Source organism: Alexandriicola marinus (assembly GCF_004000435.1).
Classification (GTDB): domain Bacteria; phylum Pseudomonadota; class Alphaproteobacteria; order Rhodobacterales; family Rhodobacteraceae; genus Alexandriicola; species Alexandriicola marinus.
The window spans coordinates 612,501-725,018 of sequence record NZ_RBVZ01000002.1; the positions used below are offsets into that span (position 1 = coordinate 612,501).

At 61.4% G+C, this 112,518-nt stretch carries 116 protein-coding genes and 1 tRNA gene (2 of these 117 running past the window's edge); 49 read left to right on the forward strand and 68 right to left on the reverse strand.

Annotated elements, in window-relative coordinates; translation table 11 throughout:
• The 4 genes from EP376_RS09375 to msrP form a co-directional block, all read right to left on the reverse strand.
• On the reverse strand, positions 1–436 hold the 5' end (the start) of the coding sequence (locus EP376_RS09375; RefSeq protein ID WP_127655282.1) for an MFS transporter. The gene continues 734 nt to the left of window position 1, outside the view; only the first 436 of its 1,170 coding nucleotides appear in the window; the start codon lies at positions 434–436; its stop codon lies beyond the left edge, outside the window.
• A 109-nt stretch (positions 437–545) separates the two neighbouring features.
• Positions 546–1,079 (reverse strand): VPLPA-CTERM sorting domain-containing protein, encoded by a 534-nt coding sequence (locus tag EP376_RS09380; protein ID WP_240652447.1) that lies wholly within the window; start codon positions 1,077–1,079, stop codon positions 546–548.
• Between the two features lie 288 nt (positions 1,080–1,367).
• Positions 1,368–1,967: a protein-methionine-sulfoxide reductase heme-binding subunit MsrQ gene (gene msrQ / locus EP376_RS09385; protein WP_127655283.1), complete on the reverse strand. Its 600-nt coding sequence runs from the start codon at positions 1,965–1,967 to the stop codon at positions 1,368–1,370.
• A gap of 251 nt (positions 1,968–2,218) precedes the next feature.
• Positions 2,219–3,127 (reverse strand): protein-methionine-sulfoxide reductase catalytic subunit MsrP, encoded by a 909-nt coding sequence (msrP, locus tag EP376_RS09390; RefSeq protein WP_127655284.1) that lies wholly within the window; start codon positions 3,125–3,127, stop codon positions 2,219–2,221.
• A gap of 295 nt (positions 3,128–3,422) precedes the next feature.
• Here msrP and EP376_RS09395 point away from each other — a divergent pair, with 295 nt between their 5' ends.
• Positions 3,423–3,899, forward strand: a complete 477-nt coding sequence (locus EP376_RS09395) for a fasciclin domain-containing protein (RefSeq protein WP_127655285.1) — start codon at positions 3,423–3,425, stop codon at positions 3,897–3,899.
• Positions 3,900–3,991: 92 nt separating this feature from the next.
• Positions 3,992–5,497: a fasciclin domain-containing protein gene (locus EP376_RS09400; protein WP_127655286.1), complete on the forward strand. Its 1,506-nt coding sequence runs from the start codon at positions 3,992–3,994 to the stop codon at positions 5,495–5,497.
• A 194-nt stretch (positions 5,498–5,691) separates the two neighbouring features.
• Here the strand turns inward: EP376_RS09400 and clpB are convergent, their stop codons facing one another.
• Together clpB and EP376_RS09410 are read right to left on the reverse strand one after the other, a co-directional pair.
• On the reverse strand, positions 5,692–8,310 hold the full coding sequence (clpB, locus tag EP376_RS09405) for an ATP-dependent chaperone ClpB (protein ID WP_127655287.1): 2,619 nt from the start codon (positions 8,308–8,310) through the stop codon (positions 5,692–5,694).
• 110 nt (positions 8,311–8,420) lie between these two features.
• Entirely contained in the window at positions 8,421–9,098 is a 678-nt protein-coding gene (locus EP376_RS09410) for a hypothetical protein (RefSeq protein WP_127655288.1), read from the reverse strand.
• A gap of 278 nt (positions 9,099–9,376) precedes the next feature.
• Between EP376_RS09410 and pyrF the strand changes: the two genes are divergently transcribed.
• On the forward strand, positions 9,377–10,093 hold the full coding sequence (gene pyrF / locus EP376_RS09415) for an orotidine-5'-phosphate decarboxylase (protein ID WP_127655289.1): 717 nt from the start codon (positions 9,377–9,379) through the stop codon (positions 10,091–10,093).
• On the opposite strand, the gene EP376_RS09420 is transcribed toward pyrF, so the two are convergent.
• Positions 10,094–10,522, reverse strand: a complete 429-nt coding sequence (locus tag EP376_RS09420; RefSeq protein ID WP_240652448.1) for an NUDIX domain-containing protein — start codon at positions 10,520–10,522, stop codon at positions 10,094–10,096. It lies immediately after the preceding gene.
• Positions 10,523–10,642: 120 nt separating this feature from the next.
• Here EP376_RS09420 and EP376_RS09425 point away from each other — a divergent pair, with 120 nt between their 5' ends.
• Complete coding sequence (locus EP376_RS09425; protein ID WP_127655290.1) at positions 10,643–11,896, forward strand: DNA polymerase IV; 1,254 nt, start codon at positions 10,643–10,645, stop codon at positions 11,894–11,896.
• Between the two features lie 2 nt (positions 11,897–11,898).
• Here the strand turns inward: EP376_RS09425 and EP376_RS09430 are convergent, their stop codons facing one another.
• Positions 11,899–12,762, reverse strand: coding sequence for an N-formylglutamate amidohydrolase (locus EP376_RS09430; protein ID WP_127655291.1), 864 nt, complete (start codon positions 12,760–12,762; stop codon positions 11,899–11,901).
• A 144-nt stretch (positions 12,763–12,906) separates the two neighbouring features.
• Between EP376_RS09430 and EP376_RS09435 the strand changes: the two genes are divergently transcribed.
• The 3 genes from EP376_RS09435 to EP376_RS09445 all read left to right on the forward strand — a co-directional run bounded on the left by EP376_RS09435 (position 12,907) and on the right by EP376_RS09445 (position 14,634).
• Positions 12,907–12,981, forward strand: a tRNA-Val gene (locus EP376_RS09435).
• Between the two features lie 76 nt (positions 12,982–13,057).
• The gene (gene ykgO, locus EP376_RS09440; protein WP_008884645.1) at positions 13,058–13,183 is read left to right on the forward strand and encodes a type B 50S ribosomal protein L36; all 126 of its coding nucleotides are present in this window, start codon (positions 13,058–13,060) and stop codon (positions 13,181–13,183) included.
• Positions 13,184–13,350: 167 nt separating this feature from the next.
• Positions 13,351–14,634 carry a PPC domain-containing protein gene (locus EP376_RS09445; protein ID WP_127655292.1) on the forward strand — a complete coding sequence of 428 codons (1,284 nt, stop codon included), beginning with the start codon at positions 13,351–13,353 and terminating at the stop codon, positions 14,632–14,634.
• 64 nt (positions 14,635–14,698) lie between these two features.
• Here EP376_RS09445 and EP376_RS09450 read toward each other — a convergent pair whose 3' ends face one another.
• Positions 14,699–16,354 (reverse strand): peptidoglycan-binding domain-containing protein, encoded by a 1,656-nt coding sequence (locus EP376_RS09450; protein WP_127655293.1) that lies wholly within the window; start codon positions 16,352–16,354, stop codon positions 14,699–14,701.
• Positions 16,355–16,549: 195 nt separating this feature from the next.
• Here EP376_RS09450 and EP376_RS09455 point away from each other — a divergent pair, with 195 nt between their 5' ends.
• Both EP376_RS09455 and EP376_RS22965 read left to right on the forward strand, forming a co-directional pair.
• Entirely contained in the window at positions 16,550–17,194 is a 645-nt protein-coding gene (locus EP376_RS09455) for a histidine phosphatase family protein (RefSeq protein ID WP_127655294.1), read from the forward strand.
• Positions 17,195–17,231: 37 nt separating this feature from the next.
• The gene (locus tag EP376_RS22965; RefSeq protein ID WP_164744898.1) at positions 17,232–17,396 is read left to right on the forward strand and encodes a hypothetical protein; all 165 of its coding nucleotides are present in this window, start codon (positions 17,232–17,234) and stop codon (positions 17,394–17,396) included.
• Between the two features lie 3 nt (positions 17,397–17,399).
• On the opposite strand, the gene EP376_RS09460 is transcribed toward EP376_RS22965, so the two are convergent.
• The 6 genes from EP376_RS09460 to EP376_RS09485 form a co-directional block, all read right to left on the reverse strand.
• Complete coding sequence (locus tag EP376_RS09460; RefSeq protein ID WP_127655295.1) at positions 17,400–17,717, reverse strand: DUF3775 domain-containing protein; 318 nt, start codon at positions 17,715–17,717, stop codon at positions 17,400–17,402.
• Positions 17,718–17,826: 109 nt separating this feature from the next.
• Positions 17,827–18,564 carry an SDR family NAD(P)-dependent oxidoreductase gene (locus tag EP376_RS09465; RefSeq protein WP_127655296.1) on the reverse strand — a complete coding sequence of 246 codons (738 nt, stop codon included), beginning with the start codon at positions 18,562–18,564 and terminating at the stop codon, positions 17,827–17,829.
• Positions 18,565–18,590: 26 nt separating this feature from the next.
• Positions 18,591–19,166 (reverse strand): DUF3833 family protein, encoded by a 576-nt coding sequence (locus tag EP376_RS09470; RefSeq protein ID WP_127655297.1) that lies wholly within the window; start codon positions 19,164–19,166, stop codon positions 18,591–18,593.
• A 4-nt stretch (positions 19,167–19,170) separates the two neighbouring features.
• Positions 19,171–20,412 carry an MFS transporter gene (locus EP376_RS09475; RefSeq protein WP_127655298.1) on the reverse strand — a complete coding sequence of 414 codons (1,242 nt, stop codon included), beginning with the start codon at positions 20,410–20,412 and terminating at the stop codon, positions 19,171–19,173.
• Entirely contained in the window at positions 20,409–21,164 is a 756-nt protein-coding gene (locus tag EP376_RS09480) for a DUF1365 domain-containing protein (RefSeq protein WP_127655299.1), read from the reverse strand. The genes EP376_RS09475 and EP376_RS09480 overlap by 4 nt, the downstream gene beginning before the upstream one ends.
• Positions 21,161–22,459: an NAD(P)/FAD-dependent oxidoreductase gene (locus tag EP376_RS09485; RefSeq protein WP_127655300.1), complete on the reverse strand. Its 1,299-nt coding sequence runs from the start codon at positions 22,457–22,459 to the stop codon at positions 21,161–21,163. Before EP376_RS09485 ends, EP376_RS09480 begins: the two co-directional genes overlap by 4 nt.
• A gap of 124 nt (positions 22,460–22,583) precedes the next feature.
• Here EP376_RS09485 and EP376_RS09490 point away from each other — a divergent pair, with 124 nt between their 5' ends.
• The gene (locus tag EP376_RS09490; protein WP_127655301.1) at positions 22,584–23,240 is read left to right on the forward strand and encodes a sigma-70 family RNA polymerase sigma factor; all 657 of its coding nucleotides are present in this window, start codon (positions 22,584–22,586) and stop codon (positions 23,238–23,240) included.
• A 10-nt stretch (positions 23,241–23,250) separates the two neighbouring features.
• Positions 23,251–23,901: a ChrR family anti-sigma-E factor gene (locus tag EP376_RS09495; RefSeq protein ID WP_127655302.1), complete on the forward strand. Its 651-nt coding sequence runs from the start codon at positions 23,251–23,253 to the stop codon at positions 23,899–23,901.
• Between the two features lie 69 nt (positions 23,902–23,970).
• Here EP376_RS09495 and EP376_RS09500 read toward each other — a convergent pair whose 3' ends face one another.
• The 10 genes from EP376_RS09500 to EP376_RS09545 form a co-directional block, all read right to left on the reverse strand.
• Positions 23,971–24,408 (reverse strand): hypothetical protein, encoded by a 438-nt coding sequence (locus tag EP376_RS09500; RefSeq protein WP_127655303.1) that lies wholly within the window; start codon positions 24,406–24,408, stop codon positions 23,971–23,973.
• Between the two features lie 66 nt (positions 24,409–24,474).
• Positions 24,475–25,656, reverse strand: a complete 1,182-nt coding sequence (locus tag EP376_RS09505) for a DNA recombination protein RmuC (RefSeq protein WP_127655304.1) — start codon at positions 25,654–25,656, stop codon at positions 24,475–24,477.
• A complete protein-coding gene (gene mutL / locus EP376_RS09510; protein WP_203330984.1) occupies positions 25,653–27,470 on the reverse strand; it encodes a DNA mismatch repair endonuclease MutL in 1,818 nt (605 codons plus the stop codon). The genes EP376_RS09505 and mutL overlap by 4 nt, the downstream gene beginning before the upstream one ends.
• 65 nt (positions 27,471–27,535) lie before the next feature.
• Positions 27,536–28,843 (reverse strand): M16 family metallopeptidase, encoded by a 1,308-nt coding sequence (locus tag EP376_RS09515; protein WP_127655306.1) that lies wholly within the window; start codon positions 28,841–28,843, stop codon positions 27,536–27,538.
• Positions 28,843–30,192, reverse strand: a complete 1,350-nt coding sequence (locus EP376_RS09520) for a M16 family metallopeptidase (protein ID WP_127655307.1) — start codon at positions 30,190–30,192, stop codon at positions 28,843–28,845. Before EP376_RS09520 ends, EP376_RS09515 begins: the two co-directional genes overlap by 1 nt.
• Positions 30,193–30,303: 111 nt before the next feature.
• Complete coding sequence (locus tag EP376_RS09525) at positions 30,304–30,735, reverse strand: DUF3035 domain-containing protein (RefSeq protein ID WP_338068391.1); 432 nt, start codon at positions 30,733–30,735, stop codon at positions 30,304–30,306.
• 120 nt (positions 30,736–30,855) lie between these two features.
• A complete protein-coding gene (gene lspA, locus EP376_RS09530; protein WP_127655309.1) occupies positions 30,856–31,350 on the reverse strand; it encodes a signal peptidase II in 495 nt (164 codons plus the stop codon).
• Between the two features lie 16 nt (positions 31,351–31,366).
• A complete protein-coding gene (gene purH, locus EP376_RS09535) occupies positions 31,367–32,956 on the reverse strand; it encodes a bifunctional phosphoribosylaminoimidazolecarboxamide formyltransferase/IMP cyclohydrolase (RefSeq protein ID WP_127655310.1) in 1,590 nt (529 codons plus the stop codon).
• A gap of 11 nt (positions 32,957–32,967) precedes the next feature.
• Positions 32,968–34,692, reverse strand: a complete 1,725-nt coding sequence (locus EP376_RS09540; RefSeq protein ID WP_127655919.1) for a heparinase II/III family protein — start codon at positions 34,690–34,692, stop codon at positions 32,968–32,970.
• Positions 34,693–34,828: 136 nt separating this feature from the next.
• Positions 34,829–36,115 (reverse strand): RsmB/NOP family class I SAM-dependent RNA methyltransferase, encoded by a 1,287-nt coding sequence (locus EP376_RS09545; RefSeq protein ID WP_127655311.1) that lies wholly within the window; start codon positions 36,113–36,115, stop codon positions 34,829–34,831.
• Between the two features lie 75 nt (positions 36,116–36,190).
• Between EP376_RS09545 and EP376_RS09550 the strand changes: the two genes are divergently transcribed.
• Positions 36,191–36,382: a DUF1674 domain-containing protein gene (locus EP376_RS09550; RefSeq protein WP_127655312.1), complete on the forward strand. Its 192-nt coding sequence runs from the start codon at positions 36,191–36,193 to the stop codon at positions 36,380–36,382.
• 6 nt (positions 36,383–36,388) lie between these two features.
• Here the strand turns inward: EP376_RS09550 and EP376_RS09555 are convergent, their stop codons facing one another.
• Positions 36,389–36,754 (reverse strand): dihydrodipicolinate reductase, encoded by a 366-nt coding sequence (locus EP376_RS09555; protein ID WP_127655313.1) that lies wholly within the window; start codon positions 36,752–36,754, stop codon positions 36,389–36,391.
• 63 nt (positions 36,755–36,817) lie between these two features.
• Positions 36,818–37,639, reverse strand: coding sequence for a 4-hydroxy-tetrahydrodipicolinate reductase (gene dapB, locus EP376_RS09560; RefSeq protein WP_127655314.1), 822 nt, complete (start codon positions 37,637–37,639; stop codon positions 36,818–36,820).
• A 101-nt stretch (positions 37,640–37,740) separates the two neighbouring features.
• On the opposite strand from dapB, the gene rbfA reads away from it, so the two are divergent.
• Both rbfA and EP376_RS09570 read left to right on the forward strand, forming a co-directional pair.
• The gene (gene rbfA / locus EP376_RS09565) at positions 37,741–38,145 is read left to right on the forward strand and encodes a 30S ribosome-binding factor RbfA (RefSeq protein ID WP_127655315.1); all 405 of its coding nucleotides are present in this window, start codon (positions 37,741–37,743) and stop codon (positions 38,143–38,145) included.
• The gene (locus tag EP376_RS09570) at positions 38,142–38,873 is read left to right on the forward strand and encodes a phosphodiester glycosidase family protein (RefSeq protein WP_127655316.1); all 732 of its coding nucleotides are present in this window, start codon (positions 38,142–38,144) and stop codon (positions 38,871–38,873) included. Before rbfA ends, EP376_RS09570 begins: the two co-directional genes overlap by 4 nt.
• Positions 38,874–38,882: 9 nt before the next feature.
• Here EP376_RS09570 and gyrB read toward each other — a convergent pair whose 3' ends face one another.
• From gyrB to mutM, 8 genes are all read right to left on the reverse strand, one after another.
• On the reverse strand, positions 38,883–41,300 hold the full coding sequence (gene gyrB, locus EP376_RS09575) for a DNA topoisomerase (ATP-hydrolyzing) subunit B (protein WP_127655317.1): 2,418 nt from the start codon (positions 41,298–41,300) through the stop codon (positions 38,883–38,885).
• A 92-nt stretch (positions 41,301–41,392) separates the two neighbouring features.
• Positions 41,393–41,920, reverse strand: a complete 528-nt coding sequence (locus tag EP376_RS09580) for a GNAT family N-acetyltransferase (protein WP_164744899.1) — start codon at positions 41,918–41,920, stop codon at positions 41,393–41,395.
• Positions 41,910–43,001, reverse strand: a complete 1,092-nt coding sequence (recF, locus tag EP376_RS09585; protein WP_127655319.1) for a DNA replication/repair protein RecF — start codon at positions 42,999–43,001, stop codon at positions 41,910–41,912. The genes EP376_RS09580 and recF overlap by 11 nt, the downstream gene beginning before the upstream one ends.
• A 65-nt stretch (positions 43,002–43,066) precedes the next feature.
• Complete coding sequence (dnaN, locus tag EP376_RS09590; RefSeq protein WP_127655320.1) at positions 43,067–44,185, reverse strand: DNA polymerase III subunit beta; 1,119 nt, start codon at positions 44,183–44,185, stop codon at positions 43,067–43,069.
• A gap of 109 nt (positions 44,186–44,294) precedes the next feature.
• Positions 44,295–45,641 (reverse strand): chromosomal replication initiator protein DnaA, encoded by a 1,347-nt coding sequence (gene dnaA, locus EP376_RS09595; protein WP_127655321.1) that lies wholly within the window; start codon positions 45,639–45,641, stop codon positions 44,295–44,297.
• Positions 45,642–46,303: 662 nt separating this feature from the next.
• Entirely contained in the window at positions 46,304–46,567 is a 264-nt protein-coding gene (gene rpsT, locus EP376_RS09600; RefSeq protein WP_127655322.1) for a 30S ribosomal protein S20, read from the reverse strand.
• A 160-nt stretch (positions 46,568–46,727) separates the two neighbouring features.
• Positions 46,728–47,504 carry an enoyl-CoA hydratase gene (locus tag EP376_RS09605; RefSeq protein ID WP_127655323.1) on the reverse strand — a complete coding sequence of 259 codons (777 nt, stop codon included), beginning with the start codon at positions 47,502–47,504 and terminating at the stop codon, positions 46,728–46,730.
• A 63-nt stretch (positions 47,505–47,567) separates the two neighbouring features.
• Positions 47,568–48,419 (reverse strand): bifunctional DNA-formamidopyrimidine glycosylase/DNA-(apurinic or apyrimidinic site) lyase, encoded by an 852-nt coding sequence (mutM, locus tag EP376_RS09610; RefSeq protein ID WP_127655324.1) that lies wholly within the window; start codon positions 48,417–48,419, stop codon positions 47,568–47,570.
• Between the two features lie 105 nt (positions 48,420–48,524).
• On the opposite strand from mutM, the gene ubiE reads away from it, so the two are divergent.
• Positions 48,525–49,271 (forward strand): bifunctional demethylmenaquinone methyltransferase/2-methoxy-6-polyprenyl-1,4-benzoquinol methylase UbiE, encoded by a 747-nt coding sequence (gene ubiE / locus EP376_RS09615; protein WP_420837124.1) that lies wholly within the window; start codon positions 48,525–48,527, stop codon positions 49,269–49,271.
• A gap of 1 nt (position 49,272) precedes the next feature.
• Positions 49,273–50,805 carry a 2-polyprenylphenol 6-hydroxylase gene (ubiB, locus tag EP376_RS09620; RefSeq protein WP_127655326.1) on the forward strand — a complete coding sequence of 511 codons (1,533 nt, stop codon included), beginning with the start codon at positions 49,273–49,275 and terminating at the stop codon, positions 50,803–50,805.
• 6 nt (positions 50,806–50,811) lie between these two features.
• Here the strand turns inward: ubiB and EP376_RS09625 are convergent, their stop codons facing one another.
• Together EP376_RS09625 and EP376_RS09630 are read right to left on the reverse strand one after the other, a co-directional pair.
• Positions 50,812–51,477 carry a flagellar hook capping FlgD N-terminal domain-containing protein gene (locus EP376_RS09625; RefSeq protein WP_127655327.1) on the reverse strand — a complete coding sequence of 222 codons (666 nt, stop codon included), beginning with the start codon at positions 51,475–51,477 and terminating at the stop codon, positions 50,812–50,814.
• Between the two features lie 8 nt (positions 51,478–51,485).
• On the reverse strand, positions 51,486–53,543 hold the full coding sequence (locus tag EP376_RS09630) for a flagellar hook-length control protein FliK (RefSeq protein WP_240652457.1): 2,058 nt from the start codon (positions 53,541–53,543) through the stop codon (positions 51,486–51,488).
• 69 nt (positions 53,544–53,612) lie between these two features.
• Here EP376_RS09630 and EP376_RS09635 point away from each other — a divergent pair, with 69 nt between their 5' ends.
• From EP376_RS09635 to EP376_RS09660, 6 genes are all read left to right on the forward strand, one after another.
• The gene (locus EP376_RS09635) at positions 53,613–53,906 is read left to right on the forward strand and encodes a rod-binding protein (RefSeq protein WP_127655329.1); all 294 of its coding nucleotides are present in this window, start codon (positions 53,613–53,615) and stop codon (positions 53,904–53,906) included.
• The gene (locus tag EP376_RS09640) at positions 53,899–54,234 is read left to right on the forward strand and encodes a flagellar protein FlgN (protein WP_127655330.1); all 336 of its coding nucleotides are present in this window, start codon (positions 53,899–53,901) and stop codon (positions 54,232–54,234) included. The genes EP376_RS09635 and EP376_RS09640 overlap by 8 nt, the downstream gene beginning before the upstream one ends.
• A 208-nt stretch (positions 54,235–54,442) precedes the next feature.
• Complete coding sequence (locus EP376_RS09645) at positions 54,443–55,288, forward strand: flagellin N-terminal helical domain-containing protein (RefSeq protein WP_127655331.1); 846 nt, start codon at positions 54,443–54,445, stop codon at positions 55,286–55,288.
• Between the two features lie 114 nt (positions 55,289–55,402).
• Positions 55,403–55,807, forward strand: a complete 405-nt coding sequence (gene flaF / locus EP376_RS09650; protein WP_127655332.1) for a flagellar biosynthesis regulator FlaF — start codon at positions 55,403–55,405, stop codon at positions 55,805–55,807.
• On the forward strand, positions 55,807–56,217 hold the full coding sequence (flbT, locus tag EP376_RS09655) for a flagellar biosynthesis repressor FlbT (RefSeq protein WP_127655333.1): 411 nt from the start codon (positions 55,807–55,809) through the stop codon (positions 56,215–56,217). Before flaF ends, flbT begins: the two co-directional genes overlap by 1 nt.
• The gene (locus EP376_RS09660) at positions 56,214–57,017 is read left to right on the forward strand and encodes a DUF1217 domain-containing protein (protein ID WP_127655334.1); all 804 of its coding nucleotides are present in this window, start codon (positions 56,214–56,216) and stop codon (positions 57,015–57,017) included. The genes flbT and EP376_RS09660 overlap by 4 nt, the downstream gene beginning before the upstream one ends.
• On the opposite strand, the gene EP376_RS09665 is transcribed toward EP376_RS09660, so the two are convergent.
• Positions 57,004–58,350 carry a FliI/YscN family ATPase gene (locus tag EP376_RS09665; RefSeq protein WP_127655335.1) on the reverse strand — a complete coding sequence of 449 codons (1,347 nt, stop codon included), beginning with the start codon at positions 58,348–58,350 and terminating at the stop codon, positions 57,004–57,006. The genes EP376_RS09660 and EP376_RS09665 overlap by 14 nt on opposite strands.
• A gap of 151 nt (positions 58,351–58,501) precedes the next feature.
• Here EP376_RS09665 and EP376_RS09670 point away from each other — a divergent pair, with 151 nt between their 5' ends.
• From EP376_RS09670 to EP376_RS09710, 9 genes are read left to right on the forward strand one after another with little or no spacing between them, the layout of a single operon-like run.
• Positions 58,502–58,849, forward strand: coding sequence for a FlgB family protein (locus EP376_RS09670; protein ID WP_238928708.1), 348 nt, complete (start codon positions 58,502–58,504; stop codon positions 58,847–58,849).
• On the forward strand, positions 58,846–59,238 hold the full coding sequence (gene flgC, locus EP376_RS09675) for a flagellar basal body rod protein FlgC (protein ID WP_127655337.1): 393 nt from the start codon (positions 58,846–58,848) through the stop codon (positions 59,236–59,238). The genes EP376_RS09670 and flgC overlap by 4 nt, the downstream gene beginning before the upstream one ends.
• Before the next feature lie 11 nt (positions 59,239–59,249).
• Complete coding sequence (gene fliE, locus EP376_RS09680; RefSeq protein WP_127655338.1) at positions 59,250–59,543, forward strand: flagellar hook-basal body complex protein FliE; 294 nt, start codon at positions 59,250–59,252, stop codon at positions 59,541–59,543.
• 3 nt (positions 59,544–59,546) lie between these two features.
• Positions 59,547–59,813 carry a flagellar biosynthetic protein FliQ gene (locus EP376_RS09685; protein WP_127655339.1) on the forward strand — a complete coding sequence of 89 codons (267 nt, stop codon included), beginning with the start codon at positions 59,547–59,549 and terminating at the stop codon, positions 59,811–59,813.
• 3 nt (positions 59,814–59,816) lie between these two features.
• Complete coding sequence (locus tag EP376_RS09690) at positions 59,817–60,533, forward strand: flagellar hook-basal body complex protein (RefSeq protein WP_127655340.1); 717 nt, start codon at positions 59,817–59,819, stop codon at positions 60,531–60,533.
• Positions 60,534–60,563: 30 nt separating this feature from the next.
• The gene (gene flgG / locus EP376_RS09695) at positions 60,564–61,349 is read left to right on the forward strand and encodes a flagellar basal-body rod protein FlgG (protein WP_127655341.1); all 786 of its coding nucleotides are present in this window, start codon (positions 60,564–60,566) and stop codon (positions 61,347–61,349) included.
• Positions 61,346–61,765 carry a flagellar basal body P-ring formation chaperone FlgA gene (gene flgA / locus EP376_RS09700; protein ID WP_127655342.1) on the forward strand — a complete coding sequence of 140 codons (420 nt, stop codon included), beginning with the start codon at positions 61,346–61,348 and terminating at the stop codon, positions 61,763–61,765. The genes flgG and flgA overlap by 4 nt, the downstream gene beginning before the upstream one ends.
• 11 nt (positions 61,766–61,776) lie before the next feature.
• Positions 61,777–62,511, forward strand: a complete 735-nt coding sequence (gene flgH / locus EP376_RS09705; RefSeq protein WP_127655343.1) for a flagellar basal body L-ring protein FlgH — start codon at positions 61,777–61,779, stop codon at positions 62,509–62,511.
• Positions 62,512–62,520: 9 nt separating this feature from the next.
• Positions 62,521–63,039: a flagellar basal body-associated protein FliL gene (locus EP376_RS09710; RefSeq protein WP_127655344.1), complete on the forward strand. Its 519-nt coding sequence runs from the start codon at positions 62,521–62,523 to the stop codon at positions 63,037–63,039.
• Between the two features lie 30 nt (positions 63,040–63,069).
• On the opposite strand, the gene EP376_RS09715 is transcribed toward EP376_RS09710, so the two are convergent.
• From EP376_RS09715 to EP376_RS09755, 9 genes are all read right to left on the reverse strand, one after another.
• The gene (locus tag EP376_RS09715) at positions 63,070–63,429 is read right to left on the reverse strand and encodes a hypothetical protein (RefSeq protein WP_127655345.1); all 360 of its coding nucleotides are present in this window, start codon (positions 63,427–63,429) and stop codon (positions 63,070–63,072) included.
• Positions 63,426–64,505 (reverse strand): EscU/YscU/HrcU family type III secretion system export apparatus switch protein, encoded by a 1,080-nt coding sequence (locus tag EP376_RS09720; protein WP_127655346.1) that lies wholly within the window; start codon positions 64,503–64,505, stop codon positions 63,426–63,428. Before EP376_RS09720 ends, EP376_RS09715 begins: the two co-directional genes overlap by 4 nt.
• Positions 64,505–65,284 carry a flagellar biosynthetic protein FliR gene (locus EP376_RS09725; protein ID WP_127655347.1) on the reverse strand — a complete coding sequence of 260 codons (780 nt, stop codon included), beginning with the start codon at positions 65,282–65,284 and terminating at the stop codon, positions 64,505–64,507. Before EP376_RS09725 ends, EP376_RS09720 begins: the two co-directional genes overlap by 1 nt.
• On the reverse strand, positions 65,281–67,371 hold the full coding sequence (gene flhA / locus EP376_RS09730) for a flagellar biosynthesis protein FlhA (protein WP_127655348.1): 2,091 nt from the start codon (positions 67,369–67,371) through the stop codon (positions 65,281–65,283). Before flhA ends, EP376_RS09725 begins: the two co-directional genes overlap by 4 nt.
• A gap of 297 nt (positions 67,372–67,668) precedes the next feature.
• Entirely contained in the window at positions 67,669–69,651 is a 1,983-nt protein-coding gene (locus tag EP376_RS09735) for a hypothetical protein (RefSeq protein ID WP_127655349.1), read from the reverse strand.
• A 254-nt stretch (positions 69,652–69,905) separates the two neighbouring features.
• Positions 69,906–70,772: a flagellar motor stator protein MotA gene (gene motA / locus EP376_RS09740; RefSeq protein ID WP_127655350.1), complete on the reverse strand. Its 867-nt coding sequence runs from the start codon at positions 70,770–70,772 to the stop codon at positions 69,906–69,908.
• 97 nt (positions 70,773–70,869) lie between these two features.
• Entirely contained in the window at positions 70,870–71,445 is a 576-nt protein-coding gene (locus EP376_RS09745) for a MotE family protein (RefSeq protein WP_127655351.1), read from the reverse strand.
• Positions 71,445–71,798 (reverse strand): hypothetical protein, encoded by a 354-nt coding sequence (locus EP376_RS09750; RefSeq protein ID WP_127655352.1) that lies wholly within the window; start codon positions 71,796–71,798, stop codon positions 71,445–71,447. Before EP376_RS09750 ends, EP376_RS09745 begins: the two co-directional genes overlap by 1 nt.
• 11 nt (positions 71,799–71,809) lie before the next feature.
• A complete protein-coding gene (locus tag EP376_RS09755; RefSeq protein ID WP_127655353.1) occupies positions 71,810–72,304 on the reverse strand; it encodes a flagellar basal body-associated FliL family protein in 495 nt (164 codons plus the stop codon).
• Between the two features lie 123 nt (positions 72,305–72,427).
• Between EP376_RS09755 and fliF the strand changes: the two genes are divergently transcribed.
• The 4 genes from fliF to fliP are packed head-to-tail and all read left to right on the forward strand — an operon-like array spanning position 72,428 to position 75,593.
• Positions 72,428–74,002, forward strand: a complete 1,575-nt coding sequence (gene fliF / locus EP376_RS09760) for a flagellar basal-body MS-ring/collar protein FliF (protein WP_127655354.1) — start codon at positions 72,428–72,430, stop codon at positions 74,000–74,002.
• A complete protein-coding gene (locus tag EP376_RS09765) occupies positions 74,002–74,577 on the forward strand; it encodes a FliH/SctL family protein (protein ID WP_127655355.1) in 576 nt (191 codons plus the stop codon). The genes fliF and EP376_RS09765 overlap by 1 nt, the downstream gene beginning before the upstream one ends.
• Positions 74,570–74,860: a FliM/FliN family flagellar motor switch protein gene (locus EP376_RS09770; protein ID WP_127655356.1), complete on the forward strand. Its 291-nt coding sequence runs from the start codon at positions 74,570–74,572 to the stop codon at positions 74,858–74,860. Before EP376_RS09765 ends, EP376_RS09770 begins: the two co-directional genes overlap by 8 nt.
• Before the next feature lie 10 nt (positions 74,861–74,870).
• Entirely contained in the window at positions 74,871–75,593 is a 723-nt protein-coding gene (gene fliP / locus EP376_RS09775; RefSeq protein WP_127655357.1) for a flagellar type III secretion system pore protein FliP, read from the forward strand.
• 79 nt (positions 75,594–75,672) lie between these two features.
• On the opposite strand, the gene EP376_RS09780 is transcribed toward fliP, so the two are convergent.
• From EP376_RS09780 to EP376_RS09840, 13 genes are all read right to left on the reverse strand, one after another.
• Positions 75,673–76,782 (reverse strand): flagellar basal body P-ring protein FlgI, encoded by a 1,110-nt coding sequence (locus EP376_RS09780; protein WP_127655358.1) that lies wholly within the window; start codon positions 76,780–76,782, stop codon positions 75,673–75,675.
• A complete protein-coding gene (locus EP376_RS09785) occupies positions 76,782–77,789 on the reverse strand; it encodes a flagellin (RefSeq protein WP_127655359.1) in 1,008 nt (335 codons plus the stop codon). Before EP376_RS09785 ends, EP376_RS09780 begins: the two co-directional genes overlap by 1 nt.
• A gap of 7 nt (positions 77,790–77,796) precedes the next feature.
• The gene (gene flgK / locus EP376_RS09790) at positions 77,797–79,236 is read right to left on the reverse strand and encodes a flagellar hook-associated protein FlgK (RefSeq protein ID WP_127655360.1); all 1,440 of its coding nucleotides are present in this window, start codon (positions 79,234–79,236) and stop codon (positions 77,797–77,799) included.
• Positions 79,237–79,261: 25 nt separating this feature from the next.
• Positions 79,262–80,557 carry a flagellar hook protein FlgE gene (locus EP376_RS09795; protein WP_127655361.1) on the reverse strand — a complete coding sequence of 432 codons (1,296 nt, stop codon included), beginning with the start codon at positions 80,555–80,557 and terminating at the stop codon, positions 79,262–79,264.
• Between the two features lie 101 nt (positions 80,558–80,658).
• Positions 80,659–81,495, reverse strand: coding sequence for a flagellar motor protein MotB (locus EP376_RS09800; protein ID WP_127655362.1), 837 nt, complete (start codon positions 81,493–81,495; stop codon positions 80,659–80,661).
• 81 nt (positions 81,496–81,576) lie between these two features.
• Entirely contained in the window at positions 81,577–82,344 is a 768-nt protein-coding gene (locus EP376_RS09805) for an FkbM family methyltransferase (protein WP_238928709.1), read from the reverse strand.
• A complete protein-coding gene (locus EP376_RS09810) occupies positions 82,341–82,748 on the reverse strand; it encodes a DUF6165 family protein (RefSeq protein ID WP_127655363.1) in 408 nt (135 codons plus the stop codon). Before EP376_RS09810 ends, EP376_RS09805 begins: the two co-directional genes overlap by 4 nt.
• A complete protein-coding gene (locus EP376_RS09815) occupies positions 82,745–84,133 on the reverse strand; it encodes a tetratricopeptide repeat protein (RefSeq protein ID WP_127655364.1) in 1,389 nt (462 codons plus the stop codon). Before EP376_RS09815 ends, EP376_RS09810 begins: the two co-directional genes overlap by 4 nt.
• Positions 84,134–84,136: 3 nt before the next feature.
• On the reverse strand, positions 84,137–84,910 hold the full coding sequence (locus EP376_RS09820) for a hypothetical protein (protein ID WP_127655365.1): 774 nt from the start codon (positions 84,908–84,910) through the stop codon (positions 84,137–84,139).
• Positions 84,911–84,929: 19 nt separating this feature from the next.
• Positions 84,930–86,591, reverse strand: coding sequence for a glycosyltransferase family 4 protein (locus EP376_RS09825; protein WP_164744900.1), 1,662 nt, complete (start codon positions 86,589–86,591; stop codon positions 84,930–84,932).
• Between the two features lie 74 nt (positions 86,592–86,665).
• Positions 86,666–87,721 carry a Gfo/Idh/MocA family protein gene (locus EP376_RS09830; protein ID WP_203330985.1) on the reverse strand — a complete coding sequence of 352 codons (1,056 nt, stop codon included), beginning with the start codon at positions 87,719–87,721 and terminating at the stop codon, positions 86,666–86,668.
• Complete coding sequence (locus tag EP376_RS09835) at positions 87,718–88,503, reverse strand: ThuA domain-containing protein (RefSeq protein WP_127655367.1); 786 nt, start codon at positions 88,501–88,503, stop codon at positions 87,718–87,720. The genes EP376_RS09830 and EP376_RS09835 overlap by 4 nt, the downstream gene beginning before the upstream one ends.
• 89 nt (positions 88,504–88,592) lie before the next feature.
• Positions 88,593–89,327 (reverse strand): sulfite exporter TauE/SafE family protein, encoded by a 735-nt coding sequence (locus tag EP376_RS09840; RefSeq protein WP_127655922.1) that lies wholly within the window; start codon positions 89,325–89,327, stop codon positions 88,593–88,595.
• Between the two features lie 160 nt (positions 89,328–89,487).
• Here EP376_RS09840 and truB point away from each other — a divergent pair, with 160 nt between their 5' ends.
• The 10 genes from truB to EP376_RS09890 all read left to right on the forward strand — a co-directional run bounded on the left by truB (position 89,488) and on the right by EP376_RS09890 (position 99,086).
• A complete protein-coding gene (truB, locus tag EP376_RS09845; RefSeq protein ID WP_127655368.1) occupies positions 89,488–90,393 on the forward strand; it encodes a tRNA pseudouridine(55) synthase TruB in 906 nt (301 codons plus the stop codon).
• Positions 90,394–90,508: 115 nt separating this feature from the next.
• Positions 90,509–91,369 carry a glutathione-dependent disulfide-bond oxidoreductase gene (yghU, locus tag EP376_RS09850; protein ID WP_127655369.1) on the forward strand — a complete coding sequence of 287 codons (861 nt, stop codon included), beginning with the start codon at positions 90,509–90,511 and terminating at the stop codon, positions 91,367–91,369.
• Between the two features lie 14 nt (positions 91,370–91,383).
• Complete coding sequence (locus EP376_RS09855) at positions 91,384–91,923, forward strand: DUF1643 domain-containing protein (RefSeq protein WP_420837125.1); 540 nt, start codon at positions 91,384–91,386, stop codon at positions 91,921–91,923.
• Between the two features lie 98 nt (positions 91,924–92,021).
• Positions 92,022–92,825: a calcium-binding protein gene (locus EP376_RS09860; protein WP_127655371.1), complete on the forward strand. Its 804-nt coding sequence runs from the start codon at positions 92,022–92,024 to the stop codon at positions 92,823–92,825.
• A 123-nt stretch (positions 92,826–92,948) separates the two neighbouring features.
• Entirely contained in the window at positions 92,949–93,218 is a 270-nt protein-coding gene (rpsO, locus tag EP376_RS09865) for a 30S ribosomal protein S15 (protein WP_127655372.1), read from the forward strand.
• A 168-nt stretch (positions 93,219–93,386) separates the two neighbouring features.
• The gene (locus EP376_RS09870; protein ID WP_127655373.1) at positions 93,387–94,421 is read left to right on the forward strand and encodes a sensor histidine kinase; all 1,035 of its coding nucleotides are present in this window, start codon (positions 93,387–93,389) and stop codon (positions 94,419–94,421) included.
• 3 nt (positions 94,422–94,424) lie between these two features.
• On the forward strand, positions 94,425–94,916 hold the full coding sequence (locus EP376_RS09875; RefSeq protein WP_127655374.1) for a response regulator: 492 nt from the start codon (positions 94,425–94,427) through the stop codon (positions 94,914–94,916).
• 188 nt (positions 94,917–95,104) lie between these two features.
• Positions 95,105–97,237, forward strand: a complete 2,133-nt coding sequence (gene pnp, locus EP376_RS09880; protein ID WP_127655375.1) for a polyribonucleotide nucleotidyltransferase — start codon at positions 95,105–95,107, stop codon at positions 97,235–97,237.
• Between the two features lie 98 nt (positions 97,238–97,335).
• Complete coding sequence (locus EP376_RS09885) at positions 97,336–98,280, forward strand: NAD-dependent epimerase/dehydratase family protein (protein WP_127655376.1); 945 nt, start codon at positions 97,336–97,338, stop codon at positions 98,278–98,280.
• A 179-nt stretch (positions 98,281–98,459) separates the two neighbouring features.
• The gene (locus EP376_RS09890) at positions 98,460–99,086 is read left to right on the forward strand and encodes a L,D-transpeptidase (protein ID WP_127655377.1); all 627 of its coding nucleotides are present in this window, start codon (positions 98,460–98,462) and stop codon (positions 99,084–99,086) included.
• 82 nt (positions 99,087–99,168) lie between these two features.
• Here the strand turns inward: EP376_RS09890 and EP376_RS09895 are convergent, their stop codons facing one another.
• Positions 99,169–99,822 carry a peroxiredoxin gene (locus tag EP376_RS09895; protein WP_127655378.1) on the reverse strand — a complete coding sequence of 218 codons (654 nt, stop codon included), beginning with the start codon at positions 99,820–99,822 and terminating at the stop codon, positions 99,169–99,171.
• Between the two features lie 350 nt (positions 99,823–100,172).
• Here EP376_RS09895 and EP376_RS09900 point away from each other — a divergent pair, with 350 nt between their 5' ends.
• A complete protein-coding gene (locus EP376_RS09900; RefSeq protein WP_127655379.1) occupies positions 100,173–101,105 on the forward strand; it encodes a VOC family protein in 933 nt (310 codons plus the stop codon).
• Between the two features lie 4 nt (positions 101,106–101,109).
• Positions 101,110–101,703 carry an alpha/beta hydrolase gene (locus tag EP376_RS09905; protein WP_127655380.1) on the forward strand — a complete coding sequence of 198 codons (594 nt, stop codon included), beginning with the start codon at positions 101,110–101,112 and terminating at the stop codon, positions 101,701–101,703.
• 8 nt (positions 101,704–101,711) lie between these two features.
• Here EP376_RS09905 and EP376_RS09910 read toward each other — a convergent pair whose 3' ends face one another.
• Together EP376_RS09910 and EP376_RS09915 are read right to left on the reverse strand one after the other, a co-directional pair.
• Positions 101,712–102,359 (reverse strand): pseudouridine synthase, encoded by a 648-nt coding sequence (locus EP376_RS09910; protein WP_127655381.1) that lies wholly within the window; start codon positions 102,357–102,359, stop codon positions 101,712–101,714.
• Positions 102,360–102,469: 110 nt separating this feature from the next.
• The gene (locus tag EP376_RS09915) at positions 102,470–104,908 is read right to left on the reverse strand and encodes a GcvT family protein (protein ID WP_127655382.1); all 2,439 of its coding nucleotides are present in this window, start codon (positions 104,906–104,908) and stop codon (positions 102,470–102,472) included.
• Between the two features lie 401 nt (positions 104,909–105,309).
• Here EP376_RS09915 and EP376_RS09920 point away from each other — a divergent pair, with 401 nt between their 5' ends.
• The gene (locus EP376_RS09920; protein ID WP_127655383.1) at positions 105,310–106,887 is read left to right on the forward strand and encodes a gamma-glutamyltransferase family protein; all 1,578 of its coding nucleotides are present in this window, start codon (positions 105,310–105,312) and stop codon (positions 106,885–106,887) included.
• Between the two features lie 22 nt (positions 106,888–106,909).
• On the opposite strand, the gene hspQ is transcribed toward EP376_RS09920, so the two are convergent.
• Positions 106,910–107,236 carry a heat shock protein HspQ gene (gene hspQ, locus EP376_RS09925; protein WP_127655384.1) on the reverse strand — a complete coding sequence of 109 codons (327 nt, stop codon included), beginning with the start codon at positions 107,234–107,236 and terminating at the stop codon, positions 106,910–106,912.
• 208 nt (positions 107,237–107,444) lie between these two features.
• Here hspQ and EP376_RS09930 point away from each other — a divergent pair, with 208 nt between their 5' ends.
• Positions 107,445–108,029, forward strand: a complete 585-nt coding sequence (locus tag EP376_RS09930) for a transglycosylase SLT domain-containing protein (RefSeq protein ID WP_127655385.1) — start codon at positions 107,445–107,447, stop codon at positions 108,027–108,029.
• A 15-nt stretch (positions 108,030–108,044) separates the two neighbouring features.
• Here the strand turns inward: EP376_RS09930 and EP376_RS09935 are convergent, their stop codons facing one another.
• The 4 genes from EP376_RS09935 to EP376_RS09950 all read right to left on the reverse strand — a co-directional run.
• A complete protein-coding gene (locus EP376_RS09935; protein ID WP_238928711.1) occupies positions 108,045–108,659 on the reverse strand; it encodes a LolA family protein in 615 nt (204 codons plus the stop codon).
• Between the two features lie 125 nt (positions 108,660–108,784).
• Positions 108,785–109,189 carry a hypothetical protein gene (locus EP376_RS09940; RefSeq protein WP_127655386.1) on the reverse strand — a complete coding sequence of 135 codons (405 nt, stop codon included), beginning with the start codon at positions 109,187–109,189 and terminating at the stop codon, positions 108,785–108,787.
• A gap of 100 nt (positions 109,190–109,289) precedes the next feature.
• Complete coding sequence (locus tag EP376_RS09945) at positions 109,290–112,328, reverse strand: DNA translocase FtsK (RefSeq protein ID WP_127655387.1); 3,039 nt, start codon at positions 112,326–112,328, stop codon at positions 109,290–109,292.
• 15 nt (positions 112,329–112,343) lie between these two features.
• Positions 112,344–112,518 carry the final stretch of an aminotransferase class I/II-fold pyridoxal phosphate-dependent enzyme gene (locus EP376_RS09950; protein WP_127655388.1) on the reverse strand. Its footprint extends 1,004 nt past the window's final position, so the window shows 175 of its 1,179 coding nt (coding positions 1,005–1,179); its start codon lies beyond the right edge, outside the window; the stop codon is at positions 112,344–112,346.

Consider the following 112,518-nt stretch of genomic DNA (forward strand, 5'->3'; position numbering starts at 1 on the left):
ACCCCACCATGACACCAAGCGCCCAGAACCCATGTGCGCGGTTCATGATCACGACGTCCCGCTGTTTCTCGAGCCGCCCCGCATAGACATTCAGCGCTGTGAGAAAGACCGCAATCAGCGCGCCATAGGCGATCAAGGCGAAGAACAGGGAAATCTGACTGAAGGCGAGAAGGGGCAGGCAGACCACCAAGGCATGTGCCGGGAACGCCACCGCCAAAAGTCGCCGCGGCCCGAACCGCGACAGGATCGCCCCTGCGAACTGCAATGCGGGCAAGACACCGATGGGCAGCCCGATCAGGGCAATGGCCAACTCGGCCTTTGACAGACCGATCGCATCCTTCACATCCGGTATCTGTGCGAGCCATGCCCCGAAGGGCAGCGGCTCCAGCGCAAATACAAGGAACGTCAGGAGTATGGTGCGACGGGTCTGGTCCATGCGCGCGACGCTAGCGAGCGGCGGGACAACGGGAAACAAAAATCATCACGACCCGGGAATCGAAAAGGGCGCCCCAGACGGCGCCCTTGTCTATAGATGTAACCGAAGGTCAGGACGCCCGTCGTCTGACAAGCGCCAGTCCGCCCAGCGCCAGCAACATAAGCGGAAGTCCGGCCGGCAGCGGGATGGGCGCGATCTTGCTGAACTCAAGGCCGGTCAGATGGCTGAGCGTGGCGAAGCCGCTGTTCGTCGTGGTGAAGGTATAGAGCTGCCCCGACAAGAGTTGCAGCGGCCCCCCGATGAAGCTGTTCACACCGGGCGTTCCCGACAAAAGAAAGCCCTCGGTCGCGAAGCTGTTCCCCAGTGACGCGACACCAAGGCCCGTAACATCAAAGATCGCGCCCGTATTGAACTGCTGTGCGAACCCCAGAAACGAAGTCAGCATAATATCGGCCGAGACCATCAGTGTGAAACTGGAGGCGTTCCCCCCTCCCCCACCGAACGAAAGTGCGGCATCCGCGGGATCGATGACCGACGTCCAGGCGCCGATATTCCTGAACTGACCGCCAGTCGCAAAGGTAAAGGTCACACCATCTACGGCTTCCTGAAACCCGTTGATCGGGCCAGCGGAATCATATGTCACGGAGCCGGGAACGAATATTTCGTCAGTAAGATCGACGGTGGCAGCAGATGCAGCCGAAACAAGAAACAAAGAAACGATTGAACCAAGAACTGTTCTTAACATTACGCTAATCCACCCAAACACAATTAAAAATACTGACAAACGATAGCGTATGGACCGGTAGCTGAGTCAAGCCTCTACGAGAAGCAAGGCCGGCTCAGCCGGTCGAGATATCGGAGCAGCAGGCTCAGGTGATGGGTGGCCCCTCAGTCGGCTCAAGGACATGGCCAGCCGCGGCCCCGCGATGACCTAGGCCGCAACCTGTCGTCGTGGCAGTCGAACCCTCAGGGCCAGCAGTGCAAAGATGACGACCGCGTGGGCAATCGGCTCGATCTCGAACCCCTTCGCGATCCAGAGGTAGTGCAATGCGGCGAGAAAGGCGGCAGGATAGGTCAACTTGTGAAGTCGCCGCCACGCGACCCCCCCCATCCGGCGAACGGAAAGATTGTTCGACGTGATCGCCAGAGGGATCAGCGCAAGGAACGATGCCATGCCGACCGTGACGTACGGTCGCTTGACGATCTCCTGCCAGACCCGGTCGATGCTTTGTACATCCAGGACGGCAAAGACGAGGAAATGCGCCACAACGAAGAAGAAGGCCGAGAGGCCGATCGCACGGCGAAACTTCATCAGGTTCAACCCGGCGAAGCGGCGCAGCGGCGTTACAGCAAGCCCAAGGATCAGAAGCTTGATCGCAACCTCGCCGTATTCACGCTCGAGCGCGTTGATCGGCTCAACGCCCAGACCGCCAGTGATCGCCAGATAGAACAACCACGCAGCCCAGCCGGCGCTGGCCAGATACAGGCTCCATGCCGGAACTTTTCGAATGAGGCTGTTTACACTGTCCATCTTCGGACTCCGGGCGCTGATGCTGCGTTCGTTACCACTTGAGATGGTCGGCTGACTTTGTGAACCGCTGTGACAGTATCCTCACCGTCAATTCAGAATTGTTACGGTCTCCCACGGGCCATGCGCAGTATGGGCAGCGCGAACTTCACATATCCGGAAGAACTGGCCGGCCCTCGGGCGAATTGCCCCCGGCCACTGCCCTGCCTTGGGGGCAGGTCACGGCCGAGAAGCCAATAGCCGGATCTCATGGCTCAGAAATATTCGGACAGGTCCATATCTTCATAAAGCGATGCGACCTCGGATTCGTAGCCGTTGAACATCAGCGTCTCTTGCCGCGAGGCGAACAGACCGCCGCCGATCCGGCGTTCGGTCGCCTGGCTCCAGCGCGGATGATCGACGGTCGGGTTCACGTTCGAGTAGAAACCGTATTCCCGCGGATTGATCACGTTCCAGCTAGCCGGTGGCTCATCTTCGACAAGGCTGATGCGCACGATCGACTTGATCGACTTGAAACCGTATTTCCAAGGCACCACCAAACGGATCGGCGCACCGTTCTGTTTCGGCATCGGTTCGTCATAGATGCCCGTCGCCATCAATGTCAGCGGATGCATCGCCTCGTCGATCCGCAGTCCCTCGACATAGGGAAACGGGATAACGCGGCGACGCACGCCGGGCATGTTCTCTTCCTGCACGACCGTTTCGAAGGCGACATAACGGGCCTCAGGCTTCACGCCGACGCGGGTCAGGATATCCGCCAGCTCGTAGCCACGCCACGGGATCACCATCGACCAGGCCTCGACACAGCGGAACCGGTAGATGCGCTCTTCTTCGGTCAGACCATCGAGCAACTCTGCGAGGGAATACTCGCCCGGACTGTCGACCAGACCGTCGACCTTGATCGACCACGGTTCGATCTCGAGGGCGCCAGCGTTGCGGGCGGGATCTTCCTTACCGGTGCCGAACTCGTAGAAATTGTTGTAGGTCGTAATCTCTTCGAAGGTGTTGGGTTCCAACGCACCGGCCTGCGCAGCAACCGGGCCGCCAAATGCCGAGGCGAGACCAAGGCCCGCCGCGCCGCGCATGATCTGCCGGCGATTGAGATAAAGAGGCTTGGGCGTCACATTCGCCCGGGTCAGGTCATTCGTCCAGCGATGCGCCATATGGGAAATCTCCGTTTCTGGTCCTTCGGTAGATATGGGCTGTATAGCGGTAATTTCGATTTCAGTGGCGTCACGATGGCGTGGACTCCCTGAAATGAAGCCGCGATTTGATCACGCCCCGTCACACACCTCTGACATATTCGTGACTTGATCGCGGAAAGGCGCTTGGCTTAGCGAACAAAGCCTTTCGGTCAAGCACGTTCGGCAGTTTTTCTTGGTGATCTGGTCCGTGTTCCGGGACGTTTCCCTACCCGATGCCAATGACGGCATTGCGAACCAAAAAGGGAGATTTCTCATGCTTCGCAGAACGTTTCTTGCTCTGACCGCCAGCACCGCCATGGCCACTTCGGCCTTTGCTGCGGGCCACTCCAAAGACATCGTGGACACGGCCGTCGAGGCCGGGAACTTCACCACGCTGATCGCCGCCGTCGAGGCCGCCGGCCTTGTCGAGACGCTGAAGGGCGAAGGTCCGTTCACCGTATTCGCACCGACGGACGAAGCGTTCGCCGCGCTGCCCGAGGGCACCGTCGAAGGTCTTCTTGAAGATCCCGAGGCTCTGGCCGCCGTGCTGACCTACCACGTGGTAGCCGGCAAGGTGATGTCGGGCGACCTGTCCAACAACATGATGGCCACCACCGTGAACGGTGCAGACGTGACCATCATGACCGAGGGTGGCGTCATGGTTAACGACGCCAATGTTGTTGCCGCGGACATCGAAGCCTCGAATGGCGTGATCCATGTCATCGACGCCGTGATCCTTCCGCCGATGTAAGACGCTTGAATCGGCCCGGAGCACACGCTCCGGGCCATTTTTTTTAGAGGCCGCATACGGTCCGTTCCACAGCCAACGGATAGGTAAGACCGATGTCCACTGTCACCGAAATCGCCCTGGGCGATGAAAACTTCAGTATTCTAGTCGACGTCCTGACCCTGCTTGATGCGACCATCCCGGGGTCCGATCTCGTCAACACGCTGAATGATCCGTCTCAGGATCTGACCGTGTTCGCACCCACGAATGACGCATTTGCCGCCCTGGCCACCGATCTCGGCTATACAGGCGATCCGTCGGACACCGCAGCCGTGACCACGTTTCTTGTTGAGAATGTCCCGGTCGAGACCCTGAACGACGTCGTCCTTTATCACGTCTCCGCTGGCGAACAGTTTGCAAGCGATATCGCGGCCGCCGGCCAGGTAACAACGCTTCAGGGCGGAACGATTTCCGCCGATGAACTCCCCACCCTCGGCGACGCCGAGCCGGACCTTCTGGATCCGTCGCTGATCGCAACCGATGTGGACGCGACCAACGGTGTCGTGCATGTGATCGACCGCGTTCTGCTCCCCGGCGATCTGCCCGGTAACGATGCACCGACGTTCGCGGATGTGATTGCGGGTGACGGCTTTGACGATAATTCCGGCGACTTCGATATCCTGCGAACAGCGGCCGAAGTGGCCGGTCTTGACGCTGTTCTGGCCGATCCCTCGGTGGACCTGACGGTGTTCGCACCGACCGACGCGGCTTTCATCGCGCTTGCCGAGACGCTCGGTTTTGCAGGCGGCACGGAAGAAGAAGCGTTCGGTTTCATCGTCGACGCCCTGACGCTGCTGGGCGGCGGCGATCCGATCCCTCTGCTGACCGAGGTGCTGACCTATCATGTTGCGGGCCAATCGCTGCAATCGAGCCAAGTCCTTGCGGCGGGTGAGGTCGAGACGCTGCAAGGCGGCACATTGACGGTCGACGGCGTCAGCCTCGTGGACGCAGACCCCGATATTCCGGATCCGAACCTCATCGCACTCGACATTCAGGCGGCCAACGGGATTGCCCATGTGATCGACGGGGTATTGATCCCGGCAGACCTTCTGGCCTCTGACGGGTCGGGCGTTGTCGACTTCATCATTGCCGGTGATGATGACGATCGCATCTTTACCGCCAAGGATGCCGATTTCGTCAGCGGCCTTGGCGGCGACGACCTGATCGTTCTTGGAAAGGGTGATGACACTGGCCTGGGCGGCGACGGCGACGACATCATGGTCGGCGGCGCAGGTGCCGATCTGATGGACGGCGGCAACGACGATGACGTTCTCATCGGCGGTGACGGAAATGACATCCTTGTCGGTGGTGCCGGAGACGATGTGATGATCGGCGGCGACGGTACCGACACATTCGTTCTGACCGCAGGTGGGGGTCACGACAAGATCCTCGACTTTGACAAGGCCGACACGCTGGACCTGACCGACCTTGGTCTTTCGGAACTGAAAGATGTTCAGATTTCCCGCGATGGTGGTGACACCATTGTCACTGCGGGCGATGTGTCCGTCGAGCTAGAAGACATCCGGCCTTTCCAGTTGGATGACGACAACTTCCTCTTCTGATCAGGATCGAGACCCAACTGCGCGTCCCTGCCCCTGCCAAATGGGTGGGGACGTTTATCGTTTTGGGACATGCAATCGGGACTCACCCAACGAAGTCCGGTTCGGGCCGACGAACACCGGTTTGTCGCACTGCGATCCGGAAACAAAAAAGGCCCCCGTCGGAACGGGGGCCTTCTCATTGAGCGCAGGGTGCGTCAGTGGACGACGCGATCCTCCGGCCGGGGTCGGTCCGAGGTTCCGACGCGATCCCCGATGATAAGCCCATCAGTCCCAGCGGTAACCGTCAGGCTTTCACCGTCCTTGATGTCTCCGGAGAGCAGCATCTCGGCGAGCGGGTCTTGCAACGCGCGCTGGATCACACGCTTGAGGGGACGGGCACCGAAGACCGGATCATAGCCTTCCTCGGCCAGCCATTTCTTTGCACCATCATCCAGTTCCAGATCAATCTGGCGACGCGCCAGGCGCTTCTCCAGAAGCCCAAGCTGGATCTCGACGATGCCGCCCATATCCTCGCGGCCAAGCCGGTCGAAGATGATGGTCTCGTCCAGACGGTTGAGGAATTCAGGCCGGAAATGCGCCCGGACCGCATCCATCACGTCACGCCGCGCCTGGCTCGGATCGGCGCCGTCCGGCAGCTGGCTCAGGCTTTGCGCGCCAAGGTTGGAGGTCAGCACGATCAGCGTCTGCTTGAAATCGACGGTGCGGCCCTGACCATCGGTCAGCACACCATCATCCAGCACCTGCAACAGAACGTTGAACACGTCAGGATGGGCCTTTTCGACCTCGTCGAACAACACGACCTGATAGGGCCTGCGCCGCACGGCCTCGGTCAGGACACCACCCTCGTCATAACCGACGTAGCCCGGAGGCGCGCCGATCAGGCGCGAGACGGCGTGCTTTTCCATGAACTCCGACATGTCGATGCGGACCATCGCGCTGTCGTCGTCAAAGAGGAACTCGGCCACCGCTTTGGTCAGCTCTGTCTTGCCGACGCCGGTCGGCCCGAGGAACAGGAACGATCCCAGCGGACGGTTCTCGTCGTTCAGACCTGCACGGGCCCGACGCACTGCGTTGGATACGGCACGAACGGCCGCATTCTGCCCGATGACGCGCGAATGCAGCTGATCCTCCATCCGCAACAGCTTGTCCCGCTCACCTTCGAGCATCTTGGACGTGGGAATCCCAGTCCAGCGCTCGACAACCTCGGCGATCTGCTCGGGACGGACGGCCTCCTCGACCATCATGCCTTCGTCTTCCGCCTGTTCGGCCTCGTTCACCTTGCGCTCCAGCTCGGGGATGATGCCGTAAGACAGCTCCCCCGCACGGGCGAGGTTGCCCTCGCGCTTGGCGATATCGAGTTCGGCGCGCGCCTTGTCGAGTTGCTCCTTCACCTCGCGCGCACCTTCCAGGCGATCACGCTCGGCCTGCCATTTGGCCGTCATCTCGGAGGACTTGTCCTGCAGATCGGACAATTCCTTTTCCAGCCGGTCGAGCCGGTCACGCGAGGCATCGTCATCCTCGGCACGCAGCGCCTCGGCCTCGATCTGCATCTGAAGGATTTGCCGGTCAAGCGCGTCGAGTTCCTCGGGCTTGCTGTCGACCTCCATCCGCAAACGCGATGCGGCCTCATCGACAAGGTCGATCGCCTTGTCCGGCAGGAAGCGGTCGGTGATGTAGCGGTGCGACAGCGTCGCCGCGGCGACAAGCGCACTGTCCGAAATCCGCACACCGTGGTGCAGTTCGTACTTTTCCTTGATGCCGCGCAGGATGGAAACGGTATCCTCGACCGTCGGCTCCTCGACCATCAGGGGCTGGAACCGGCGTGCAAGGGCCGCGTCCTTTTCGACGTATTTGCGGTATTCGTCGAGCGTGGTCGCGCCGATGCAGTGCAACTCGCCCCGTGCAAGCGCAGGTTTGATCAGGTTGGCCGCATCCATGGCGCCATCGGTCTTGCCCGCACCAACAAGCACATGCATTTCGTCGATGAAGAGAATGATCTCACCCGCCGCGGCCGTGATCTCGTTCAGGACGCCCTTCAGACGTTCTTCGAATTCACCGCGATATTTCGCGCCGGCGATGAGCGCCCCCATGTCGAGCGCCATCAGCTTCTTGTTGCGCAGGGATTCCGGCACGTCGCCATCGACGATCCGCAGGGCAAGGCCCTCGGCGATCGCGGTCTTGCCGACGCCCGGCTCACCGATGAGAACCGGGTTGTTCTTTGTCCGACGGCTCAGGACCTGCATCGCGCGGCGGATTTCCTCGTCGCGGCCGATGATCGGGTCGATCTTGCCCTCGCTCGCCGCCTCGGTCAGATCGCGCGCGTATTTCTTGAGCGCCTCATAGCTGTCCTCGGCTGACGCACTATCGGCCGTGCGGCCCTTGCGCACGTCATTGATGGCAGTGTTGATCTTTTGCGCATTGACGGCTCCGGCCTCCAGCGCCTCCTTGGCGCGGGTCTTGACCAGCGCAAGCGCGGTCAACAGCCGTTCAACGGGAACAAAGCTGTCACCCGCCTTCTTGGCGACTTTTTCAGCCTCGTCCAGAACACGCACCAGCGACGGGTCGACATAGACCTGCCCGGCATCGCCGGTCACCTTCGGCTGCTTGGCCACGAGCGCATCGACGGCCTGCGTCACCTGTTCCGGGCTTCCGCCCGCACTGCGAATGAGATTGGCTGCCAACCCCTGGTCATCGTCCATAAGGGCCTTGAGCAGATGTTCGGGAAGAACGCGTTGATGGCTTTCCCGCATGGCGATCGTCTGGGCGGACTGAATGAAACCGCGCGACCGCTCCGTGAACTTTTCGAAGTCCATGGTTTTCTCCTTTTCCAAGCGCCCGTCTTTTCGGATGCCTGCTTCGCAGCGCATCACCCCTCGGGCCTCGACACATCAGATGGGGATTGGAAATCGCCTGCGCAAGATCATCAACTGCGATATCGAGCAAGGATTTCTATCTCGTCTTCCGATAGCGTCTTGTCCAGATATGCCCAGACCTCGGCCTTTTCCGCCGCTGTCAGATTCTTCTGGTGGAACTGGAAATCCAGCGGGTTCTTGCGGGTCTTGGCGCCACCACCCCAGAATTGCTTGCGCTGGTAGGATCGACGACTGGCTTCGCCCACCTGATCCCATTGGGCCACGACCTGTTCCCGAGCCAACGGCTGTGCGCCATGCCCGGGCGCGAGGTCGAAGAATGTCATCACGTCGAACATGGCATCGGGATCGGCCACCAGATCCTCATAGTGGACGACTTTCTTTTCAGGCGCGTTCGCTGCGACCAGAAACCGGATATTGCCGGCAAAGCAGGCGAAATGGTCAAAGGACTTGCGCGAAGAGCGGACGAACGTCTCCAGCGGGTCCCGAACGATCAGAAGGACGCGATTGCCCGACATCGCATCCGGATCAAGCTTGCGATAAGCCCGGCCCTCTTCGATATCGGGCCGCATGAACAGCGCGTCATGCGTGCGGACAAAGGCATGGGCCGACGCGTCATCATTCGGCAGGATCAGTTTCTTGCCAGGCGTCGGATGGCCCACAAAATGCTCGACGCAATATCGCGTCCAGTTCAGGCCACTTCTTGGGGCAGAAACCACGTAGTTCGTCATATTTTCGAGCCTCCTGCAGAGATTGCGACCTGTGAAGTCGAAGCGGGGTTTTTCCCCTTAAATCGCCCAATCGTCCAGCTATTATAACGTCGCGGTCCCCGGATCGCAGGGGGATCGGAAAGAGACTACTTTGTTGTCTCTGGTGATTTGTGAATGGTGCCAGCGTCACGATCCTTCGTGGCCTTTTGCCGATCCCCCGATTTTCCCCATTCCTTGACACTGCGCAGATCACGCGCCAAAGCCGGCGCAGGATACGCATTGCAACAAAGGGGGTCGACATGGCGGATGACAGGCTGATCGTCGCGCTTGATGTGCCAAACGCCCTTCAAGGCCTCGAACTGGCCGAAAAACTCGGCGATGCAGTCAGTTTCTACAAGATCGGTCTGGGGATGCTCACCGGAGGCGGGCTTGCTTTGGCCAACGAGCTGAAGTCCGAACATGGCAAGCGCATTTTTCTGGACATGAAGCTGTTCGACATTGGCGCGACGGTCGAGGCCGCTGTGCGGGGCCTGTCGCAATTCGATCTCGACCTGCTTACCGTGCATGGCGACCCCCATGTCGTGCGCGCGGCAAAAGAGGGTGCGGCCGACAAGGATCTCTCGATTCTGGCGGTCACGATCCTGACCTCGCTCGACAGGCAGGACCTTGACGATTGCATGATCCGCGATGGCGATATCGTTGATATCGTCACCGAACGCGCGGCCCGCGCTCTCGAGGCAGGGGCCGACGGGATCGTCTGTTCACCCCACGAAGCAGCGATCGTGCGGGCCCTGCCACAGGCAGAGGGTCGGTTGATCGTGACGCCCGGCGTCCGCCCCGCCGGTTCGGACGCGGGCGATCAGAAGCGGATCATGACCCCTGCCCAGGCGATCGCGGCGGGGGCCGATCACGTCGTCGTCGGGCGCCCGGTCTGGACCGCGGCCAATCCCGCCGTGGCCGCTCAAGCCATTCTGGCCGAGTTGAACTCGCCTCAGGCCGCGCGGCCCAACATCTGATCAATTCCCACCGGCACGAAAGTCGAGCCACAGACGGAGCCGAAGCGCGAGCGACGGCACGATCTGAGGAAGCGCCAGAACCTCTTCCACGGGCATGAGCCGCCAGAACTGGCCCTCGTCGCCAAACCGGATGTCGTCGACTGCCCCGGCGGGAAACTGAGCGACAAAGAACCAGCTGTCGCGGCCGGGCGCCGTGTCGGACGGAAGGCGTCTGCGCCACAGGATTTCTGCCCGATCAAGGTCGAGACCCACCTCTTCACGCATCTCGCGCGCCGCGGTCTGGTACCCCGTCTCCCCCTCATCGCGGCCGCCGCCCGGAAAATCCCAATGGGCCGGAAAATCGATCCCCGGCTTGTCGTCGCGCATGATCATCAGAAGGTCATCGCCGATGAAGGTTGCGGTCTTCGCCCCGTGGAATGGTTCAGTCACCTCGGCACCCGTCCTTTTGATCACACTGATCGCGCGAAAAGGTTCCCTTCCGACCGGATCAGGAATAAAATAGGAACATTCCTGCCGGACGCAAATCGCCTCCCCGATCGGGCAAAAGCCATGCCATCCCTCTGCCGAGATTGCCTGACGATGTTCGAAGGGCCGGGCCGCTGCCCGGCATGCCGCCGGCCGCGTGTCGTCACTCATCCCGAACTGTTCGACCTCACGATCGCGCATATGGATTGCGACGCGTTCTTTGCCAGCGTCGAAAAGCGCGACAATCCCGAACTGGCTGACAAGCCGGTCATCGTGGGCGGGGGCAAGCGCGGGGTGGTCTCGACCGCGTGCTACCTTGCCCGGATCAAGGGCGTCAGATCAGCCATGCCGATGTTCAAGGCGTTGCAGTTGTGTCCCGATGCCGTCGTGGTCCGGCCGCGCGGTGATGCCTATGCCGCCGCCTCCCGCGCGATCCGGGCGATGATGGATGAACTGACCCCGGTCGTCGAACCCCTCAGCCTCGATGAGGCATTCATGGACCTCTCGGGCACCCAGCGCCTTCACGGAGCGCCGCCCGCGGTGATGCTTGCGAAGCTGGTGAAGCGGATGAAGGACGAACTTGGCCTGACGGGCTCGATCGGTCTGTCGCACAACAAGTTCCTGGCCAAGGTCGCCTCGGATCTGGAAAAGCCGCGCGGATTTTCAGTGATCGGGCGCGCCGAGACGGTCGATTTCCTGCGTCCGCGCCCTGTCGGGCTGATCTGGGGTATTGGCCCGGCCGCGCAGGAAAGCCTCGACAAGGCCGGTATCCGCACCTTCGAAGACCTGCACCGCTGGGAAAAACAAGACCTTGAAGACAGGTTCGGCGGGATGGGAACCCGGCTCTGGCACCTTGCCCGCGGCGAAGATGCCCGGCGTGTCTCGGCCAATGCACCCATCAAGGGCATCTCGAACGAAACGACCTTCCACGAAGATACCTCTGACCCCGACATCCTCGACGGTCACATCTGGCGGATGGCCGAAAAGGTATCGGGCCGGGCTAAGGCAAAAGATACAGCAGGGCGAATCGTGACCCTGAAACTGAAACGCGCCAACCACAAACAGATCACCCGGCGCCACAGCCTGCATCATCCGACGCAGGTCGCCGACACGATCTACCGCACCGCACGCGCCCTGTTCGACCAGGTCGAACAAGGTCAGGCCTACAGGCTTCTTGGTGTCGGGCTGAGCGAGCTGAGCCCGGCAAGCGAGGCCGACCGCGAAGGCGACCTTCTCGATCCGGACGCCGCAAAGCGGGCAGAGGCCGAACGCGCGACAGACAGGATACGCGCCCGGTTCGGCAGCGATGCGATCATGAAGGGCCGCGCCCTGAGATAACGCTATTCCGCGGCGATCTTGGCGATTGCCGGACGCCCGATCTCAGCGATTTCTTCGATCACCTCGACCAGCAACGCCTTGAACGCGTCGAAATCCGGCGATTTCCGGATCGTCTTCTCGTTCATGTAAAGGCTTCGGTCGATCTCGACCTGAACGGCATGCTGCTTGCGGGACGGTCGGCCATAATGCTGCGCGATATAGGCACCGGCAAAGGGCGTGTTGCGCACGACCCGCAACCCGCGCGAGGTAAAGGCAGCCTCGATCTGTCCGATCACCGAACCGGCCGCCGCAGCGCCGAACCGGTCGCCCAGCACGACATCGGGCCGACGCCCGCCGATCGGGCTTACGGAATCAAGGGCCTCGTGCGGCATGGAATGGCAATCGACAAGGATCGCCTCGCCGAATTCGGCATGACTTTCGTCGATCAGGCTTTGCAACGCGTCATGATAGGGTCGCCAGAACCCGTTGATCCGACGATGCACCTCGGGCAGCCCGAGTTTGCCGCGATAGATCGCACGTCCGTTCGACACGACCCGCGGAATCACTCCAAGCCCAGAGGCGATCCTCGGATTATGAGCGGCACGGCGAACGCCCTCGATCAGGGCGGGATCAAGCTCTTCGGGCGACCGGTTGAGGTCGACATAGGCGCGCGGCGCATGGGCGGCGATCAGAGGCGCCCCGTATCCCGGGGCGTCTGCAAACAGCTCATCGACAAAAGCATCTTCCGAACTGCGGATCTCGTTTTCATCCAGCAAGGCGGCCCTGAGAAAGTCATCCGGATAGATGCGCCCGCTATGCGGAGAGGCGAAAACGACGCTTGTCGTTCGCCGTTCCGGCCGGATCAGATCAAACGCCGCATTGTTCATGACCGCTCCCTCGTGTTGATATGAACATAGCGCAAAGAAACGCGTTGCCAAAAGCCCTTGATCCCCTCTTCGACTCCTTTTATAGACCGCTCACCGACGCGGAGGGCTCCCGCGTCATCTTTGTTTGGGGGCCTTTCATCGTCCGGGCGGTTAGCTCAGTGGTAGAGCACTTCGTTGACATCGAAGGGGTCACAAGTTCGAACCTTGTACCGCCCACCATCGAATTCATCGCTCCTTACCGGGGGCACGACCGTAACAAGGCGCAATCGCCGCGCCGCGACATGAGGAGAAGGCCATGAAAGTCGCCAACTCGCTTCGTTCGCTCAAGCAGCGCCACCGCGATTGCCGCGTCGTGCGCCGCAAGGGCCGGGTCTATGTGATCAACAAGACCCAGCGTCGGTTCAAGGCCCGCCAGGGCTGAACCGGACACCAGACAGACAGATTTGGCCTCGCCTTCGGCGGGGCCTTTTCTTTTTGGCGGACACTGGCCCAGGCTGGTTTTCCAGACCTTTCAAGGTTTCGCGCTGGCCTTGGACACCTCGCTCCGATTAGCATCCAGACAAATGCCATATCGGAGGAGTGATTTTAATGTCGAAATCGAGCATTGGGCTTTGGCTGGCCGCAACGGCCCTCGCCGGCGTCGCGGCGCCCGCGGCGGCGCAATCGGGTTTGTGCGGTGGGGTCGGGGATAACGGTCAGTGGATCGGCGGCTCAGAGCAGTCATCCGACATCTCGACCGCCGGCTCCTACATGGAGCAAATGGCGCTCGTCCTTCTGGGCAACGAATATGTCGCACTCTTCACCGTATCGTCCCCCACGGAAGTGCGGGTCGAGGCCGCGGGCCGCGGCGGCGGCGATCCGGTGATCGATCTGCGCGACGCGGGCGGAACGATCGTCCTGTCGGATGACGATTCGGGTGGTGAAGGCAATTCACGGGGCGAGATGATGCTGTCCCCGGGAACATATTGCCTTTCGATGACAAGCTATGACGGCTCCCCCATGACGGGTTTTGTCCGCGTGAGCCGGACTGAACAGGACGCGCTCACCATCGGGACCGGACAACCGACGCCCCCGCCGCCGCCGCCCGGCCCCGACAACGACGACACCGACCCCATGCCCACGCCCGTTGGCGGCGGCATCTGCGGTCCGGGATCGCGCGACCTTGCCGGCGGTCCGATCGACGGGATGCTGGTCGGCAACGGCACCTCCGGCACCGCATCTGTCGATGAGGTGACGTCGTGGGGCTTCACGCTGGCCGCGCCGGCCGCGGTCTCGATCACGGCCGAGAACCCGAATGCCGACCCGCTGATCACGCTTTACGATGTGAACGGGAATTATCTGGCCGAAAACGACGATTTCGACGGTCTGAACAGCCGCATCGATATGACCTCCCCCCTGTCGGCCGGCACCTATTGCATCGACATGGAGGCGCTGAGCGACAGCAGCCTTCCAATCACTGTAAGCGTCGCGGGCTATGATCCGAACGCGGCCCTGTTCGGCCAGTACGAGCGGGGCGAGGCAAGCCCGCCTCTCGATGGGTCCTATCCCATCACGACCCTCGGACCGCTTGGCAACCGCGTCCGTCAGGACATCAACATCACCGATGTGATGACGTGGATTTCCTTCGACATCGATCAATCCGGTCTTGTCGTCGTCGAGGCTGTCTCGAACGGGATCGGGGATCCGATCATGGTTCTCTATGACGATTTCGGCAGACTCGTCGCCGAGAACGATGATTACGGTGGGGATCTCGATCCGCTGGTCGCCGCCCGCGTGACCACCGGCACCTACCTCGTGGGCGTCCGGCAATTCAACGACGGTGAAACGGGGCCGGTGCGCATCCTGTTCGAACGCTACGTTCCCGCCCAGTAATGACTGACTGAACGAGAGATGGCCCCGGAGTATTCTCCGGGGTCATCTTCCTTTCGGACAGGTCTCAGTTTCTCCGCTGACCGATCGTATCGGCCAACAGCCTCACCAGCGTCTGTTCGTTCAGGTATCCCGTCACCGGAAGGCCGCGATCACGCTGATAATTCCGCAACGCCGACCGCGTATGATCGGTAAACCGTCCGTCGACCGGTCCGGGGTTTAGGCCCAGCTGATCGAGCTTGGCCTCGACAAGGGTGCGCGTGATCGGGTTGAGGTTCAGGGCGGCTTCGGCGGCCCGGGCCTCGGATTCGGCCTGCGAGTTCTCGTCTTCGGCAACCAGCTCGGCGATGCGTGCCTCTGCCTCGGACTTGAAAACCCCGTCAGGAAACACCGCGAGGTAGGACCGATATGCCTGAAGGCTGTCGTCGTCGCGGGCCGCATCCCACGCCGCACGATCCTCGGCCTCGGCAGCCCGGCGTTTCTCTTCTTCGATGATCGCCAGCTGCGCCTTTGCGGCATCCGAGAACGCGCCATCAGGATATCGTTCAAGATAGGCCCGCAAACCGGGTTCATCCCCTTGGGCCCCGGTTTCATCCCAGAACGCCCGATCGCGGGCCAGTTCTGCCTGCCGCTGCCGTTCTGCCTCGGCCTCCAGCTCTGCTGCACGCCGTGCGGCCTGCGCATCGAGGCGCGCGATCTGTTCGCCGGTCAGGTAAGACGTCTGCGCAAAACCGTTCTGCTGCTGCCAGTTCAGGATGGCACCGCGCGTGCCCGGCCCGAAGATTCCGTCGATGCCGCGCGTGTTGTAATCGAGGATCGTCAGATCGCGCTGGATCTCGCGCCGCTGATCCCGGTCGAGGCCCAGGGCCTCTTCGGCAAGCCGGGCATCGCGATTCGGCTCTGCCAGGATCTCTTCGATCCGGGCGCGCGCCTCGGATGCGAACTCGCCATCGGGATAGCGTGTGAGGTAGTTCTGATAGGCCTCGACGGTATCAAGCGCGACCGCGCCTTCCCAGAGTGCCGCCTGTGCCGCCGGATCATTGCTGCCGGCTGCCCCATCCGGATCAGGACGCTCACCCATGAAGATGAATTCGCGCGGAACAAACCCCTCGGCCGAGATCGCGCGATCAGACGCAATGGCCGCAGTCAGATCACCCATCGGCTCGGCCAGATCGTCTTCGATGAATGCGGCCACATCCCTCGGCTCACCCCGCAAGACGGTCACACCCTGTGGAACGGCCAGCGACCCGATTCCCTCGCGCAGCCATGGATCGAACGCACCGTCTGCGTCGGGATCGGCTCCGAGGATCAGGAGGGCTCCTCCGGGATTCGATGCAAGGACCTGCAGGATGCCGTCCACCTCGATCGCCGCGGCCCCCAGCCTCAGATAGGCAGGCTCCCGGGCGTTCGTGGCAAGGAACCATGTGGTGTCGCCATCGGTCGCAAACCGACCCGACAGCACGACAACCAGCCGGTCCGCGCCGTCGACCAGAGGCAGGAACTCGGCAATGGCGCCCGACGCCTGAGCCGATCTGGCATTGGGCACGGAAAACACCTCGAACCCCATGCCGCGCAACGCCTCCCCCGCCGCCACGGGGGCCGACCCACGGCTGAGCCGACCAAGCTGATCGTAGCTTTCATTGCCCAAGATCAGGGCCGCATCCTGCGCCAGCGCGGATTGCGCAATAAGGGCAAGTGCCGGGGCAAGCATCAATTTGTACATTGTCTATCCTTCGGGTTCGAATGCGCTGTTCTGCATTCTCCCACTAGGCGGCGGCATGGATTGCTAGTCAATAACGCCCACCTTGCCATCGCCTTTCACGAGACTTTCCGCCGATCCGTCAAAGCCTTGCCCATACCTTGCCAAGTGATGCGCCAAACACTAGGCCAAGGGGATCATTCGGGAGGTTCGGACGGAATGGGCGTCATCACTCTGGTCAGGCACGGGCAGGCAAATTCGGCAGCAACCGACGAGGCAGGCTATGATCGCCTGTCGGATCTGGGCCATCAGCAGGCCCGCTGGTTGGGAGAGTGGATGCGCGACCAGTCAGAGGAATTCGACCTTGTCCTTTCGGGAAGTCTTCGGCGGCACAAGGAAACCGCCGCCGGCATGGGATGGTCCGAGCCCGAGATCGATCCCCGGCTGAACGAACTGGATTACTTCAACCTCGGTCAAGCGCTTCAGGACGCGCATGGCATCCCCCCGGCATCCCCGGAGAATTTCGTCGATCATTTCATCGAGGTTCTTCATGCTTGGCAACGGGCTGAAATCTGCGGCAACGAAACATTCGAGAGCTTTGAATCCCGGGTCAGTGGCATTCTTCAGGAGGCCGCCCAACCCGGGCGACAGGTCTTGTGCATCACCTCGGGCGGCGTGATTGCCATGATCCTGCGGCATCTTCTGGAACTCGACCTGACCCGGATGGCCCATGTCTCCCTGCCGATCCTGAACACCTCGATCCACCGAATCCATGTCCGGCCGGTCGGGACGATTCTGGCTGGGTATAATGCCGTGCCCCACCTCGACCGCGCAGACCGGGCCCATGCCCACACGCATTATTAGGCTGTCTGCCCACCGCGTGCGCAGCTAGGCTTGGTAGATGGATGTTGTGACCCTGGTATATTACGCGGCAATTTGCGGCGCGCTGAGCGTGGCCGCCCCCTATATGGGTAATAGGCTCGTGAGACTTGCACTCGGTGTCTTGGTGGGCCTGATCGCGGCGGCTGTGCTGCCGATGGCGCGCGCCGCGATGGCCGGCTACTGACGGCTAGTAAAGCTCGTCTTCTTCGTTGCGTGCCGCGATTCCCAAGGCATCGAGACCATTTTCCAGGTGATCGGCCAGGTGCGGCGATCCCATGAGATAAGTCGCCGTGGGGGACGTGGCCTCTGCCGCGGCTGTTTCGACCGCCTCGTCCCAATCCTCGGCATCATATGTGCCCCGCCCGATCCACATCAGCGCGACCAGTTCGGCCTGCTGATCTGACGGAAGCCCTCCGACGAAGGCCTTGAATTCGGGCGTTGCCCGTTCAAGTTCACGGGCAAGAATGATGATTTCGGCAACGGTGTCTTTCGCGAGATTGAGCATGGCGCAATCCTCCTTCTGTCGGAGTCATGCGCCACACCGCGCGCAGTCGCATTGATCTGGCGCAAACGCGGATCAAGCAACGCGAAAGGAGCCACGTCGCGACCGACGATCAGCGGCGGAAGAAGATCGCCTCGTAGACCGGTGTCGGCAGGAACCGCGAAAGCCGGAAAAGAAGGGAAAACGCGAACGGAAACGCCTTGTGGAAATGATCTGTGCACATGTGGTCGAACACTTCTTGTGCAGCCTTGTCAGGCGTCATCATGAAGGGTTTCGGATAGGGGTTGTCGTCCTGCATCCGGGTCTCGATATAGCCGGGATTGACCAACTGCACCCGGACATTCGTTCCCCTGAGATCCCCGTGCATCGATTCGGCAAGCGCCATGAGCCCCGCCTTCGACGCCGAATAGCCGATCGAACCCGGCAAACCACGAAAGCCAGACAGTGATCCCGTCAGGATGATATGCCCGTCATTGCGTTCGACCATCGGCCTGATCACCTGCCCGATCACCCGGGCCGCACCGGTCAGGTTCACGTCCAGCATCTGTTCGGTCTTGTCGGCATCCCAGTCCTGCGTCTTGAACAAGGTCGCGAGGCCAGCAAGAAAGACCACTCCGTCGATTTCACCGATTTCCGCCGCAGCCGCCTCGACGGACGCGCGATCCGCCACGTCGACGGGAACGATTCTCGACGGGCCCGGCAGGTCGGCGGCAAGATCGGTCAGCCGGTCGGCAGTCCTTGCCGAAAGGATCACCTCGGCCCCTGCCCGGCTCATGATCTGGGCGAGGCTACGCCCCAGACCCTCACTTGCACCGACGAGCCAATACCGCTTTCCAAGCCAATCCGTCACACTCTTTCCTTTCGTCAATTCTGTCTTCAGGCCGCTTCGCGCGGCCGCATCGTCGCGACCAGTTCCGCAACCTTGATTCCGTATTTGCGGAACTGGCTCCGGTTCATGATCGACCCATTGGGCGTCAGATACATCCAGTCGGTCGTATCGAGAACATGGCCACCGGCCTCGTCCGACAGCTTGATGCGGTAGTTCAACTGCACCACCGATCCGTGCTGTTTGCCCGAACCGGTTCCGATCACATCGGGAGCCTCGGCCTTTATCGTGCCGTCATTGCCAAGCGTCAGTCGCCACTCGCGGCGCTGTTCATTCCCGCTGTCATAGCGAAAGTGTTCCTTCATGACGCCGACATTGCCCTGCCAGCTTGCCTCGAAATCGGCAACGAAACGGGATGAGACCCGCCCCAGCGGGCCAAAGATCACACCTTCGCAGACGATCGGCCCATTCAGCTTTTGCCGAATGTCGAATTGTGGCCCATCGGCCGGGTAATCCTCGGGTTTCTGCGCCCAGAACGAAACATAGCGGGATTTCACGACTGCGGTTGCAACGGCAAAGACAATCGCCAGGCACAGTGCGAGCAGGATCGAGAACGTAATCGACATGGTGTCAGTCCTCCAGTTTTATGGCGAGGAGCATAGCGATCGCCGCCAGTTTCAGGGCCGACGGAACAAGTGCGTAGAGAACCGTCAACATCGTGAGGGCCGAAGCGGGAAGGTCTGTCTGCCCCGCCTCGAACCCGGACCAATCGAGAAGCGGCAAAAGGATAACCGCCGCAAAGGCCAATGAGAATTTCGTAACCAGCGACCAAAGGCCAAAGCCCTGACCGCCATTCGGCGAAACCACCGCCATCCGCCGCGCAAACAGCGCCGGCAGAAGGGTCAGATCGGCACCGATCGTGGCACCCGATGCCACACAGATTACCGCGAAGGGCACCCAGTCGCCCGCACCCAGCGTGTAAGTGAAGCCGAAGGACACGATCGCAAGGACCATGGCGGACAGCAGAACGGGTTTGCTCCCGAACCGGCTGGCAAGCCAGCTCCACCCCGGGGCGGAGAGCGCCGCCGACAGGAAGAACAGCACCAGAAGCGGCCCTTCCAGACCGGGTGCCGCAAGCCGACTTTCAACGAAGAACAGGAACAGGCTCGACGACACCGCAAGCGGGGTCGCGTTGATCAGCGCAAGGATCAAGAGACGCCGCGCCGGCCCATCGCCAAAGATCGTGCGGATCGGCACGGGATCGGAGATCGCGCGGCTTGCCTGCCATTCCGGAGCCATCGCCAGCGCCGCGACAACCGCGACAACCGCAAAGCCGATGGCAAAGGTCGCAAAGGGGGCGACGACCGCGCCGATCAGCAGCGTGGGCGCCACGGCTGCGATGCACACGCCCAGCAAGGCCCCGCTTTCGCGCCAGGCGGCAAGCCGGACATGACCGCCGCGGATATGCTCGGCCTTGCCGATCCCGGCGGCATAGAAGTTGATCGTCAGGAACGAAAACGAGGTGAAAAGCCCGGTGATCGTCAGACCGAACCACAAGATGGGCGCGAACGGCGGCGTCACGGCAAAGAGGCCGATCATCGAAAGCGCGAGAATTGCGACGCCGAACGCAACGGCAAGGCCTCGGGCCGAATCAAGCCGTTCCGAAATCCAGCCCAGGATCGGATCCTGAACAAAATCGAACAGGCGCAGGAAGAACAGAAGAACGCCAAGGCCGGCCAGACTGACGCCGAAGGTCTCGGCATAGTAGTTCGGCGCATAGATATAGATCGGCAGGCCAGCCGCCGACAGGATGCCGCCAAAGAGCGACCAGGCATAAAGCCTGTCGCCACGGGATGCGGCAAGAATGGTCACCTGCTGACCTCTGCATTCGGGGGCTCTGGGCGACGGCGGAATATCGCGCCCTTCCACCACAGCTTGAGCGCCTGCCAGTGGATCAGCGCCAACACCCGGCGGGACCCGAACGGACGTCGCAGACCGGCCCTGAGCATCGACACCGTCGTCAAGGGCTTGCGGTTGCCCACAAGCGTCGCGATCAGGCCGCCGTTTCCTTGGGTGTAATCGATGTGGATGTTGATCCGAGACGGCTCGATCCCGAAGCGAAACGTATATCCGCCCTCGATCGGCTGAAAGGGCGAGACGTAGAAGATCTTCGTCGCGCGCAGCGTTTCGTTTGCGGTGATCTCGCGCCCATCGTCATGACGGCAGATATACGAATGCCGATCACCGTAGGTATTGGTGACCTCGGCGATCACGGTGCGAAGAACGCCCGCGTCGTCCCGGCAGAGCCAGAAACTGACCGGGTTGAACACGTGCCCCATGACACGGGGTTGGGCCAGCAACTCTATCCTTGCCGGCTGCTCGATCTGGTGGGCCTCAAGCACGTCGCGGACCCAGAGCGGGCCCCTGCCCTCGCCGGGCGGCCCTCCGTGATCGGTATCCCAAAGCGACATGAAGCCTGCGCTGTCACGGCCGAACATTGCGGGTGTTGAGACCGCGGCTTCGGCGTCCAGCAGGACATAATCTATCGAGTAGCGAAAGGCGTTCTTCGTGCCTCCGCGGCGACCATGATAGGTCTCGCCGGCGATATGTTCGATCTGGTTCACTCGGCGGCAACAGCCAGTGCTGGCTGCCCTCCGATCCCCGCGACCACGTCGACGGCGCTTGCGATGCCATCCTCATGGAAGCCGTTCTTCATCCAGGCGCCACAGAACCACGTCCGGTTCGTTCCGTTGAGGGAAGCGACCTGACGCTGTGCCTGCAGGGCGGCGGCATCGAATACGGGATGCTGGAAGGTGGCCTGATCCCAGATCAGATCCTCACGGATCGGGCGCGTCGAATTCAGCGTCACGATCAGGTCATCGCCCTTGAGCCATGGCTGAAGCGAGTTCATCCAATAGCTCAGATCGATCCGGTCTTCCGATTTCTGGGCCCCCTCGGCATAGCACCACGACGACCAGACCTTGCGCGCCTTGGGCATGACCGAAGGATCGGAATGGAGCACCATGTCGTTGGGCTGAAACCTGATCGCTCCAAGTGCCTGGGCTTCATGTTCGCTCGGGTCTGAAAGGAGCTTGAGCGATATGTCCGAATGCGTCGCAAAGACGACCTCGTCAAAGCGCTCCCATTCGTCGCCCTCGGCCCGGATCTCGACGCCATCGCCTGTCCGGCGAACGCCGTTCACGGCGCAACCAAGTCGGATCTTCACGCCCTTCTGGGTCATGGCCAGACCAAGGCGGCTGACATATTGGACAGACCCGCCATCGACCGTGAACCATTGGTGCTGACCTTTGGAGTCCATAAGTCCATGGTTCTGGAAGAAACTGACCAGCGCATAGGCCGGAAAATCGAGGATCTTCTGCGTCGGCGTCGACCAGATCGCGCCCGAGAACGGCAAAAGGTAATGATCGCGGAAATAGGAGCCGAGCCTCAGCCTCTCGATCAGTTCGCCAATTGTCAGGGTGGGATCGGATGCGTGATCAGCCGCCCGCGCGTTGAACCGCAGGATATCGCGGCACATGCGCAGGAACTTGGGGTTGGCGAGGTTACGACGCTGGGCAAACAGCTTATCGAAGTTGGCTAGCGCATATTCGAGTTTACCACCTGCAAACGACGCACCAAAGCTCATGTTCGATTTCACCACCGGCACATCAAGATCAGAGAAGAGCGCGGTGAGGTGCGGATAGTTCACGTAGTTGAAGACGATGAAGCCCGTATCGACGGGCTGATCGGCGTGAGGCCCGCCCATCTTTGTTCTGGCATGGCCACCAAGCCGGCGCTCTGATTCGATCAGAGTCACCTCGTGCGTTTCAGAGAGTTTGTAAGCTGCGGACATGCCCGCGATCCCGGCGCCGATGACGGCAATTTTCTTCGGCGCGACAGCGCGGCTAATCATGTTCATGGAAAGGTCGTTCTCCGTACCCAGCAAGTCATTGTTATATCTACGGGCCTGAACCCAAAGCGGATGACAAAAGATTCTTTTGTCGTGAAGTGATCCATCGTTCGGATGCCCCCGTAATAGAAGTATGTTTTCAGAGACCGAGACCTTTTCTAAGGCCCGCTCAGGCTTTACTCCATTGGGAGGGGCTACCTCCATCAGGGGAAAAGTGGCCGCCGGCGAAAGGGTTTCCCGGACAGAGATGGAAACAGCGAAACGTTTGGAATGGAACGCCGAGATCACGGCGGTGCGCGAGGATCGCGATCAGGAGGCATTTGCCCGCCTGTTTTCGCATTTCGCCCCCCGGGTAAAGGCTTTCCTGATGAAATCAGGTTCTTCGCCCGAGTTTGCGGAGGAATGCACACAGGAGGTCATGGCGACGATCTGGCGCAAGGCGCACATGTTCGACGGCTCCAAGGCGAGTGTCTCGACGTGGATTTTTACGATCGCGCGGAATCGCAAGATCGACATGATCCGCAAGCAGCGCCGCCCCGAGCCCGAAGACCTGCCCTGGGGCCCCGAAGAAGAGCCTTCGCAGACCGACGCTTTGATCATCGAGGAAGAGACGGAAAGGCTGGGCAAGGCCATCGCGGAATTGCCCGAAAAACAACGGAAGCTGATCGAACGGGCCTATTTCGGCGAGCTGAGTCACAGTGAAATCGCCGAAGAGACGGGCCTTCCGCTTGGAACGATCAAATCGAGGATAAGGTTGGCGCTTGAACGGCTGCGCCATTCAATGAGTTGAAGATACGCACATGAAAGATATCAATCATCATCTGACCGACGCGCTGTTGATGGCGTATTCCGCGGGGACGCTTCCCGAAGCGTTCGACGTGGTCGTCGCCACGCATGTGTCGCTTTGCGACGAGTGCCGCGCCCGAATGCACGAGTTCGATGCAGTCGGCGGGTCCATGATGGAAGACGTGGGCACCGCAGAGCTGAATGACGACAGCTTTGAAGCGACGATGGCCCTGATCACCAGTTCCGACTGGGCCGAGGAACCCCGTCCGATCCGATCGACGAAGGGGATCTTCCCTGCGCCGCTTCAGGACTATGTCGGCGATGATATCGACGCGGTGAACTGGCGCAAGATCGGCGGCGGTGTGCAGCAGGCCATACTCAAGACCACGGGTGACGCGACGGTTCGTCTCCTGCGCATCCCGGGCGGTGTAGCGGTTCCGGATCACGGCCACCGCGGAACGGAACTGACGCTTGTTCTTCAGGGTGCCTTCCGGGACGAGACTGATCGGTTTGGCCCCGGCGACATCGAGGTTGCCAACGAAGATCTGGAACACAAGCCCGTTGCCGAGGACGGGGTGGATTGCATCTGCCTTGCCGCGACAGACGCACCGCTGAGGTTCAACGCGATGATCCCGCGCCTGACGCAAGGTCTGTTCCGCATCTGACGCGAAGCACGACTTCGGAAACGACAAAGCCCCGCATAATGCGGGGCTTTTTGCGTTTTGGAGCCGCGACTAGAAGGGGCCGGTCAGCGAATCCCATGCAAGGGGCACCGTTTCACCGCTCGACCGGACAAGCGCCCCATCACCACCCGGCGACAGCCAGAATGTCCGGTTATACAGACCCGAGACAATCACGTAATCCGGGGTCGATTCCACCCTGCCGCGAGGCCCATGCGCAGACCCCCCACAAACAGTCTCGCCACAACGAACGAGAGTGTAGGTGTGGATCTCGCCATGTTCGGCCGAGACAATCGACATCTCACCGAACTCGAACGGCATCTCCGAATAGGTCGACGCGAAGCTGCGATAGGCCGCGGTGTCGATCGCTTCGAAGGTATAGTTGGTGTTCAACTCGTTCTCGAGCTGCTCGACACTGAAGCCTTCGGTAAAGACATCACACCCCGAGAGCAACATCGCCGCGGCAGCAGCAGCCAGAATACCCGAACGCATTTCCTGTTCCTCTCATCAAATCCTAGCGCAAGTTATCCGCGCCGGGGGGGATCATGCAACGCCCCTTCACTCCGGCCCGCGCAATTGGACGACGGATTGCGGCCCCTCGACCTCCTGATCGCCGAAATCAAAAGCATCAAGCCGGGCGGCACGTTTGCCCGCCCGTTCTGCAGCCGTGGTGATCCCTTCAACGTCCCGGCGGGCCTGATCGAAATGAGTTTCCAGCTTGCCCGCCCGTTCGACAACGAGTTCGACATCCCGGTGCAACTGCGACAATGCCTTGCGAATCGCGCCCGCCTGTTCGCGCATCCGCGCATCCTTGAGGATCGCGCGCATCGTGTTGAGCGTCGCCATGCAGGTCGTCGGCGAGACGATCCAGACACGTTCGGAAAAACTCAACTGCACCAGATCCGAGAAATTGGCGTGGATCTCGGCATAAACGGCCTCGGACGGGAGGAACATCAACGCCCCGTCAGCGGTTTCCCCCTCAAGGATATAGCGTTCGGAAATCGCCTTGATATGCGTCCGGACCGCGCCGCGAAATGCGCGGGCGGCTTCGGTCAAGTCCCTGTCGGTCCGGGCGGCCCGCAAGGCCTCGTAGGCCTCGAGCGGGAATTTCGAATCGATGACGATCGGGCCCGGTGGATTGGGCAGATGGATCAGGCAATCCGCGCGACGGTTGTTCGACAAGGTCGCCTGCAGCGAATAGCTGTCCGGCGGCAGGGCCTTCGACACGATATCATGCAGCTGGATTTCGCCAAACGCGCCGCGGGTCTGCTTGTTCGAAAGGATGTCCTGCAAGCTGAGCACATCGCCTGACAGCTTGGTGATATTTTCCTGCGCCTTGTCGATGACCTGCAAACGCTGCTGCAATTCGCCAAGGCTCTGGGCCGTGTTGCGCGACGTGCTCGACAGGTTCTGGGTCATGACCTCGGTGACCTTCGACAACCGCTCTTCCATCAGGCGCAGAATCTGCGCCTGGCTTGCCGCCTGCGCTTCGGAGACATGGGTCAGACCACCCGATAGCTGCTGCTGCGCATTCGACAAACCCTCGACCCGGCTTCCCAGCGCACCAAGATTGCGCGCCATCTGATCGGCCATCGCCTCGGTCATGCGCGCCGAGCGGCCCGACCGGCCAAGCGTCACCCCGATCATCACGAAAAGTGCGAGGAGAAGAACCGCACCGATCAGCACCCCCAGGACAAGCGGGTCGGACAGGTCGTAGGACTGATCCCCGATCATGATCATCGGCGGCCAAACAACCGTTCGATATCGGCCAGCTCGAGAGAGACATATGTCGGCCGACCGTGGTTGCACTGCCCCGAATGCGGGGTTGCCTCCATCTCGCGCAGAAGGGCGTTCATCTCGTCGGCCCGCATCTGCCGGCCCGACCGGACCGACCCATGACACGCGACGCGGCTCAGGATGGCGTCCAGCCTGGATTGCACGGTGGCCGAGCTTCCCAGATCGGCCAGCTCATCGGCAATGTCGTTCAGAAGCGCCCTGCAATCCACATGGCCCAGGATGGCCGGGGTCTCTCGCACAGCGATGGCGGCACCGCCAAAGGGCTCGATCCGAAGGCCCAGCCGGTCCAGATCATCCGCAATCTCCAACACCCGCTCGGCGTCGGAGGGGTCCATCTCAACGATCTCTGGGATCAAAAGCGCCTGCGAGGCAACGCCCCTCTCGGCCATCTGCGTCTTGAGCTTTTCATAGACCAGCCGCTCATGCGCCGCGTGCTGATCGACGATGACCATGCCGGTTTCGGTCTGCGCCACGATGTAATTCTCGTGAAGCTGCGCCCGTGCCGCACCAAGGGGGCGGGCCTCGGCTCCGCTGTCATCCTGCGACGGCGCCTCGATCCGCGCGGAGGGCGCCTCGGCAAAGCCGGTCATTGGCGCCATCGACGGCGGCGGCGCGGAGCGTGGGGCAGGCCTGTCCATCTGGTAGATGCGCGGTGACTGAGGCTCCGGCGACATGGCGCCCAGCGTTTCGGCCCCGACCGTGGTGGAGGAACGGTGTCCTGCTTCGGCCAGCGCATGGCGCACGCCCGACACGATCAGCCCGCGCACCACCCCCGAATCCCGAAACCGCACCTCGGATTTCGCGGGATGAACATTCACGTCGACCTTGTGCGGATCGCAATCCACGAAAAGGACAGCCGCCGGGTGACGATCCCGGCTGAGAAAATCCGAATACGCCCCGCGAAGCGCGCCGATCAGCAGCTTATCCCGAACGGGGCGGCCATTCACGAACAGATGCTGACTGACCGACGACCCACGGGAATAGGTCGGCAGGGCGGCATAGCCCGTCAGGTGAAAACCCTCCCGCTCCGCATCAAGCGGCACCGCATTCTCGGCGAAATCGCGGCCCAGCACACTGGCCAGCCTGCCATGCAGCGCATCGAAGAGATCGCCTGTCTGCGCATCGGCGCGAAACCTGATCTTTTCGTCGCCATCAGACGCATCGCGCAGGATGAAGGTCACGAAGGGTTCGGCCATCGCCAGCCGCTTTACGACATCGACCAGAGCCTGACCCTCGGCGCGATCCGTGCGCAGGAATTTCAGCCGGGCGGGTGTCGCATAAAACAGATCGCGAAGCTCGACGATCGTGCCCGATCCAAGGGCTGCGGGCTTGACGGGCCCCACCTTGCCACCCGCGACGGTGATCGAGGCCGCGTCCTCGCCCTGCCGCCGGCTGGTGATCGTCAGCCGACCGACCGCGCCAAGGGAGGGCAAAGCCTCTCCGCGAAAGCCGAACGTGTGGATATCCAGTAAATCGCTGCCATCGATCTTCGACGTGGCGTGGCGCGACAGGGCAAGCGGCAGATCATCCGCGGTCATCCCGCAACCGTCGTCCCGCACCCGGATCAGGCTGCGGCCACCGTCGGCAATCGTGATCTCAATCCGGCCGGCACCGGCATCGATCGCATTCTCGATGAGTTCCTTGGCAGCCGATGCAGGCCGTTCGACAACTTCGCCCGCCGCGATGCGGTTGATCGCCGCTTCGTCAAGCTGCCTGATCGTCGGGTTTGTCCTGATATTGGGGTCATCGAGGGTCATGCCACAAGGGATAGCATGACCCTATGCGATTCTGACAGGGGGTTTGGCGACCGCCCGAGGCAAAATCAGTTGGTTTCCAGACCCTCCGGCTGACCGACGATCACGAAATGCAGCGCATCGGCATCCAGAAGTTCAGCGGCCACGCGGTTGATCTCTTCAAGTGTGACGGCCTCGATGAAATCGTTGCGGTTGACCACGTATTCGGGCGACAGGCCGACCTGCTGCATACCGACCATAATATCCGCGATCGGCCCGTTCCCGTCGAACCTGAGGGGGTATTCACCGGTGATGAACGTCTTGGCGGCATCCAGTTCGTCTTGCGTGACACCATCCTCGGCGATGCGGGACCATTCGGCACGAATCACTTCGATTGCCTCGGCAATCCGGTCATTCGACGAGGCAACCTGACCCAGAACCATCTCCGTCCTCTCTCGCGGGACGAGGAAGGTCGAGATGCCGTAGGTCAGACCACGCTTTTCTCGGACCTCGTTCATCAACCGGCTTTCAAAGCTGCCGCCACCAAGAATGTGGTTCAGCACATAGGCCGCAAAGAAATCGGGGTGATCCCGTTCGATCCCGTCGTGCCCGAACAGGGCCACGGATTGCGGGGTCGGAAAATCGACAACCGTCACCCCGCCTTCCAGACCGAATTCCACGTGCCCCGGTTGTTCGGGGGCCTCGGCCGGAAGATCGGCCAGCAGCATGTCGACAAGACGGGCAGCCTCCTCACTGTTCACGTCGCCGACGACCGAGACGTGGATTGCAGCCCGGGTCACCGTATCCCGGTGCGCCTGCAAGAGATCATCGCGGGTCAATGCGGCGACGGTTTCCGCCGTGCCATCCATGTCGGAGCCATAGGGATGATCCGGAAACGCCATGGCATAGAACGTGTCGCCGGCGATGCGGGACGGATTCTTGGCATCGGCCTCGATCCCCGCCAGAACCTGCGCCCTGACCCGTTCGATCGCATCGGGATCAAAGCGGGGCTCGACTAGCGCCTGCCGCAAGAGCGCGATCGCCTCGTCGGACTTTTCCGTCAGGAACCGGGTCGAAACGGTGACGGTGTCGTCATACGCCCGGAATGTGAAAGAGGCGGCGAGCGATTCGCGCGCCTCCTGAAATTCGCGCGCGTCCATGTCGGCAGAGCCCTCTTCCAGAAGGGCCATCATCAGGTTGACCGCACCGCGTTTGCCGGGGCGATCAAGATTGGCACCGCCCTCCATCCTCACCTCCATCGCGATGAAGGGAAGGGACCGCTCCTCGACCACCCAGGCGTCGATGCCCTCGGGCGTTGTGATCGTCTGGATCTCGACTGCGGCGCTGGCGATGCCCCCCGCGAAGACAAGGCAGATACCAAGGATGAAACGGCGCATCACAGTGCTTCCTCGCGGTTGTTGACGATCCATGCGGTGACGGACTGATTACGATCGAACACCAGTTCGGCCGCAGCCATGATGTCGTCGGCGGTGACCTGCTGAAGGATATCGGGCCAGGCCTGAACGTCCTCGACTGTCAGGCTTTGGGCCAATGCCGCGCCATAGCGCCGGGCCAGTGTCGACACATCATCCCGGGCATAAATCTCGGAGGCGTAAAGCTGGGTCCTGATCCGCTCGAGCTGATCTTCGTCGACGCCTTCCTCCATGAATTCGGCGATAGCACGATCCATCGCGTCTTCGGCCTCTTGCAGGCTGACACCCTCGGCGGGAACCACAGTGATCCGGAATGTCGTGTCATCAAGCGAGCTTCCGCTGTAGCCCGCGCCGGAGAACAGGGCGATGTCGCTTTCAAAGGTCAGTTTCGTGCCCAGAACGGACGTGAAGGACGACCCGCCCAGCACCTCGGCCAGATAAACAAGCGCCGCGGCGGTTTCCTGATTTCCGGGATCACGCTCGGGGGCAAGATAGCTGCGCGAGAGGTAATCCTGCGCGACACGCTGATCTTCATAGATCAGACGCCGCTCCGCGCGCTGGGGCGGTTCGGCGGGGCGAACGCGATCCGGCAGGTTCGGTTCGGCCGGGATGACGCCGTAATACTCCTCGGCAAGCGCGCGCACCTCGTCGGGATACACGTCACCTGCGACGACAAGGATCGCGTTGTTCGGGGAATAATAAAGATCGTAGAAATCGAGCGTGTCCTGCATCTGCAGCTGTTCCATCTCGTGCATCCAGCCGATGATCGGCGTGCCGTAGCGATGGTTCAGGAACTGTGCGGCATTGATCTGCTCACCGGCCAGCGCTCCGGGGCTGTTCTCGGTGCGCTGATTTCGCTCTTCGATGATGACCTGACGCTCGGTTTCGATGTCTTCGGGGGTCAGACGCAGATTGTTCATCCTGTCCGACTCCATCCGCATCATCAGGGGAAGGCGATCGGCTGCGACGCGCTGGAAATAGGCAGTGTAGTCATAGCTGGTGAAGGCATTGTCCGTCCCGCCGTTCGCCGCGACCGTCGCCGAGAATTCGCCGGCCTCAAGCGTATCGGTCGCCTTGAAAAGAAGATGTTCAAGGAAATGCGCAACGCCGGACACGCCCGGAGGCTCGTCCGCCGATCCGGTCCGATACCAAACCATATGCACGACAACCGGTGCACGGTGATCTTCGATCACCACGACATCCATTCCATTGTCGAGTGTGAAGGTCGTTACCTGCTCGGCGGCATACGCCGGAGCGAGGCGAAGGACAACCAAAAGGGCTGCAGTCAGGAAAAGCGCAAGTGGCCGGGTCATTGACGGAACTCTCCTCAAGGTCACACCGAAAGAACGTAGGGCCCTGCACCCTTCACGCAAGCGGCACAACGCGCTTGTGAAGATACGGTTTTGTAACCTGGCCGACAGGCCCTAGCGAGGTGGCGCTGACGGGACCTCTACGCCCAGCGCGCGGAATCTCTCCAGCTCGGCATAGGCGTCAAGCGCCCAGCGCCGGTAGGCGGGGAAATACTGATCCTGCCCGAGAATGTCGAAGCTGCGTGCCAACCGGGCCCGATCGCGGAATGCCGCGTCTTCCTCGGCGAGCGTGGCCCGGATCGACGGATCGACGCCATTGCGCGAAACAAAGCCGACAAGCGCTGCATCCCGGGCCGGAACACCGCCGGCGACGGTGGCGGCGGGGTTGCCGCGCAAGGCCCGGATCGCATCACCCAAGGGATCGGGATCGGTCAGGTTGGTGCCCCCCGGCGTCGGCGCAGGCAGGGTCAGGCTTTCCGGGGCCTGAAGCGGCAGGGCCGGAATCACCGAGAATTCATCCGGCCCGTTCCCGGAATCGACGACCATCAGATTATCCCGACCGCTACAGGCCGAAAGTGCAGCTATCATCGTTGCGACAAGTAATGTCCGGCGCATGAGCCTTCCCAATCAGGATTTTCCCGGTAATACCGCAGCCATCGGCATTCGTCACGCCGCCTTTTTGCGGGGCTTTCCCTTACCCTTGCCCGCCCCGTCACCGGTAAAGATCACCAGCCCGATCGCGCCCACAAAGATCGCGATATCGGCAACGTTGAAGGCATAGGGGTTTTCGATCCCGCAGCACGACATGTTCAGGAAATCGGCCACCGCGCCGTAAAGAATTCGGTCGATCACGTTTCCGATCGCACCGCCGACCAACAGGCCCGCAGACACAAAGGTCCAGCGGCTGCCCCCGTCGCGATGGACCCAATAAAGGACGAGGGCCGTTATCCCAAGGGCGATCCCGATCAGGATCCACCGCATATCAAGCCCCGAGAACAGGCCGAAATTCACACCCCGGTTCCAGGCCATCCGGAACACGAGAAATGGTGGGAAGACATCGATCGACATACGGTTGATCAGATCGAGCCAATGCACCACGACATATTTCGTCGCCTGATCGACGAGGAAGATCCAGAAAGATGTCCAAAGGGTCAGGCGCATGTCGGTCCCTTTTCGTTCAGTGCCGGAAATGACGCATTCCCGTGAATACCATCGCGATCCCGGCCTCGTCCGCGGCCTCGATCACCTTGTCGTCGCGCATCGAGCCGCCCGGTTGAATAACGGCCGTCACACCGGCTTCTGCCGCAGCCAGAAGACCGTCGGGGAAGGGAAAGAACGCGTCCGATGCAACGACGGAGCCGATCGCCGGGCTCTGATCGAGCCCCAGCTCCTCGCCCATCCGCGCGGCCTTGAGCGCCGCGATGGTCGAGCTGTCCACCCTGCTCATCTGGCCGGCACCGATACCGACCGACTGGCCGTGCTTCGCATAGATGATGGCATTTGACTTCACATGTTTCGCGACCGTCCATGCAAACAGCAGATCCGCGATCTCGGCCTCGGATGGGGCTTTGCGTGTCACGACCTTGAGGTCGGATGCGCCGATCCGGCCGATGTCGTCATCCTGAACAAGCCATCCGCCCGACACCTGCCTCACTGCAAGACGGGCCGCCAGCGGATCGGCCAGACCACCCGTCGTCAGCAGGCGAAGGTTCTTCTTGGCGGCAAAGACCTCATGCGCCTCGGGGCTGGCCTCGGGCGCAATCACGACCTCGGTGAAGATGGCCGAGATACGTTCGGCCGTCTCGCCATCCAGCATACCGTTCAGGGCAACGATCCCGCCGAAGGCGCTGGTCCGGTCACAATCGAACGCGCGCGAGAAGGCATCGGCGAATGTCTCGCCACGTGCCACGCCGCAAGGATTGGCATGTTTGATGATCGCACAGGCCGGACCGTTGGCGGGGTCGAATTCGGACACCAGACGGAACGCGGCATCTGTATCGTTGATATTGTTGTAGCTCAGCTCCTTGCCCTGATGCTGAATAGCGGTCGCGACACCCGGCGCATGACTTCCATCGGTATAGAACGCGGCATCCTGATGAGGGTTTTCGCCATAGCGCAGCGTCTGGGCGATGGTCCCGGCAAAGACCCGGCGGCGTGGCGCGGGTTCTGCGATGGCGCCGGCCATCCAGGTGCTGACGGCCGCATCATAGGCCCCCGTCCGGGCATAGGCGATCTGGGCCAGCCGCTGGCGGAAAGCGCGCGTTGTCTGCCCGTCGTTCGACTCGAGCTCGGCCAGAAGGGCGTCATAATCCTCGACATCCGTCACGACGGACACGAAGGCATGGTTCTTTGCCGCAGCCCGGATCATCGCCGGTCCGCCGATATCGATGTTCTCGATCGCGGTGGCATAGTCGGCGCCCTTGGCCACCGTCTCTTCGAACGGATAAAGGTTCACGACCAGCAGATCGATGGCCCCGATGCCATGCGTCTCCATCGCGGCGAGGTGTTCGTCGTTGTCGCGCAGGGCAAGCAGACCGCCGTGGACCTTGGGGTGAAGCGTCTTGACCCGCCCATCCATCATTTCGGGAAAGCCGGTGATCTCGGCCACATCGGCAACCTCGAGCCCCGCCTCGCGAAGCGTGCGCGCTGAGCCACCCGTTGACAGCAGCTCCACGCCGCGATCCGCAAGCGCGCGCGCCAGTTCGACCAGACCGGTCTTGTCGGAAACGGACAGAAGTGCCCGGCGAAGGGGGGTTAGGTCGGACATCCGGCGGCCTTTCAGTTCACATCCTCGTCTTGCATCTCGCGCCCGTCGGGGGTGTAGCCGATCGTTCGCGGATCGACCGCATAGTCGCGCACGGCGGTCGGCGTTTCCTGCGCCTTGGCCAGCGACCAGCGGATGCGCGTCGCATAGGACATTGCGCGGCCGGTTAAAACCACCTGTTTGGTAGAACGGGGCCGAAGTCGCCCTGTTTCGAGATAAACCGAGGATTGTAGCGCCAGTTGCTGCGCTCCGATCTGGCGCAGAATCCAGACCTCCCCGCTCTTGAGAGCCATGGAGACAGCCGCGCCGCCCATGTCGATTTCAGCATCCACATCGGGATGCAGATGAAAACGGATTGCATAGGGGATGCCCTGAAGTTTCTCGGCATCCATCGCGCGGTCAAAGCGGGTCTCGTCCGCGGCACTCAGCGTGGTGAGGTAATCCTCCCCCACCAGCGCACGCCCGTCGGCCGCAATCTCCAGAGTCCGCGCATGAGTCAGGCCATGCGTGCCCTGCCACCCGTTGTGGGCCATCTCGATCTTCTGGCTGTCGCTTGTTCGATGCGTCTCGAACGGGACAAGATCGGGAACATCCGACAGCATTTCGGCCGTTCGAGCGCCAAGCCGTTGCGGCGGCGCCAGACGGGAGGAGGAATATCCCTCGAGGCTCAGCGTCGAATGGCTGGGCGTGGCCCGGCCCGCCCGGCGCCATTCCTCTCCGAAACTGGCCCCCGACCCGCAATTGACGATCAGCGGTCGCCGCCCCGACGTCAGCTCCATCGCGAGTGTCGAGGCATGGGCCCGCGCGGAGGCCGGTCCACGCGGGGGCGGCGCCGCATCCGCGATGATCGAGGTCCGGCCGGCCAGCATATGGGCATAGCCCATGGCAAGCCCCGCCTCGTGGCGTTCGCGGGATCCGCTGCCCGACAGGGCGGCATCGAGCCAGCCATCCAGACCCCGCCCGCCCCCGTGAAACCGTGCGAGCGATCCGTCCGAATGCCGCAGCGCGCGCAATGTCGGCGCGATCTTCTGCCGCGCCTGAGCGACGCCCAGTGGCAGAGGCTGGCCGGATTGTTCGATTGCAAGCGCCGCCCAGTTCAGGAGCGTCAGAACCTCGAGGAGTTCTTCGGGATTGCGGCTTGGAATGCTGCCGTCTTCGTTGATCGTCTCGATACATTCGCGGCCCAGCGCCTGGATCGCGGGCGCGACAAGTTCCTGCATCCCCTCCAGGGCAAGACCCGCATAGATCACACCCGTCAGAGCCTCGAGCCTGTCGATGCCGGGATCGGCGATCTTCCAGCGCTTGACCAGAAACCGGGTCTGGCAAGACAGGCTTGCGAACAGGGCGTCGCCATCCTCTTTGGGACGCAGACGCATCAGCAGGATCGCATGGTTGATCCAGCGGATCAGTCGTCGGCCGGTGATCCCCGGCGTCCAGCCCGGCCCGGTTCCGCGCCCAAATCGTTCGATCCAGTCATAGACCCAGGTCTGCGCCCGCTCGGTCGCCTTGTGATCGCCAACCGCGGCGAGATCATCCAGCCACGCGCAGCCATGCAGCAGCGGTGCGAAAGGCGCATCCTCTGGAGCGATATCCCAAATCGATGTGTCTGGTGCCTCGATCAGGTGGCCGGCAAAAAGAAAGTTGCCGGCGATCAGCTGTCGCCCACGGGCATAAAGTCCGATTGTGCGCGGCTCTGGCGCCGTGACAAAGGCAGACGCGGGTTCGGCCCTGCCCGCCATCCGGACATGGAAACGATTCAAAAAGAGCGTCCCACGCTCCGCGATCCGACGGTACTGGGTCACACTGCAACTGCCTCTGAAGGATGTGTTTCACATCTCTTGATTGTGGTAAGTCTAGCCGCATCAATGCGCGAAGTCACGCAGGCTTTCGCAGGCAGGCGATATGGAAACCATCCATACCGCCAAGGTCGCTCCAGTAGTCGGGCCTGAGACGCAGCCCACCCTCTTCGGAAAGCCACGCGGTTTCGACGCCGGGAACAGTGAGCGCGGCCGTGTCGGCCTCCAGCCCGGGGTGACGCGCCAAGGCCTCCTCGACCTGAACCTCGCCCTCGTCGGGCAAAAGGCTGCAGGTGCAATAGACCAGACGCCCCCCGGGGCGCAGCAGCCCAAGCGCGTGGTCGATCAGCCGCGCTTGCAGATCGAAGAGGCCCGCGAATTCGGCGCCATCCTTGGCGAACGGCAGATCAGGATGGCGGCGGATCGTCCCCGTTGCCGAACACGGCGCATCCAGAAGGATCGCATCAAAGCCGGCTTCGGTGAACTCCAGCGCGTCAGACGTGATGACCCGGGCCACAAGCCCCGTCCGGCCGAGGTTTTCCCCTAGTCGCTCCAGCCTGTCGGAGGAAATGTCGACCGCCGTGACATCGGCGCCGGCGGCCGCAAGCTGAAGTGTCTTGCCTCCGGGGGCGGCGCAAAAGTCGAGGACACGTTCGCCGGGACGCGCCGCCAGAATACGTGCCGGGATGGCCGCGGCGGCATCCTGAACCCAGAAACGACCCTCGGCATAGCCGGGCAGTTTCGAGATCTGCCCGGTCGATCCCAACCTGACCGAACCGGACGGCAGGACCGTTCCTCCAACGTCGCGCGCGAGCGCTTCGGCATCCTCACGCGGGGTCAGGTCAATCGGCGGCGTTTGGGAAAAGACCCGTTCCATTGCCGCGATGGCGGGATTTCCCCATGCCTCGGCCAGCGGACCACGCAGCCATCTTGGCAGCTTCTGGGACGGAAGATCAGGCCAGCGCGCCGGCCCGGTCTCGGCCACCTTGCGCAGGACGGCATTCGACAGGCCGCGATAGCTAGCCGTTCGCTTGCCCTTGCCCACGATCGCCACGATGGAATTCACGACACCATGCGCTGCAGCACCTTCGCAAATCTCGACCACGCCAAGCCGGAGCGCATTACGCACCGCCAGAGGCGGCGCCTTTCTGAGCAGGGGCTTCAGGATCGCATCGGCCCTCGACAGTGACCTCAGCGTCATCAGCGCAAGTCGCTGGGCCCGGGCCCGATCTTCATTGGCGAGGTGATCCAGAGTGCCGCCTGCGATCAGTTCGGACAGAAGCCGGCCTTCGCCAATGATCCCGCCAAGCAGCCTCAGCGCGGCCTTTCTGGGTGCCAAACCCGTCTCGTCGACCTTGCGTTCCATGCTGCACCGACTTGTTGTAAGTGACCTGCGGCGTATATCACGCAATGCCAGTCCACAACTGCGAGTGAGGGCCCGATGACAGAGAAGACACCCGAACCGACAGATCTTCCGCCTGCTGCCCGGCGCGCGCTTGCCGAAGCCGAGGCCCGACGCAAGGCGCGCGAGGCCGACGGCTCAGACCGCCCGACCGAGATTGGCGGACCAACCGGACCTGAGCCCGTTCGCTATGGCGATTGGGAGAAGAAGGGGATCGCGATCGACTTCTGATGCGTGTCAGCGCAGACGGAAGGTCGCAGATTGGCCTTCGCCACGATCGACGGTGAACCGCATCTCGTTGGATCCCTTCACCTCGACCAATTGGCAATTATAGCCGATATCCCGCTCGCCCCAGTCCATGTCGCGGCAAAAATATCCGTTTTCCCAGCTCCAGTTGCCGGTCACCGTCCGGCCGACCGCACTTCCGGCGATGCGCCCATCGGGCAGGACATTCAGGCTCAGCCCGTAAAGTCCGATCCGAAGTTCTTTGCCGTTCACAAGGTCCAGAAATGCCGATCTATCCTTTACGGGAACGAAGTCCTGCGCGGATGCGGGTACAGCCAAACCAACCGCGACAAGGGCTGCAGCAAAAATGCGTTTCATGGAACCTCTCCTCTTGGCAACTGGTCTCTATACGGGACAAGTCACCAATCGGTTCAGTTCCCGCTAGGCGAGATCCCGCAAACCCAGCACGTCGATCATGTCATATTCGCCCGGTCCCTGTTCGTGCCCCCAAAGGGCCGCACGAAGCGCGCCGCGGGCAAAAATGGCCCGATCGGTCGCCACGTGTCGCAGGGTGATCCGCTCTCCCGGTGCTGCGAACAGCACATCATGCTCTCCGACGATGTCGCCACCGCGTATCGCAGTGAAGCCGATGTGCCCCCGTTCGCGCGCTCCGGTGATCCCGTCGCGACCCCGGTCGGCCACCTGGTCCAGCTCGACCCCGCGGCCTTCGGCGGCGGCATGGCCAAGCATCAGGGCGGTCCCCGATGGCGCATCGACCTTCTTGTTGTGGTGGGCCTCGATGATCTCGATATCGAAATCCTCGCCCAGTGCAGCCGCGACCTTTCGGGTCAACAGGGTCAGAAGGTTGACGCCAAGGCTCATGTTGCCGGCCCGCACGATGATGGCGTGCCGCGCAGCGGCGCTGATTGCGGCAAGGTCATCCGTGGAAAAACCCGTCGTTCCAATAACGTGAACGGCCCGCGCCTGTGCGGCAAGGCCCGCGAATTCGACACTGGCCGCAGGCGCCGTGAAGTCGATCACCGCCTGTGCCTTGGCAAAGGCCGCAAGCGGATCGTCCGTTACCGCGATCCCGACCGGGGCACCGCCCATCGCCTCGCCAACATCCCGGCCAACCCAGGGATGTTCAGGTCGTTCGAGGGCCGCCACCAGCTGAGCCTTGTCGGATCTGAGTACCTCGTGGATCAGCATCTGGCCCATTCGGCCGGATGCCCCGGTAATCACCACCGCAATTGTATCTGTCATCGATCATTCCCCAGACAATGCCTATGCTCACATAACGGGAAGCCCGCTTGCCCGCAAACGGGCCGCTTGGCAACGCGGCGCACAGATCATAGGTAGCGATCATGAAAAAGCATGGATCAAATGACGGCCACCCTGGTGCTGGCCCGTCTCAGCGGCAACTGCGGGTGGGGGAACTGATCCGCCGGCGGCTGTCGGAAATCCTTCAGCGCGGCGATGTGCATGATGCCGACCTTCTGGACATGTCGATCACCGTTGGAGAGGTGCGCGTGTCGCCCGATCTTCGGATCGCGACGGCCTATGTCCTGCCCCTTGGCGGCGATGACCGGGAGAAAGCCCTCGATGCTCTCAGGCGGGCGCGGCATGAATTGCGACGGACAGTCGCTGGCGGGCTCAAGCTGAAATATGCGCCCGAACTGCGTTTCGAGATCGACGACACCTTTGACCGAATCGACGCGACGGCCAGATTGTTCGCCGACGAAAAGGTCCGGAGGGACGTTGAGGAATGAGGCTCGCCCTCCTCGGCCTTGCAGTATCGCTGATCATCGGTAGCCCTTCGCAGGCGCGCGCCACCGAGTGTCGGGACATCATCTTCGAAGGACTGAGCTTCACCATCTGCGAGACGCGCCCGGCGCGCGACCGGATCGAGTTGTTTCACGCAGATGCTGACGGTGAGGTTCTGGGCAGTTTCGACGCGATCGAAGAGGCTGCAGCGCCGCGCGGCGTCATCCTTGCGATGAACGCCGGGATGTATCACCCCGACCGGTCGCCTGTCGGACACCTTGTCATAGATGGCGAGGAACGGATGCGCGTCATTGCATCGGCAGGTCCGGGCAATTTCGGGCTCCTCCCCAATGGCGTTTTTTGCATCGAGGCTGATCGGGCCCGCGTGATCGAGACATTGCGCTATCAGGATGCGCCGCCGGTTTGCACCTACGCCACCCAATCGGGCCCGATGCTGGTCATCGACGGCGAACTGCACCCCCGGTTTCTGCCGGAGTCGGAATCCCGGTTTGTGCGCAATGGCGTCGGCACCGACGATGCCGGCACGCGGGCCGTTTTTGTCATTTCCAACCAACCCGTCACGTTTCACCAATTTGCCCGGGTCTTTCGCGATGAGCTGGGGCTCGATCAGGCGCTTTACTTCGACGGGCGTGTCTCGCGTCTGCATGCACCGGGTTTCGGCCGATCGGACCCCGGCTTTGCCATGGGTCCGATCGTGGCCGTTCTGGACTAGCCGAACCGATCAGAAATCGAGGTTCTCGACGCTGAGTGCGTTGGTCTGGATGAATTCGCGGCGCGGCTCGACCACATCGCCCATCAGCTTGGTGAACAGATCGTCCGCCTCTGCCACGTCATCGACCTTGACCTGCAGGAGCGTCCGCCCGTCCGGGTCCAGCGTTGTTTCCCAAAGCTGATCCGGGTTCATCTCCCCCAGCCCTTTGTAGCGCTGCAATGTCAGACCGCGTTCACCCTCTTCGAGAATCGCCTTGAGCAGGTCGAGCGGGCCATAGATGATCTGGGACCGATCCTTGCGGATCAGGGTGGCGGGCAGGTTGTAGATCTCCTGCAGGGAACGGGTGAAACTTCCGGTGCGGCGCGCCTCGCCGGACCGAAGCATAGGCCCGTCAAGCGTGCGAACCTCTTCGACACCGCGCAGGATGCGTGCAAGTCGGATGCCCTTGTCCTGCGTGATCCGGCCCTGCCAGCCGCGTTCGTATTCCAGCGCAATCAGGTCAAGCCGCTTGGCCACCAGATCGGCCACGCCTTGCAGATTGGAATCCACGGCGCCCGGAACAAAGGCCCCGGCGATCGCGGCCTGTTCAAGGATGTGACGGGGATAATGAGTCGGGAACGCATCCAGCACGCGCCGCAATTGGCGGGCCTCTTCGACCACGCGGAGCAGATCGGCACCGGCCAGTTCAGTCCCGTCCTGCAACCGCAGGAGCGTGCTGTCGAGGCCCTGATCGATCAGGTATTCGTCAAGCGCTGCCTGATCCTTGAGGTAAACCTCCGACTTGCCGCGCGCGACTTTGTAGAGCGGCGGCTGAGCGATATAGAGATATCCGCCCTCGATCAGTTCCGGCATCTGACGGAAGAAGAATGTCAGAAGAAGCGTCCGGATATGCGCGCCGTCCACGTCGGCATCGGTCATGATGACGATCTTGTGGTAGCGCAGCTTTGCGATGTTGAATTCGTCGCGGCCGATCCCGGTGCCCAGCGCCATGACGAGGTTCCCGATCTCCTGGCTGCCGAGCATCCGGTCGAACCGCGCCCTCTCCACATTCAGGATCTTGCCGCGCAGGGGCAGAACGGCCTGTGTCCTCCGGTCCCGACCCGTCTGGGCCGACCCGCCAGCACTGTCCCCCTCGACGAGGAACACCTCGGTCTTCGAAGGATCCTTTTCGGAGCAATCCTTGAGTTTTCCGGCAAGAAAATTCACGTCCATCGCCGTCTTGCGCCGGGTCAGCTCGCGCGCTTTGCGCGCCGCTTCACGGGCCAGCGCGGCCTCGACGATCTTGCCGACGATGACCTTGGCTTCATTCGGGTTTTCTTCGAACCACTCAGAAAGCTTCTCGTTCATGAGGCTTTCGACGGCCGGGCGCACCTCGGACGAGACCAGCTTGTCCTTGGTCTGGGAGGAGAATTTCGGATCGGGAACCTTGACGCTCAGGACGCAAGTCAGCCCTTCGCGCGCATCGTCGCCGGTGAAATTCACCTTTTCGCGCTTCGCGATGCCACTTTCCTGAGCGTATTTGCCGATCGTTCGCGTCAGCGCAGCCCGAAAGCCCGCCATATGCGTGCCGCCATCGCGCTGCGGGATGTTGTTGGTGAAGGGCAGAACCATCTCGTTGTAGCTGTCATTCCACCACATCGCGACTTCGACGCCGATATCATCCTTTTCGCCGACCACATGGATCGGTTCGGGCATCATGCCCGTCTTGTGCCGGTCCAGATACTTGACGAATTCCCGAACCCCGCCTTCGTAGAACAGCTCGGATTTGAGAGGCTCGGCGGGGCGTTCGTCTTCGAGGATGATCCGCACGCCGGAATTGAGAAAAGCCAGCTCCCTCAGGCGTTTCTCGAGAACGTCGAAGCTGTAGTCGAGGTTCGAGAAAGTATCCGTCGACGCAAGGAACCGGACCTCGGTGCCTGTCTCACCGACGGCATCGCCGGTGACCCTGAGATGCTCGACCGTGTAGCCGCCCTCGAACCTTGCGAAATGCTCCTTGCCATCGCGCCAGACCCGCAGCTCGAGCCAGTCCGACAAGGCGTTGACGACCGACACACCAACCCCGTGCAGACCGCCGGAGACCTTGTAGGAATTGTTGTCGAACTTTCCGCCGGCATGGAGCTGGGTCATGATGACCTCGGCCGCGCTGACGCCTTCTTCCTCATGATGGCCGACGGGAATGCCGCGCCCGTTGTCCCGCACCGAGACCGAGCTGTCGGCATGAATTTTCACGTTTACATAGTCTGCGTGCCCGGCCAGAGCCTCGTCGATGCCGTTATCCACGACTTCATAGACCATGTGATGCAGGCCGGAGCCGTCATCCGTGTCGCCGATATACATGCCAGGACGCTTGCGGACAGCATCCAGCCCCTTGAGAACCTTGATAGAATCCGCGCCGTATTCAGGTTGGCTTGCGGGTATGTCGGACATGCTCGGAACCTTCGCTATTCAAACCCAAAATATAGGGATCCGGCGGCAGATTGTCACGTCGAAACCGCAATATTTCGTGTGTGCGCAAGCTGTCAGAATATCGGGCCGAGCAGATCGACTTGCAGGTCGGAGGGCCATGCCCGATCACGCATCTCAAGCACCATCAAGTCCGATGACGGCCCCTCTTCGATATCGATCGACCGACCGCCCTCGATCCGCAGGAACCGCACCGGATTGCCAACCGCCCGAAACCCGGCCGCGGGGTAAAGAAGCGCGGTGCCGAACAGCACGAAGAAGTCGGCCTTGGTCTCACGCGCCTCGGCGATCGCCCGGTCCAGCAGCATCGAGGCGATGCCTTCGCCCCGGCGGTCGGTCGCGGTGCTGACCTCGCCAAGTCCGACGATATCGACCATCTCGTCGCCGATCCGGATGGCGCGGAAACATAGCGCCATGTGGCCCACGAGCCGCCCCGCGTCGCGAGCCGTCAGCCGGACGTGATGGCGTTGCTTGTAAAAGGAATTGCCCCCGAATTCGGTATCAAAGGCTGTCAGCAAGAGGCCCGCGATCTCTCGGTCCAGTTCGGGCGTCAGATGCATTTCCTCGATCCGTTCAATCAGCATAGCGCACCACCGATTCTCCATTTTCATCCGTGACTTCAAGAAATTGGCCCGACGCGCCCAGATCGTCGAACAATTCCGGGCCGGTTCCCGTCATGAAGGCCTGCACGCCAAGGGCGCGGATCTCGTCGTAAAGGGCCGCGCGCCGACCGGCATCAAGATGTGCCGCCACCTCGTCCAGCAGCAGGATCCGCGGGGAGCCCTCGCCAAGCGCGCGGACATTGGCGAGGATCAGCGAGATCAGGAGCGCCTTCTGCTCTCCGGTGGAGCAATCGCGGGCGGCCATGTCCTTGGCCTCCCAGACGGCCTCCAGATCGCAACGATGAGGCCCGATCAGGGTCCGGCCCGCCGCGAGATCGCGCGCGCGCCCGTCGGCAAGGGCGGTCCTGAGCGCGTCTTCCCCGTCGGGCAGGTCTCCCTCTGCATGTGACAGCGACAGGCGCGAGGCGGGAAACACATCGCTCGCAACGGCCTGCGCAGACATCAGCGCCGAGATCGCGGCCCGGCGGCCTTCGGTGATCAGGTGGCCACTGGCCGCCATCTGCATCTCGAGCGCGGTATACCAATGGGAATCGCGCACCATGTCCTTGAGCAGACGGTTCCTCTCGCGCATGGCGCGATCATAGCTCAGCACCGCCTCGGCGTGGCCGGGATCAAGGCTCAGCGCGGCCCGGTCAAGGAAGCGGCGTCGTCCGTCGGCGCCTTCGATCCAGAGCCGGTCCATCGTCGGCACAAGCCACAATAGCCGGACGATGCGCCCCAACGCGACCTGCGGCTGCGCCTTGCCGTCGATCCGGACCTGCCGCCCGGCACCCGGCTCTGCCCATGTTTCGATGTCATGACCCGACCCAAGGCTTGCCGTGATCTTCCAGCCAAGCGCCTCGGGTCGCCGGACAAAATCATCACTCGTGGCCCGCCTGAGCCCGCGCCCCGGCGACAAAAGTGAAATGGCTTCGATCAGGTTCGTCTTGCCTGCCCCGTTGGGGCCGAAGATCGCCATCGGTCTGCCGTCGAATTCAAGATCGACCTTCCTGTGAGACCGGAAATGCCGCAGCCCGATGCGTGATATGACCTGGCGGCGCATTCCGTCCTCCGTTGATCGTGATGCGGATGGCTGAATGGATGCCGGGCGCTGCCCCGGATCGCGGATCAGACGCGCATCGGCATCACGACGTAGACCGCCGTCTCGTCATTGCCTTCACGCATCAGGGTCGGGTCGCCAGAGGAATTGAACAAGAACACCGCATTCTCACGGTCGACCTGACTGGCGATTTCCAGCAGGTATTTCGCGTTGAAACCGATTTCAAGCCGCTCATCGCCATAGGCAACCGCCAGTTCCTCTTCCGCAGCGCCGCTGTCGGGCGCATTGACGGACAGGACAAGCCGGTCTTCATCGAGGCTCATCTTCACGGCCCGCGACCGCTCGGACGAGACGGTCGCTACACGATCGACGGCCTTGGCGAAATCGGCGGCATCCACCTCGAGCCTGCGCGTGTTCCCCTGCGGAATGACCCGCGTGTAGTCCGGGAACGTCCCGTCGATGACTTTGGAGGTCAGGGTGATGGCGGGCGTCGCGAAGCGAACCTTGGTTTCGCTGACCGAAACGGCGATTTCCATGTCATCTTCGTCCAGCAGCTTGCGCAGCTCTCCCACTGTCTTGCGCGGAACGATGACGCCGGGCATCGCTTCGGCGCCGGGGGGCAACTCGGCATCGATCCGGGCCAGGCGATGCCCATCGGTCGCCACGCAACGCAGCACTTGGCCGCCGTCCCTCTCGGCCACGTGCATGTAGACACCGTTGAGGTAGTAGCGGGTCTCTTCAGTCGAGATCGCGAATTTCGACTTGTCGAACAGACGGCGAAGGACAGCGGCCTTTGCCCCGAAATTCGCGCTGTATTCCGAGCTGGCCATCACGGGAAAATCTTCGCGCGGCAGCGTCGCCAGCGAGAAATTCGATCGCCCCGCCTCGATGGTCAGTCGCCCCGACTGCGCGTTGTCCGACAGCGTGACAAGCGCCCCATCGGGCAGCTTTCGGACGATTTCATTGAGCGTGACCGCCGAAACCGTCGTGGCGCCGGCCCTTTCGACCTGCGCCGGGGCCCGGTCAACGACCTCGATATCAAGGTCTGTCGCACGGAACTGAACGTCGGACCCCTCGGCCTCGATCAGGACGTTGGCGAGGATCGGAATTGTGTTGCGCCGCTCCACCACGGATTGGGCCTGTGCAACGGCCTTGAGGAGCGCGCCACGCTCGATGCTGAATTTCATGTCCCTCGCTCCGCTTCTGGACGGACCATCCTGTCCGGGAGGGGAAACCTACCGGTTTTCCCTTCCTACTCAAGTGATGTTTGTGTTTTGGGCGAGCGGGGTGTGGCGGTCAAGCTTCGAGAGCGCGCCGAAGCAGTTCCACATCCTCGGCGATCTGGCTGTCGGTTGCCATCAACTCCTCGATCCGCTTGATCCCGTGCATGACGGTCGTGTGATCGCGCTTGCCGAAGCGCCGGCCGATTTCCGGCAGGGAGCGGCTGGTGTGCTGCTTGGCCAGATACATCGCGACCTGACGAGGCCGAGCATAGATCCGCAGACGTTTCGGACCCACAAGGTCCGACAGCCGGATGTTGTAGTGATCGCTGACCTTGCGCTGAATCTCCTCGATCGTGATCTTGCGATCCGAGGCCTTGAGCACATCGGCAAGGCAATCCTGCACCAGTTCCATCGTGATGGGTTTGCCAACCAGGCTGGCAAAGGCAAAGAGACGGGTCAGAGCCCCCTCGAGAACCCGCACATTCGACGAGATGCGGTGCGCCAGAAATTCCAGAACACCGTCGCGGATTTCGAGATTGGGATATTCAGACCGGTAGAGCTGCGCCTTCGTCTGAAGGATCCCTAGACGAAGTTCGTAATCGGTGGGATGCAGATCGACGACCAGACCGCATTGCAGCCGCGATTTGATCCGATCCTCGAGATCGGCAATGTCGCCCGGCGCGCGGTCGGCCGAGATGATGATCTGCTTGTGGCCATCAACGAGGGCGTTGAACGTATGGAAGAACTCCTCCTGCGTGGAATCCTTGCCGGCCATGAACTGGACGTCATCGACCATCAGGACATCGACAGACCGGAACAGCTGTTTGAAATCCATCATCCGCTTTTCACGCAGCGCCGTGATGAACCGATACATGAATTGTTCAGCAGACAGGTAGAGCACATTGAATTCGGGGCGGCGCGCGCGAAGTTCATGCGCAATGGCATGCATCAGGTGGGTCTTGCCCAAGCCCACACCGCCATAGAGGAACAAAGGGTTGAACGACACCGCGCCCCCCTCGGCCACCCGCCTCGCGGCTGCATGGGCCAGTTCGTTGGGTTTGCCGACGACGAATGTATCGAAGGTGAACCGGGCATCCAGACCGATCCCGTTGCCACTGTCTTTCATCCGGATACCATCCTGTTCGTCAGCCACGGGCAACGTCGGGCGCGGTGCGGGTTTACCGGTCGCTGCGAATTTCAGACGCTGAACCTCGGTCCCCGTCCGATTCACGTGATAGAGAATCTGGTCGCCGAAATTCTGTGACACGTAATTCCCGATGAAGTTCGTCGGGACCCTGAACGTCGCAACACCGTCCGTTATCGCGTCAAGTTCAAGCGGCTCGATCCAGTTCGAGAAGTTGTTTGCCCCGATCGCAAGGCGCAAATCTTCCAGAACTTGACCCCAGATTTCTTCAGTCATTATTGCCCACACCTATCGGTCGTTCCCGGCCATTACGCAGCTTGTCTGTCGCTGCTTACGGCACTTGCTTCATTCCGCGACCTCGTCATCCAAGCCTCCCGCCACTGTCCCGAATGGCGGGTGACGCACCGAACCGCCTGAAGGCGGCAAACGGCACTGGTCAAATACAGCTTTGCACCGGAGAGAAGACGGCCGCGCCGTCCGGCCCAAGCCGGACATAAAGACACTGCCTCCGGCGTGCCGGAGAGCCCGTGTCAAAACCTGCGCGCGCATCGACAAAAACATATCATTCCGAGCGAGCAGTTGCCCGGATGCGTCGATGAACTGACCGTGGTCATCCCCCCAGTAGGAACGACGTGAATCGCATGATGAAGCTACCAATCCCGGTCGCGCAGCTTCAACTGAACCTTTGGCTTGACTCTGTCTTTGCCAAATCGCGAATCTCACGGCCTGTTGAATCCGGTAGACTTAGATGGCGGGATGTGTCCCGCAGGCCAACCTCAATGGCGTTCACTGCCGATATACGGAAGCTTTCTTGACTCCTTGGTCGACTTGGGAACCCCAAGACAGGCGAGTGATTCCTGTGAACCGCAGACGGAAACGCAAACGGCGCGCGCCCTGTCCGGGGCGCGCGCCGTTTCTGTCGGGACTGATCCCGGGTCTTAGCCGAGCGCTTTGACGCGGCTCGAAAGACGGGAGACTTTCCGCGAGGCGGTGTTCTTGTGCATCACGCCCTTGGTGACACCGCGCATCAGCTCGGGCTGGGCGGCGCGCAGGGCGGCCTGTGCCGCTTCCTTGTCACCGGAGGCGATCGCCTCTTCGACCTTGCGAAGGAAGGTCCGGATGCGCGAACGGCGGGCTTTGTTGATTTCGTAGCGACGCTCGTTCTGACGGGCGCGCTTTGCAGCTTGACGGGAGTTTGCCATGTTATCGGCTCCGTTTCGTAAATGTCATTTCCATCACGCGGCGAAGCCGATTGACCGGGTTTTGGAACCGGTTCCGTCCGGCCAAAGCGGGCCTCACACGCATTTCTGCGCTCTCTTAGGACCAATCCCCAGGAAATGGAAGCCGGAATCTTCGGGCTGGTTAGCGATCCCGGAATTGTGCCTCGCGCTTTTCGGTGAATGCGGACATGCCTTCGGACTGATCCTCTGTCGCAAAAAGCGACTGGAACAGCCTGCGTTCATAGAGCACGCCTTCGGCAAGCGTCGTCTCGTAGCTGCGGTTGACCGCATCCTTCACCGCGCGCGCGGCAAGGAGCGACTTCTCGGAGATCTTGACCGCAGCGCTGCGCGCCTCGTCCATGAGTTTCTTGACCGGCACGACACGGCTCACAAGGCCCGATCTTTCGGCCTCTTCGGCATCCATGAACCGCCCTGTCAGATGCATGTCCATCGCCTTGGACTTGCCCACCGAGCGCGTCAGCCGCTGGGTTCCACCGATTCCAGCGACAACGCCAAGGTTGATTTCCGGCTGACCGAACTTGGCCGTATCGGCCGCGATGATGAAATCGCACAGCATCGCAAGTTCGCATCCACCGCCCAGCGCATAGCCGGACACGGCCGCGATGACCGGCTTGCCGACGTTGCAGATCCGATCGCTCGGGCCGGAGAACGGGTCGTTGTAGAACATCTCGACAAAGGTCTTGTCCGCCATCTCCTTGACATCGGCGCCAGCCGCGAAGGCCTTTTCCGATCCAGTGAGGATGATGCAGCGCACCTTGTCGTTCCGGTCGGCCTCTTCCATCGCCTGGGCAAGCTCGGTCATCATCTGCTTGTTCAGGGCGTTCATCGCCTCTGGCCGGTTGAGGGTGATCGTCGCGATATAGTCGGATATGTCGACAGTAATGGTCTCGTAGGCCATTGCGGCGCCCCTCGATCTCGTGTCCCGAAGCGTAGGACTAACAATTGCGGGGCGGGGATCAAGTCATCTTTGACATGACGGACAATAGAACGACGAGCGACCGGACTGGACAACACGGCGAATCGTGCCCCCGCACCCCTCGCCCCGGCAAGGCTCCCCCTCGCGGTCATAGACACGGAATGTGTGCTGGAAATATCCAAGCTCACCATCGGCTTGGCGATAATCACGCAGGGATGATCCGCCGGCCTCGATCGCGTCGTTCAGCACATCGCGGATGACGGGCACAAGGCCCGCGGCGCGGGCCGAAGAAATATTGCCTGCCTTGCGCCGAGGACTGATGCCAGAGCGGTGCAAAACCTCGCACACATAAATATTCCCCAGACCCGCGACGATTCTCTGATCGAGCAGGGCCGACTTCATCGGCGTGTTTCGCCCTTTGAGACGCCCGGCAAGATAGGGGCCGTCAAACGCATTCCCCAACGGCTCGGGCCCAAGGTCGCGCAGCAGCCAATGCTCTTCGACAGAAACCGTCGGTGCAAGGTCCATCGCCCCGAAACGCCTTGCATCATTGAAGGTGATCCGCGCGCCGTTCCCCATCTCGAGGATCACATGATCATGTTTTTGCGGGGCCGGGTGATCGTGGTGGAACTGACCGATCGCCAGACCCGAAATCAGCATTCTGCCCGACATGCCGAGGTGGATGATCAGCGTCTCTCCGGTCGAAAGATCCGCAAGGATATATTTCGACCGGCGGCGCAGGGCCGTTACCGTCGCGCCCTGAAGTCGATCCGCCATTGCCTCGGGAAGGGGCCAGCGCAGGTCGGGCCGGTTGACCTGTGCCTGCGCGATCACCTGCCCCGCCATTGCGGGCTCAAGCCCGCGACGGACTGTCTCTACCTCTGGCAATTCAGGCATGGCGCGCTTCCTCTGGTGCGGCTGGGGGTGTAAGCGACTTGAAGCGCTCTATAAAGAGAGCAAAGGAAAGGACGGCAAGACCTCATGTCGGACGACAAGGATCACATGCCCGGCGACGGGACGACACATTTCGGCTTCGAGACCGTGGCCGAGGATGAAAAGGCGGGCCGTGTTCAGGGCGTCTTTACCAGCGTCGCCAGCCGCTATGACCTGATGAACGATGTCATGTCCGGCGGCGTTCACCGCCTCTGGAAAGACGCCATGATGGACTGGCTGGCCCCGCGCCCCGGTCAGCGGCTTCTGGATGTGGCTGGTGGCACGGGCGATATCTCGTTCCGCTTTCTCGACCGGGCCGGATACGGCCATGCGACAGTGCTCGACCTGACCGAATCCATGCTGGTCGAGGGGCGCAAACGGGCCGAGGCCGCAAAGATGGGCGGCGCGCTCGACTGGGTGGTCGGCGATGCGATGGCCCTGCCATTCGACGACAACAGCTTTGACGTCTATACGATCAGTTTCGGCATCCGGAACGTGACGCGCCCGCAGGATGCGCTGTCCGAAGCCTTTCGCGTGCTTCGTCCCGGCGGACGGCTCATGGTGCTGGAATTCAGCCAACTGCCCAATCCGCTGATGCAGAAAGCCTATGATCTGTATTCCTTCAACGTGATCCCGGCGATGGGCCAGGTCATCACGAATGACAGGGCCAGCTATCAGTATCTGGTCGAATCGATCCGGCGTTTCCCCGATCAGGAAACGTTTCTGGGCATGATCCGCGAAGCCGGTTTCGAGAATGCCAAATTCCGGAACCTGACGATGGGTGTCGCGGCACTGCATTCGGGCTGGAAACTCTGACATGCGCGGCCCGCACAATATCTGGCGCCTTGTCCGCACAGGCGCGACACTCGAACGCGCCGGCGCCATGCGGCATCTTCTCGATGCGGTCGAGGCGCCCCGGATGGTACGGATTGCGGCCCGGACACTGGCGCTCCCCTTTCGGTGGCTGGGCTATCGCGGCGACCCCTCCGTCCCGCCCCTGACCCGGGCGCTGACGGCTCTTGGGCCCGCCTATATCAAATTCGGACAAATCCTTTCGACCCGCCCCGACGTCGTGGGCGACGAACTCGCCGATCAGCTGAAGGTTCTGCAAGACAAGCTGCCGCCCTTTCCCCGATCAGAAGCCAAGAGGATGATCGAGCAGGAGCTGGGCATCTCCGTCGACGAGGTCTTTTCCGATTTCTCGGAACCGGTTGCCGCCGCCTCTATCGCGCAGGTTCACAAGGCGACCCTGCGCAAGACGGGGCAGGACGTGGCCGTCAAGGTCCTTCGCCCCGGTATCCACAAGGCGTTTCGCAAGGATATCGACGCCTTCTATTTCGCCGCGCGCACGATCGAATTCCTGTCACCTGCCTCGAGACGCCTTCGGCCAATGGACGTGATCGAGCATTTCGCCGGTGTCGTCTGGGGTGAACTTGATCTGCGACTCGAAAGCTCCTCCGCATCGGAATTCGCCGTCAATACCGAGCAGGACGAAGGCTTTGTTCTACCAAAGGTCAACTGGGATCTGTCCGGACGGCATGTGATGACGCTCGGATGGGCCGAGGGGATCGGCGCCGGCGATCTGGAGGCACTTGATGCCGCCGGCCACGACCGCAAGGAACTGGCACTTCGGGTGCTGCAGCTTTTCCTGCGCCACGCCCTGAGGGATGGCCTTTTCCACGGCGACATGCATCAGGGCAACCTGAAGATCGCGCCCAACGGGGACATCATCGCCTATGATTTCGGGATCATGGGGCGGATCGATGAATATACCCGCCGTGTTTATGCCGAGATCCTGTTCGGTTTCATCCGGCGCGACTACCGACGGGTGGCAGAGGTTCATTTCGAGGCCGGGTATGTCCCAGCTGATCGCGATGTCGATGAATTTGCCCGCGCCCTGCGCGCCGTGGGCGAGCCGATCTTCGGGATGGATGCCAGCCACATTTCGATGGGTCGGCTGCTGAGCTATCTTTTCGAGGTAACTGAACGGTTCGGCATGGAAACGAGGACGGAGCTGATCCTCTTGCAGCGCACGATGGTCGTTGTCGAAGGCGTGGCCCGGAGCCTCGACCCGCATATGAACATCTGGAAAGCCGCACAGCCCGTCGTAGAAGACTATATCAAGGACAGCATGGGACCGCGTGCCATCGCGCGCGACCTGATCCAGACCGCGCGCGTCTTTGCCCGGTTCGGGCCCCGTCTGCCACAATTGGCCGAGGCCGCATTGATCCGGTCGACCAACCCCGAACCGGTCCAGCGGCGCGCGCGCATCCGGCCAGCATTGGGATGGATGGCTCTGGGCGCGGCAATCGCATTGGCTGCGACATCGGTTCTGACGATATTCTGGTGAGATCGATCACTGCGAAACGGCGCTCAGCGCGCTGACCTGGCTGGAGGCGACGGCAACGTCGCCGTCAAGCACAAGCAGGATCTGCCCACCTTCCGACACGACTTCCTGCACCTCGCCATAGACCTGCGCGGGCTCCTGCAGAATGATCTCGCCCTCGGAGTAGCTGACCACCTCGAAGAAATAGACGCCATCCTCGTAGGGAATGCCGTATTCATCTGTTCCCGACCAGTCGATCGGGTCGGCGGAGACGGGGATCTCGCTACGCTCGATCTCTTCGCCATCTTCGTTCGAGACGACCAGCTCGACCTTGTCCGAAATCGCCGCGGGGTTGGGCGCGATCGTCACCGGATCTCCATCGTAATAGGCTGGCATCGGAGCCCGGATCACGGTTCCGATCCAGTTGGCCATGTCGGCCACGCTGCTTGCCGCGAGTGTATCGCCCAACGCAACTAGCAGTTCGTTGGAAAGAACCTGCTGTTCCACGCCCGAGAAGGTGGCAAGCTGCACTGCGAAATCCGTGGATTCAAGCGGATCAAGGGGATCCTGGTATTTGAGCTGGGTCGATAGCAGTTGAAGGAACGTGTCGAAATCCGAAGTGATCGTCGAATTGACCGACGACGTCGATGTGGTTGGCGTGGTCACACTCACGCTGTTGATCGTGTCTGGTTCCATGAGTTTTCCTAAAGTCTGATGTCCACATGCCCGGTGGCAGTCTGCTGTACGGCCTGCTGCGGCGCAGTGAACCCATCCGTGCGGCTTTCGGTATTCTGGTTCATCTCGGTCGCGGGAACATGACGTTCCGGCTTGTCCCGGTCCGGGGCGTCACCGAAATCGAACGCGATATCCTCGTATCCCATGTCGGCAAGTTCGCTGACCAAATCCTGAATACTTCGCCGGATCAGCTCGAGCGTTTCGAGCCGTTCTGCATTGACGAACAGGGTCATCGAACGTTCGTCCCCCCGAAGCACGAGCGTGACCCGGCCAAGTTCCTCGGGCTCCAGCCTGAGGATCGTCTCGGAACCTGATGGCCCATGCAAAGCCAGACCGATCTGATAGGCAACCGGTGGCGCCGGGAGCCCAGAAGCGACCGACGCAGGCGTTCCAACGCCGTGAAGTGTCGGCGTCGAGCCTGGCACGGTTGACGAAACCGCGGTGTCGGGCACCGGATCAACTGTCACGGCCGGCATTCCGGCCCAGTCAGACGCGCGCGCTCCGCCCGGGCCGAAGGATGAAATCGCGGGTGCCGCGTTGTGTTGCACGGCCCCGCCGAAAGGTCGGGCCATGGTTTCGGTCGTCGCGACCCGCCCCCAGGTCGGTGCTTCCACGGGCAGATCCCGATCAATCTTCTCTGTATCTGTTCCAGCGGCGGGGGTAGCGGCGGAGATTTGAGCAGGATTCGAGTGCGACCATGGTGATCCTGAGCCACTGGGCGCGGCATGGGAGACGTGGATTGCCGCAGTATCAGAACGCTTGTTCGATTCCCGCAAGACAGGAACCCGGGCGTCTGATCTGCCCGATGTCGTTTGGGACGTCGCAAGCTCGGGCGCCGCCCGCCCTGCTGTTGGGGCCCACGCCTCAATGAGCGGCAGCGCCGGTTCCCGGGCCGACGATACACGCGCCATGCTGTCGTATGGGGCAGCAAATGGTCTGATTGTTGCTGGCTGGGCGCGGTCCTCCGATCTGAGCGTTCCGCTGTGCTGGACAACCGCGGAATTGACGAACGGAGACTTGGCCACAAACTGGCCCGGTGGATCCATATCTGACACTGGGTTTTCAACGACGGCCGGAGGCCGCGGAAGTTCGACAGGCCTCCCTTCCTTGAACACCGGGCCGTCTGGAGATTTGACGTGAGCCGCAACGACCGAATTCGCCAGCTCGGCACGCCATTCGATATGTTCCAGCCGCAGAGACGTTCGCACGTCGTGACCACCCCGCGAAGCATTCGAAACACGGTCATCAGAACCCGAGTTCGCAATTCTGGCCAAGGCCACTTCGCTGGGTTCTTCGGTCAGCAAGCCAGGTCCGAGAGTATGGCGCCTGTTGTTAGGGTGTTCGAATTGGAGCCCCGGATTTGCAATGCGATCGGTCTGTTCACGTCTGACGGCAGTGTCGCCACCCTGAGCAGTCAGCCCGAAGACCTGTCCATCCAACAGGGTATCTTTGCCCTTCAGTAGCGGTATTTGACCGGCATCCCCACCGAAGGGTCTCGACTTGTCCTCAAGAACCTCGACAGGCAGCGGTATTGCCAGTTCCGGAGCGGCACCTGACGGCAAAGGAACCAACGGGTCTTGTCCGGATACCGGTTCAGTGTCTGATGCGGGCGCAGGGAAGATGTCGGTTTCCATCTCGACGTCGAAGGATTCGTCTGTTCCGTCAAGGTCGGAAGCCCCCCCCGCGCCATCGAAGAGGGAGGTTTCATCAGTTCCGTCGTGGTCAGAAGACGCCAGGCTCGCTCGTGGAACCAAACTCCCGTCCGCTGTGGGCGCAGGTGACCGAGAATCTGGCGCTGCTTTGCGCATTTGATCCATGGAAACATACTCGGGATCTGTTCGATCGACCATCGACCGGAACCGTGCCGGATCCATCTGGCCCGCAGAGGCAGTCGCATCCCCCTTATCGAGATTGCGGGCGACGGGCCCCTTTTGAAGGCCAGTCCCATCCGAACCCGACAGATCGCCCCTTCCAGGAAATGAGAACATCCGGACTCCGTTCAATGAGTTGCCCGGATCAAACTTCACCAAGAAGCTTACTCATTCTTTACCGAAATGGGGACTAATCGACCAAACAAGATTGAATTGGAGACTTTCATGGAACTCACCGGCGCAAGCCAGAATCCGGCGCGCACGCCCGACCTGAACAATGCCGATCAGCGGTTGGCGGATCTCAAGGATGCCGCCATCCGTCTCGAGGCAAGTTTTCTCGCCGAAATGCTGAAGAGTGCCGGTATGGGCATGCCACGCGACGCCTTCGGAGGCGGCCACGGGGAGGAGCAGTTCGCCTCGCTGCTTGTTCAGGAACAGGCCGATCGCATCGCGCGGGCAGGCGGTATCGGACTGGCGGAAACGATCTTTGATGCCCTCAAGAGGCAGCCGGATGCCTGATCCTCATCATGATCTGAACAGCCTGCTTGACGCCGAACACAATGCCCTGCTGTCGGGCGACTACGCCATTCTCGCCAAGCTTTCTTCGCGCAAATTCGCGCTGTTGGAAAACGAAGCTGTCTTTGCGGACCTGGCGCAATCCGGCGAACTTCGGCGCAAGCTGGATCGGAACCAGACCTTGCTTGCCATGGCGATCAGCGGGGTCCGATCTGCCCGCGGCGATATCGATGCGATCGAAGGGCAAAGGGGGGGCTTCCAGGCATATGACAAATACGGCGGAAGAAACGTGGTCGGGGGGGCGCCATCCGGATTCGAACGGAAGGTCTAGACCCGTAGAATTTGCCGAAAAGCCTAATGGCATTAACCCCGCGCATTAAGACTTCGTTCAGCTCTGAAGCACAGTTTGCCTTCACATCCAGGAGGATACTCTCTGATCGCGGAAGCGGCAGTTGAACGTCAGAACGGCGACCCGAGCCGCCCGAAGGCGGGTTTTCGAAACCCTGCGCAAAATGCGCACGAAACAAGGACCAATTCTGATGTCCAGCATTCTGACAAACAACGGCGCGATGGTCGCGCTTCAAACGCTCAAGTCCATCAATGCAGACCTGGCAAAGACCCAGGACATGATCTCCACCGGCAAGGAAGTCGCCACCGCGAAGGACAATTCCGCGCTGTGGGCCATCTCGAAGGTCATGGAATCCGACGTCGCCGGCTTCAAGGCGATCTCAGACAGCCTTTCTCTTGGCGAATCCACCGTTGCGGTTGCCTCCGCAGGGGCCGAACAGATCGTCGAAGTCCTCAAGGACATGAAGGAACTTGCCGTTTCCGCGCAAAGCGAGAACGTTGACTTCGCCAAGATTCAGGCGGACATGGACGAGATGGCCGCCCAGGTGGCATCGGTCATCGGCGCGTCGCAGTTCAATGGCGCGAACCTCTTGGCGAGTGATATCGACGGGAACGGCGCAACCAGTCTCACTGTTCTGAGTTCGCTTGACCGTGTCGGCACCGGCGCGCCGACCGCCACGACGATCAGCGTCGACACGGTCGACTTCGAGGCCGATATCGATCTGGCTGCGGACCTGACCGCCATCACCGACACTGCCACCGCAGCAACGGCTCTCGGTGAACTGGAAACGTTCCTGCAAACGGCAATCGATGGAGCAGCCGCTCTGGGGGCCTCCGCCGCCCGCTTGCAGGATCAAAATGTCTTTGTCGGCAAGCTGGTTGATGCGATGAAATCCGGCATCGGCACTCTGGTCGATGCCAACATGGAAGAGGCGTCGGCGAAACTGCAGGCACTTCAGGTGCAACAGCAGCTGGGCGTGCAGTCGCTTTCGATCGCGAATCAGGCACCTCAGACGATCCTGTCTCTGTTCCGGTAACGGTGATGGAAAGGGAGGGGCCGGATTCGACCGGCCCACTCCTGCCCCGTCTTTTCGCGCAGATCGGGCGGAAAACCCGCTCACCGTTCTCTTATCGCTCCGGAAGGAAAGCACGTGAACGCTATCGAACAGGCGCGCCGAGCCTATGGCCCTGCCCACTCCCCCACCAAGAACGCCAGATCCGTCGAGTATCAGGCCTTCGTCAATGTCATAAGCCGCTTGAAGAAACACTCCGCAGCGGGCGCGAAAGAGTTTCCGTCTCTCGTCGCCGCACTGCACGAGAATCGGACGCTCTGGACGATCCTCGCGGCCGATGTCGCCGACCCGGACAATGCGTTGCCCGAAACCCTGCGGGCCCAAATCTTCTATCTCGCCGAATTCACGGACCTCCAGACCAGCAAGATTCTGCGCGGTGAAGGCACCGCCGACAGCCTGATCGAGATAAATGCGGCTGTGATGCGCGGACTCGCAGGTCATCAAGGGCCGGACGAGGCCGCAGACGACAGGCGCGCAAACTGATGGGGGGGCTTGTGCTGAAGCTTGCACCTCGAGAGCGGGTCCTGATCAATGGAGCGGTCATCGAAAACGGAGAGCGTCGTTCCCGGTTGTCGATCGTTTCGCCGAACGCAAACATCCTTCGCCTGCGGGATGCCATACGCCCGGGCGAGGCCAACACTCCGGTCCGCCGGGTCTGTTACATCGCCCAGTTGATCCTGTCGGGGGATGCGCCGGAAGACACCGGTAGCCGACAATTGTGCCAGGGGATTTCCCAACTCATGCACGCGCTGAATGACGAATGCAGCCTGACGCTCCTGCGTGATGCACACCGATTTGTCGAAGAGGGTGATTTCTATCGCGCAATGAAGAACCTGCGAACGCTTCTTCCAAGGGAGGAAAAGCTGTTCGAACTGGCGAGGAAGACGTCATGACCTTCCAGCCAGTCATCCCCCTGTCCGGCTTTGCCGGCTGGCGGTTTCTCGAACGCACGATGGAGGCGCAGAAGACCAGCTTTGTCGAAAGCATCGTCATCAAGCGGGCGACAGAGTATTTCGCCGAGGAAATCTCGACCATACGCACTGCCGAGGACCTTGTCGGCAACCGGCGTCTGCTCGAAGTGGCCCTCGGTGCGTTCGGTCTTGACGAGGACATCAACAGCAAGGCCTTCATCCAGAAGATTCTGGAAGACGGCACCATATCGGATGATGCCCTTGCCAATCGCCTCACCGACAAACGCTACCGACAATTCGCCGAAGCCTTCGGATTCGGCAATCTCGGACCTAGAACATCGCTTTCAAGCTTTGCCGGTGAGATCATCGATCGCTACGAAACCCGGCAATTCGAACTCGCCGTCGGAGAGCAGGATGGCGATATGCGCCTCGCGCTCAGCCTTGCCAACGGGCTGTCGGACATATTCGATCAGAACCTGTCGGACGACGGACAATGGTTTTCCATGATGGGCAACCCACCACTGAGACGTACCTTCGAAACGGCACTTGGATTGCCGTCGTCTTTTGGCCAGATCGACATCGACCTGCAGCTTGAAACCTTCCGGGATCGGTCGCGCGCAACATTCGGGATCGAATCCTTCTCGGATTTCAACGCACCGGAAACTCAGGAAACGCTGACAAGGTTGTTCCTTGTTCGGTCTCAGGCTGACGGTATCTCGTCACTGTCGAACGGATCTGTCGCGCTCAGCCTCTTGCAGTCATCCCGGATCAGTTTTGGATAAAGCGCCGAACCTGCTTCGGAGTGGGCCGTCGTTCCGACTGAGAGGAAGCCGAAAGCGCCCGCCTGAGGTCATCGAACACCAGTGACGGCGAAGTGGCACCGCGCTTTGTCAGGAATGCTTCCAGTGGTCCGGCGCAGGCGATGGCTGCATCAATATCAGGATCGCTCCCCGCGGTATAAAGGCCCGACTGGATCATCAGTTCGGCACGGGAATAGACGCCAAGATGTCGCCGGGCCTGCGCAATCAAGGTGTTTTCCGCCGGACTCGCACAGACCGGCAATGACCGGGAGACCGATCGCAAGAGATCGATCGCAGGAAACCGCCCGCGTTCGGCAATGTCGCGATCCAGCACGACGTGGCCATCGAGAACACCGCGAAGAATGTCGGCGATCGGTTCATCCATGTCCGATCCCGCGACAAGGACTGAATAGATGGCCGTGATGTCGCCCATCGTGTCGCTGCCCGGGCCAGCGCGTTCGCAGAGTGCTGCGATCTCTGGTCCTGTGCTGGAAGGATAGCCGCGCAGCATGGACGAATCGCCTGCTGTGGCGGCGATCTCCCGATGGGCCTCGGCGAAACGGGTCACACTGTCGATCAATAGGAGAACCTGTCTCCCTTCGTCCCGGAAATGCTCTGCGATCGAGGTCGCGGCCCAGGCGCACCGGCGTCTGAGTTGCGGCGACTTGTCGGAGGTTGCGGCCACGACGACAGATCGCGCCATCCCCTCCGGGCCAAGCACATCCTCGACAAAATGCCGGACCTCACGGCCCCGCTCTCCGACGAGCCCGATGACGATGACATCGGCATCGACCCCTCGCGCAAGATCGGCGAGCAGGGTCGATTTCCCGACGCCTGAGCCCGCAAACAGGCCCAGACGCTGCCCACGCGCAATGGGCAGAAGCGTGTCGAACACAGCAAGACCGGTTGCCAGGCGGTCACCCATCGGCCGCCTGATCCGCGCGGGCAAGGCGTTGGTCCTCAAGTCGCGGGGATGCGCGCCCGGTACAAGAGGTCGGCCATCAATCGGCCGGCCATCCGGATCGACCACGCGGCCGATCCAGCTGTCGTTCGGGGCAAAAGCGCGTCTTGCGCAAAGAACAACCGGGTCACCCAGATACACCCCATCCGCGGCGCCCTCCAAGAGGCACGAAAGGCCGCCTGTCGTGATCCGAACGACCTCGCCGGTACGGCGCGTTTGCGACAGACCCAACGAAACGCGATCACCCAAGCGTGCAGCCCCGGACAACCCCGACACCTGAACAAGCGCACCGCTTGCCCCCGTGACACGCCCGACCGGACGAACGGTTTCAAGCTCTGAGATCGCGCGGGTCATTCCTTCAAATATCGTCGAGGGCACGAACTTTCCTTTCGAGTTGGACGCAACAACCCGTTCTTAAGGAATCACGCTTAAGGCTTCCTTGCAGTCAGTCGAGGGAGAAGCCCCGATGTATCAGAATCTAGATTTGTTCCGGGTCTCAGGCCAAATGGCCACTCATGCCGGGAAACGGCAGGCCAACGTGGCCATGAACGTCGCGAACGCCGACACGCCGGGGTATGAGGCCACGCGCATTGCGCGGTTTTCCGAAAACTACCGGGCCGACGCCGTGGGTCAGCTCAGGACCACCCGAGTCTCACATTTTCAAGGCAGCGCCACATCATCCGCAGCTGCGCCCAAAGGCGCGGAGGTGGAACCCTCGCCCAATGGAAACTCGGTCTCGCTCGAACTCGAAATGCTCGAAAGCGTGGATGCCGCGCGTGAACACAGCCGCGCGCTAGCCATCTACCGGCATGCGATGACGATCGTCCGCAGCACGATAGGCCCGATGAAATGACAGAATTCAGCGACGCACTCGGCATCGCCTCGAGCGGGATGAACGCCCAAGCCTCCAGAATGCGCTATGTCTCTGAAAATATCGCGAATAGCGACACTCCGGGCTATCGGCGCAAGATGGTCGAATTCGAAGGAGATTTCGCGACGGGGGGCCAGACCGGCCGGGTCGAACTTGGCCCGGTCATGCTCGATCGCTCCGAGCTGGGACTAATCTACGACCCTTCCCACATCCTGTCGGATGACACCGGCCACTACGAGGGATCGAATGTCGATCTTCTCGTCGAGATCGCCGACGCCCGCGAGGCGTCGCGAAGCTACGAAGCAAACCTCAAGGTCTTTGATCAGGTCCGACAGATGTCGACCTCGCTCATGGAACTCTTGCGCAGATAGGAGACTGACACATGGACCTGAATTCAATCCTCGCCGCCCGGAACTATGACGCGAACCGGACCGTTACCCGGCCCGAACCGGATGCCGGTTCCGCCCTCGGTCAGACGCTTGGGAATGCCGCGTCCGACTTTGCCGCGACCTTGCAGGAAAGCGAGACCATCGCGATGCAGGCAATGACTTCGGGGGCCGATCCACACGCGCTTGTTCAGGCGTTGACCCAGACCGAGCTGGCCGTCGAAACGGCAGTCACGATCAGGAACAAGGTGGTCGAAGCCTATCAGGAAATCCTCCGGATGCCGGTCTGATCCATGCCAGAGGCCATATTCTACGACACGATGAAACAGGGGCTGTGGGTCGCTACGCTCATTTCCCTGCCGATCCTGTCAGTCGCCCTGGCGGCGGGCCTTGTCGTCGGCCTGTTTCAGGCACTGACCTCCATCCAGGAGATGACGCTGACTTTCGTCCCGAAACTGGCAGCCATCGTGATCGTCTTCTGGATGACGATGAGTTTCATGACCGAAGCGCTCGTATCCTTGTTCAGGGACATGCTGATCCCGATCGTAGCCGGAGCCTGACCCATGGAAAACGCAACCTACGCCTCGCTGACACGGCAATCGGGACTGATGTCGGAATTGCGCAGTATCGCCAACAATATCGCGAATGCCTCGACGACGGGCTATCGGGCCGAGGGCGTGATCTTTTCAGAACACGTCACCCGGCTTGGCCGCAACCATGCCTCCCTGTCGATGCCGCTCGCGCAGGGTCGCGACACCTCGTTCGAACAGGGCGGCCTGTCGCGAACCGGGGGCACCTTCGATCTTGCCATCGAAGGCGAAGGGTTTTTTCTTGTGCAGACGCCGGAAGGTGAACGCCTGTCGCGCAACGGACATTTCACGCCGAACGAGAACGGCGATCTTGTCACGGCGGACGGTTATCCGGTGCTGGATGCCGGCGGCGCACCGGTCTTTGTTCCGCAGGGGGTCACGGGCGTCGCGATTGCGTCGGATGGAACGATCTCCGCCGATGGTCAGCCGATCGGCCAGATCGGCCTTTACCTGCCCGAGGATCCCAATGGTCTTGTCCGGGAAGACGGCGTTCGGTTCCGCGCCGATGCGGGTGTCGGACCTGCGCCGCTTGCCCATCTTGTTCAGGGGTTTCTCGAACAATCGAACGTCAATCCGATCCTTGAAGTCTCCCGGATGATCGAGGTGCAGCGCGCCTACGAACTCGGCCAAAGCTTTCTCGATCTGGAGGATCAGCGCATCCGAAACATGATCCGCGACATCCACCGCTAGACCGTCACATCAAACCGGAGACCTGAACCGATGAGAGCCCTACAGATCGCAGCGGCCGGAATGTCCGCGCAACAAACCCGTGTCGAGGTCATCTCCAACAACCTCGCGAACATGAACACCACGGGCTATAACGCCCGTCGCGCCGAATTCGCCGATCTGCATTACCAGCAGGTGACCCGCCCGGGCACGATCAACGCCTCTGACGGGACGATCGTTCCAACCGGTGTGCAGCTTGGCCTGGGCGTCAGGGCGACCTCGGTCTCGGTCATTCTGGCGCAAGGGGCGCTCAGCTCGACCGGCGGCGATCTTGATGTCGCGATCGAAGGCGATGGATTCCTCGAGGTGACGCTGCCGGACGGTCGTGCCGCCTATACGCGGGATGGCGGTCTCAAGCGCACGGGCGACGGGCTTATCGTGACGTCAGACGGCTATCCTGTCGTGCCCAATGTCACGATTCCTGAAGATGCCCTTTCGATTTCGATCAATGCGGAAGGTGAGATCTATGCCTTCTTCCAGGATCGGGTTGAGCCGGAATTCTTAGGTCAGTTCACATTGGCCGGATTCTCGAATCCACGCGGTCTCGAGGCAATCGGCTCGAACCTCTTCGTCGAGACGGGCGCATCCGGGCCTTCCTTGGTCAATACGCCGGGGATAGATGGCCTCGGGACCCTGCGGCAGGGGTTTCTCGAGGACAGTTCCGTTGATCCCGTCAAGGAAGTGACCGACCTGATCGAGGCCCAGCGCGGATATGAACTGAATTCCAAGGTGATTACCGCCGCCGACCAGATGTTGAGCGCGATGGTCCAGATCAGATGATCCGCATCGTCGCCCTGACCCTGATCGCCGGCAGTGCAAGCCAGGCCGAGACTGTTGTCGCCGCACGCACGATCCCTGCGCAGTCGCTCATCATGGAGACCGATCTGGCGATCATCGATCAGACCGTGCCCGGCGCAATCGCCGACCCGGCAATCGTGATCGGCCAGGAGGCGCGGATCGCCCTGTATGCCGGACGCCCCATCAGAACGGGCGATATCGCAGCCCCTGCGGTCGTGGATCGCAACGACATCATTCCGCTGGTCTACCAGGGTGGTGCCCTGATGATCTCGACCGAGGGCCGCGCGCTGGAGCGTGCCGGTGCCGGAGAGTTCATCCGCGTGATGAACATCTCATCAAGAAATACCGTGACAGCGCGGGTGGCCCAGGATGGCACCGCCTATGTCTCCGCTCAGTGACAGGAGATCTGATGCGACAAAAATTCGCCGGAAGCCTCGCATTGTGCCTTGGCGCCGCCTGCACCACCCAACAGGGGCTGGGAACGCCACCGCCGCTGGAACCTGCCGAAATCTCGGCCGAATACACGGCCATGGTCACCCCCGCGCTTCAGGATCCTCTGAGCCTTCTGGAACAGCCTCTGCCCACAACCGCGTCACTGTGGACAGGTGAGCGTGGGTCGCTTCTTGGTGACAGGCGCGCCATGCAGCGCGGCGATATCCTCACAGTCGTCATCGAGATCGACGACAGCGCGCAGATCAGCAACTCGAGCGATCGCTCCCGAAGCGGCAGCGAAAGCCTGAACATAGGTGAATTCCTCGGAATCCCCCAGCGGGCCGACGAGGTCCTGCCGGACGGCCTCGGCATCCAGCCCGGTGTCGAGACGAATTCGGCCAGCGCATTCAGCGGCAACGGATCCGTTGCCAGGAATGAACAACTTACCCTGCGGATCGCCGCAACGGTGACAGATGTCCTGCCCAATGGTGTTCTGTCGATCGAAGGCCAACAACAGGTCAGGGTCAATTTCGAGATGAGGGAACTGCTCGTCTCGGGCTTCGTGCGGCCTGCCGACGTAAGCCGACAGAACGAAATCACTTATGACAAGATCGCATCTGCCCGAATCTCTTATGGCGGGCAGGGCCAGATCTCCGATGTTCAACAACCACGCTGGGGCCAACAGGTCGCAGATATCCTGCTGCCGTTCTGAGGAAAACCGATGAAACTTCTCTTGCCCGTGATTCTCCTGTTGCTTGGCGTCGGTGGCGGCGTGGGCGCGGGAATGATCCTCTTTCCGCCTGAGCCCGACCTTCCGGACATGGCGATCACAGATCCTTGTGGCCCCGGGATCGGCGAAAACAACCAGATTGCCGACGCCTCGGCCGAAAACGGCAACGCGGACGTCTCGACCGGAGAAAAGGATTATGCCCGCCTCAACAACCAGTTCGTCGTTCCGGTTGTCCGGGACGAAAAGGTGGCCAGCCTTGTGGTCGTCTCGCTGAGCGTCGAAGTGCCATTCGGACAACAGGAGCTGGTTTTTGAACGAGAGCCCAAGCTTCGCGATGCGTTTCTGCAGGTCTTGTTCGAACATGCGAACCTTGGTGGCTTTGAAGGTAATTTCACGTCGAACTCGAACATGAGAACCCTGCGCGACGCCTTGCGCAGCGCCGCGCGCGACTCTATCGGCCCCGAGGCAAGCGACGTTCTGATCCTCGAAATGGTTCGGCAAGACGTCTAGTCTAGATCTGTCCCGATCCCCGGTTTCGGATCAGCGCGCCCCGGGCTTCTTCGTAGATTTGCACAACGCGTCGATCGCGGACTTGCGACCGAACGACAGACGCAATTCAGCTTTCGCCCGCTCCTGATCGATCCTCAAGCGGAGGATCCGCTGGTTGACTTCTGTGCGACGGATCTCGGCCCAAGCCTGCCACCTCAGATCGGCGCCGGCCAGACTTGCTGGATCAACCAGTTCGCCTTCGCCAGTCTGCGCATGGCGGCCCGACAGGTCGCGCAATCGTTGCTGAAGCTCCTCCTCTTGCTGTTTCAGCTTGGCCAGGCTGCTCTGCCTTGAGCGGTATTCCGCATCGATCAGCGGACGAAGCCGCTCAAGCTGAGACCGTCGCGTCATGTTCGGGCCCTCCGCTTCAATCCTTCGGCAAATCGAATGGCCGCGGCGACGGCCCGGTAATGGTCCGAGGTGATCTCGTCACCCAGACCGATGCTTGAATAAAGCGCGCGCGCCGTCGGTGGATCAGACCGGATCGGCACGCCGGCCTCGTTGGCAAGTGCGCGAATGCGCTCGGCGACAGCATCCACCCCCTTTGCCACGCAGACAGGTGCCCGACCCGAGGCCCGTTCCCACTTCAGGGCAACCGCATAATGAGTCGGGTTCACGATCACGACGTCTGCTTCGGGGACATCTGCCAGCATCTGGTTCATCGCAAGCGATACGGCTTTCTGTCGCCGCTGCTGCTTCATCATCGGGTCGCCTTCGGATTCCTTCTGTTCATCCGTCATTTCTTTGCGCGACATCCGGTTCTTGCGCAGATGTTCCGCGCGTTGCCAGACCAGATCGATCAGGCCGATCACGAGTGCGATTACGAGAACGACGCTGACGAGCAAAAGGGTGAGTTTGAGAAACTGCGCCATCGCGATGGCTGGTGAAAGATACAAGACGCCGAGGATCTCGTCGGCCTGAAGAACAAGAAATGCGCCGAGAACAGCAGAATAGATCGACAGCTTCGCAAAGCTCTTGGCAAATTCGAACAGACCCTGTCGACCGAACTTGTTGCCGAACCCTTTGATGATCGACAGTCGGGAGGCCTGCGGTTTCAATTTCTCAGGCGCGAAGACAAGGCCTCGTTGGGCAAGAACCACAAGAAGCGCCACAAGGCCCGGAACCAGAACCCATGGCGACAATGCGCCACCAAGTTCACGGATCCATCCGCCGATAACAGGGCTCGACCGTGCGGTGAACAACTCAGATGCGATCGCCTCGGAGTGGTCCAGCATGTTGCGCAACCCACTGGCCAAGTTCAGCAACGAGGAGGATCCGACCGCCCATGACACCAGCAGAAACCCGGCATAACCGGCGGCTGTGGTCAGATCGGCTGACTTGGCGAATTCACCCTTCTTTCGCGCATCATCGAGCTTTTTCTGGGTTGGTTCATATTGCTTGTCGTTTTGGTTGGCGTCGTCGCTCATCAGCGTGGCCCGAACGGTGCGCGCAGAAATCCAAACAATTCCTCCGACCACAGGCCGACGATGACGGGCGCGGTCAGAAGGAGAAGGAACAGCCCTCCCGCGGTGATCGCCGGTGCGCCGACGAACGCCACCATGAGTTGCGGCATGGCGCGATTGATGACGCCCAACGTGACATTATAGAGAAGCGACGCGACCAGAAACGGTGCCGCAAGAGTGAAGGCCAGCGCAAAACTGTGGCCAATCTCCGCGACGCCGGCCTCGGCCACGATCTGCGGTGAAATCATGTGGCCAGCCGGGATCAATTCATAGGAGAAGATGAGGAACTGGGCCACCCTCACATGCAAATCCAGCAGCGCCGCCAGTGCCAAACCAGCCACCAGAAGAACGTGCCCCATCGCCGGCAATGGATCCGCTCCGGCCGTACCACCGAAAATCTGCGAAAGCGACGTCGACTGGGCGGCAATCGTTCCTGCGACCTGAAGGGTGATCACAAATAGCCTCAGGACAAGGCCAAGGAAGACCCCGGTCCCAGTTTCGGCCAACACAAAACCCGAAAGACCGATCGCGCCTGACGGCTGCGCCGGCAGCCCCGCTTGAATTGCAGGCCAGATGATCGCCGTGAAGGCCAGGCCCAGCGCAAGGCGCACCCGAACGGGGACCACTGTCTCGCCAAAAGCCGGAAGAAGAGCCATCATGGCACCGACACGCAGAAAGACGACAAATGCCGACCATGCGGCGCCCTCGGCCAGCGAGAGTGTCGCCATCAGGTCTTCGATCATGCCGGAACGAGCCCGACCAGCGCAGGGCGGGCTTCGACCCCGATCTCTTCGAAGGACATGCAGGGATTGGGGATCCCCTTGGCCTTCATGAGCGTGCGGAGGAACCGTCTTCGGCGGGTCGAGGTCACGACGGCAGGATACGTCCCCCGTTCAGCCGCACCGTCGAGTTTCTCGGCAAGGGATGTGGCAAGCCGATTGAAATCATCCGGGGGCAAGGCCACGTCGGGCTGCCCGGTTTCGGAATTGACCTGGTATGACTGAAACAGCTCTTCCCATTCGGGGGCCAGCTGAACGAGCGGGATCGTTCCGTCATCCCGACGCAGCTCCGCCACAAGCTGGAACCCCAGCCTTTGCCTGACATGTTCGGCCAGCGCCTCGGCGGTGTTGCGGGATTGCCGGCCCTCGGCGATTGCCTCGATGATCAACGGCAGGTTTCTGATCGAAACCGCCTCGTCCAGCAGCAGTCGTGCCACCGCCAACAGGACATCCGAAGGGACCTTGTCCGGCATCAATTCGTCCAGGAGTTTGCGATTGGCGGCACTTCTCGAGGGTTCAGAAAGGTTCACCATTTCATCCAGCAAACGCCGAAGTGCCTTGTGCGTCAGCAGCCGACCGAGATTGCGTCTGATAACCTCAAGAAGATGGGTTGCCAAAACCTCTGATGGCCAGACCGTCGTCAGACCCTGGGTCGCGGCCCGATCCTGCTGATCGGTTGAAATCCACCGGGCCGGCGCGCCGTAGACGGGCTCTCTCACCGGTTCACCGGGGAGTTCCGGAGAAGTGGCTTCGGGCAGAAGGACAAGCAACTGCCCAGGCCTCAGACTGTCGCGAACCTGCTCCACGCCATGGATGCGGATCGTGTAGGTATTGACCGGAAGCGAGGCATTGTCGGTCAGCCGGATCTCGGGAAGGAGAAGGCCATACGTTGTCGCGACATGATTGCGCATATTCGCGATTCGGGCGTCGAGACCTGTCGCAGGATCGAGGATCATGTCGATAAGGTCAGGCGAGAACTCGACATGAACGTCATCTATGTCAAGCAGGTCGCCAAGCGACGCCTCCGACGGCCGGGCCGCCTTTGATGACGATGCCCCCGTCGCGTCATCAGGCACGACCTTTGTCCGTCGTGAGACGAGTATGGCACCCGCGGTCAGACAGGCCGCGCCCAGCATGAACGGTAGGAAAGGAAGTCCCGGCACAAGCGCAAAGAGCGCCATCAGCGCGGCCACCGTCGCGAGTGCGGCGGGATGCCGGCCCAACTGCTCAACCAGCGCCATATCGGTGACGCCCCGCGCACCGCCGCGCGCCAGCAACAGGGCCGAGGCGATCGAGATTATCACGGCCGGGATCTGACTCACGAGGCCATCGCCAACAGTCAGGATCGAATAGGTTTCGAAGGCCTGGGCCACGGGCATATCGTGAATGAAAAGTCCGATGATCAGACCGACGACGAGGTTGAGCGCTGTGATCAACAACCCGGCAATGGCATCACCCTTGACGAATTTCGATGCGCCGTCGAGCGAACCGAAGAAAGTCGTTTCTGCCTGCTCAGTCTCTCTTCGACGTTTTGCCTCTTCGTGATCAATGGCCCCCGCCGCCACGTCGGCATCGATGGCGAGCTGTTTTCCCGGCATGGCGTCAAGCGCGAATCGGGCGCCGACTTCTGCCATTCGCGTCGCGCCTTTGTTGATCACGACAAAATTCACGATCAGAAGCACGCAGAACACGACAATTCCAAGAAGCGTCGAGCCACCCATGACAAACATGGCAAAGCCCTCGATCACTTCGCCGGCTGCATCGGTGCCGGTATGGCCCTCTCCGATGATGAGTTTTGTCGACGACACGTTGAGAGAAAGCCGAAGCATCAGCGAGGCGAGAAGGATCGTCGGAAAGGCAGAGAAATCCAGCGGCCGTTCAATGAAAAGCGTGACCGTGAAGATGAGGATTGCCAGCGCGAATGACAGCGCCAGACCAAGATCCAGAACCCAAGAGGGCATCGGAAGTATCATCATGACGATGATCGCCATGAGGGCAAGCGCAAGTAGAACGGTCGGTTGGAAGATATGTCTTGCAGAGATCGATGGCATCTTCTTCCTTTCTCAGGAAATACGCGAGACATATTTACGGAAGGATTAAATTGTATCTTTCACGGCACAAGTTTCTGAGCTTCCGTACGTTTCTTTCCCGAACCCGAAATAGACATAAATGCTATCATCGGCTTTCCAAACACACTCATTGGCAGAGAATTTTGGAAAAAACAGATGTCTATCTGTTTTCCCCAATCCACGCTTGCTTCTCGAGCATCGAGATCTCCTATTCTCCAAATCAATTCGAAATTGAGCCAAGTCTTCCTAATTTGGAGTTAACCGTTTTCGAAACTGCCACTAATCCGTGTCGCGAGTTGAATCGTCGAGGGAAAATCTGCCCAGCAGGTCTTGGGCCATTTCACGCGTACGAACCGCATCCTCGAGCAAGGCACTCCGGGCCTCGAGTTCCGCAAGATTTGGAGCGAGGAATGTTGGCTGTTGCGCCAGTCGCGAAACGGATTGGAAGAGTTCGTCTTCGGTCATCTCGAGAACCTCCCAGTCGCCGGCGCGCCAAGCAAGCTCGTCCGTCTGTTCCTGATTTTCACTGGCCAGCGTTTCTTCAAGAGCCGCTGGGAAATCCTCAACCTGCGACAGGGCAATGATCCTGATATCTCGGGCGCGATTATTCTGCAGGCCCTCAAGTTCCTGTTCGACCGATTGAACATTTCCCAACTGTGCCTGAGCGGACGCACGGAGATATCGACGCTCCAGCTCGGTGTCGGGATCGGATCCGGGCGGGATGAACCGCAGCGCCTCTTGAGGGAAACCCAACTCGATCAGTCGTGCAGCAATTTGGTCCTCGACCTGTAACCCCCGCAATGGATTCAGGTCAGCGAGCGCAAACTCCAGGAATTCCTGATCGGTCAGCTGACTGGCCTTTGCCGACAGCAGTTCGTTCACAAGCGGGCGAAACATGTCGGAGTCGGGTGGCATCGTTTCCTCAAGTACAAGCTCTGCCATTTCGATTTCTGAACGCGCGATCCACGCCCGGACGACGGCAGCGGAAAGAGCGACATCCCCGCCCGAGGGTCGGGCTTCGTGAAGGTAGACCTGCCCAAGCTCGATCAACTCCACGGGGGGTTGGCCGCCCAAATCCGTCTGGAGCTCCAGAAGCTCGGCCAAGGCTGCCGAAGGCATCCGAGCATTGTCTTCTGCCAGACCATCCAGCCGTTCCACCTGAGCGGAGGGTTCCCCCGCGGCAGCGTCCAGATCGGCCCGCACCAGTTCGACCTCAACCGGGGCAAGGCCGTCCTCCCTGTTTACATATTCAAGGATTTCCTGCCCACGTTCCGGCACGCCTGCATCAATGAATAGAGAGGCAAATCTTGGACCCAGATATTCACGCAAGGCCTTCGGAAGGTTGCGAAAAGCGCGGATGGCCTCACCCTGATCAACATCTTCTGCATCGGTAGCAGTGCCAGCCGCAAGGATACTCCATAGTGCTGCCGCCCCGCCACAACCTACCTGTTGAGCGAGGCGCCCGCCGGGAACGTCTGCACCGTCAACGACGCGCGCCAGTTCATCAAGAAGGAGCCTTTCAGCGGTTAGCGCACCGTCCAACGTCAGCACGCGCCGTGCCTCGATCCCGAAGCCGAAGAAGATGTAGGTTCTCGCAAGCTCTTCGATGGCTCCGGGCGGAAAGCGATCGAATTCCTGGGTCAGGGCCACACGGCGCTCAGAAATCTGCTCCGAAAAGCTGCGATCATCACCCCAGTTCGGGACATCGAATACTCTCTCTGGCAGACAGGCCGGCGTTTCCCGGGAATCTTCCCCATCCGACGTGATCGAATCGGTCAACGCAGTGCGCAGCACCAGTCCGGGGCTGCCTTCGCGGCCCAACAGGTTGCCGAGTTCGGACATCGGATCCGTGACCGGAGCCAGCCCGACGACACGGGGCTGACCGCCATCCTCTGCGCCATCTTCTGCAAACATCTGCTGAACAGGCTCGATCGGCAGGTCAAAGAAGCCCTCGGTCGCGGCGCGGGCGATGCTGGAGACCACCGCAATCTGCGCATCTTCGACCGTCTGGCCCGAGCGAAATGTCTGAAAGTTGAATGGCAGCACCTCTTCCAGATTGCCGTGACGCGCCCGGTCCGAGAACAAGAGAGGCAGTGCGACGCTACGGAGTTCCTCTACCGGTATCCGATCGCTGCCAATCACCAGCTGTCGCTCGTAGGGATTATCGGAGGGGGATTGCCCGTCCACGATATCAACCACCAGTCGATCGCTCTGCCAGAGGAAGGCGTCCGGATAACAATCGCAGACCAAGCGAAGCGCCACCAGATCACCGTCAATTGTCGCATCCGCAATCCGGTTGCGGGGGATCCGATCGAATATTCCGCCAATCGATATCCCATCCGGAAGGTCCTGAAGCCGAACACCGATCCCGCCGTCGATCCGACCAACCTCCCAAGCGGTGCCCTCCGGGATCGCGAAGACCAGTCGGGCAAAGCTGTCGTGATCACCGGACCGGATCGTCACTGTCTGCGCGAAAGCGGGGCCAGCCAGAATCGTAAACAGGATTGCGATCCGGATCATGCCGCATCCTTGGTTGCCTTGAGGGCCTCTTCGAGGTCGGCAAAACTCGGGCGAATATGGGTTGGGGTATTCTGGCGACCCACTTCTACACAGATGTTGGGGGAATGCTGATGCAGGTTCGCGACAAGGATCTCGCGGATCAATTGTTGGAAATGGGCCTCATCCTCAAGAACGGTCTTCAGTTTGGCTGCGAATGGCCCGACCAGCCCATAAGCGAGGAAGACCCCCAGAAAGGTGCCGACCAAGGCGCCGCCAATCATTTTTCCGAGAATCTCGGGGGGCTGATCGATCGAGGCCATGGTCTTGATCACACCGAGAACGGCAGCGACGATGCCAAGCGCAGGCAGGCCATCCGCAACCGTCTGAAGCGCGTGCGTCGAATGCATCGCATGGTGGTTGTTGGCCTCGATCCTCTTTTCGAGGACTTCCTCTACCTGATGCGGATCGTCATAGTTCATCGTCGCGGAGCGCAATGTATCGCAGATAAGCGCGACGGTTTCCCGATCAGCGACGATCTTGGGATATTTTGCGAAAATGCTCGACTCTGCCGGACCTTCGATATGCTCCTCCAATCCGACAGGATTGGCTCGGGCAAGTCGGATCAACTCGAAAAGGAGGCACATCAAATCCCGATAGTCATCCGGTTTCCATTTCGGACCCTTGAAGACCTTACCCACGTCCTTGAGCGTGTGCTTGATGCTTGATCCGTCGTTGGAAATGACAAATGCACCAACGGCCGCACCGCCAATCATGATCATTTCGAATGGCAGGGCTTTCAGGATGATGCCCATCTTGCCACCGGCAAGAAGATATCCGCCGAATACCATTACAAGCACGATTGCAATACCGATCAGACCAATCATTTCTGGCAGGCTCCTTGGCGAGAATCCATCTTCGACGTCATGGGAAATCTGGCACGAGACTCGTTAACGCAGCGTCATCATCCTGGGGATTTGCCCGTCATTCCCGAGGAGCATTCGCATTTCGCCCGGCAAGGACCACGCTGATCAAATAGGCTGTCTGCGGTTCAAGATTCGACATGATGGCTGCGGCGGCCTCGGGCTGCATTCGCCCCATGAAGCCGGCTGAAAAGACCGGCTCCATCGTCTCGAACAAGGCCGCTGCCTCTTGCGGTTTCATGTTTTCATAGACCTGCGTCAGACGGCCCAAGTCATCTTCGGCGGCTGTACTTGCGATGGCCAAGAGCGAGGCAAGGCTGTCTTCCGCCGCCTTCAGGGCCTCGAGCTTTTCGGTGATCTCCGCTTCTGCAACGGCGAGGGCCTGCATCCGATCGGCAAGGCGCGCCTCGCGATCCGCGATCCGGGCTTCGCGCTCTCTCAAGGCGTCGATGACAGCCGGGGACATCCCCTCGTTGGCCGCGGTATCCGCCATCATGTCTGCGGGCTGTTCGTTTTCCGGGACGGTTCTGTCCTGCGCAAGGACCGGCGCGGCATCGCCGGCGAACCGGACAACCGCGGACATGATGAACATCCCGGCGATGATGGGCAGGACACCCCGGTTTGCACGCCGTCGCATCAGCCGAGCTCCCCGCTTGCGGGATGGCGCACGAAGAAAGGATTTGACGGATCCTTTTGCGGCGTCGCGGCCGGCAGATCATGCAAGGAGGCCACCAGCAATTCCAGACGCTCTGCCGCTGCCTCGGCCCTGGCATTCACTTCGGTCAATGTCCTGACCGAACTGTCGGCGGTTCCCTCGGCTGCCGACAGCGCATTGGAGAGGTCGTCGACCTGCGCCGACAGGACCGCAACGGCACCGCCGACACCTTTTTCCAGATCCGTGAAGCGCCGCAGCCGGTTGGACAGCACAAAACAATAAAGCCCAGCGCCCAGGGCACCCGCCAGCAGCAGGATATCTGCGATGATCGACATGTGATGTCTCCTTAGTTGAGCACGAATTCCATAATGAGCAGGTCCCGCACGCGACCATCGCCGACGACAACCTGTATCCGCCTGAGCATCTGGGCCCTCAGCCGGTTCAGCGCGGCCGGTGATTCAAGATCACCCGGTTCAACAGCGCGCAAATACCCGTTGAGCACATCGATAACCCTCGGGCGCATTGCCTCAACCTCGGCCTGATATCTGGGAATGACCTCGATCTGGGCCGCGAACCGAAGGTATTGCCGATCCGATCCAGGAGGCAGATTGATCACCATCGGATCAAGCGGCACGAAAGCAGCGGCCGGCATCTCTTCGGCAGGCTGGTCCGCGTCGGCAGCGATCTCGGCATTGTCGCCGCTACCACCGAAGATGCCCGACCTGACGGCCATGAACCCGCCGGCCCCTCCTGCGATCGCGAGGATCAGTCCGATCAGCAAGGGGAGCTTGGACGATTTCTTCGCGACACTCTGGTCTTCGGGGTTTGTGGTGGCATCCATCTGCGGCTCCCTCGTTCCGTTTCCAGAACGTCATAGCCGCGAACTGGCTAACTGATTCTTAAGCCTGATCCTCCAATCATCGGCCAAACGTGCAAAACGCCGTCGGATGCTCAGGAGAATACCTTGGAGTCGCTCACTTCCACCTGGTCCAAACTTTCGGCTGGACGCCGAATCGTCATCGTACTGGCTGTCCTTGCGGTTGCAGCATCGGTCTACAGCCTGTCCCGCGGAGCAGGTGCACCGCAGATGTCTCTCCTCTATGGCGGGCTGGAACAACGCACAGCGGGCGATGTCATCACGGCGCTCGAACAGCGGGGGGTTGCCTATGATGTCCGGGGCGACGCGATCTATGTCCCGGCGAACCAGCGCGATGAACTTCGGATGTCTCTTGCCGCAGAAGGTCTGCCCGCAAATTCTGCGCAAGGCTATGAATTGCTTGATTCGCTGTCGGGCTTTGGCACGACCTCCCAGATGTTCGATGCCGCTTATTGGCGTGCCAAGGAAGGCGAGCTCGCCAGGACCATCATCGCAAGCCCACACATTCGCGCCGCGCGTGTCCATATCTCGAATCCCACGAACAGACCCTTCCAGCGGGAGAACCGCCCGACCGCAGCCGTCACCGTTACCACAACAGGGCTTTCGCTGACGCAACCCCAGGCCAATGCCCTCCGCTTTCTTGTCGCGTCATCGGTTTCCGGGCTCGTGGCAGACGATGTGGCCGTTATCGACACCAGCGGCGGCCTGATTACCGGCGAAGACCCGGCACCGGGCGGCGCGGGTCAGGCGATCAGCGATGACCTCAGGTCCCGTGCCGAACGGCTTCTGTTCGCGCGCGTCGGTCCGGGGAATGCCGTGGTCGAAGTCTCCGTCGAAACTATCACGGAGACCGAATCGATCATCGAGCGCCGGATCGATCCCGACAGCCGCGTCGCGATATCGACCGAAGTCGAGGAACGCACCAGCAACGCTCAGGATAGTGGTGGGGCAGGTGTCACAGTCGCGTCGAACCTGCCTGCCGGCGACGCGCCCGCAGATGGTGGAAACTCGAACAGCCAGGATAGCCAGACCCGGTCCCTCACCAATTTCGAGGTGTCGGAAACAAGCCGTGAAATCCTGCGGGAACCGGGTGCGATTCGGCGACTGACAGTCGCGGTATTGGTGAACGACATCGCAACGAGCGACGGAAATGGCGTGATCCAGACAAGCCCGCGCAGCCCCGAGGAGCTTGATACGCTGCGTGAACTTGTCGGCTCGGCAGTCGGCTTCGACGAAGCGCGCGGAGACGAGATCACGATCCAGTCGCTGCCGTTCGAAGCGACCGACACGATCGGCTCAGAGCCCCTGCCCTCGACAAGTCCGCCGCTGGACATGATGACCCTGATCCAGCTTGGTGTTCTGGCACTCGTCGCCCTGATCCTGGGTCTGTTCGTGGTGCGCCCGATCCTGTCTTCCCGCACCGCAACCGCACTGCCGGCACCCGTTCCTGAACAAGGACAGGAAATCTTTCCCCCAGCCAGAGAGCAAACAGACGGGGCCGGTTCCGCCGGCACGGACGGCCGACGGCTCATCGAGGGCGATCCTGCCTCCGAGGCAGACCCGGTCTCACGACTGAGGCAACTGATCGAGGAACGGCAGGATGAGACCATTCAAATCCTGCAAGACTGGATCGAGGAACCCGATCACAAGGAACGCGCGTGATGGGGCGGCCTGCACTGCTCGAGACGTTCGAGACCAGGGCGACAGCGTCCGTCACCGATCCCTCCGAGACAGATGAATCCTGGCAGGCGGGCTTCGAGGCAGGATACGAGCAGGCTCTGCAGGACATGAAGGCGGAACAGGTCCAGCTGTCTGCCCAGCTTGTTCAGTCGTTGAATGACCAGGCATTCGGCTATCACGAGGCACGGACGCATCTCCTCGATACCCTACGCCCGCTGTTCGACGAGCTGGTGGGGACTTTCGTCCCAGGCTTTGCCCGCGAAGCGTTCGTGCCGCTGGTCTCCGCGCACCTTCGAAAGATGGCGACCCACCTGATCGACGAGCCCATTCACCTGAGGGTCACGCCCGAACTGGAACCCCTCTTCCTGTCACTGGTTGAGGATGTCGGGGATCTGCCGGTGCGGGTGCAGAGCGATGACACGCTTGACGCGCTTCAGGCGGTCCTGACCACCGCCCGTGAAGAAGCGGTCATCGACCTGCAACCGGTCCTGCAAGAGGTCGGATCGATACTCGGCGCAATGACAACAACACAAACGGAGTACGCGGACCATGGATGATCATCTGTCCAACCCCTCGATGAACGACAACCACCCGCTTCGCTCCGTCCCGATCGAGGTGACGGTCTCCGTCGGCCATGCGCGCCCGTCGATACGGGAGCTGCTGGCGATGGGCGAAGATGCGGTCCTGACACTGGACCGGGGGGTCGATGATCCGGTCGAGCTTTATGTTGGCGGGCGTCTGATCGCGCGTGGCGAACTGCAAGAGGCGGATGGCGGCGAGCCCGGCCAACTGGCAGTCCGGCTGACAGAAGTGATCCGACCTTCCGGCGACGATCTGTGAGAACGGCCTGATGTTGCGCCTTGCTCTCATCACGATGCTGATCTTTTTCTCGGGCCCTGCAGTCGCGCAGGATTTCGGCATCGATTTCAGTGACCAGGGTGCCCTGGCAACCCGCTCGGTTCAGCTACTGATCCTGATAACGGTGCTGAGCCTCGTGCCGGGATTGTTGGTCATGATCACCTGCTTTCCCTATATCGTCACGGTTCTCGCGATCCTGCGCCAGGCAATCGGCCTGCAGCAATCCCCGCCCAATATGCTGATCGTGACGCTGGCACTGTTTCTCACCTACTTCGTCATGGAACCGGTGATGATCGAGGCATGGCGCCTTGGAATCGAGCCGGTACTTGAGGGTCAGATCGCGGTCGAGGACGGATTCATGCTTGCGATCGAGCCATTCCGCGGCTTCATGGCGAACCGCGTTGATGCCCAGACGTTCGAAACGCTGGCAGCGCTGAGACCCGATTTTCCAGCTCGAATCCCGGCAACGGATGCACCATTGTCAGTTCTTGTTCCCTCATTCCTGCTATCAGAGATCGCTAAGGCCTTTCAGATCGGGTTCGTCATCTTCCTGCCATTCCTGATCATCGATCTCGTCGTTGCCGCCATCCTGATGTCGATGGGTATGATGATGGTGCCACCTGCCATCGTCTCGCTTCCGTTCAAGCTGGCGTTTTTCGTCGTGGCCGACGGCTGGAGCCTGATCGCAGGCAGTCTTGTTCAAAGCTATTTCTAGGACCGTCAGCAAAACGTTCCGGCAGCAAGAGCTGAGGTTCTCAGCAACTGTGCCTTCCAGGATCGACGTTCTCGTCTCTTCATCTGACAATGAATTCGGCATGTAACGCACCGGCCGCACGGATGCTCTTGAGGATATCGATCATGTCGTTCGGGGCGACGCCAAGAGCATTCAGACCCTCTATGACTTCGGACAAGGACGCGCCGTCGCTGATTTCAGCCAATCCGATCCCGGGCTCTGCCTCGATATCGGCCCTGGTGCGCGGGACCACGATAGTCTCTCCGGGGGAGAACGGGTTGGGCTGGATGGCCAGCGGCTCCTCTGCGATCCGGATGGTCAATCCGCCCTGGCTGACGGCGACCCGACTGATGCGTACATCCTCCCCCATGACGATCGTCCCCGATCTCTGGTCGACCACGACGCGCGCGCGGCGTTCAGGCTCGATCTCGATGTTCTCAATCCGGCTCACCGCATGCGCCGGGGACAGGGCCCCCGTCGATGCGATGTTCAGTTCGACCGTTCCCGCATCCAACATCAAGGCAACAGTGCCCGGAAACGCCGCGTTCAAGGCACTCTCGATGCGGTTGGCTGTTGTGAAGTCCGGCGTTCGAAGCGCCAGCCTGATCGTATCCAGCTCGGCGAAGTCGAATGCGACCTCCCGTTCGACGCGTGCCCCGGCCGGGACTACCCCAGCAGTCGGCACACCTTGTGTAACCCGCGCACCATCCCCTTCTGCGGTGATTCCACTTGAGATGACCGACCCTTGCGCCACGGCATAGATTTCACCATCGGCCGCGTTCAGCGGCGTCATGATCAGCGTGCCCCCGCGCAGGCTCGACGCGTCCCCGATGGCCGAAACGGTGACATCAATCGGACTGCCGGCTCGGGCAAACGGCGGCAGGCTGGCCGTGACGAGGACCGCCGCGACATTGCGCGGTCGGAACTGCTCCCCCGTGACGTTGACACCCAACCGTTCGAGAATGTTGGTCATGATTTCTTCCGTGAACGGCGAGTTTCTCAATCCGTCGCCCGTGCCATCCAGCCCGACGACAAGACCATAACCCACCAGATCATTCGTTCGGACCCCGTCAAATTCGACGATATCCTTGAGCCGGACCGGCGACGCCATTGCGTAGATCGGCAGAGAGCCCATGATCGCACCGCATAGCAGCGCCCTGAACGCAGACATCACAGATACCTCGTCAGACTGAGCTGCGACAGCCGGGCCGTTACAGCGTAGTGAGTTTCAAGCTGAAGTTGCACCTGTTCGAGTGCGGTTGCCGTTTCGAACGGATCCGCCGCCAGCAGGGTGCTACGCATCAAGCCAAACGATGTCTGCTCCGCCGTCAGCCGGGCCCGCGCGTCATCGACCCGCTGCTGGAGCCCGCCCAAACGGCCGCGCAGATCTGCAACACCCGACGAGGCGCTGAACAAGGACTGGCTGGCCCGGTCGATCACCGCATCGCGCTCCGCATCCGAGAGTACGATCGATTGGTCTTCGGCAAAAAAAGCAAGGGCCGCGCCCGCCATCAACTCGCGAAGGGCCGGGTCATCACCGCGAAGATCGATCCTGATAGACGTCAGATCGTCGATCCGCCGTTCGGCGGCGTCACCGTTGTCGCCCAGATAGGCTATTGTTTCGAATCCACCGCCTGTATCCGCAAACCAACTGTCGATCGCGTTGATCAGATCATCGGCAGTCGTCACTCCGGCAATCGCGGTTCCGATATCATCAAGAATGACCAGAGCTGACGAGAGGCTTTGCCCGTCTTCGGCGACGCCGGAAAACAAGAATGATCCCGCAAAACGCGTGTTCAGGGTAGACACCATATCCTCGATAGCGCCCTTGCCAAGCCTGGCGGCATCCTGTCGCCAGTCGTTTCCGGAACTCTGGCTCAGCGAATTCAGCTGCCCCATCAGATTCGTCCCGATGGTCGAGATGTTCTCGAGGCTCGCCTGCATCACGCCAAGCCGATCAGCGATCTGGCTTGCCGAAGACACCTGACGATCGACGAGGGCAAGTCGGCGTTCGATCTCAGGCACGCGCGCCGCCTCGGCGCCAAGGTCGCGGGCCGGGTCGAGCTTCAATCCGGTGGAAAGCTCTCTTGCCAAAGCGTCGAGCCGGGTTCGAATATCGAAATTGACGCGGGATGACGTGAAGTAACGGGCCATATCGCCCAAGCCTGAATAAGTCATGGCGAGTTCACAGCTCCATCAGTCGGCGGATCATCGCATCCGCGGTTTCAATCACCTTTGCGTTGGCGGCATAGGCCTGCTCGATCTGAAGAAGCAGCTGCAATTCCTGATCAGTATCGACGCCGCTGGCCAGTTCGGCTTCGCGCGCGGCATTGTATCGGCCAGCTGCGAAAGCTGCGGAATCCTCAGAACGAACCCTGTCCATCGCGATCGAGGTGGCAAACTCGGCCGCATGTTCGGCCACACCAAGCGCCGATCCACCAATCGACAGGATCCGAGGATCGGTAAGCGCAGCAATCCAGGAGTTCAGCTGTCCGGCGTCACCCACCGGTCCCGGAGACACGGCGCCGACACCGTCCCTCAACCGGGTCAGATCGCCCCCATTCTCCGGATCCACGGCTGAATTCACTGCAATCCGGCCAGCAACGCCCAGTTCATCGGCGGGGTCGAAGGCTGCGCCGCTGTCGGTGAATAGCCCGGCGAGACCTCCGCCGATTGTGGGGTCAAAGGCGGGGTCCTGGAAACGCTCGATCAGGTCCCGCGCCATGGAATCAAGTTGCGCCTGTGCCGCCGGCATCGTTTCGTCGCGAATGCGAAACGCAGCACCAAGTGTGCCGCCATCAAGGTTGTTCGCATAGTCGAAGGGCACGCCATTTCGGGTCAGGCCAGACAGCGCTCCGCCGGACAGTGTCATGCCAGGCGTGATCGTGGCGGACCTGACAAAGCCGAATTCAGGGGCCTGTCCGTCAATCAGCAATTCACCACCGGTGGTCATCAGGGCGATGCGACCATTGCCCCGTTCGACCTCCCGAACAGGAACGATGGTCGCGATCGTATCGATCACGGCTTGCCGCTGATCCATCAGACCGGAAGCATCAGCGCCGCGGCTTCTTGCGGCGACAATATCGGTATTGAGCGTCTCTATGCGGGCAAGGGCCGTATTGAGCGTGTCAACGTCCCGGGCAATGCCTGCGTCGGCCTCTTCCCTCAGGTCCGAGATTGCCGATTGGTCGTCATTGAAGGCGCGGGCGAGATCCTGAAGTCGGTACAAGACCTCTTCCAGTTGGAGAGTATTCGACGGGTTGACGGCAGAGGAGGTTAAGGCGGCCTCCAGCGCGGCGACGCGACCGGCAAGGCTCGCCGCGTCGTCGATCATGCCGATTGCGGCCTCGAGACGGGACAGCGCCCCGCTGTGCGTGGATGTGAACCCCATCCCCGCTTCGGCAAGGCGGCGTTCGGCCAGAACGCCCCGGTCGATGATACGGCTGATCCCGTCGATCTGGACGCCGGCGCCCCGACCGCCAAGCTGTTGCGCCGAAAGATCCACCACCCGCCGGCCATACCCATCGGTCATGACGTTCGAAAGGTTCGATGACACGACCTCCGCCATCCGTGCGGATGCCGTCAGGCCGGTCAGGGCATTGGCCAGCGAATGTGAAATACTCATCCCTTAGTCTCCATCACTTTGCGGCTTACCGCTTGATATTGGTTGTCTCCTGCAGCATCTCGTCCACGGTCTGCACGACCTTGGCATTGGACGAATAGGCCCGCTGGGTTTCGATCAGGTTGGTCAGTTCCGTCGCGATATCGGTGGCCGAGGCCTGCAACGCATAGGCCGCGATGTCACCGACAGGTCCGTCGGCCGCATCCCAAAGGAAGAAGTCCCCGCTTTCAGGCGAAATCGTGTAGGTTTGACCATCTTTCACGAACAGCCCGTTGGGATTTGGCACGCCAACCAGCGGGACCTGATATACCTTGGTCGACATGCCGTTGTCGAAGAATGCGTAGACATTGCCATTCGCATCAACCTCGACCGAGGTCAGGTTGCCGGCTGCGAAACCGTCTTTGGAGATCGTGCTGGGCGCGAATTCATCGGCGAGCTGTGTCATGCCGCCGCTGGCGCCAAGCTCACCGATGGTGACGCTGATTGGCCCTGCGGCGACGTCGATCTCAAAGCTGCCAGTCGCCGGATCATAGGGGCCGCCGGAAATGGTCGTGACACTGTCCAGTGTTCCGCCATTGTCTCGTTCGGCATCGAAGGTCAGGACATATTCACCGACAACGGCCCCGGCCGAGGCGGAATCGGTGATTGTCATCGTCCATTCGTTGGAGGCATCGGCCGCCGGGATGGTCGGCGAAAAGGTGACGGTCAGTGTCTGCGATTTTCCGAGGTTGTCGTAATATTCGATGGTCAGCGTCTCGGGTGTGCCATCGGCATCGAACTCGGTCGCAGTGGCCGGCAGATTGACGATCATGTCGATTGCCGTCGTGGGCTCGCCCATGACCTGACCGGTATTGATCTGGATCGGCTCCAGCCCGACGGCGGTATCGCGGGGATAGTTGGGAATGTCCCCGTTTGCATCGGCGGGCCATCCCAGAAGAACAAGTCCGGAAGTGCTTTCGAGGTAGCCGTCCGCGTTCAGCCGGAAGGATCCGGTCGTGGCAAGCTCCATCGGCATCTCGCCGCTACCGATCGCGGAAAGCGACGTGACGGGAAGAAAGCCGCTTCCCCGGACCGCGAGGTCCGTGGGGTTCGCCGTGGCGATCAGGGCGGCCGACTGATCGATCAGCCGCATGACCGACAGCGTGACCCCCCCTGCAGTATAGAGCCCTGAACCGGTGTTATTGACCATCGAATGAAAATCAGCCGAGGCCAGCTTGTAGCCATATGTCGACGAATTCGCGATGTTGTCGGAAATGGTGGCAAGCTGACCGGCAGTTGTGGTCAGGCCGGCGACACTGGCATTGAGCGAAGAGGAAATGGTCATGATGAGCCTTTCTGCGTCATTAGCGACATGGATTGCGCCAAGCCTTAGCCATTCGCCTTTAACGCTGGCCTAATGACTAAAATCCAAAGCTCTTTGCCCCGTCATTCCAGGTCCCGCAGGATAGTGACTTCGATACGGTCATTGCGCACCGCAACCGCGGGCTCGACCGCGGGCGATCGGTCACCGTGACCTGTCATTCGCGCGACCCGGGCGGGATCGAGTCCTCCGTCTTCAAGGGCAAGCCGGGTCGCGGCGGCACGGCTTACCGTCAGATCCCAGACAGGCGACTGGGCAAGCACGATCGGCTGCGCCGGAACATGCGCGGCGACCGCGATCTCGTTCGGGACCAGTTCCGAGACCTGTGCAATCATCGCCAGAAGGTCGCGTGTCATGGGCGCGGGAGCCGCCGTTCCATCCTCGAATAGCGGCACATCGGGAAGAGAAAACAATTCGATGACCAGACCTTCATCGGTCAGCCGGGTGATGACATGGCGCAATGCCTCTTTCGCGATAAGGCTTTCCCCGCCCTGACCAAGAAGAACCTGTTCAAGGTCGCGCAAGGCCTGCACCTCGGCCGCGACCGAAGACAGCCTGTCGCTTTCCTCGTCAGTCATTTCCGACCTGGTTTCGCCGGTGATGAAGCCGCCACCCCTGCTCGACATGACAAGGGTGTCATCGCTCATGATATCGAGCCCGCCAAAGTTGCCATCGGCCCCGCCGGATGTCCGGCTGATCGCCACCGTGGGCGCGAAGTAATCGGCCAACCCCTTGCGTTGCTGCTCTGTCGTGGCGTTGAGAAGCCACATCAACATGAAGAACGCCATCATGGCCGTCACGAAATCCGCATAGGCCACCTTCCAGGCGCCGCCATGATGGCCACCGCCGCCGACGACCTTCTTTCGCTTGATGATTATCGGCGCATTCGACTTTGAACCCATCTCCACAACCCTTTTCCGTCTCACCCGGGGAATGGATAGACGCAGGGCGCTTAACGAGAGACCTAACGTCTCAAATCCGGATCAAAGGTCGCGTCTGCGCCATAATTCGTCAGGGCCGCAGAATTCGATCAACTCGTATCCTGCCGGTCGCATGATCTGGCCCAGACGAGGCGAGCCGGTGTTGTTCTCGATCGACCAGAGACCGACCCGGTGCCTGTCGAATGGAAACTCCGACAGGATCGCGATCTCCGCCCCCTCGACATCAAGAGAGACGAAATCAGGGTCCGGCACGCCTGCTTCGCCCAGCACAGCAGAAAGCGTTCGCGTGGGCACTTTGACAACGGTTTCCTTGTGCCGGGGGTCGGCCCGGACGGTATCGAGCAGCCCGGGATCGTAAGACGCGGCAAGGCCGCTCATCTGGGTGTAGCCTTCTGAAATCTCAATGAAATCTTCTTCTCCATCAACTCGCGCGATGGCAAGGCGCCGACACTGGCATCGTCGGATTCTTCGGGCTGCCTCCACCTGGGTGGTGACCGGTTCGATCAGGATACCGGTCCACCCCCGGAACATCTCGAGAAAGAAGGTGTTGGACCCGCTGACACCGTCATAGCCGCCGATATCGACGAATGTTCCACCGCGTTTGGCCTTGAACAGACGATCCACGACAAGGTCCTGCCCCGCCTGGCTGACAAAACGGTAGCCATCGGGCCGGAGCCTGCGGCGCAGGTCATGAAGCTGACGGTTCAACGCCCCACGGCGCCGGCCACGCTCTGTCTTGAGTTGGGCAAGAAGATCGGTCTCGGCGGCGCGCAGGGCGTCGATGGCCTCTTCGATCGTCGGGCGCATCATTCCTCGGCGGCCTTGTCGATCGAGGCATAGGATTTCTCCTCGACGATCCTTGAACCCAGAAGAAGGTTGATCTCCTTCTTCAATTCGGCACGCCGGTCGTTGGTGATATAAACGGCTCGGGCAAGCGCGATGAAACTCTCTCCGAAGTGGCGCCGTGCCTCGCAGCGGCGAATGTCGTCCTCAATGTCCCAAAGGCTTGAATTCGTATCAAGAAGCTCTTCGGTGAGTGCCGTCAGACGTATGTCATGAGGAAGCGAGCTCTGGGCGATGGAGTTCAACAACTCCAGTTCCCGCGTGACGTTTTCCAGCTTGGCGGGATCGGAAATCCGCTCGGACTTCAGGCGCAGGATAGTGATCTTGTCGACCAGTTCTCCCGGCGACACGGGTACGAGAATGTCCGTCATCTCCGGCCCTCCGCGAGTTTTGCAGCCACAAGATCAGCGACCCTGCGCTCGACACGGTGAAACACCCCGTCCCAGTCATGCGGCGATTGCTGACGCATCAGAGTCATCGACGGATACCACGGGGTGCGGTTGCCCGTATGGGTCCAGAGCCAGAACGGATCCCAGTGCAGAAGCGTCCAGACCGGCACGCCCAAAGACCCCGCGAGATGCGCCGTCGCCGTATCCGACGTGATGACAAGGTCCATCTCGAGCATGAGAGCGGCGCAATCGCCGAAATGGCGGTCCATGCTGCCCAGATCGACGATCGGGATCGCCGAGCCATCCGCCTGAAATGCCGCCAGTTCCGGCCCCTTGTAGAGCGAGAACAGCCGCAGACCTTCGAGCCCCAGCAACCGATGAAACTCGGTATGCAGGAACGAACGGAAGACATTGTTGCGATAGGTCGTCGAACCGGTCCAGATCACCCCGACGCGCACGTCGCTCCGATAGGGGGCGATCAAGGCCGCGGCACGATCCCGACTGTCTGACGGGACAGTCAGAGCCGCCGGCCGGGGCACCTTCTCGGTCGCGTCGAAATGCGCGATGGCCAGATCCAACAGGTTGACCCAGACGTCATATTCCTGAGGGTCGGGCATCCGGGACCCCGTCCAGTCGGCGCCATCGATGCCCTCATAGAGGCAAGCGACCGGTTTCTCGCAATAAAGCAGCACCTGTTCCGGGTCGAACCTTCTGAGCGCCGGAAGGAAGCGCGAAAACGCCATCGCGTCGCCAAAGCCCTGTTCCGGCAGGACGAGGATGCGTTTCCCGGCAAGGCTTTCGCCCTGCCATTCGGGGCGCGGCAGGTTCCGCGGTGTCAATTCGTCGGTCTGCCATCGGATGCGGAAGGATTTGAACCCGTTGGCATAATCCTGCGCCGCCAACTGCGCCATGGCCAGCTGGATGCCGATTTCAGAGTGATCGGGATGCTGTTCCCGACAGGTCGTCAGCCATGACACCGCATCGTCATATCGGCCAAGCGATCGGTAGGACTTGCCGATCAGCGCCTTTGTCATCGCATCGCCGCCCCCGCGGGACAACAAAGCCATGCGCAACTCGATCGCCTCTTCGTTCTGGCCCAGATCGGCAAGGATATTGGCCAGATTGTTACGCACTGCATCCGAGGTGGGCTCAAGACCCGCGGCACGCCTCTGGGCGGCAAGGGCAAGCTGGTGTCGACCGGACTTGCGCAGCAGCGCACCCGCATTGGACCACATCATCCCGTCCTTCGGGGCTAGTGCAAGATAGCGGGAATAATGTGCCATCGCCTCGTCGAGCTGGTCGGCCTTGTGGCATTTCAGCGCGAGATCACGAAGCCTGCCGAGACGGATTTCTTCGCTTTGCCCCATGGGTCAGTCACGCCGACGCGGGGACAGAAGCTTTGACGGACGTCGGGCCTCGGCCTCCTCGAACAGCGAAAAGGTCTGGTTCACGTAATTTACCGAACCCGAGATCATCTCCATGTAGTCGTTCAGTTCAGGGGTCACTTCGGCTTCGACAAGGGAAATGCTGCGATCCTGCGGTGCCGTCTCGAACGTGACATAGAACAGCGGCTCCCCGCGTTTGACCACGATCGGCTTTTCGGGCTCGTGCCATTCGAAGGCCCACATCAGGGGCCGGGGCCAGACATTGATGGGGAAACGGCCGCCAAAGATCGTGCCCGGAAGGGCCTCTTTCCGGTAATGCATGAACGGGGCGACCTGACTGGCATAGACGGGCTCATCCGAGATGAACACGTAAGGCAACGCCAGCTGGATTGTGGGCACGTCTTCATTGCGCCACTCTGCCTCGTTGGTGAGGTGAAGCTTCTCGCCCAGTTTCGACGCCCGGATCGAACTGCGTTCCCCCGCCAGATTGCGCAGGACAGGCTTCCCGTCCTTGTTTCGATCGAACCCGATGTTCAGATCGAATGGGCATTTGACGACGAAGTAGCGACTTTCGAGGTTGATCACCGCCGGGCAGCGCGAGGCCGATTTCGCGTGCCGCTTGTTCAGGTCCACCGACCTGACCCGTTCGGGCGCATCATAAATGATCGAGCCCTTGTTCTCGTTCAGGAACCATCCGACCGAGACGGGGCCCTTCCCTTCTCCGCCAGCGGCATTCTCGAAATGTACTGATAAACGCATCACGCAGTTCCTTGCCTGTCTATTGGTCCGGTCGGGGTCCGGTCGCAAAACGAACCATATCCGATTTCGCCAGCATCATGACGATTACCATGGCCCGGGTTACCTTCATCTTCATCAGTTCCGCCAGTTCCGCGACGCTGACCTCACCGTGTTGCCCAAGCATGGTGCAGGCGATGTGCAGCTGATCAAGAGGCACCGGATGCCGGTGATACAGCTGGCGCGCACTCAGCTTGTCGTGAAGTTCGATATCTTCTTTTCCCGGCGTCCCGTTCAGACGAACCCGGTCATCGGCCCGGATATGGCCGCTTGGATACTCCCGGTAGAGCGTGAAGGGATCGATCGCCATCGGATTGACCCGGCGTTCAGGCTTTGCCTGTCTCCGCTGTTCGGCGAGGGCTGCGGCCAGATCGAGGTATTGCGGGATCACCACCGACCAGTCGAGGGATGCCCGGACATGAGCCTGCCCCTGTGCGCCCATCCGCGCGCGCAGTTCTGCATCGGTGATCAGCCGCTCTAGCGCATCGGCATAGGCCGGCACATCGATCTGAACCTGTGCCTGAACCAGGGCCAGATGCTGGAGATATCCATCCTGCCCGTTGGCAAATCTCTGGGCCAGAACGTCGCCGGTGCCAGGGGGCATGGTGCGCGTCGGAACGAGAAATCCGGTCTTGCCGTTCAGCACGGTGTCGCGGAACCCGTCCCAATCGGGCATGACGACAGGCAATCCAGCGGCCATCGCCTCCACCGGGGCGAGGCCGAAGGTTTCCTGAATGCTGTCGACCGGAAGCGTAAAGATATCAGCCGCAGCCCAGATGTCGCGGCGAAGATCGGGCTCCCGCCCATCGAGGATCCGCGCCTCGACCCGATGACAAAGCCGGTCGAGGGCCTCGTGATGAAGCGCCTCTTCATCTTCGCGTTTGGTCCATCCGGTGACCCAGAGATGGATATCCTTGCCGGTGCGGTCCGCGACCTGCTCGAGAGCAATCACCAAAGGTGTCAGATTTGCCTTTTCGACGACGCTCAGTCGACCCATCGTCATTACGACGATTGCATCCTCGGGCACGTCGAACCGGCCCCGCAACGCCGCCCGTGCACCGTCGCGCGGGACAAAGTCGCCCGTGGCGATGCCCAAGGGAATGACGGGCAGTTGCGGCACGGGAACCCGGCTCGCACCGAACCGATCCATGTAAAACCGGCTTTCAGCTTCAAGCTGGGTCGCCACGACGGATTTCACGGCGCGTGACGTGCAGATGATCGCATCCCACGGCTGAACGGGTTGCGCCAGAAGGCTGTGCAACCCTTCGATGATCCGCCGGGTGGAGACCGTATGGGTGATCCCGACGAAGGAGGCGGAGTTCATCCCCTGCCGCATCCGCAGCCACGGAGCCTGCTGATAGCCGGGCGTCGGGAAGAAGATCGTGCCGGCGGGGGCAAGGGACGCGCCCGTTTTCAGGGAGAGGGCCTCGATCGGGCGGGTCTCGCCCATGGCACGCACAGTCTTTTCGAACGTGGCGCCCGCATTGGCAACATCGGTTACGATGCGAAGGGTGTCGCCGCCTGCGTGTTCCAGATAGCCCTTCAGAAAACTCGATCCGGCAGACCTGCGACCCACCAGTTCGCGTCCATCGCCCTCGATGGCATCAGGATGAAAATAGATGGCGGTTCCGCCGGTTTCTGTCATCTGCTCGGCCATCTGACGGGCAATTTTGACGTCAAACTGACCGAGCACAGAAGGGCTGGCAAGCCCCGAGAGGATCAGACCCGCTGATTGAGCCCGCCCTGCGCGTCGGATGCCACGGCAAGGTCCAGAACCCTTTGCAGCTTTGCTCCGCGCCGGAAATCGGGGAACACCTGACCACCGTCACGGATCGCATCGATGAACCGCTGATAATTCGTCCGGACCGGTGGGCAGTCGACGTCATGCCAGCGCGCGGTCATCAGATCGGGCTCAAGACAGGCGCGCAGGCGGCTTTCGTTCTGCTCGAAACGGACCTCGAGCCCGCCCTTTGTTCCAAAGATGCGCAGCGAAAGATCGTTGATGTGACCCGAGGCAAACCGGGTGGCGTGAACAACGCCCGTCGCACCGCCCTCAAGTGACATGTGCATCGCAAAGCTGTCATTCGCATCCAGAACGTATTCATCGATCCGACCGCCCGGCGCCTTGTCGAAGGTCGTCAGGCGGCACGAGACGTCGGCCACTTCGAGGCCCGCGGCATGGGTCGCGAAATCCACGATATGAACGCCGATATCGCCCAGAACACCGTTCGATCCATGCGCCGTCGACAACCGCCAGAGCCATTGGCTCTGTTCCGACCATTCGCCCCACGCGGGCTGGGTCAGCCAGCTCTGAAGGTAGGCCGCCTCGAAATGGCGGATTGCGCCAATCTCGCCTGCCGCGATCATGGACGCCGCGGTGTTGAGCGCAGGCACATTGCGATAGGTCAGGTTCACCATGTTCACCACGCCAGCCGCCGTGGCCTTTGCAGCCATCTCGGCCGCATCTGCCTCTGACACGGCCAGTGGCTTTTCACACAGGACATGCTTTCCCGCCGCGAGAAACGGCAGGGTCGTCACGTAGTGGACGGAATCGGGCGTGACGTTCGATACGGCATCGAATTCGCCCCAGGCAATCGCGTCTTCGACGCTCTGGAAACCATGGGGGACCGAGTGACGCGCGCGGAATTCCTTCAGCCTTTCGGCATGGGGGTCGATCCCGGCCACGATCTCGACCCCGTCCATGGCGGCATAGGCCTCGGCATGGGCATTCGCCATGCCGCCGGTGCCAAGGATCAGGACGCGGATATCGCTCAACGGAAGCCCTCCTCCCCATCGGCATGCAGCTTGGGTCCGCGTGCCTCGATGGGTTCGAGAGCCACCTCGACGGGGATGTTGGGCGCATCGGTCACTCCGCTGACGCGGGCCGCCGGGTTATGCGCCCAGTGAACGGCGTTGCGCAGAACCGTGCGGACATTCGCGTCGTAATAAGTGGGATAGGTCTCGTGACCGGGCCGGAAATAGAACACGTTGCCCGCACCCCGCCGCCAGGTCGCGCCGGAGCGGAACACCTCGCCTCCCTGGAACCAGCTGACGAAAACCGTCTCCATCGGTTCGGGGATGCCGAAGGGCTCGCCATACATCTCTTCCTGTTCAAGCTCGAAATGATCGGGCAGGCCCCGGGCAATCGGATGGTTCCGCGATGTCAGCCAAATGCGTTCGCGCTCACCGGCCTCGCGCCAGGTTAGGTTGCACGGCGTTCCCATGAGCCGTTTGAAGATCTTGGCGAAATGCGCGGAATGAAGCGCGATCAGGCCCATTCCCGACCAGACATGTTCCGCCACCCGTTCGACCACGTCGTCGGCAACGGCGCCATGGGCCGCATGACCCCACCACAACAGGACATCCGTCTCGGCCAGCACCTCTTCGGTCAGGCCGTGCTCGGGCTCCTGCAAGGTGGTGCTGCGCGCCGTGATGCCGTCATCCTCGTTCAGCGCGGCGGCAATCGCATTGTGCATTCCGTCGGGATAAACCCCTGCAACAACGGCATTTTCCCGTTCGTGAACATTTTCGCCCCAGACCAGTGCACGGATCGTCATGGTCACACTCCTTTCGTCCGAATCGCGCGCACTCTACCGGCGCGAACAAACCTTACAATGAGAAATGATATCGCTAACGGCCCGCTTTGTCAGAAGGCGCCCAACCCATCCCAGATCAACTTGAGCGATACGAAGAAGATGAACACATACATGACCGGATAGAAGACCGCCGGCTTGAGACGTTTGACGACGGCCGCGCCCAGCATCACGGCGAGAACCGCAATCGGGATCAGCACCGCCGACGTCAGAAGGTTTTCCGTCGCGAACTGACCCAGAAAGAAGTAGGGGCCCAGTTTCACCGCGTTCACGATGGTGAAGAACAGAACGCTGGTGGCGGTATAGGTCGTAGGCTTCATCCCCAGAGGAAGCGTATAGATCTGGTAGGGCGGCCCGCCGGCATGCGCCACGAAGCTCGTGTATCCGGACACCGCGCCCCAGAACGTGGCCCTCCCCGCGTGGTGGGGCCGCGGTGCGGCCTTCGGGCCGCGCAACGACCACGCCCAGCGCAACGCGAACAGAAGCGCGATCGATCCGACGATCAGCCGGATCGCATCATCGGAGACCATGGCCGCCGTCAGCCAGCCGATACCGATGCCGATCAACGCACCGGGCAACATGATCTTGAGGATCCCCAGATCCCATTGGCCCCGCCAGATCACGACGCCCACAAGATCCATGATCACGAGGATCGGCAGCAGGATCCCGGCCGCCTGAACAGGCGACAGTACCGTGGACAGGATGACCATGCCGAACAGGGCGGTGGCGCCACCAAGCCCGCCCTTGGCAAGGCCGACGAGCGTGACGGCAAGTGTCGCCACAACCATCTGTCCGGGCGTTGTCAGTGCAAGGTTTTCAAGAATTTCAGTATCCTCCTGATCGCCCTCAATTCCGCCCACGCCGCGGGAGTGTCAAGGGCCGCACCCCGCATCTTGACCGACGGCTCCACACCCGATAGCTGCCGAACCCTTAATCCTCGGAGGGATCATGGGACGTCGCAAGGGACGCAACATTTCGGGCTGGCTGATCATCGACAAGCCGGCGGGCATCACGTCGACCGCAGTCGTGAACAAGGTGAAATGGGCCTTTGACGCGAAAAAGGCCGGCCACGCGGGCACACTCGATCCTGCCGCGACGGGGGTTCTGGCCGTCGCGCTGGGCGAGGCGACAAAGACGGTGCCCTACATCACCGATGCCCTGAAAGCCTACGAATTCACCGTCAGGCTGGGCGAGGCGACCAATACCGACGACGCCGAAGGCGAGGTGATCGCAACTTCGCAGGATCGCCCGTCCGACGACGAGATCAAGGAGGCCCTCGCCCCCTTTGTCGGAGAGATCATGCAGGTTCCCCCTGCGTTCTCGGCGGTCAAGATCGACGGCGAACGCGCCTACAAGAAGGCTCGTGCAGGCGAGGAATTCGACATCGAGGCCCGGCCTCTCTGGGTCGAAGAGCTGCTGCTGATCGACCGGCCCGATCCGGATCACGTCACGCTCGAGATGACATGTGGCAAGGGCGGCTATGTCCGCTCCATCGCGCGGGATCTGGGCGAGGCATTGGGATGCCATGCCCATGTTCGCGATCTGCGGCGCGTCTGGTCCGGCCCGTTCGACGTTGAAGAGGGGATCGGCCTCGAGGTTCTGGACGCCGAGGCCAAGGATCCGGCGCTTGACCGATTTCTGAGGCCGCTCGAAGACGGTCTGGCCGACCTTCCCGAGCTTGTCTGCCCCGAAAGCAGCCTGGGACGGCTGCGCAACGGCAACCCCGCGCCCGTCCTGCCCGGAGAGGCGGCCTATGGCGATGAAGCCTGGGCCAGCTTTGACGGGAAGGCCGTGGCGGTCGGCAAGTTCATGGGCGGCGAGTTGCATCCATCCCGGGTCTTCGTCCCGGAGTGAGCAACGGCCCGGACGCCCCGGACCGGACGTCGGGGAGCCCGGCATCCGGATACCTTGGCCTTTCCGAAGATTGGGGCTACGTCTTGGCCGCGACAGGAAAGCAAGGAATTCCATCATGGCCGATACCTATACGCCCCCCAAGGTCTGGACCTGGGACAAGGAAAGCGGCGGCAAGTTCGCCTCGATCAACCGGCCTATCGCCGGCCCCACTCATGACAAGGACCTGCCGGTCGGCACCCATCCGTTCCAGCTCTATTCGCTGGCGACGCCCAATGGCGTGAAGGTTACCGTCCTGTTCGAAGAGCTTCTTGCCGCGGGCCATTCAGATGCGGAATACGACGCATGGCTGATCAATATCGGGGATGGCAACCAGTTCGGTTCGGGCTTTGTGGATGTAAACCCCAACTCGAAGATCCCCGCGCTGCTGGACAAATCCGGGCCGGAACCGATCCGTGTCTTCGAATCCGGCGCTATCCTTCTGCATCTGGCAGAGAAATTCGACGCATTCCTCGGGAACACCGCCCAAAGGGCCGAGATGCTGTCATGGCTGTTTTGGCAGATGGGGTCCGCCCCCTATCTGGGCGGCGGGTTCGGCCATTTCTACGCCTATGCACCCGAGAAATGGCAATACCCGATCGACCGCTTCGCCATGGAGACCAAGCGTCAGCTTGATGTTCTGGACCGCAACCTTGCAGAGCGGGAGTTCATGACGGGCGATCACTACACCATCGCCGATATGGCGATCTGGGCGTGGTATGGCCAGCTGGCGCTTGGCCGGCTCTACGACGCGGGGGAATTCCTCGACGTGGCGAGTTATGCCAACGTTCAGCGCTGGGCACAGGCCATCGACGCGCGTCCTGCGGTTCTGCGCGGTCGCATGGTGAACCGGACCTTCGGCGAGCCCGAACTGCAATTGCACGAACGGCACGACGCGGGCGATTTCGACACGCAGACGCAGGACAAGATCGGCGAATAATGTCCTGTGACGGACTGATCGAGCGGCACCAGAGGTCGGGTGGCGTGATCAGTTCCGCGATCTATTCGGATTGCGAGCGATACCGCTATGCCCTGACGCGCGAATGGGATGCAGGCGGCCCGCGGCTGCTGTATGTCATGCTCAACCCGTCGAAGGCCACCGAGGCGCAGAACGACCCGACGATCGAGCGCTGCGAGCGGCGGGCGCGCGCATTGGGGTTCGGAGCCTTCCGCGCGACGAACCTGTTCGCGTGGCGCGAGACCGACCCGGCGAAGCTGCGGCGCGCAGCCTCGCCCGTGGGTCCGGCCAATGACAGCATCATTCTGTCCACCCTCGAGACGTGGCTGCGCGACAAGGCAGACGTCGCATTGTGCAGCTGGGGCGTTCACGGAACGCTTCTCAACAGGGCCGATGATGTGGCGCGGCTGATGATCAGGACCGGTCGCCCTTTGGCATGCCTGGGCACCACCAAGGACGGCCATCCGCGTCATCCTCTCTATGTCGCCTATGCGACGAAGCCGGTGCCTTGGGACCCGGCGTCCGTTAACCAGTAGTTAAGATTTCCCGCCACCGGGCCGGTTCCCGATGGTACTGTCCTTTCGGTGTGGGGCGAGGGCTGGAACGACGGCCCATATGGGAAAGGAAACCTGTCATGCTTGCTGTCATGAGCCTTGTGACGCTTGCGTTTGCCGGCCTAGTATTTGGCCCGATCGCCGGGGCATTCTCGGACGAGGGAAACACAGGCACCGATGACGATGATTTCCAATTCTTCGGCGACGGGAACGATGCTTTCGCGGGACAGGGCGGTGACGATCTGCTGGACGGTGGTCTGGGCAACGATCTTCTGGCAGGCGGCATCGGCGAGGATGAATTGCACGGCGGCGGCGGCCTCGACATTCTTTTCGGCGGTGATGGTGACGACGATCTGTTCGGTCATGTGGGCGACGATACCGTGTTTGGTCTGACTGGCGACGACGAGATCAACGGTGGCAGCGGCCAAGACGTGCTTGCAGGCGGTACAGGCTCAGACGCGATATCGGGCTCGTATGACGACGATTCCCTGACGGGCGGCGCCGGCGAGGACGTACTGTTTGGCGGCGACGGGAACGACCATATCGACGGGCATCTGGGCGAAGGCGCACTGCCGGAGGCCGATTTTCTGAACGGCGGGGCAGGTGACGACAGGATCATCGGCGGTGCCGGTGATATCCTCAATGGGGGCCCGGGCTTCGATACCTTTGTCGCAGAGGCCGAGAATGGACCACTGATCGTCGAGGACTACACAAGCGGCGAAGATACCCTGATCATTCTATATGACGGCACCGGCCCCGACCCCGACATCACGATCGAAGAAGACGACGACGGCGTGACAGTCCGTGCCGATGGCGAGACGGTCGCAACGCTGCCCGGCCTGACGGCGGATGCAATGGGCCAGATCGAGCTTGTTGCGTCCTGAGATGGCGAGATTTTCTCTTTTCTTTCGATCCACGATCGCCTAAAGGCCTCGAATTCACTCCACGGGCCTTGCTGGACGACATCCCGGCCTGCGCCATAACCCCTTTTCTGAAAGGAGACCCCGATGTCGATCACAGTCGAAGAGAAAGCACGGCTTATCAAGGAATTCGGCACCAAAGAAGGTGACACAGGTTCCCCCGAAGTGCAGATCGCGATCCTCAGCTCGCGGATTGCCACGCTGACCGAGCATTTCAAGACCCACAAGAAAGACAACCATGGCCGCCGCGGCCTTCTGAAAATGGTCGCCTCGCGTCGTAAGCTTCTCGACTACGTCAAGGGCAAGGACGAGCAGCGCTATCTGGACCTGATCCAGCGTCTGGGCCTGCGTCGCTAATCCGGACCAACCTGATTATTCGATGGAACGCCCGCCTCGATCGAGGTGGGCGTTTTCCGTTTCGCGTCGCGAAAAAGGTTAATGCATCGCGCCGTAAGACAACCAAAAGTTGCAATTCGGCCCGGAATGTCATAGAACTTCATCGGCATAAACCAGTCCGACTTCGTTATGAGCCTCGACCTATCGCTTCCCTCCCGCCGTTCGGCAGCCAATCATCTCTCGAACGCGGTTTCCGGCGAAGGACCAAGCCATTATGCGCTCCTCGTCGTTCTGCTCGGGGTTGGCCTTCTTGGCCGACAAAGCAACCTTCTGGATGATCTTCCATACCTGTGGTTCGCCCCGCTGATGATCCTGACAGGCACGTCTGGCAATTTCAGACCGCTGATTTTCGGGTTCATGCTGACGATCGTTGGGGCGGCCTATACCGCCGACATCGAAACGAATGTCGAACTGCGGGACCTGCTGATCTCGATCACGACGGCATCGCTCTTTCTCAGCGGCATCGGGTTTGTCATCAGCTATCAGGGCCGCAAGGTCGCGGAAGCCCGGGCAGAAACCATCCTTGCCGAGCACATGCAGAAGGAACTGAACCACCGGATCAAGAACCTTTTCTCGGTGGTGATCGCCCTGATACGGAAACGCGCCCGCATGGCCGCCGCGTCGGCGGACACTGATCCGACCGCAGCCTTCAATGACCTTGTGGAAAGCATCGCCGCCCTCGGTCGGGCCCACGGGATCGGAAATGCGAAGACATTCGACGGGGGCTTCGACCTCGGTCATTTGATCCAAGAGATCATGTCACCCTATTCAGGACATTGGCAGACCAGCCGTCCCAGCCAGATCAGGATCAACGGGCCATTGATGCAGCTGCCTTCCCACATGCTGACGCCCCTCGCGCTCTTGCTTCATGAATTGGCCACGAATGCGGTGAAGTATGGGGCGCTGTCGTCAATTTCCGGGCGGATCGACCTTACCTGGAACGTGCATGAGGACATACAGGGCCAGCAATTTGTGAGCCTTGACTGGGTCGAGACGTTGAAGCCCGGAACCGAAACGATGCGTGATCAAACCAGACAGGGCTATGGCTGCCGTATCATCGAGGCGGCCATCAAGCAGCTGGACGCCAGACTGGAACGTCGCTGCACGCAGAACGGGCTGAGCCTAAGCCTCACCCTTCCTGCCATTCGACGTGCGAACAGGTAAACCATGTCCGAGCGGCACCATCATGGGACATCCGATTCCCCCGGGGCCGCCGATGCAGACCGCTCCACTGGCAAGGATGTCGCAAACATCGCGGACCCGAACGGTCTGTCCGACGGGCTTGACCATCTGCTTTCGTCGATCGAGGGACGGCGCATCCTCGTGGTCGAGGATGAGATCCTCGTGGCAGGCGAACTGGCCGACGATATCGAAGAGCTGGGGGGAGAGGTCGTTGGCCCTGCCTACAGCATGTCCGATGCGCTGCGCATATCCGGCAGTTCCGAGATCGACGCAGCCATTCTGGACATCAACCTCAACGGCAAAGAGGTCTTTCCGGTCTCGGATCTGCTGCAGGCGCGGGGCATTCCGTTCATCTTCCATACCGGAACGGTCAAGGGGCCGTCGGCCCTGAAGCTTTATGACGGTGTGCCGGTCGTCTCCAAGCCGTCGCTTACCATTGACCTGTTGCAGGCTTTGCAATCCGTTCTCGGCAGTTGACGCCGCCGGGCAGGATGGCCGCAAACGCGCGCCCTTCCCAAATCACCCGGACTCTAGTATGGCAAGCCCATCTGAGACGTAACGCATGGACCCCGGCGGACGCAGAAGGATAGGGGTCGGCGGCAATGGGGCCGCCATTCAATCGGGCACTCGGACCGCCGAGACAGGCCCAACGAGAAAGACGCTAGATGTTCAAAGAAGTGAAAAAATCCATCCAGTGGGGCGAAGAACAGCTCACACTGGAAACCGGAAAGATTGCCCGCCAGGCAGACGGCTCCGTCGTCGCCACGCTTGGCGAGACCTCGGTGATGGCGAACGTGACATTCGCCAAGGAGCCGAAACCCGGCCAGGACTTCTTCCCCCTGACGGTCCACTACCAGGAAAAGTATTACGCGGCGGGCAAGATCCCCGGCGGCTTCTTCAAGCGTGAAGCACGCCCGACGGAAAAAGAAACCCTCACCGCACGCCTTATCGACCGGCCGATCCGGCCGCTCTTCGTCCCGGGCTTCAAGCACGAAGTACTGGTGATGTGCACGGTGCTCAGCCATGATCTTGTGAACGATCCCGATATCGTGGCAATGATCGCGGCCTCGGCGGCGCTCACGATTTCGGGCGTGCCCTTCATGGGCCCGATCGCGGGTTGCCGCGTCGGTTTCGAAGATGGGGAATACATCCTCAATCCGACGATCGACGACATGCACAACCTGCGGAACAACCCCGAGCAGCGGCTTGACCTGGTTGTCGCCGGCACCGCCGACGCGGTGATGATGGTCGAATCCGAAGCCTACGAGCTGACCGAGGACGAGATGCTCGGCGCGATCACCTTTGCGCATGAGCAGATCCAGCCGGTCATCGACTGCATCATCTCTCTGGCCGAAGACGCAGCGAAAGAGCCGTTCGACTTCAGCCCCCCGGATTATTCCGATCTGTTCGAGGCCGTGAAGGCCGCGGGCGAAGACGAGATGCGCGCCGCCTATGCCATCCTCGACAAGCAGGAGCGGACATCCGCGGTCAGCGCCGCAAAAGAGGCGATCAAATCCAAGCTGACCGAAGAGCAGCTGGAAGATGCGAACCTCGGTTCGGCGCTCAAGAAGCTGGAATCGGTGATCCTGCGGTCCGCAGTCGTCAAGGAAGGCAAGCGGATCGACGGGCGCGCGCTCGACACCGTTCGGCCGATCGTCTGCGAAACCGGGCTTCTGCCGCGGACGCATGGCTCGGCGCTGTTCACCCGCGGTGAAACGCAGGGCCTTGTCGTGACGACGCTGGGCACCGGCGATGACGAACAGTTCATCGACGCGCTGCACGGGAATTTCAAATCGAACTTCTTGCTGCACTACAACTTCCCGCCCTACTCGGTTGGTGAAGCGGGTCGTGTCGGCCCTCCGGGTCGCCGCGAAATCGGCCACGGCAAGCTGGCATGGCGCGCGCTTCAGGCGGTGCTTCCGGCGTCGACCGATTTCCCCTACACGATCCGGCTCGTCTCCGAGATCACGGAATCGAATGGCTCCTCCTCCATGGCTTCGGTCTGTGGCGGGTCGCTGTCGATGATGGATGCGGGCGTTCCGCTGAAATCGGCCGTCGCCGGCGTCGCCATGGGCCTCGTGCTGGAAGATGACGGCTCCTACGCGGTTCTGACCGACATCCTCGGCGACGAGGACCACCTCGGCGACATGGACTTCAAGGTCGCGGGCACCGAGAACGGCATCACCTCGCTCCAGATGGACATCAAGGTGGCCGGCATCACGCCCGAGATCATGAAAAAGGCCATGGCTCAGGCCAAGGACGGCCGGATGCATATCCTGGGCGAGATGTCCAAGGCGCTGACCGGCGCGCAGGAATTCTCCGTCCACGCGCCGCGCATCGAGACGATGCAGATCGCCACCGACAAGATCCGCGAAGTCATCGGATCGGGCGGCAAGGTCATCCGCGAGATCGTCGAGGTTTCGGGGGCAAAGGTCGACATCAACGACGACGGCATCATCAAGATCGCAAGCCCCAACGGCGAAGCGATCCAGAAAGCCTACGACATGATCTGGTCCATCGTGGCCGAGCCGGAAGAGGGCAAGATCTACAAGGGCAAGGTCGTCAAGCTCGTCGATTTCGGCGCCTTCGTGAACTTCTTCGGCAAGCGCGATGGCCTCGTCCATGTCTCCCAGATCGAAAACCGCCGCCTGAACCATCCGTCGGATGTGCTCAAGGAAGGTCAGGAAGTCTGGGTCAAGCTTCTGGGTTTCGACGATCGCGGCAAGGTGCGCCTGTCGATGAAGGTCGTCGATCAGGAGACCGGCGAAGAAATGAAGAAGGAAGAAGCAGCCGACTGATCGCTGCTCCACCTTTGACGAAAGCGAAAGGCCCCGGAAAACCGGGGCCTTTTCATTTGGCCCGACACCAAGGCATCATCACGACGGGAGGACAACGCATGGCACAAATCGCAATCATCGGCGGAACAGGGCATGTCGGCACCTATCTGGTGCCGATGTTGATCGAGGGCGGACACAAGGTGACGAATGTCGCCCGTGGAGAAAGCGCGCCCTATCTTCCGAACGCTGCCTGGGATCATGTCGAAACCGTGATCATGGACCGGGACGCCGAAGAAAAGGCGGGGACCTTTGGCGATCGTATCGCCGCACTCGGTGCGGATATCATCATCGACATGATCTGTTTCAACCCAGACAGCGCCCGGCATCTGGCCGACGCCCTCTCGGGCAAGATCTCTCACCTGATCCATGTGGGAACGATCTGGGTGCACGGCCACGCGATCACCACGCCGACACGCGAAGAAGACGCGCGGGCGCCGTTCGGCGATTACGGCGTGAACAAGAGCCTGATCGAAGACATGCTTCTGTCGATGTCGCGCCGGGGTGGACTTCCCACCACGGTCGTCCGTCCGGGTCATATCGTCGGTCCGGGCTGGGCGCCTCTCAATCCGGCCGGGCATTTCAACCCGCAGGTCTTTCGCGACATTCGCGACGGAAAACCCCTGGCCCTGCCAAACTTCGGGCTTGAGACGGTGCATCATGTCCATGCTGAGGACGTGGCTCAGGTCATTGCCCTGTCGATCCGCAACCATGCGACCAGCGTCGGAGAGGCGTTCAACGCCGTGTCGCCCGCGGCGATCAGCCTGCGAGGCTATGCCGAAGCCATGTTCCGGTGGTTCGGGCACGAGCCACAGCTCGATTTCCTGCCGTTCGCAGACTGGGCCAGGACCCAGTCCGATGAGGACGCCGGGGCCACCTGGGAACATATCGCGCGAAGCCCCTGTCATTCGATCGAAAAGGCGCGATCGCGTCTGGGTTATGCGCCCCGCTGGACGAGTCTTGGGGCGATTCGCGAAAGCGTCTCGGTTCTGCTGAGAGATAAGTGACACCCGGGAACCCCTCGAATATCACGCAAATGTGGTCACCGGGCGACAACATATCCACCAATACGACGGCGAGGTTCCGCTCGGAGTTGATGCAATCCGTGTAAATGGGTATTTCATCTTTGTTCCGTCAGGTGTCGTTCAGGCGCCATGTTTGCCGTCCCGAAGGGGGGGATGTATTGATGAAGACCCGCAGAGACATTCTGGTCTCAACCGCTGCGTTCCTTGCAACGCCGGCAATCCTGCGCGCGCAGGATGCCGCCGCGCCGCTTCGACTAGAGATCAATGGCGAGGGCGAGGCTGTCGAACAGCCGCTCGTTCCGCCTTCGAACGACCCGCTTGCACCGACTCTCGTGAACATCCAGCCGGGCATTCCCGCTGGCGAAGTTCATGTCGATCCCAACCGGTTCCGCCTGTACTGGACGCTGCCCGACGGTCAGGCCATCCGCTATGCCGTCGGCATCGGCCGGCGCGGGCTCTATGAATCGGGAACCTTCCGCGTCGGTGCCAAGCGTGAATGGCCCAGCTGGACACCGACGCCGGAAATGATCGAACGCGATCCCGCCTCGTATGAGCGGTTCAAGGACGGTGTGCCCGGTGGCCCGAACAATCCGCTCGGGGCGCGCGCGCTCTACCTTTATGTCGGAAACCGCGACACCTATCTGCGGATCCACGGGACCAACGCCCCCAATACGATCGGCACCGCCGTATCGAACGGATGTGCGCGTCTGACCAACGAATATATCGTCGATCTGTATAATCGGGTGCCGATGGATTCGAAGGTGATCCTCTACAACCGGTTCACCTGATCCCGCCTGGTGCCAACGATCCTGACAGTCAGAAAGGCCCGGTGCATCTCTGCCCCGGGCCTTTGTTCATTCTGCCGCTCTGTCAGGCTTTCAGCTTGGTCTTTCGCAGATAGGGCAGGATGGTTTCGAACTCTCCGAACTTCGCAAGTGCGTCTTCGTCCGACACCGAGGTCGGGATGATGACATCCTCGCCCGGGTTCCAATTGGCCGGCGTCGCGACGCCCTGCCCATTGGCTGTCTGCAGAGCATCGACCGCGCGCAGCACTTCGGCGAAGTTGCGGCCCACATTCATCGGGTAGGTCATCGACAGCTTCAGCTTCTTGTCCGGCCCGATGATGAAGACGGCCCTGACCGTCGCGGTGTCGTTCGGCGTGCGGCCGTCCGGCAGATAGGCTTCCGCCGGCAGCATGTCGAACGCCTTCGACAGGGTCAGGTCGGTATCTGCGACGATCGGAAAGGCCGGTTCGGCCTTGCCCGCGGTCGCGATGTCCTTTTTCCAGGAAACGTGATCTTCGACCCCGTCAACGCTGATTCCCATCACCTTGACCTTGCGGCGGGCCCATTCGTCCGCCAACTGCGCGACGGCACCGAATTCGGTCGTGCAGACCGGGGTGAAATCCTTCGGGTGAGAAAACAGGATCGCCCAGTCATCGCCGACCCACTCATGAAGGCTGACAGGCCCGAGGTCGGTTTCGACGGTCAGATCGGGGATCGTATCATTGATGCGCAAACCCATTGGTCGCTCCTTTCGTTTATCCGCTAACCGTCACATATGTGTGGAGCAGGTGGGATTCCACCGGTACTCCGCGGTTCGTCAACAAGATGACGGGCGCGCGGTATTTCCCGCTCCGATTTGATCTGGATCAGAGTGCCCCCCGTCTCAGCCGGCTAGAAAAGATCATTACCTCCCTACTTCCGGGCCGGACCCGTGCAGCGCGCACGTTCCGGCCCTTTTCTTTGCGGACAGTCGGATTCGGATGCGACGCACAATGTCATGTTCCAAATTGCACAGAAGTGGTGCGAAATCTCTCATTTTGCGCGACTGGGTTTGTCCTATCTATGGCTCATCAAATTCAGGAGATGACCATGCTCAGCCAGATCAAGGGCCTTCACCACGTCACGTCGCTTGCCTCTTCGGCCAGTGAAAACAACGCGTTCTTCACGGGCGTCCTCGGCCTGCGCCGGGTCAAGAAGACGGTCAATTTCGACGCCCCGGATGTCTATCATCTCTATTATGGCGACGAGGTCGGATCGCCGGGCACCGTGATGACCTATTTTCCGTTTCCCGGTGCCGCTCCGGGACGGCGCGGTGCGGGCGAGGTGGGTCGGACGTCTTTCGCGATCCCCACGGGAAGTGCCGATGCCTGGGTCGAGCGTCTGGGCCGCTTCGAGGTCGGCAACCTCGCAAAGGACAGCCGTTTCGGCCAGACCCGCGTCCTGTTCAACGGGCCCGACGGGGACGGCTTTGCCCTAGTCGAAACCGAGGATGACCGCGCGCCATGGCTGGCCGATGGCCTCTCGGAAGAGATGGCGATCCGCGGCTTTCATTCCGCTGACATGACGATCACCGACGATGGCGCAACAGCGGAGCTGTTGGGGTTCATGGGCTATGACAAGCTCGACACCGAGGGCGACACCACAAGGTTCATCGTCCCCGGTGGCAATGCCGCCAACGCGATCGACGTGACGCAGGCTCCGAGGTCCAGCACGCGCGCCACGCAAAGCGCGGGCTCCGTTCACCATATCGCCTTTGCCGTCGACAACCGGGCACGCCAGCTTGAAGTGCGCGAGGCTCTTCTGGATACCGGATATCAGGTGACACCGGTGATCGACCGGGATTACTTCTGGGCCATCTATTTCCGAACCCCGGGCGGCATCCTGTTCGAGGTGGCGACGAACGAGCCCGGCTTTGATCGGGACGAAGACACCGCCCATCTGGGACAGGCACTCAAATTGCCGAGCCAGCACGAACATCTGCGCGCCCGGCTTGAACGTCAGCTTGAACCGCTGGGAGACTGATCGCATGACCTATGTCGCGGCAAGAACAGAAGGAGCGCCAGGCGCGCCCCTGCTTTTCACATTTCACGGAACCGGCGGGACCGAAGCACAGCTTCACCAGCTCGGGCAGGATCTTGTGCGCGGGGCGCATGTGGTCTCGCCCCGGGGCGATGTGTCTGAAAACGGCGCGCTGCGCTTTTTCAAGCGCACGGCGGAAGGCGTCTATGACATGGACGACCTTGCAGAACGGACGGCCGCCATGGCCGAATTCATCGCGGCGGAACGCAAGGCCGTCAACGCGCCCAGCGTCATCGGTCTGGGCTATTCCAACGGGGCAAACATCCTCGCCAATGTGGGGCTGACCCGGCCTGAACTTGTCGATGACATGATCCTGCTGCATCCGCTGATCCCCTTCGACCTCGACCCTCAGCCCGGCCTCGACGGGCGCCGCATCCTGATCACCGCAGGCGAGAAGGATCCGATCTGCCCGGCCGATATGACACGGTCTTTTTCGGACTACCTGCAACGTCAGGGCGCCTTCGTATCAGAACATTGGCACGAGGGCGGGCACGAACTTCAGCAATCCGAACTCGATGCGATCGTGCGGTTCATCTCCTGATCGGCGATTCAGAAAGGGCATTTCGCGGTGATCCGCGTGCCCTTTCCCCCATCGGGATGGCGAAATTGCAAGGTCTCGGAATGCAGCATCAGTCGCGGAAAATCACGCGCCGGGCCGGTAGCATAGAACGGATCCCCCAAGATCGGATGGCCGATTTCAGCCATATGCACCCGAAGCTGATGTGACCGTCCCGTCTTCGGCATCAGGCGCACCCGCGTTTCATCGCTCGCGCTTCTGACAACGCGCCATTCCGTCAGCGCGGCCTTGCCATCGACATGATCGACCTTCTGCTTCGGGCGATTCGGCCAATCGACGATCAGGGGCAGATCGATCTGGCCCGTCTTCTCTTCGATCCGGCCCCAGACCCGGGCGACATAGGTCTTTTTCGTCTGCCGCTTTTCGAATTGCAGGCCAAGATGGCGCTGCGCATGGGGGGTGAGGGCAAAGATCATGACACCCGAGGTGTCACGATCAAGCCTGTGGATCAAAAGCGCGTCGGGAAACGCCGCCTGCACCCGGGACAACAGGCAATCGGCCAGATGTTCGCCCTTGCCAGGCACCGACAAAAGGCCGCTCGGCTTGTTCACCAATAGCACCTCGTGATCGAGGTGCAGAACGTCCAGCGGAACGTCTGGCGGATTATAGTCGTGCGACATCAGCCGCGCCCGACAGGAACAGACACGGCACAGAAGGCGGGGGCATGGCGGGGCAACGCATGTCTCATGGGGCGGACCCTAGGCAAGGGTAGGCCGGGCTTCCACCCCTCTCAGCCCCGCATCCGTGATCCGCTTGGATCAAAAAGCGGCCTGAGCGATGCGGTCGCCCCGACCCGGGTTCCGGCAACATCGATTTCGAAACGGCTCGACAGAAGGTCCTCCGGTTCCTCGCCGCGACAGGGCACATAGCCCATGCCGACCGCCGCACCGAGGTAATGCCCATAGGCGCCCGATGACAGGTGGCCCACGATCTCGCCATCCCGCAGGATCGGTTCGTTGTGATACAAGAGCGGCTCGGGATCGCTGAGCAGGAACTGCACAAGGCGCCGGTCAAGCCCGGCCTCCCACTTGCGCAGAACGGCATCGCGACCGATGAAACCACCCTTGTCGCGACCGATGGCAAAACCGAGACCAGCCTCGAGCACGTGATCCTCGCAGCTGATGTCGTGGCCGAAATGGCGAAAGCCCTTCTCGATCCGGCAGCAATCCATCATGTGCAGCCCACACAGAACCAACCCGTGATCTTCGCCCGCCTCGATGATGGTCTGAAACACATGTGCGGCCATCTCGGCGCTGACGTAGATTTCCCACCCCAGTTCGCCGACATAAGACACCCGGTGCGCGCGCGCGGTGCACAGGCCAAGTTCGATCTGCTGGGCCGTCCCGAAAGGATTGGTGTCGTTGCTGAAATCGTTGGGAGAGACAGCCTGCATCAATCGCCGGGACTCCGGCCCCATGATCGCGAGCACACCTTCGGCGGCCGTCGCGTCCGTGATGACCACGAAGCGATCGCCCACATGGCGACGCAGCCACGCCTGATCCGCCAACAGCCGCCCTGACGGGGTCACGACCAGAAAGACCGTCTCGGCCAACCGGGTTACCGTCACGTCGGCCTCGATCCCACCGGACGGATTGAGGAACTGGGTATAGACGATGCGACCGACCGGCACCGAGACATCTGCCCCGCAGACATGGTTGAGGAATGCCTCGGCATCGCGACCCTCGACGCGAAGCTTCCCGAAGGACGACATATCGTAAATCCCGACACCGCTGCGGATCACCCGATGTTCACGGCCCACGGCATCGAAGAAATTCTGCCTTTTCCACGAGTAACGATAGCGCGCCTCCTCGCCGGGGGCGGCGAACCAGTTCGCCCTTTCCCAGCCTGCGGCCTCGCCAAAAACGGCGCCCCGGGCGGCGAGATCGCCGTGAAACGGGCTGCGCCTGACACCGCGGGCCGTTTCCTTCTGCCGATAGGGAAAGTGATCGGCATAGAGCAGGCCCAGCGTCTCGGTCGCGCGTTCGCGAAGATACCGCCGATTCGTCTGGAACGGATGCATCCGGGCGATATCCACGTCACCCAGGTCGAACGGCTTTTCCGCGCCGTCCATCCATCGGGCAAGAGCCATCCCCGCCCCGCCAGCCGATTGAATCCCGATCGAGTTGAACCCGGCAGCCACCCAGACGTTATCCATCTCGGGACAAAGGCCCAGATGATAGGCGTCGTCGGGCGTAAAGCTCTCGGGCCCATTGAAGAAGGTGTGAATGCCCGCATCCGCCAGCATCGGCATCCGCCGGACGGCGGCCTCGAGGATCGGTTCGAAATGATCGAAATCCTCGGGTAACTGATCGAATTCAAAGGTTTCGGGGATCGGGCCCCAGGGTTTCGCGACCGGTTCAAATGCGCCAAGCATCATCTTGCCGGCATCTTCCTTGTAGTAGGCGCATTCATCCGGAACCCGCAGCACCGGCAATTGCGTCAGGCCCGGGATCGGCTCGCTGACGATGTAGAAATGCTCGCAGGCCTGAAGCGGCACATGCGTGTTCAGCATCGCGCCGACCTCCCGGCCCCACATCCCGCTGCAATTGATCACCTGATCGCAGGTGATCCGGCCACGCTCTCCGGCCTCGTCTTCCCAATCAAGGGCGGTGATCCTACGTCCGTCACGATGGGCCGAGGTAACCTTGACCCTTTCATGGATCTCAACTCCCCGCTGCCGCGCACCCTTTGCCAGTGCCAGCGCGATATTGGCGGGATCGCCCTGCCCGTCAGTCGGAAGCCAGATCCCCGCCCTGACGCCTTCGAGGTTCAGATGCGGATACCTTGCGGCAACGTCGTCCGGGCCGATCTCTTCGACCGGAACACCGAAGGCCCGGCCCATGGCGGCGCTCCGAAACAGCTCTTCGCGGCGCTCCTCCGTCAGGGCAACCGAAATCGATCCGACCTGACGCATACCCGTCGCGATCCCGGTTTCCTCTTCCAGCCCGCGATAAAGATCGGCCGTATAGCGCGCCAGCCGGGTCATGGTGGACGAGGCCCGCAACTGTCCGATCAGACCGGCGGCGTGCCAGGTGGTGCCCGATGTCAGGGCCTTGCGTTCAAGCAGGACAACGTCCTGCCATCCAAGCGAGGACAGATGATAGGCCACGGAACAGCCGATCACACCTCCGCCGATGATCACGGCACGTGCCTGTTTCGGAACGGTCATTCACATTTCTCCGAGGCCAACTCTGTCATGCTTGATGAACACGCATTGAGGCGCCGGAGGCAAGCCGGATGCAGAGGCATTTCGATCGGCGTCCGTCGGGGTAGACTCGCCACATCGACCTGCGCGGCGTCGCGCCCCATGTCTTGCCCGAGCCGTTCGAAACCTGATTTTCCATTGCTCAGGGCGGGTAGTGAAGAAACCACATTTTTGCCTCAGTGCGATCACGGCGATGCCACGAGCAAACTGGATAAGCGATCTTGTAGCTGCATAGCTTCTCCCGGCGTCGCGTCGCATTGCCCCCACCCAGTAGCGTGGCGCCGGGAACTTCCCCCTTCAGATTGCATATGCCCCGACAAAAGCTATCTTCGCGAAAACCATTTTTTCGTCGAGGAGCAGGCGCAGTGCGAGACTTTCACTTTCCGGGCCGGTCAACAGTCTATGCCACCAATGGCTTGTGCGCGACGTCGCATCCCCTGGCCGCCAAGGTTGCCGTGCAAATCCTCGAATCGGGTGGCAATGCTGTTGATGCCGCGATCGCCGGCGCCGTTCTTCTGGGGCTTTGCGAACCGGCGATGACGGGGATCGGCGGCGATTGCTTTGTGCTTCTGAACCCGCCGGGCGAAGATCGCGTCATTTCGCTGAACGGATCTGGCCGTGCGCCGGCCGGTCTTGACCCGGCCCGCATCCGGGCCGCCGGACACAACGTCCTGCCCCGCCGGTCCGTGGATTGCGTGACGGTGCCCGGCGCAATAGATGCCTTCTGCCGGCTTTCAGCGGATTGGGGACGATCGGGGCTCGCCACATCACTCGCTCCGGCGATTCATTATGCCGAAGCGGGAATCCCCGTGGCGCCGCGCGTGGCCTTCGACTGGGAAGGCGGTCCCGATATCTTCACCGGCAAGGCCCGTGACTACTTCCTCCGGGACGGAAAGCCTCTCAGGGCCGGCGATGTCTTCCGTGCGCCGGGGCAGGCAGAGGTGCTGCGTCGTGTTGCCACTGACGGGCGCGACGGATTCTACGATGGCGAAGTGGCCGCCGATATGGTGGCCTCCCTTCAGGCGCTTGGCGGGACGCACAGTCTCGAGGATTTCGCCAACACCGCGTGTGATTATGGCGAACCGCTCGTCGGGACATATGGGGGCCTCGAGGTGCTTGAGCATCCGCCGAACGGCGCCGGGGCGATTGCCTTGCTGATCCTCAACATGCTCAAGAATTTCGACCTCTCGGCGCTTGATCCCTTTGGGGTCGAGCGGAACCATATCGAGGCCGAGGCCGCCAAGCTGGCCATGGATGCGCGGAACCGGTTCATCGCGGACCCGGACCACGCAAGCCGGATCGAACATCTGCTGAGCCAGGATACCGCAGATCGGCTTGCCGGGCTGATCGATCCCCGGCGCGCCCTGCCCATGTCACCACCCGGTGCCGAAGCCGTCCATAAGGAAACGGTTTATATCGCGGTCGTGGATGGCGACGGAATGGCCGTGTCGATGATCTATTCGATCTTTGACGATTTCGGCTCCGGCATGGCATCGGACAAGTTCGGCGTCCTGTTCCACAACCGCGGGGCAGGCTTCAACCTGACCGAAGGCCACCCGAACGAGGCCGGCCCGGGCAAAAGGCCGATGCACACGATCATTCCCGGGATGCTGCGCAAGGATGGCCGGATCCTCGGACCGTTCGGCGTCATGGGCGGCGGCTATCAGCCACAGGGCCATGCCCGGATTCTGACGAACATGATCGATTTTGGCATGGATGTTCAGGAGGCGATCGATGGCCCGCGTGTCTTTGCAGAAGGCAACGTCCTTCATGCCGAACGAGGTCTCTCCGAAGAGGTCAGGATAGGGCTTGCCGCGCTTGGCCACGAAATCGGCGTGCGGCGCGTTCCGATCGGGGGGGCGCAGGCAATCCTGATCGGCGAAGATGGCGTCATGTCGGCCGGCAGCGACCCGCGAAAGGATGGCATCGCCCTAGGATACTAGGGCAATCCACCCGGGCGGGCCGTCAGTTCAGCTGAACCTGAAGCGGATAGTGACCATCTTCGAACGGGCCGAACAGATCATCGAGATCCGGGTGATCGACAGGCTCGCCGGAATAGTCGGCAACAAGGTTCTGCTCAGAGACATAAGCCACGTAGTAGCTCTGATCGTTCTCGGCCAGCAGGTGATAGAACGGCTGATTCTTCTTGGGTCGGCTCTCTTCGGGAATGGCCTCGTACCATTCCTCCGAGTTGCTGAAGATCGCATCGACATCGAAGACGACACCCCGGAAGGGGTGCTTGCGATGGCGGACAATCTGTCCAAGATGATATTTAGCTCTCGTTTTAAGCATTCTAGAGCCCCCTGCCCTGCTTCTACGTCCGCAAAGGGGTCTGTGTCCACGGGTCGGACCCGATTCTTAAGGAAACAGTGTGTAACAACCTGTCACACAGTGAGACCCCCGATCACCCACAACCAATTGATGCCGAGCCTGAACACGGCCGTTTCCACACGTCACGCAATCGGCTAGTGTGCGAAAAAACAAACGCGATGAGAGGCAGATGAGCAGACTGTTTCGTGCCGCTATCCTGATGTTGCTACTCGCAAGCTGCGGGAGCGGGAACTACTCCGCGCCACGCGGTCTTGATGACGCATGCAGCATCGTGGACGAGCGGCCCAGCTACCTGCGCGCGTTTCGCGCGGCAGAGCGGAAATGGGGCGTTCCGGTCAACGTCCAGATGGCGATCATGTACCAGGAAAGCAAGTTCGTGGCGAATGCCCGACCGCCACACCGCTATGCGCTGGGCGTTATCCCCTGGGGTCGTCAGTCCACGGCGTATGGCTACAGTCAGGCGCTCGACGCGACATGGCAGGAATATCAGGATGCCGAAGGCGGATCGCGCGCCCGTCGTGACAGCATCCGGGACGCATCGGATTTCATGGGCTGGTACATGGCCGAGACCACCGAACGCCTCGGCATCGCGATCGACGACACACGCCGCCAGTACCTTGCCTATCACGAGGGCCGCACCGGATATGCCCGAGGCAGCTACAACCGCAAATCCTGGCTGCTGCGGATCGCCGGCGAGCTGGAAGGCCGTGCCCAGATGTACAAGGCTCAGCTGATCAGCTGCGGCAAGATGTAGGACGGCGCGCCCCGATCAATTGCCGAAATCGCGTTGTGCGGCCTGGATGTTGAACAGGGCGTCGCGCACCTGAACCCCGCTTTGCAGGTTGTTCAGGATGACCGTCGTCTGCGATCCGGCATCATCGGTGATGATCCACTGGCGCAGCTCGATCGGGTTGGCGGTAAAGACCAGCTGGATGTTCCCGTATTGCGGGTTGTCGGGATCCTGAGCCGTCACCGTCGTGGTGGTGCCGTCACTTGTATGACCCGTGACCATGCGCGCGCGCGTCAGATCGACATCGCGGGCAAGGATGATCGACAGCGGCGTCTGGTTCAGAGGATAGCGTTCCGACCCGGTATTGGACCGCGGATCGAAGATCGCGACAGAGCCGCCGCCTGCGATCACCAACGAATTGTCGGGCGCGTTATATTCGAACCGAACCCGCCCGGGCCGCTTGATGTAGATCTCGCCCGTCGAGATCGTCCCATCCCCGTTGATCTGGGTGAACCCGCCCTGCGCCGTCTGAAGCGCGTTGAGATAGTTCGACAATTCCGTCAGCGGGATCTGCTGCGCCGCTGCGGGCGTGGCCGCAAGCGCCGCGAGGGCGAAAGGAGCGAAAAGCGCGGTGCGCCGGGTCATCTTGGTCATGGCTTCCTACCTAAGTCACAAGGGGCGGGATTGCACCCTGCCCGATGGGGGAATCTCTGCCGCAAAACGCCCCGATAGGCGATATCACGCAACCAGACCTGTGTTGTCAGAGGATAACCCCGGCCTCAACACCCGCGATTGCCATCGCCATCGGCGAAATCGACGACAAGGTATTCCGGCTGCGCCCGGCCACCGCACAAAAGCACCAGAACGGAGAGTGGGGACCCCCCGGTGACAATGCGGGCGATCAGGGGATCGGTATCACCCCGGGCATAAAGCGCGGGAATACGCGCGCGGAGTTCGCGGTTGCTGAAGAACGGGTCGAGCTCGTCCCCGGCGTCGCGCCGTCCGAACCGGTGCACATTGGCCCTGTCCTGCTGGAGAATCGCACCAAGGTCGGTCAGGCGCACCCCCGAGGAGTTGAACATGTCGCGCTGGCTCAACTCGGCATAATAGGCCTCGATGATCGTTTGGGCCGGGGCGGATGTGGCAGCAAGGCAAAGGGCGGCTGTGGCAAGGAACGGACGCATGGGAAATCTCCAATCGGTCAATCAATGATCGGAAGACTAGCGGCCCGCAGCCGTCTGGATCAACTGCCGCCCGGCAACCGCGCGCCGTATCGTCCGCCCCCTAGTGCACCTCGGGGACCAGAACCTCGCGTTTGCCGACGTGGTTCGCCGATGACACGACGCCGTTATCCTCCATCTGCTCGACCAGCCGGGCGGCCTTGTTATACCCGATGGCAAGCTTGCGCTGGATATAGGAGGTCGAGCATTTGCGATCCCGGGCCACGATCTGAACGGCCTGATCGTAAAGCGCGTCTTCCCCGTCGGTGTTCCCACCAAGGCCAAGAACCGCGTCAATATTGGCCTCGCTGTCTTCGGGCGGGCCTTCGACGACGCCAGAGACGTATTCCGGCGGGCCGAAACCCTTGAGGAAGTTGACGATCTCTTCAACCTCTTCGTCGGAACAGAACGGCCCGTGAACCCGTGTGATCCGGCTCCCCCCGGCCATGTAAAGCATGTCACCCTGACCAAGAAGCTGTTCGGCGCCCATCTCGCCAAGGATGGTGCGGCTGTCGATCTTGGACGTGACCTGGAACGAAATCCTCGTCGGGAAGTTCGCCTTGATCGTGCCGGTGATGACATCGACCGAGGGCCGCTGCGTCGCCATGATCAGGTGAATACCCGAGGCCCGCGCCATCTGCGCCAGACGCTGGATGCAGGCCTCGATCTCCTTGCCGGCGACCATCATCAGGTCCGCCATCTCGTCGACGATAACGACGATGAAGGGCAGGACCTCGGGCTGAATCTCCTCGGATTCGAAGATCGGATCACCGGTTTCCTCGTCAAAACCGGTCTGGACCGTCCGTTCGAACGTCTCACCCCGGGCAAGCGCATCGCGCACACGGCCGTTATAGCCTTCGATGTTGCGCACACCCATCTTGGACATCTTGCGATAGCGCTCCTCCATCTCGCCGACGACCCATTTCAGGGCCACGACCGCCTTCTTGGGGTCTGTCACAACGGGCGAAAGCAGATGCGGGATGCCGTCATAGACGCTGAGTTCCAGCATCTTGGGGTCGATCATGATCAGCCGGCATTCCTCGGGCGTCAGCTTGTACAGCAGGCTCAGGATCATGGTGTTGATCGCAACCGACTTGCCCGATCCCGTGGTTCCCGCGATGAGCAGGTGGGGCATCTTGGCAAGGTTCGCGATGATCGGCTGTCCGCCGATATCCTTGCCCAGCGCAAGCGGCAGGCGCATCTGGCTGTCGCCGAAATCGCGGGCGGCAAGGATCTCGCGCAATGGCACCATTTCGCGGTGATCGTTGGGAAGTTCGATGCCGATCACCGAACGGCCCGGAACGGTCGAGACGCGGGCAGACAGTGCCGACATCGACCGGGCGATATCGTCGGCAAGACCGATCACGCGCGACGCCTTGAGGCCGGGAGCGGGCTCCAGCTCATACATCGTGACGACGGGTCCGGGACGAACGCTGACGATTTCACCCTTCACGCCGTAATCATCCAGAACGCTTTCCAGCATCCGCGCATTTTCCTCGAGCGCGTCGTCGGACAGCACATGCCTCTCGACGTTCGACGGATCGCTCAGAAGACTCAGCGGCGGCTGTTCGTAACCGGCAAAGCGGTCTTCGAGCGGCAACGCAGGCTGCGCTTCGGCGCGCGCCCGGCTTGACGGCGCGATGGAGCGTTTCGGATTGTGCTGGACAACGGCCTTCCTCGGTGCGGCGGCTTGCGGGGCCGGCGGCACCACGGGCGCCACGCTGGCCGAGACGACCGGCTGGGCCGGAACATCAGCATAGGCGGCAGGCGTTTCGGTCCAGTCCATCGAAAGGCCGAAATCGCCGTCGTCGATCAGGTCCGGCGTCTGGGGTGCCTGCATGACGGGCTCTTGCGGCGCAGGATTTGTCTGCAGGATCAGGGGCATCGGACGCTTGGGCCGCGTCACGACAGGTTCGACCGGCATGGCATCGGCCTCCTCGGCCGATCGCTTGCGGGCGCGGATGGCATCAGCGATCCGGCTCTTGATCCGGTCTCCGTCGACAGGGCCGGCATCGCCGGACCATGGCGCATTGTCCACGAGTTCGGGTTGCGGCATCCGCGCCGGATCAGGATCGGCGCGGCGAAGCAGCGACGGCATCCGCGAGAAAAGCCCGCCCGCGGGCGCGGGCTCCGGGCGGGGCGGTGCCGCAAAACTGTTCGAATGCGCCGCCGCCGGTGCGACGGCAGGTCGATGCGCCGCGGTCAGCGGCGGTTCCGGCAGGGGCGGCATCGCCGGTGAGGCCGCGGGTTGGGACCGTTCGGCCGGGTGCCCCGAAACCGGCGGCGCGGGCCTGACGACAGCGGCAGGGCGGCGGGGGGCATCTTCAGGCATGACATAGTCGCGCGGCATGGCCTCGGCCTGCTCTGTCTGACGCTGCGCCATGTTGGTCCGCCGGGCATCGATCCCGTCCTGCACACGGTTCTGGACCGACCGCGCAACGACGAACGAAGCCTGCGCACTGCGCCCCATCAGCCGCACCACAAGGTCATAGGCCATGATCAGCCCGATCAGGAACAGCTTCCAGCCACGGATGATCTCGTCCTTGGTGAAACCCAGAACAAAGGCACCCATGGCCAGCATCGCGACGCCGAAGATGAGAGAGAAGAGCCGGATCGCGAACTCCACGCCGATCGGCAACAAGGTCAGCAGGACACTCAGCACCGTATCGCCGAAAAACCCGCCCACGCCAAAGCTGTGGGGCCAAGCGGACGATGTCGGCAGCGTCGCCGCATAGATGGCGGCAATGGCAATCGCGATCGGGGCAAAGATGATCCGCCCGACGAACCTGTCTTCGCCATAGTGCAGCGCGAGCCGCAGCCCCCAGACCACAAGCGTCAGGGCAATGCCCCAAGTCGCGGCGCCACCGATCATGAATAGGGGCTGGGCCAGCGACGCACCGAACCGTCCCAGCCAGTTCTGCACCGGCGCATCCGAAGCCAGCATCCAGTTCGGATCATCGGGCGAATAGCTCCCGATCATCATCGCCACAAGAACGCCCAGAGCCACCAATCCGATGCCCAGCAATTCCTTGCTGCGCTTTTCGATGACGGCCTGAGTCGTGCTGTCCAGCAGTGGATCGCGCCCGCGTGTCTGATATGCCATCTCGCTCCCGCCTTCTTAATCGTACAAGCAGGTACGGAGCCTCTTGAGCCCCTCCTGCATCTGTTGTGTTGGGGCGACCATGGCCACCCTGATATATTTCTTTCCCGGGTTTCCCTCGGCTGTATCGGCGCTGAGATAGGAACCCGGCAGAACCTTTACGCCCGTCTCTGTCCAAAGGCGCAGGGCCGCT

Bases quoted from the DNA above. Each gene is read 5' to 3' on its own strand.
- EP376_RS09940 (WP_127655386.1), bottom strand. From the start codon at position 109,189: ATGCGTCCGTTCCTTGCCACAGCCGCCCTTTGCCTTGCTGCCACATCC.
- flgG (WP_127655341.1), top strand. From the start codon at position 60,564: ATGAGAGCCCTACAGATCGCAGCGGCCGGAATGTCCGCGCAACAAACC.
- EP376_RS09520 (WP_127655307.1), bottom strand. From the start codon at position 30,192: ATGACCCGGCCACTTGCGCTTTTCCTGACTGCAGCCCTTTTGGTTGTC.
- EP376_RS09470 (WP_127655297.1), bottom strand. From the start codon at position 19,166: ATGTCGATTACGTTCTCGATCCTGCTCGCACTGTGCCTGGCGATTGTC.
- EP376_RS09710 (WP_127655344.1), top strand. From the start codon at position 62,521: ATGAAACTTCTCTTGCCCGTGATTCTCCTGTTGCTTGGCGTCGGTGGC.
- EP376_RS09805 (WP_238928709.1), bottom strand. From the start codon at position 82,344: ATGATGCGCCCGACGATCGAAGAGGCCATCGACGCCCTGCGCGCCGCC.
- rpsO (WP_127655372.1), top strand. From the start codon at position 92,949: ATGTCGATCACAGTCGAAGAGAAAGCACGGCTTATCAAGGAATTCGGC.
- EP376_RS09515 (WP_127655306.1), bottom strand. From the start codon at position 28,843: ATGCGCCGTTTCATCCTTGGTATCTGCCTTGTCTTCGCGGGGGGCATC.
- EP376_RS09500 (WP_127655303.1), bottom strand. From the start codon at position 24,408: ATGCGTTCGGGTATTCTGGCTGCTGCTGCCGCGGCGATGTTGCTCTCG.
- motA (WP_127655350.1), bottom strand. From the start codon at position 70,772: ATGATTGGTCTGATCGGTATTGCAATCGTGCTTGTAATGGTATTCGGC.
- EP376_RS09640 (WP_127655330.1), top strand. From the start codon at position 53,899: ATGCCTGATCCTCATCATGATCTGAACAGCCTGCTTGACGCCGAACAC.
- EP376_RS09725 (WP_127655347.1), bottom strand. From the start codon at position 65,284: ATGATCGAAGACCTGATGGCGACACTCTCGCTGGCCGAGGGCGCCGCA.
- truB (WP_127655368.1), top strand. From the start codon at position 89,488: ATGGGACGTCGCAAGGGACGCAACATTTCGGGCTGGCTGATCATCGAC.
- EP376_RS09690 (WP_127655340.1), top strand. From the start codon at position 59,817: ATGGAAAACGCAACCTACGCCTCGCTGACACGGCAATCGGGACTGATG.
- EP376_RS09665 (WP_127655335.1), bottom strand. From the start codon at position 58,350: ATGACCCGCGCGATCTCAGAGCTTGAAACCGTTCGTCCGGTCGGGCGT.
- flgK (WP_127655360.1), bottom strand. From the start codon at position 79,236: ATGAGTATTTCACATTCGCTGGCCAATGCCCTGACCGGCCTGACGGCA.
- EP376_RS09525 (WP_338068391.1), bottom strand. From the start codon at position 30,735: ATGGTCGTCGATTCCGGGAACGGGCCGGATGAATTCTCGGTGATTCCG.
- ubiE (WP_420837124.1), top strand. From the start codon at position 48,525: ATGCCCGGCGACGGGACGACACATTTCGGCTTCGAGACCGTGGCCGAG.
- EP376_RS09930 (WP_127655385.1), top strand. From the start codon at position 107,445: ATGAGCAGACTGTTTCGTGCCGCTATCCTGATGTTGCTACTCGCAAGC.
- recF (WP_127655319.1), bottom strand. From the start codon at position 43,001: ATGCGCCGCCAGGTCATATCACGCATCGGGCTGCGGCATTTCCGGTCT.
- EP376_RS09625 (WP_127655327.1), bottom strand. From the start codon at position 51,477: ATGGAACCAGACACGATCAACAGCGTGAGTGTGACCACGCCAACCACA.
- fliE (WP_127655338.1), top strand. From the start codon at position 59,250: ATGGACCTGAATTCAATCCTCGCCGCCCGGAACTATGACGCGAACCGG.
- EP376_RS09840 (WP_127655922.1), bottom strand. From the start codon at position 89,327: ATGGTTGTGGCGACACTTGCCGTCACGCTCGTCGGCCTTGCCAAGGGC.
- EP376_RS09785 (WP_127655359.1), bottom strand. From the start codon at position 77,789: ATGACTTATTCAGGCTTGGGCGATATGGCCCGTTACTTCACGTCATCC.
- EP376_RS09765 (WP_127655355.1), top strand. From the start codon at position 74,002: ATGGGGCGGCCTGCACTGCTCGAGACGTTCGAGACCAGGGCGACAGCG.
- dnaN (WP_127655320.1), bottom strand. From the start codon at position 44,185: ATGAAATTCAGCATCGAGCGTGGCGCGCTCCTCAAGGCCGTTGCACAG.
- EP376_RS09905 (WP_127655380.1), top strand. From the start codon at position 101,110: ATGACCTATGTCGCGGCAAGAACAGAAGGAGCGCCAGGCGCGCCCCTG.
- ykgO (WP_008884645.1), top strand. From the start codon at position 13,058: ATGAAAGTCGCCAACTCGCTTCGTTCGCTCAAGCAGCGCCACCGCGAT.
- EP376_RS09780 (WP_127655358.1), bottom strand. From the start codon at position 76,782: ATGTCTGCGTTCAGGGCGCTGCTATGCGGTGCGATCATGGGCTCTCTG.
- gyrB (WP_127655317.1), bottom strand. From the start codon at position 41,300: ATGTCCGACATACCCGCAAGCCAACCTGAATACGGCGCGGATTCTATC.
- flgH (WP_127655343.1), top strand. From the start codon at position 61,777: ATGCGACAAAAATTCGCCGGAAGCCTCGCATTGTGCCTTGGCGCCGCC.
- EP376_RS09425 (WP_127655290.1), top strand. From the start codon at position 10,643: ATGCCATCCCTCTGCCGAGATTGCCTGACGATGTTCGAAGGGCCGGGC.
- EP376_RS09755 (WP_127655353.1), bottom strand. From the start codon at position 72,304: ATGGATGCCACCACAAACCCCGAAGACCAGAGTGTCGCGAAGAAATCG.
- EP376_RS09605 (WP_127655323.1), bottom strand. From the start codon at position 47,504: ATGGCCTACGAGACCATTACTGTCGACATATCCGACTATATCGCGACG.
- EP376_RS09770 (WP_127655356.1), top strand. From the start codon at position 74,570: ATGGATGATCATCTGTCCAACCCCTCGATGAACGACAACCACCCGCTT.
- EP376_RS09860 (WP_127655371.1), top strand. From the start codon at position 92,022: ATGCTTGCTGTCATGAGCCTTGTGACGCTTGCGTTTGCCGGCCTAGTA.
- EP376_RS09400 (WP_127655286.1), top strand. From the start codon at position 3,992: ATGTCCACTGTCACCGAAATCGCCCTGGGCGATGAAAACTTCAGTATT.
- EP376_RS09545 (WP_127655311.1), bottom strand. From the start codon at position 36,115: ATGGAACGCAAGGTCGACGAGACGGGTTTGGCACCCAGAAAGGCCGCG.
- ubiB (WP_127655326.1), top strand. From the start codon at position 49,273: ATGCGCGGCCCGCACAATATCTGGCGCCTTGTCCGCACAGGCGCGACA.
- EP376_RS09430 (WP_127655291.1), bottom strand. From the start codon at position 12,762: ATGAACAATGCGGCGTTTGATCTGATCCGGCCGGAACGGCGAACGACA.
- EP376_RS09540 (WP_127655919.1), bottom strand. From the start codon at position 34,692: ATGGCGGGCAGGGCCGAACCCGCGTCTGCCTTTGTCACGGCGCCAGAG.
- hspQ (WP_127655384.1), bottom strand. From the start codon at position 107,236: ATGCTTAAAACGAGAGCTAAATATCATCTTGGACAGATTGTCCGCCAT.
- EP376_RS09935 (WP_238928711.1), bottom strand. From the start codon at position 108,659: ATGACCAAGATGACCCGGCGCACCGCGCTTTTCGCTCCTTTCGCCCTC.
- EP376_RS22965 (WP_164744898.1), top strand. From the start codon at position 17,232: ATGGATGTTGTGACCCTGGTATATTACGCGGCAATTTGCGGCGCGCTG.
- EP376_RS09945 (WP_127655387.1), bottom strand. From the start codon at position 112,328: ATGGCATATCAGACACGCGGGCGCGATCCACTGCTGGACAGCACGACT.
- EP376_RS09825 (WP_164744900.1), bottom strand. From the start codon at position 86,591: ATGACAGAAACCGGCGGAACCGCCATCTATTTTCATCCTGATGCCATC.
- EP376_RS09490 (WP_127655301.1), top strand. From the start codon at position 22,584: ATGTTTTCAGAGACCGAGACCTTTTCTAAGGCCCGCTCAGGCTTTACT.
- dnaA (WP_127655321.1), bottom strand. From the start codon at position 45,641: ATGACTGAAGAAATCTGGGGTCAAGTTCTGGAAGATTTGCGCCTTGCG.
- yghU (WP_127655369.1), top strand. From the start codon at position 90,509: ATGGCCGATACCTATACGCCCCCCAAGGTCTGGACCTGGGACAAGGAA.
- EP376_RS09745 (WP_127655351.1), bottom strand. From the start codon at position 71,445: ATGCGACGGCGTGCAAACCGGGGTGTCCTGCCCATCATCGCCGGGATG.
- EP376_RS09795 (WP_127655361.1), bottom strand. From the start codon at position 80,557: ATGACCATTTCCTCTTCGCTCAATGCCAGTGTCGCCGGCCTGACCACA.
- flhA (WP_127655348.1), bottom strand. From the start codon at position 67,371: ATGCCATCGATCTCTGCAAGACATATCTTCCAACCGACCGTTCTACTT.
- EP376_RS09895 (WP_127655378.1), bottom strand. From the start codon at position 99,822: ATGGGTTTGCGCATCAATGATACGATCCCCGATCTGACCGTCGAAACC.
- pnp (WP_127655375.1), top strand. From the start codon at position 95,105: ATGTTCAAAGAAGTGAAAAAATCCATCCAGTGGGGCGAAGAACAGCTC.
- msrP (WP_127655284.1), bottom strand. From the start codon at position 3,127: ATGGCGCATCGCTGGACGAATGACCTGACCCGGGCGAATGTGACGCCC.
- EP376_RS09720 (WP_127655346.1), bottom strand. From the start codon at position 64,505: ATGAGCGACGACGCCAACCAAAACGACAAGCAATATGAACCAACCCAG.
- rpsT (WP_127655322.1), bottom strand. From the start codon at position 46,567: ATGGCAAACTCCCGTCAAGCTGCAAAGCGCGCCCGTCAGAACGAGCGT.
- rbfA (WP_127655315.1), top strand. From the start codon at position 37,741: ATGAAAAAGCATGGATCAAATGACGGCCACCCTGGTGCTGGCCCGTCT.
- EP376_RS09450 (WP_127655293.1), bottom strand. From the start codon at position 16,354: ATGTACAAATTGATGCTTGCCCCGGCACTTGCCCTTATTGCGCAATCC.
- EP376_RS09885 (WP_127655376.1), top strand. From the start codon at position 97,336: ATGGCACAAATCGCAATCATCGGCGGAACAGGGCATGTCGGCACCTAT.
- clpB (WP_127655287.1), bottom strand. From the start codon at position 8,310: ATGGACTTCGAAAAGTTCACGGAGCGGTCGCGCGGTTTCATTCAGTCC.
- EP376_RS09660 (WP_127655334.1), top strand. From the start codon at position 56,214: ATGACCTTCCAGCCAGTCATCCCCCTGTCCGGCTTTGCCGGCTGGCGG.
- EP376_RS09410 (WP_127655288.1), bottom strand. From the start codon at position 9,098: ATGACGAACTACGTGGTTTCTGCCCCAAGAAGTGGCCTGAACTGGACG.
- EP376_RS09900 (WP_127655379.1), top strand. From the start codon at position 100,173: ATGCTCAGCCAGATCAAGGGCCTTCACCACGTCACGTCGCTTGCCTCT.
- dapB (WP_127655314.1), bottom strand. From the start codon at position 37,639: ATGACAGATACAATTGCGGTGGTGATTACCGGGGCATCCGGCCGAATG.
- fliP (WP_127655357.1), top strand. From the start codon at position 74,871: ATGTTGCGCCTTGCTCTCATCACGATGCTGATCTTTTTCTCGGGCCCT.
- EP376_RS09635 (WP_127655329.1), top strand. From the start codon at position 53,613: ATGGAACTCACCGGCGCAAGCCAGAATCCGGCGCGCACGCCCGACCTG.
- EP376_RS09815 (WP_127655364.1), bottom strand. From the start codon at position 84,133: ATGGGGCAAAGCGAAGAAATCCGTCTCGGCAGGCTTCGTGATCTCGCG.
- EP376_RS09645 (WP_127655331.1), top strand. From the start codon at position 54,443: ATGTCCAGCATTCTGACAAACAACGGCGCGATGGTCGCGCTTCAAACG.
- pyrF (WP_127655289.1), top strand. From the start codon at position 9,377: ATGGCGGATGACAGGCTGATCGTCGCGCTTGATGTGCCAAACGCCCTT.
- flgA (WP_127655342.1), top strand. From the start codon at position 61,346: ATGATCCGCATCGTCGCCCTGACCCTGATCGCCGGCAGTGCAAGCCAG.
- flgC (WP_127655337.1), top strand. From the start codon at position 58,846: ATGACAGAATTCAGCGACGCACTCGGCATCGCCTCGAGCGGGATGAAC.
- lspA (WP_127655309.1), bottom strand. From the start codon at position 31,350: ATGCGCCTGACCCTTTGGACATCTTTCTGGATCTTCCTCGTCGATCAG.
- EP376_RS09820 (WP_127655365.1), bottom strand. From the start codon at position 84,910: ATGCGTTTATCAGTACATTTCGAGAATGCCGCTGGCGGAGAAGGGAAG.
- EP376_RS09715 (WP_127655345.1), bottom strand. From the start codon at position 63,429: ATGACGCGACGGTCTCAGCTTGAGCGGCTTCGTCCGCTGATCGATGCG.
- purH (WP_127655310.1), bottom strand. From the start codon at position 32,956: ATGTCCGACCTAACCCCCCTTCGCCGGGCACTTCTGTCCGTTTCCGAC.
- flbT (WP_127655333.1), top strand. From the start codon at position 55,807: ATGGGGGGGCTTGTGCTGAAGCTTGCACCTCGAGAGCGGGTCCTGATC.
- EP376_RS09670 (WP_238928708.1), top strand. From the start codon at position 58,502: ATGGCCACTCATGCCGGGAAACGGCAGGCCAACGTGGCCATGAACGTC.
- EP376_RS09910 (WP_127655381.1), bottom strand. From the start codon at position 102,359: ATGTCGCACGACTATAATCCGCCAGACGTTCCGCTGGACGTTCTGCAC.
- EP376_RS09750 (WP_127655352.1), bottom strand. From the start codon at position 71,798: ATGTCGATCATCGCAGATATCCTGCTGCTGGCGGGTGCCCTGGGCGCT.
- EP376_RS09550 (WP_127655312.1), top strand. From the start codon at position 36,191: ATGACAGAGAAGACACCCGAACCGACAGATCTTCCGCCTGCTGCCCGG.
- EP376_RS09835 (WP_127655367.1), bottom strand. From the start codon at position 88,503: ATGACGATCCGTGCACTGGTCTGGGGCGAAAATGTTCACGAACGGGAA.
- EP376_RS09800 (WP_127655362.1), bottom strand. From the start codon at position 81,495: ATGGGTTCAAAGTCGAATGCGCCGATAATCATCAAGCGAAAGAAGGTC.
- EP376_RS09915 (WP_127655382.1), bottom strand. From the start codon at position 104,908: ATGACCGTTCCGAAACAGGCACGTGCCGTGATCATCGGCGGAGGTGTG.
- EP376_RS09505 (WP_127655304.1), bottom strand. From the start codon at position 25,656: ATGATCATGATCGGGGATCAGTCCTACGACCTGTCCGACCCGCTTGTC.
- EP376_RS09485 (WP_127655300.1), bottom strand. From the start codon at position 22,459: ATGAACATGATTAGCCGCGCTGTCGCGCCGAAGAAAATTGCCGTCATC.
- msrQ (WP_127655283.1), bottom strand. From the start codon at position 1,967: ATGGACAGTGTAAACAGCCTCATTCGAAAAGTTCCGGCATGGAGCCTG.
- EP376_RS09810 (WP_127655363.1), bottom strand. From the start codon at position 82,748: ATGACGGACATTCTCGTACCCGTGTCGCCGGGAGAACTGGTCGACAAG.
- EP376_RS09870 (WP_127655373.1), top strand. From the start codon at position 93,387: ATGAGCCTCGACCTATCGCTTCCCTCCCGCCGTTCGGCAGCCAATCAT.
- EP376_RS09455 (WP_127655294.1), top strand. From the start codon at position 16,550: ATGGGCGTCATCACTCTGGTCAGGCACGGGCAGGCAAATTCGGCAGCA.
- mutL (WP_203330984.1), bottom strand. From the start codon at position 27,470: ATGACCCTCGATGACCCCAATATCAGGACAAACCCGACGATCAGGCAG.
- EP376_RS09890 (WP_127655377.1), top strand. From the start codon at position 98,460: ATGAAGACCCGCAGAGACATTCTGGTCTCAACCGCTGCGTTCCTTGCA.
- EP376_RS09875 (WP_127655374.1), top strand. From the start codon at position 94,425: ATGTCCGAGCGGCACCATCATGGGACATCCGATTCCCCCGGGGCCGCC.
- EP376_RS09570 (WP_127655316.1), top strand. From the start codon at position 38,142: ATGAGGCTCGCCCTCCTCGGCCTTGCAGTATCGCTGATCATCGGTAGC.
- EP376_RS09685 (WP_127655339.1), top strand. From the start codon at position 59,547: ATGCCAGAGGCCATATTCTACGACACGATGAAACAGGGGCTGTGGGTC.
- EP376_RS09580 (WP_164744899.1), bottom strand. From the start codon at position 41,920: ATGCTGATTGAACGGATCGAGGAAATGCATCTGACGCCCGAACTGGAC.
- EP376_RS09445 (WP_127655292.1), top strand. From the start codon at position 13,351: ATGTCGAAATCGAGCATTGGGCTTTGGCTGGCCGCAACGGCCCTCGCC.
- EP376_RS09395 (WP_127655285.1), top strand. From the start codon at position 3,423: ATGCTTCGCAGAACGTTTCTTGCTCTGACCGCCAGCACCGCCATGGCC.
- EP376_RS09460 (WP_127655295.1), bottom strand. From the start codon at position 17,717: ATGCTCAATCTCGCGAAAGACACCGTTGCCGAAATCATCATTCTTGCC.
- EP376_RS09555 (WP_127655313.1), bottom strand. From the start codon at position 36,754: ATGAAACGCATTTTTGCTGCAGCCCTTGTCGCGGTTGGTTTGGCTGTA.
- EP376_RS09495 (WP_127655302.1), top strand. From the start codon at position 23,251: ATGAAAGATATCAATCATCATCTGACCGACGCGCTGTTGATGGCGTAT.
- mutM (WP_127655324.1), bottom strand. From the start codon at position 48,419: ATGCCTGAATTGCCAGAGGTAGAGACAGTCCGTCGCGGGCTTGAGCCC.